We start from the raw sequence: 115343 nt of genomic DNA, 5'->3' as shown, positions 1-115343 counted from the left end.
ATGTAGTTTCATAATAGTTTTTTCAATTGCAATAAAACCAAAAGGAATTACAGAATATATAAAAAGTAAAATTCCAGTTCCTAGTTTCCATTTATACTCTCTCATAGCTTTATATAAAAAAATACAAAATAAAATAAATAAGATACCATGAGCCATTCCTACTATCTTAACAGCTATTGGTAATCCTACAAAATATTTTAATGGCATTGCAATAAATAATAAAATTAAAAATGATAATCCTTCAATAAACGAGATAGTTTTAAATCTGTCAAAATTTATATTATTCATAAATACTCCTTTTTGTGAAGATGAAGTATATTCCAGTTTGGTTTATAAAAGGTTAATATAAGAGTTTTTTTGTACAATTTTTGGTGGTTTATTTATAAATAATGAATCAAATTGCAAAATAATTAAGGATTAAATATATGAATAAAATTATAAATAAAATTTTTATTATATCTTCTATAACTACATTTTCTTACTCTTTAGATTTTACTAAACATTTAGAACTATCTTACGTTGATACAAGTGGAAATACCAACACAAGTACTTTTTCAGCAAAACTTGAAACTCTTACAAAACTTGCTGAAGGTGAAGAACTAAAAGCAAAAGCAACAGTTTTATATAGTAAAGATAATGATGAAACATCAGCAAATAAATATGATATTGAAGTTGATTATAATCATATGATAAATGAAAAACTCTATTCTTATATGGGAATAAATTATATAAATGATGAATTATCAGATTATGATTATAGATTAAATATAGGTCCTGGATTTGGATACAAATTTATAAATGATGATATTCAAACTTTAGATATTCAAGCTGGATTGGATTATGCTTTTGATAAGTATGAAAATGGGAAAAAAGATGAATATATCGCTCCAAGAACAGAGACAAATTATAGATATAGAATAAATGACAATATGCAGTTCAAACAAATGTTAAGCTTCTTAATATCTTCAGAAGATAGTGAAAAATACTTCTTTACAAGTGAATCTAGTCTAAATCTAAAAATGATAGAAAATATCTCTTTAGGAATTAGTTATAGAATAGATTATGTAAATCAAACAGAAAAAGAAAATACTGATAGAAAGTTTTTAACTTCATTGATTATAGATTTTTAAAAAGCAATAATATATTTTAACTAAATTTTAAAGAGGAAGAAAATTGAATTACAGCAAGATTATTTTTGCACTTTTAGTGCTTTATATTTTAGCAGATATGGCAAATACATATTTTATTAAGTAAGTATTTTTACTTACTTAATTTTACTTTTTTTGCCACTTTTGAAAATATTGGTACTACTAAAACAACAATATATCCAACTATTGCTCCCAATAGTATTTCACTAAAAAATCCACCAAGAGGAACAGCTTTTAAAGTTTCACTAAATGAGCTTAAAATATGTGTTTCATGTGCTATTATTCCTCCACCAACAGCAAGCATAGCAATAGTTCCTAAAACACCAATAACTTTTATAATATATGGCATAGCTTTTACAAAACCATCTCCAATTTTTTGTAAGATTTCACTTCTTTTTTCTTGTAAATAAAAACCTATATCATCAAGTTTTATGATAAATGCAACTATTCCATATACAAAAATAGTTGTCAAAATCCCAACACTAATTAGAACAAAAAGTTTAGTTAAAAAATCACTATTATCAAGTAAACTTAAACTAATTACAATAATCTCAAAAGATAAAATAAAGTCTGTTTTTATAGCACTTTTTACTTTTTCATCTTCAAAGTTTTCATTTGAACTCTCTTTTTTATTGTTATCTTCTTTATGTTCTTCATGATGAAAAAACTTTTCTAAGATACTCTCAACTCCTTCATAAGCTAAATATGCTCCTCCGATGATTAAAATGGGAGCTATTGCCCAAGGCGCTAGATAACTTAAAAGTAAAACAATAGGAATAATGATAAATTTATTTATAAAACTTCCTTTTGCAATTTTATAAACAATTGGAAGCTCTCTAAGTGCTGCTTTTCTTTTTGCTTCAAGCATTGCTACATTTCTTATATGTTCTAATTCTAAAATAATTTCTTGTTGAGTTTTTGTATCTAGTTTTTTTATATTTTCTTCAAATTCTTCAACTGATTTTGCTTTTTCTAGCTCTTTTTTTAGGATTTCTGAAGTTGTTTCATTTGTAAAATTTGCAATTGCTGCGAGGTCATCAACTAAAAGACCACTTGATTTTATGCTTGCAAGTTTTGTATAAGTTGCAATATCATCAAAAAGTAGCCCAATATCATCTAGTGAAGTAGCAAGAGATTTTGCAGTTGTTGCCATGGTTTTTCCAGCAAGTGATCCAATATCATCAGCTAAAATAGATAAATAGCCCAATATTCCAGCCATTAAAATCCTTTTTATAATTTTTTAAAATGAAATAATAGTAAATCTTAACTAAATTATAAAAATGTATAGAAAATATACATAAAGAGTATTTATCTTTTATTCAAATATTTTTATAATACATTTATCAAACATGTCAGAGGCAATTTCGCCTCTTAAAGAACTGCAAAGATGGCTAGGGTTCCGAACTTTTTAAGTTGACTGGTCCGAGAGCTATCGACTCTTAAATAAGAGTTACACGGAGGGATAAAAGCCCGGGAGGTGAAAACCTCTTACGTGTTTAATTTTATTTAGGAGTAATACATGAAACTTTCGATTTCAAAAATCTTTAAACTATTGTCATTGGCTGTTCTATTTTTAGGATTAACATCAACTTCACTTTTTGCTGGAACAAAAAAAGATTTCAAAGTTGCTTGGAGTATCTATGTTGGTTGGATGCCTTGGGATGTTATTGAATCTCAAAAAATCATGGATAAATGGGCAAAAAAATATGGAATTAATGTGCAAATAGTTCAAATAAATGATTATATTGAATCAATCAATCAATATAGTTCAGGTGAATTTGATGCTTGTACTATGGCAAATACGGATGCTTTAGGAATTCCTGCTGCTGGTGGAGTTGATTCAACTGCTTTAATCATTGGAGATTATTCAAATGGAAATGATGCTGTTATTTCTAAAACTGCAAAATCAATCAAAGATTTAAAAGGAACAAATATAAATCTTGTTGAATTATCAATCTCTCACTATTTATTAGCAAGAGCTTTAGAGAAAAATGGTTTGAGTGAAAAAGATATAAAGGTTGTAAATACAAGTGATGCTGATATGGTTTCTGCTTATACAACTGCTGATGTTTCAAGTGTAGTTACTTGGAAACCACAAGTGAGTGAAATTCAAAAAATGCCAAAAGCTAATACTATTTTTGATAGTTCAAAAATCCCTGGTGAGATTATAGATTTAACTGTAGTTAATACTCAAACTTTAAAAGAAAATCCAGAGTTTGGAAAAGCATTAGTTGGTGCTTGGTATGAAATGATGAGTTTAATGACTTCTAATTCAAAAGAATCAATAGAAGCTAAAACAATTATGGCAAAAGCTTCTGGAACTGATTTAGCTGGATTTGAAGACCAACTAAAAACTACAAATATGTATTACACACCAGTAGAAGCTGTAAAATTTAATAATAGTGATGAAATAGTAAAAACTATGGAGTTTGTTGCTAAATTCTCATTTGAACATGGTTTATATGGCGAAGGTGCAAGTGATTATGGTTTTGTAGGAATTGAGTTTCCAAATGGAAAAGTTATTGGAGATAAAGGAAACATCAAACTTAGATTTAATGATAGTTTCATGAAAATGGCTAGTGAGGGAAAACTTTAATTTTAGGGAAAGAATATGAAAAGGTTAATAAATGAAATCCCATCAAAGACAGCAAATCTATTTCTGGGATTATTACCTTTTTTATTAATTGCAATAGTTTATTTAAGTTTTTCAAATGCTAGACTTGCTGAAAATCCAAATGATAAATTGTTGCCATCAATAGAAAAATGTATTGATAGTATGAGCAAATTGGCTTTCGAAGAGGATAAAAGAACTGGAAGTTATATCCTTTATGATGACACAGTTGCAAGTTTAAAAAGATTGGCTTTAGGTGTAGGAATTAGTGCAGTTATTGCTTTGGTTGTTGGTATTTCTATAGGAGTTATTCCTATGATTACTTCAACTTTATCACCACTTATTTGGTTTTTTTCACTAATACCTACAATGGCAATTTTACCGATACTTTTTATAGTATTTGGTTTAGGTGAGATTTCAAAAGTAGTTTTGATTATTTTGGGAATTACACCAATTATGATAAGAGATATTTATCAAAGAGTAAAAGAGATACCAAGTGAACAAATCATAAAAGTTCAAACTTTGGGAGCTAATACTTGGCAAATAATTACAAGAGTTGTAACTCCTCAAATATTTCCAAGATTAATTGATTCAATTAGATTGACTTTAGGAACTGCTTGGATATTTTTGATTTCAGCTGAAGCGATTGCTGCAACTGAAGGTTTAGGTTATAGAATATTTTTAGTACGAAGATATCTAGCTATGGATGTGATTTTACCTTATGTTGTATGGATTACACTATTAGCATTTTTAATAGATTTTGTTTTAAGAAAATTTAATCAAAAACTATTTCCTTGGTTTGGTAAGGAGTGATAATGAGTTTAATTAAAGCAAAAAATATTTGGAAAAATTATGGTGAAAATATAATCTTAGAAAGAGTAAATTTTTCTATGAATAGTGGCGAGTTTTGTACTTTGGTTGGACCATCAGGTTGTGGTAAAAGTACATTTTTAAGAATGTTACTTGGAATTGAAGAACCATCGCGAGGTGAGCTACTTTTTGAAGATAAAGAGTATCCAAAAGAGCCAAGTGATGATAGAGGAATAGTGTTTCAAAGATATTCAACATTAAATCATCTAAATGTGATTGATAATGTGATTATTGGTTTAGAGTTTAAAAACTCTCCATTTTTGGGAAAACTTTTTGGAAAAGCAAAAAAAGAGGCTTATGAAAAAGCTGATGAGATTTTAAAAGCAGTTGGTTTATACCATTCAAGAACTAAATATCCACATGAGTTAAGTGGTGGAATGAAACAAAGATTGTCTATTGCTCAATCACTTGTAAAAGAGCCAAAACTTTTACTTTTAGATGAGCCATTTGGTGCTCTTGATCCTGGAATTAGTAAAGATATGCATGAATTACTTTTGGATATTCACTCAAAATTAAACTTTGGAGTTGTGATGGTAACTCATGATATTAGTGAAGCTTTTAAATTAGGAACAAGAGTTTTGGTATTTGACAAAATAAAAGTTGACGAGGATTTTCCAAATAGATATGGGTCAACAATAGTAAATGATATAGATTCGAGTAAAAGAGATACGAGTATCTCTCTTTAGGGTTTGCTACTTTAGCTGTAATTTATTACAGCGTTAAAAGTAGTTTATAAATGAGTAGGTTCCTTTTCAAAATGGAACATTTTTAAAGGATGAAAAGATGATAAAAAGTGATAAAGTTGTTTTAAACGAAATTTTCCCTTCAAGTGTGAAATGGTCAAAAATCGTTAAAAGAGGGCAAACAATACAACTAAAAGCAAAAGGTGACAATGCAAGTTTAAGTGCAATGTTTTACAACGCTTCAAATGTAGCAGAGAGATTTAATAGTGCAGATACAGTAAAAATCCAATGGAATGCTTTTTTAGGAAAAGAAAAAGTTCTATTTTCAGAAATGGGAAGAGTTTTATTTGCAATTACAGAAGATTCTACTGATGGTTTATTTGATATTTTAGGTGGAATTTCAAATGAAAGAACTATCAAAGAGAACTTTGGAGGTGAAGCAACTTATCAAAGTTGTAGAAATGGTTATTATAAAAGTGATAAAGAAAACTTTTTAATTGAACTTGGAAAATATGGAATGACAAAAAAAGATTTAATTCCTGCACTGAATCTATTTAGAAAAGTTGATGTTAAAGAGGGTTCAAAACTTGTATTAAGTGATAGATGTGCAAAAGAGAATGATTTTATTGAATTAACAGCACACATGGATGTTTTACTTGTATTATCAAATACACCACATGCTATGGATAAAAGTGGAGTTTATGAGCCAAGCGATATTGAAATTACTATTTTTGATGCAGTTGAGTTTAAAGATGAAGATTATAAAACTTATAGTGATGAAGCAAAAAGAGGCTTCATAAATACTAACAGATATTTTGTTTAAGGATTAAAAGATGTCAAAAGATACAAAAAACGCAATTTATAATGAAAAATTACCATCAGGACTTCCATGGGCAGGTGTTATAAAAAAAGGACAAACTTTTAGAATCGTTGATTTAGAAGGATGCCAAGCTGTTGATACACTTTTTTATAATAATGACAATTTAAATGATAGATATAGTGCAAATGATACTATTAGAGAACAAGGAAGTATTTTTATAACAACTGGAACAAAACTTATTTCAACTGATGATAATGTTTTAATGGAAATAACGCAAGATTCTTGTGGAAATCACGATACTTTAGGTGGGCATTGTAGTGCTGAGAGTAATAGTGTTAGATTTGGTTTAGATAAAAAATATATGCACTCTTGTAGAGATAATTACTTAACAATTGTAGCACAACTTGAAATGAGTCCAAAAGATATTACAAATAATATTAACTTTTTTATGAATGTACCAGTAGAGGAAAATGGACATTTAGCAATAGTTGATGGTATTTCAAAACCAGGAGATTATGTGGAAATGGTGGCACACATGGATACTTTAGTTTTAATATCAAATTGCCCCCAATTAAACAATCCATGCAATGGATATAACCCAACTCCAATACAATTAATCATTTGGGATTAATTTTAGTTAAAAGCCCAAAAGAGCTAATCTTTTTATCTTATTAGACGACTTATAAGATATATTCATTTGGGACGGCCCAAAATTATACTTCAAGGATATAAAGTGTTTAAAAGAGTATTAATTGCAAATAGAGCTGAGATTGCAAATAGAGTAATTAGAACTTTAAAAAAGATGGATATTGAATCAGTTGCAATTTATAGTGAGGCAGATAAACATGCTTCATTTGTACGAAATGCAAATATTAGTGTACAACTTCATGGAACTACACTAGAAGAGACTTATCTAAACTATAAAAAAATTATTGAGATTTGTAAAGAGTATAATGTTGATGCTATTCATCCAGGATATGGGTTTTTAAGTGAAAATGTAAATTTTGTAAAAGAGTGTGAAAAAAACGGTATTGTTTTTATAGGACCAACTTCTAAACAAATAGAGGATTTTGGATTAAAACATACTGCACGAGATATTGCAAAAGCAAATAATGTACCGCTTCTTGAGGGAAGTGAACTTCTTACTAGTTTAGAAATGGCAAAAGAGATTGCAAACTCTATTTCATATCCAGTTATGTTAAAAAGTACTGCTGGTGGTGGTGGAATAGGAATGAAACTTTGCTTTAGTGAAGAGGAGCTGGTTGCTGCTTATGAAAGTGTTATAAAACTAGCTACTTCAAACTTTAGTAATGGTGGAGTTTTTTTAGAAAAATATATCGAAACTGCACGTCATATTGAAGTTCAGATTTTTGGTGATGGAAATGGAAATGTAAAAACTTTAGGTGAGAGAGATTGTTCAATTCAAAGAAGAAACCAAAAAGTTATAGAAGAAACTCCTGCTCCAAATATCAGTGATGAGTTAAGAAGTGAACTGTTTGAAGCTTCAAGAAAATTAGCACTTGCAGTAAACTATAAAAGTGCTGGAACTGTTGAGTATATCTATGATACAAAAACAAATAAATTTTATTTTTTAGAAGTAAATACAAGATTACAAGTTGAACATGGAATTACTGAAGAGGTTTGTGGAGTTGATTTAGTTGAGTGGATGATAAAAATAGCGTATGGCGATAATAAACCACTACTTGATTATGTACATAATCCAAAAGGTCATGCAATACAACTAAGAGTTTATGCAGAAGATGCAAGTAAAAATTTCCAACCAAGTACTGGACTAATTTCTAAAGTAGAGTTCCCAAAAAATCTTAGAATTGATACTTGGATTGAAGATGGATGTGAAGTTAGTCCATTTTATGACCCACTTTTAGCAAAATTAATCTCTTATGGAGAAAATAGAGAAGAAAATTTAGCAAAACTACAAGAGGTTTTAAAAACTTCAAAAATCTATGGAATTGAATCAAATCTTTCATACTTGCAAACTATTTTAAAACAAGACTTTTTTGTAAATTCAAGCTTTTATACAAAAGTTTTAGAAAAGTTAGAATACAAACCTTTTAAAGTTGATATTTTAAAATCAGGAACATTAACTACTATTCAAGACTATCCAGCACGTCAAAATTTTTGGGCAGTTGGTATTCCGCCATCTGGTGCAATGGATAATCTAACACCAAGACTTTTAAATCATCTATTAAAAAATGATGAAAAAGCTGCTTTTATAGAGATGACTTTTATAGGAGCAACTTTTAAATTTAGAAACTCTACAACTATTGCTTTTGGTGGAGCCAATATGCAAGTTACACTAAATGGAAATAGTGTAGAGATGTATAAAGTTATAAACGTAAGTGCAAATGATATTTTAGAGTTTAAAAAAGTTGTTGGAAATGGAAATAGAACTTATCTAGCTATAAAAGGTGGATTTGATGTGGCTTCATATCTTGGAAGTGCTTCAACATTTACTTTAGGTGAGTTTGGTGGACATGGAGGTCGAGCTTTAAAAGCAGGGGATGTATTAAACTATTTTGAAACAAATGATGAGGTTTATGAAGAATTAGTAAATAAAATCGATTTAGTAAATGAGTGGGAAATTGGTGTTGTTTATGGACCACATGGAAGCCCTGATTTTTTTACAAATGAAGATATAAAAGAGTTTTTTGCTACTTCTTGGGAAGTTCACTTTAATTCAAGCCGAACAGGAGTTAGACTAATAGGACCAACTCCAAAATGGGCAAGAAATGATGGAGGAGAAGCTGGACTTCATCCTTCAAATATACATGACAATGCTTATGCTTTTGGAACAATAGATTTTACAGGAGATATGCCAGTTATTTTAGGACCTGATGGTCCAAGTCTTGGTGGATTTGTTTGTCCAGCTACGATAATTTCTTGTGAATTACATAAAATTGGTCAGCTTAAAACTGGTGATAAAATAAGATTTAAACCAGTTAGTTTAGAAAATGCAGATTTGATGAATAAAGCTTATGAAAAAGCTATTAAAACAAATTCTGTTTTACCAAAACTAGAAGATTTTATAATAGATTTTGATGAAGAGAAAGCAACACCAATTATTGAAACTATAAAATATAAAGAGTTAGATTTAGATATTGTTATTAGAAGTGCTGGAAATGAGTTTATTTTAGTTGAAGCTGGAGAGTTAAAACTAGATATTGAACTTAGATTTTTTATCCATGCTTTAATGAGTTATATTGAAGATAAAAACTTAAATTCAATTATTGATTTAACTCCAGGAATTAGAAGTTTACAAATACATTTTAACTCTTTAGATATAAGTAGAAGCAAGATTTTAGAGCTTGTAAAAGAGGCGATAAAATCTTTAAAAAATATTGAAGATTTAGAAGTTGAATCAAGAACAGTTTATTTACCACTTTCTTGGAATGACCCTTCAATTCAACTAGCAATTGACAAATATCAACAAGGGGTGCGACCAAATGCACCTTGGTGTCCTTCAAATATTGATTTTATTAGAAGAATAAATGGTTTAAAAGGTGTGGATGAAGTTCAAAAAATCATCTTAGATGCTTCCTATTTAGTTATGGGATTAGGTGATGTTTATTTAGGAGCTCCAGTTGCAACTCCACTAAATCCAGCTCATAGAATGGTTACAACAAAATATAATCCAGCACGAACTTGGACAGCTCAAAACTCTGTTGGAATTGGTGGGGCTTATATGTGTGTTTATGGTATGGAAGGACCAGGAGGTTATCAACTTTTTGGAAGAACTTTACAAATGTGGAACACATATAGAACTACAAATGAGTTTAGTAAACCTTGGTTATTAAGATTTTTTGATCAAGTTAAATTTTATTTGGTTTCAAGTGATGAGTTACATGAGATTAGAGAGAAGTTTTTATATGGAAAATATCCTTTAAAAATTGAAAATGGAACTTTCAAATTAAAAGAGTATAAAGAGTTTTTAGAAAACAACAAAAAAGAGCACACAACTTTCCAATCAATGCGAAAACAAGCCTTTGAAGATGAAAGATTGATGTGGAAAGAAAAAGGGCTTGATAAGTTTAATGTTCAAGCTGAAGTTATTGAAGCTAAAGATGAAATCATTCTAAATGAAAATGAAGAAGCAGTTGAATCAATCATGTCTGGAAATATTTGGAAAATAGAGGTAGAAGTTGGTGATAAGGTAAAAGCTGGTGAAGTTTTAGTTATTTTGGAATCAATGAAAATGGAAGTAGATATTGAGACAAATATAAGTGGAACAGTAGAGAAAATTCTTTTCAAAGAGGGTGATAATATAAATTCTGGAGATGTTTTAATAATAATCAAAAAGGATGAAAAATGAATCTAAATATAAAAGATTTAAAAGCAAAATATTTAAGTGGTGAAACTACAGTAAAAGAGGTAATTTCATCTGTTTTTTCAAAAATAGAACAAACAAGAGATTATAATATTTGGATTTATACTTTAAATGAAGAAGAATTAAGCCCATATTTAAAAAATTTGGAAAATAAAAGTCCTAAAGATTTGCCACTTTATGGTATTCCTTTTGCTATAAAAGATAATATTGATTTAGTTGGTATTCCAACAACTGCTGCTTGTCCTGAGTTTTCTTATATCCCAAAAAAATCAGCTTTTGTGGTTGAAAAGTTAATAGAGGCGGGTGCAATTCCAATAGGAAAAACAAATCTTGACCAATTTGCAACGGGACTTGTGGGAACTAGAAGTCCTTATGGAGAGTGTAAAAACTCAATAAATAAAGAGTATATATCAGGTGGTTCAAGCTCAGGAAGTGCTGTTGCCGTTGCTCTTGAAATGGCTAGTTTTTCTCTTGGAACAGATACAGCAGGAAGTGGAAGAGTTCCAGCAGCTTTTAATAATCTAATAGGATTAAAAGCTACAAAAGGAGTTCTTAGTACTAGTGGTGTAGTTCCCGCTTGTAGAAGTTTGGATTGTGTGACAGTATTTGCAAAAGAACTTGATAGTATCAAAGAGGTATTTGAAATAGTAAATGCTTATGATGAAGAGGATATTTATAGTAGAGTTTATGAAAAAGTGGAGTATGAAGAAAAAGCAAAATTCTCTTTTGCTATTCCAAAAAAAGAGCAACTAAAATTCTTTGGTGATGAGGAAGCAAAAAAACTATTTGAAGAAGCTGTTAAAAAGTTTGAATCACTTGGTGGAAAGGCTTTTGAGATTGATTATGAACCATTTAATGAAAGTGCAAATTTACTTTATAGTGGACCTTGGGTAGTTGAGAGATTTATAGCTATAAAAGATGTTATTACAAAAACTCCCCAAATTGTTGAGCCAACAGTTAGAAAAATTATAAGTGGTGGCGAAAATATAAATGCTATCAACTATTTTGAATCAGAATATATCTTGAAAAAGAATAGAAAAAAAGCTGAGAAGTTGTTTGATGAGTTTGAATTTATGCTAACACCAACAACGGGAACGATTTATAAAATAGAAGAAGTAAACAACAATCCAATAGAGTTAAATACAAATCTTGGATATTACACAAACTATATGAATCTACTTGATTTATCTGCTATTGCAGTTCCTACTGGAAATAGAGCAAATGGTTTACCTTTTGGAGTTACTGTTGTAGCAAAAAACTTTGAAGAAGAAAAACTATTAAGTTACGCTTCAAAATACTTAGGAGTTTAAGATGAATGAAAATGAGATTTTAATAGGTGTTTGTGGAGCTCATATGAGTGGTTTGCCTTTAAATTGGCAATTAACTGAACTTGAAGCTTCTTTTGTAAAAAAGTGCAAAACAAAAAAAGGTTATAGACTTTTTTTACTTGAAAATAAAACGCCAATTCGACCTGGTATGATTTATGATAGTTCTGTTAAAAGCCAATTAGAGCTTGAAGTTTGGTCTATGAAAGTAGAAAACTTTGGAAAGTTTATGAAACAAATAGCAAGTCCACTTGGAATAGGAACTGTTTTTTTAGAAGATGAGTCAAGTGTTTATGGCTTTTTATGTGAAGCAGATTTTGTGAAAAATTCAAAAGAGATAACAAGTTTAGGAAGTTGGAGAAATTTCTTATGTCAACAACAACAGTAGCTTGGATTTATCTTTTTATAGCTGGATTACTTGAAGCTTTTTGGGCAATTGGTTTGAAATATAGTGAAGGATTTTCAAAACCAATTCCTACTATTTTGACTTTGTGTTTGGTAGTTTCAAGTTTTTTTCTTCTTTCAAAAGCAATGAAAGTATTGCCCGTTAGTTTTACTTATGCAATTTGGTGTGCAATAGGAATAGTTAGTTTGGTTTTAATAGAGTATTTTTATTTAAATGGTGTTTTAAATTTTCAAAAAATCATCTCTATACTTTTTATTTTGATTGGAATTGTAGGCTTAAAAATATCATAGTATTAAGAAGATGTACTTAAAGCTTTATATATAATACGAAAAAAATATAAAGAGATTGATTTGAATGATATTTATGATTGTATAGTACTTGGCGGAGGTCCATCTGGAATCTTAGCTAGTATTAGTTGTGCTAGTGAAAATAACAAGGTACTACTTCTTGAAAAACTTCCAAAAATTGCAGCTAAACTAAAAGCAACTGGTGGAGGAAAATGTAATCTTACAAATACTTTAGATACTTTTGAGTTTATGGCAAAGTTTGGTAAAAACGGTCGTTTTATGAGCCATGCTTTGGAAGTTTTTAATGCAACTGATTTAAGAGATTTTTTTGCCAAAATTGGAGTTGAAACAATAGCAAGAGATGGGTTTAGAGTATTCCCTGTAAATCACAGTTCAAGTATAATTTTAAGTGCATTAGATGATGAACTAAAAAGAGTTGGTGTTGATGTTGAGTGTTCAGTAGCTATTGAAACTATAAAAAAAGAAGAAGATATTTTTATAATAACTTCAAAAGATAAAATCTACAAATCAAAAAATATAATCATAGCGACAGGAGGTTTGGGGTATCCAATTCTTGGTGCAACTGGTGATGGATATATCTATGCAAAAGATTTTGGTCACAGTATTACTTCAACTCATCCAGCTATGATGCCACTAATGACAAAAGAGAAAAACTTTGCTTCTTGTAAAGCTGATACAATCGCAAAAGCTATCTTAAAAGTAAATATTCCAAAGTATAAAAATCTAAAACTTGTTGGTGATTTGATTTTCACAAAAGAGGGGTTAAGAGGTCCAGTTATTTTGGATTTTGCTAGAGAAATTACTCCTATTTTAGCAAAACATAGTGAAGTTCCACTTTTGATAAACTTTTTAAAAGGTAAAAATGAAGAAGAGATTTTTTCTCATCTAAAAAATGAAATAGCAAAAAATCCAACACATACTATTTTAGAAAATTTAGAAACTCTACTTGCAACAAGTGTAGCAACGCAAGTTTTAAATATTTGTGAAATTGATTTAAATTTGAGATTTAAACAAATAGAGGGAATTAAGCGAGAAAAATTGGTTAAAACATTAGCTTGGACACCTTTTACAATCATAGGTCATGAGGGATTTAAAAATGCCATGATTACAAGAGGTGGAGTTGAACTAAAAGAGATAGAACCTAAAACTATGCAAAGTAAAATAGTTGATGGTTTGTACTTTTGTGGAGAAGTTGTAAATATAGATGGACCTTGTGGTGGATATAATCTTCAATGGTCTTTTTCAAGTGGATTTTTAGCAGGAAAATTAAATAAATAAAAATTAGGAAAAATATGAAAAAAATAAATTTAAAACATTATATATTTATAGTATTAGGTTCATTGGCAATGGCATTTGGAACAGTATGTTTTTTATCTCCAAATCAGATAATTACAGGTGGAGGAGTAGGAATTTCTTTACTTTTACATGCACTTTTTCCTCAAATTACCTTAGGTATTTTTATGGCAATGGTAAGTATTCCATTTTTGATTTTATCTTATGTTTATTTTGGGAAATACTATTTATTTAAAACATTTATTGTAGTAATACTTTTATCAACTTTTACAGACGTTTTAAAAGAAGTTTTACACGTAAAACCGATGACAAATGATATTTTATTGGCTGCAATTTTTGGTGGGATTTTTATAGGTTTAGGTGTTGGTTTTGTAATAAAAGGAAGAGCATCGACAGGAAGTACTTCGGTTGTTGGAGAAATAGTTGCAAAAAAAACAAAATATAAAGCAGCAGAAGTTTTACTTGCTATTGATGCAACTATTATGTTTGCATCGGTTTTTGTTTACAACGATATAAATAAATCCCTTTATAGTATGCTTAGTGTTTATGTTGGGATTAGAGTTATTGATATGATTTTAACGGGGCGTCCTTCTAAAAAAATAGTAAATATTGTTTCAAATAATGTAGAAGTTTTAAAAGAGCAAATAAGAGAAAGAATCGAAGAACACGGTACGATTTTAACAGGAATTGGACTTCATCAAGGACAAAATAAAACTATTATTTATGTTACAGTTGAAGCTAGTAAAATTGATTTATTAAAAAATTTGATAACAAAATATGATCCAGATGCTTTTATGATAATAACAGAAGCTTCAGAGTTTTTAGGCAGAGGTTTAAAATAGCTGATATGAACAAGTTTTAAAAACTTGTCCACTCATCTTCATCTACTTTAGCACATTTTATTTCATCTTTTGGTTTCGAAGAAGTTACTTTTTTTATCTCTTTTTTAGTTATTGTTTTTGTTTCAATATCTTCATTAGTTGAAAGTGCTTTTGCTTTTACTTCATCTTTTCCTATAAATTCTTTGTCATTTGCATTTGAAAGAACTAATTTAGCAATAGTGTCTGTTTGAACAGCAACACTATATGTTTGCGAAGCAATTTGTGCATTTTCTTGTGTTTGTTGGTCTAAAGAGTTGATGGCATGATTTATTTGTTCAATTCCTGCAAGTTGTTCTTTACTTGAAGATTCAACACCTTTTATAAGTTCAATAGTTTGTATGATATTTTCATTTAATGCTTTATATCCACTTATCATATCTTCTGATATTTTTTTACCTTGATCTGCTTTTTGTGTAGCACTTTCAACTAGATTTTTTATTTCACGTGCAGCTTCAGCACTTCTACTTGCTAGATTTCGCACTTCTTGTGCAACAACAGCAAATCCTTTTCCAGCTTCTCCAGCAGTTGCAGCTTCAACAGCAGCATTTAGTGAAAGAATATTTGTTTGGAAGGCAATTTGGTCAATAACTGTAATCGCTTCATTTATAGCATTTACTTCTTTGTCTATTTCGTTCATTGCACTTGTTGTTTGACTTGCTAGTGTTTGCCCATTTGTTACAGAACTTGTAACACTTGAAGCAAGTCTTGACATTTGAATAATATTATCAGTGTTGTTTGAAATATTACTTGAAATCTCTTCTACAGCAGCTGCTGTTTCTTCAAGTGCAGCAGCAGCTTCATTTGAGTTTTTATTTAATACATCAACATTTTTTAATAAAATCTCACTACTTCCACCTAAAGTTAAACCATTTGATTTATTTTCAACAAGCATTTCATTTATAATATCGGCAAGGTTATTTAAACCAGTTGTTACACCACTTCTACAATTTGGAATTCTGTGTGTAAAATCAAGTTTTGCATATCTTTCAAGCGCTTCAGTTACGTGATTTATATTTGTACAAATTTTTATTTGTAAACTATGGAACATATCATTTAGGTGCTCTCTTAAAGATTCTAAATTTCTAGATTCAGCTTTATTATTTAGCCTTTTATTTAAAAATCCATTTTTTATATCTTCTGCAATTGCATCGATTTCACCTAAAAACTTTTTATCTGATTCTAAAGTTATTTTTGTTCTTTCGATATTTTCATTTACAATTTTTGCCATAGTTCCAAATTCATCTTTTGAACTATCATCTAAGTGTTCGATTTTTCCACTATTATCATTATTTATAAAATGGAAAAAACTTAATAAACCTTTTTCAAAATTAGCTAAAGATTTTATTAAATTATTTGCTAATAAAAGAGAAAAAGAGACAAAGAAAATAATAGCTAGAATTAAAGTTACAAGTAATACATAATCCATCTCTTTGATTGTTTTATCTCTAAGTTCAGCAGCATTTTTACTAATAATATTTAATTTTTCTTCTAAACTAAGACCTACACTTGCAAGTTCTTTTATACTATTTGTAAGTTGTTCTGTATCTTCTAAAGTTCCAGTATATTCAGCAATTTTTATAGGATACATTCTATCAAATAGATATAAATATTTTCCAGATAAATCTAAAAGTTCACCAACTAAATCAACATTTCTTTGCTCTACTAATTTACCTTTCAAATCTCTAAGATTTGCTTGAAGATCCGAAAAGTCACTTCTAACTTTTAAAGCAGCTTGTTCATTTGGGTTTTGTAAAAATTGATAAACTGAAATTCTTCCCTTTAACATTTGTTGGATAAGTACATCAGTATGTTTAACTATATTTTGTCTTCCACTTGCATTGCTTTCAAAATATAAAAATATTGAAGCACAGGCAATAATTACAACAATAAATACTATTGGTAGTAAAAATAACTTTTTTCTGGTAGAAACATTTTTTAGCATGAAGTCCTCTTTTGATGATATTTAAAATTATATTTAAAATATAAATAAGTTGCTTATAAGAAGATTAAAAAAAGAAAATATAATAATTATAATAAAAAAATCTTATTTAATATGTTCGTTTGGTTACACTTTTTATAGTTAAATTTAAATTCATATTCTTTTAAGTAATAGAAGAAATTATTTTCTTCTATTCCTTTATATTTTTTCAAATTTAGTTCAATATATTTCCAAAATTCATTTAGTTTTGTTTGGTGAGAATTTTGTGAGTGAATTTTATACCAATTTAGATATTGAATAAATCCATCTTCTATATCAAAAGCACGATTTCCAATCTTTGGCATAAGTAGAGTATAAACTTTTCCATTTGAGTAAAATCCTATTATATTTATAGCTTCACTTAGAGATTTTTTCTTTTTATGTTTTTCTCTCTCTTTTATATAATAAAATTCTTCATATTCACTGTAATCTTTTATAGAATTTTGGTATTCTTCTTCTAGAAAAATGGCTATTTTTCTTCTAAGTAAATCAAATCTATCTTTTACAGTTTTGTAGTTTAAATCTAACTCTTTTGCTGTTTCAAGTGCAGTTTTGTCTTCACAAAATTTTTCTATGATTAGTTTATCTTTTTCAAGTTTTTTCAAAGAGAGTTTTTTTGCACATTTTTTGCATTTTATATAATCATTTGCTAACAAATAAAAAGTATTATTTTGGCAGTTTGGACAATTCATAAAGTATTTTATCAAATTAGTTCTAAAAATATATAAGTGCTTAAAAGTTATTATATAAAATTTAGAGTTTTTGGGTTAAACTTCACAAAAACTATAGATAAAAGGAAAAAATATGTGTAAAGATTGCGGCTGTGTAATAGCAGGACAAGAAAATAATCACCATCATCACGACCACGAGCATGATCATGACCATTCTCATCATAATTCACATGATAGTGCATCTCATCAAGCAGCACACGAAACACTACATCATAATCCACAACTAAATGATGCAAAAACAATTTCAGTTATTCAAAAGATTTTAGATAAAAATGACCACGAAGCAGCTCATAATAGAGCGCATTTTGATAATCATAAAGTTTTAGGAATAAATCTGATGTCAAGTCCAGGAAGTGGAAAAACTACATTTTTAGAAAATATTGCTGATATGGTAAATTTCAAATTTGCAGTTGTTGAAGGTGATTTGGAAACTTCAAGAGATGCAGATAGACTTAAAGCAAAAGGAATAAATGCTGTTCAAATACAAACAGGAAGTGCTTGTCACTTAGATGCGTTTATGGTTCATAAAGGTTTACATGATATCTCTTTAGATGGTATTGATGTTTGTTTTGTGGAAAATGTAGGAAATCTAGTATGTCCAGCATCTTATGATGTGGGAACTCACTTAAATATTGTTTTAGTTTCAGTTCCAGAAGGTGAAGATAAGATAGCAAAATATCCAGTTATGTTTAGAAGTGCAGATTTAATACTTATTACAAAAACAGATTTACTTCCATATTTTGATTATGATATTGAAAAAGAGAAAGCAGAAGCTAGAAAACTAAAACCAAATGTTGATATTTTAGAAGTAAATATCAAAGATAAACAATCACTTCAAAATGTAATTGATTGGATAAATTTCAAAAGAAAGATGAGATAACAAGATGTGTTTATCAATACCATCGAAAATAAAAAGTATAGATACACAGATGAATACTTGCGTAGTTGATACTATGGGAGTTGAAAGAAGTGCTAGTTTAGATTTAATAGATCAAGAGGTAAAAGTAGGAGATTATGTTTTAATTCATATAGGTTTTGCTATGAATAAAATAGATGAAGAATATGCTTTAGAATCTCTAAAAGTTTATCAAGAAATCATAGATAAAATGGAAGAAGATGACCGTTTAGCAGCTATTGAAGAATCGCAAAACTGTCCAAATAGATAAAGTGTAAAATATTATGGAAAAAGAGTTACAACTAAAAGATTTATATGATGGTTTTAGAGATTCAAAAGTTATAAAAGCATATAAAAAATTAATAGATGAAGATTTGAAAGATTATGATAAAACTATAAATATTATGGAAGTTTGTGGGGGACATACTCATACTATTATGAAATATGGAATACCACAACTTTTAAATAAAAAAATAAACTTTATTCATGGTCCTGGCTGTCCTGTTTGTGTTATGCCAAAAGATAGAATAGATAGTGCTTATGAGTTAAGTTTACAAAAAGATGTGATACTTGTAACACTTGGAGATATGATAAAAGTTCCAGGAAGTAAAGGAAGTTTACAAAAAGCAAGAAGTGAAGGTGCTGATGTAAGATTTGTTTATTCTCCTATGGATTGTTTAAAAATAGCAGATGAGAATAAAGATAAAATAGTAGTATTTTTTGCAATAGGATTTGAAACAACAACTCCAATGACTTGTGCTTTAATGGAGCAAGTAATAAAACAAGATATCAAAAATATTTTGTTTCATATAAATCATATAACAGTTCCTGAAGTTATGAGAGTATTGGTTCAAAATGAGAAGTGTAAAATAGATGCTTTTTTAGGACCATCACATGTTAGTGTTATAAGTGGAAGTAAGATATATGATGAGTTTCCAAAAGATTATAATAAACCAGTTGTTGTAAGTGGCTTTGAGCCAGTTGATGTGATGCAAAGTATCTCTATGATAGTAAAACAGTTTAAAGAAAAAAGAGCTGATTTGGAAATCGAGTATAAAAGACTTGTATCATATGAGGGAAATCTAAAAGCTCAAGAACTTATAAATAAATACTTCAAAAAAGTTCCTTTTAAATTTAGAGGAGTAGGTGAGGTAGAAGAGAGTGGTTATGAACTAAAAGATGAGTTTGATAAATACAATGCAAAAATAGTTTATAAAGATATATTACCAACTAGCGAAGTAAAAGAGAATAAAGCTTGTAAATGTCCTGAAATTTTAATGGGAATTGCAAAACCAACTGATTGTAAAATCTTTGGAAATGTATGTACTCCAACAAATCCAATTGGTTCATGTATGGTGAGCAGTGAAGGTGCTTGCAGTGCTTATTATAAATATGGGAATTTGTTGTAAAATAGTAAATGCAAAATACAATATATGAATATGAAGAATTAAAAGTATCAAAATGAATTTGTTGGAGAAATTATTTATTCAATATTATCAAGTCTCAAATAATAAACTTAACTTATCAGAAAAAATAAAACTAATTAATGATGAATTGAAATTTCATAAAGAAGTGCCATTAATGTTTATTGGATTGATTACTGATTTATTAATTAATGAACCAGAATGTTATTTTAATAAAGATGTTAAAGAAGAAATATACATAAATCTTACTAGCTTATATAATCTAGATAAAGATAAGTTTATAGAATCATTTTATAAAAATCAGAATAGACTTTTTCATTCAATAAATTCTTATTACCAAATTTTAGAGATATATAATGAACTCGATGATGTAGATTTTGATAATGGAACTAAAACAAAGGTTTATTATTTACCAATAATTACACAGTTAATGGAATTTTGTTTGAGTCATATATATAAACTAATTTTATATATTATTAATGATTTTGAAACTAAAGATTATACTAAACAGACAAAATTAGGTCAATTGAAAGATAATTTAAATAAATTTGATTATAAATATTTGATTGATATTAATATTGATTTTAGAAATGCTATTAGTCACGGTAATATTGAACTATATACAGATAAAATTGTTCTTACAGAAAAAGGAATTGAATTAAAGTATTATGAATTAAATGAAATGAAAAATAAATTACTTGATATTTCAAGTGGAGCTATTTTAGGAATAATAAAATTTATTAGTGATAATAATATTATCAATCCTACTTATTTATCAAAAATTGATGAAAAAGTACAATATGAATATTTAAGATTATTCTTACAAAATGAAAACATAAAAGTTAAATCATTTTCAAAAGGAATAATAGGAACAACTCAATTTAATATACATTTAACTATCAATAATATAAATGATACAAATTCAATAATTCATTTATTAGTTTTAGTTGGAAAAATTATTTATATTAGTTTTAATAATTATGAAAGATATTTTATAAGTTATTCACATCCTTATAGTATAAATGGAATGGTTTCTTTTGAGAAAGAACAATTAGAAAAAATGTTATTTAATGAAGATATTTCAGAGTTAGATAAATTATTATCTAAAGATTCATTAATTTTAATACCAACAATTCAATATATCAATATAGATAATCGTTCATATAAATTTCAGATTTTTCCAAAAATAGTAGGTCAAAATTGGGAGGTAAAATCAATAAAAGATATAAGTATTGAAAATTATAAAAGATTTGAAGCTAATTTGATTATTGACAATGGAAATATAACAAAGCAAGAAATAAATAATTTACTATTACAAGTTACGAAAAAAATTAGATTGTTAGAAAATAAAAGTAACCCAATTACAAAAATTAAACATGGTAAAATTGAAGCTGATATTGTTAGATTAAAAGTTTTTTATAAATCAAAAAATAGAGATTTATCCCTTTTATCTCGAAATGAAAGTTTTATTTGTTTTGTTCATTATTATAAAAGTGAAAAATTACCTAAATTAACTGTACCATTTTTAGATAATTATGTTTATGAAGATTTGAAAAAACTTGATATATTTTGGAATAAGAATTTAAAATTATGATTATTTTATTTAACATAAATAAAAAAAGAAAGGAAAAGAATAATGATAAAAAAAATAGCATTTATTGGCGTTGGAGTTATGGGCAAATTTATGGTTTCAAATTTGCTAAAAAATGGATTTGAAGTTAGTATTTATGCAAGAAATAAATCGAAAGTAGAAGATAGTATAAAAGAGGGTGCTATTTTTTGTGAAAGTATCAAAGAGTGTGTACAAAATAAAGATGCGATTATCACAATAGTTGGTTATCCAAAAGATGTAGAAGAAGTTTATCTTTCACAAGAGGGAATTATAAACTCTGCTTCACAAAATTCATACTTAATAGATATGACAACTACAACACCAACATTATCTGTAAAAATCCACGAAGAGGCTAAAAAGAAAAATCTAAAAGCATTAGATGCTCCAGTTTCAGGTGGAGATATAGGAGCTAAAAATGCAACTTTATCTATTATGGTTGGAGGAGAAAAAGAAGATTTTGAAGCTTGTAAAAAACTATTTGAAGCGATGGGGAAAACTATCGTTTATGCTGGAAATGCAGGTAGTGGACAACATACAAAAATGGCAAATCAAATAGCAATTGCAGGAGTTATGGCAGGAGTTAGTGAAGCTATTGCATATGGCAAAAAAATGGGACTTGATATACCAACTATGTTAGCAAGTATTAGTAATGGAGCAGCTCAAAGTTTTCATCTTACAAACAATGCTCCAAAGATGTATAAAAGAGAGTTTGAACCAGGCTTTTATATAAAACATATGGTAAAAGATTTAAAAATAGCAAATGAAGAGATGCCAAACCTAAAAGTATTAAAAGATGTGTTAGAGATATATGAAACACTTGAAGAAAATGGTGATGGTGATTTAGGAACTCAAGCTATTTGTAAATATTATGAATAAAGGTCATTTATGGATATAGAAAAAATAAAACAAAGAATACAAAAGTTTAGTGATGATAGAAATTGGGAAAGTTTTCATAATCCAAAAAATCTAGTTATGGCATTAAACGGCGAAGTAGGTGAGTTAAATGAGATTTTCCAATGGCTAAATTTTGAAGAATCGATGAATTTACCAGATGATGTAAAAGAACATACAAAAGAAGAGGTTGCTGATATTGCTATTTATCTTATAAGAATTTGTATGAAGCTTGATATAGACCTTGAAAAAGCAATATTAAATAAGATGACAAAAAATGAAGCTAAATATCCAGCCGAAACATCTCAAGGTGGAAGTAAAAAATATAGTAAGAGTAGGGAAAATAGATAAATGACTAAAACAATAACATTAGCTCAAGGAAATGGTGGAGCAGAGAACAATGAGCTTATAACAAAGGTATTTTATAATGCTTTTAAAAATGAAATACTAGAAAAAAGTGAAGATGCAGCAGTTATAGAAAATGGCAAACTAGCATTTAGTACAGATAGTTTTACAGTAAGTCCTCTTTTTTTTAATGGAGCAAATATAGGAAAACTTGCCATTTGTGGAACTTGTAATGATTTAGCCATGATGGGAGCAAAACCAAAATATCTCACTTGTTCAGTTATCATAGAAGAGGGTTTTGAAGTAGAACAACTTGAAATTATCGTAAACTCTATGAAAGAAGAGTTAGCAAAAAATGAAGCGATTATCGTAAGTGGTGATACAAAAGTAGTACCACGTGGTGCTGTTGATAAAATCTTTATAAATACAACTGGTATTGGAGAGATACTTTATAGTGGAATTAGTTCAAACAATATTACGCAAGATGACTTGATACTTGTTAGTCGTGATATTGGAGCTCATGGAGCTACTATATTTACTGCACGTGAGGGTATGGATATGCACTCAAATTTAAAAAGTGATTGTAACTCTTTATATCCTCAAGTAAAAGCTTTGATAGATGCTGGTATTAAAATAACAGCTTTAAGAGATGCTACAAGAGGTGGAGTAAGTGCAGTGTTAAATGAGTGGGCAAAACAATCAAATATTTGTATCGAAGTAGAAGAAGAACAAATTCCAGTTAGTGATGAGGTAAAAGGAATTTGTGAAATGCTTGGTTTTGAAGCAACAAATCTAGCAAATGAAGGAACTTTTGTACTTGCAATATCAAAAGATGATGCAGCTCGTGCAATAGAAGTTTTACATAAGTTTGAAGAGGCAAAAAATGCTTGTATTATTGGAAAAGTAACGCAACAATATCCACAAAGAGTTATATTAAATAGTTCTTGGGGAACAAAAAGATTTTTAGATACACCAACTGGTGAATTACTTCCAAGAATATGTTGATAAACTAAGTGCAACTCGTTGCACTCTTTAGAGTTTTTGCTTCTTTTTAACAGAATTTATTTCTGTGTTAAAAAAGAAGAGTTTATATGAAAAAGGTCCCTTTTTGAATGGGACATTTAAAAAGGAAACTATTATGCACGAATATAGTATTGTTCAATCACTATTAGAAAGTTGCGAAGAACACGCAAGGGTAAATGAGGCAAAAAAAGTTACAAAGGTAGTTGTAAAAATTGGAGTTTTAAGTGGAGTTGAACCAGAACTTCTTCAAACGGCTTTTGATACTTTTAAAGAACAAACAGTCTGCCACGATGCACAGTTTTTGATAAATGTTCAGAAGATAGAGATTTTATGTCTTGACTGTAATACAAAATCCACTTTAGAAAAACATGAGTTTTCTTGCCCAAAATGTCAAAGTGTAAATATAAAAGTAACTGATGGGGAAGATATGTATTTGATGTCATTAGAAATGGATTGAATGACTATTTACTAAATATTAATCAATTTATATTATAATAATGTTAATCTAAAATCATAAAATAGGAACTGCAATGTTATTGATGAAGTTACAATCAAAAGAAAAATTCTCTTTTTTACAATTAGCTCATTATCTAGCAAGAATAGATAATAGTTTTGGTAAAAGAGAAGAAGAAATAATCTTAGAATATTGTACAGAAATGGGAATTGAGAATTTAGATTCTTTTGATATGGAAAACTTTAGTTTAGAAAATATCTTAAAAGATTTTAAATCAGAAGCAAGTAAAAGAATTGTAATTTTAGAATTAATGATTTTAATACATATTGACCACAACTTTAATATAAATGAACAAATTTTAATAGAAAAAATTTCAAAAAGTTTTGGTATTGATATAAAAGATGTAAACGACTATTCTCAATGGGGAAAATCAGTTGCTATGCTTTATGAGGTTGCAAAAATATTTATAAATGAAGAAAAAGTTAGTTAAATTATTAATTAAAATTTAATTAACAAGAAATTTTGGATAGAATTTCATTATGGAAATTTTAGAAATATTAAACAATAGAATTGATAATTTACTTTATGATTATGAAAAATTAAAACTTGAGAATATTGCGTTACAGCAAGAAATCGAGAAATTAAAAAATGAAAATGATCAATTAGTTAGAAATAATCAAGATATGTTTCTAAAAATAGATAGTACATTGACGTTATTGAAGGTACAAAAGTGACAAAAAAAGAGATCACATTCCATATAAATAATATGGCTTATACTTTAAATATTGATGAAGAAGTAAAAAGTGTATTAACAAAATATTTGGATTTGAATAATAATAATGACACAAAAGATTTACTAAAAGCTTATCTTGAACTAACTTATGAATATAGACAATTTCAAAAAGAAGTTGAAGATGTAACAAATAAACTTATAGGGTTTTGATATAAAAGCTTTTTCTTTAATTGAGATTATTATAGTGCTTTTAATTGTAGCTATAATAACAACTTTTGCAATGACTAAATTTAGTCAAATTACTAATAAAACTCATCTTGTAACTTTAAAATCACAATTAGCACTTATTCAAGCAGGAATAGCAGAACAAAAAAGTAAAAATATACTTTTAAGTAATCTTCCAAATATTTCATCTTTAGATGATGCTTCAACAAATGTAAATAATCAAGAGTTGTTTAAAAAAGTTATTGATTTTTCTATTCTTTCTACAAATACAAGTGATAGAAAATTAGGAAGTTGGGCAAAAGTTTCGCAAAATAGTTATATTTTTTATTTGGAATCAAATCCTATAAATTTTGTTTTAGAAAATAACTCTTTTGTTTGTAAAAGCCAAGAAGATATTTGCAAAGAGCTTAATTAATGTATTTTTATGAACTTGCTTTATTAAAATCACCTTTAGAAAATCTTACTTTCCAAAGTGAAGAAGAAATAAAAATTGGAACAAAAGTTTTAATAAAATTAAAACAAAGAAAAGCTTTAGATGAAGCAGTTATCATAAAAATAGTTGAAAAACCAGATTTTAAATGTACAGATATTAGTGAAATTACAAATGAATTTTATGATGAAAAGATGCTTGAAATTGCAAGTTTTATCTCTACATATTATGTTTGTTCGTTAGGTGAAGCTCTTAGTATTTATAATCCTTTTGATAAAACTATAAAACAAATTTTAAATGAAGAAAAATTTGATAGTAAAATTGTTTTATCAGGTCTACAAGAAAAAGCCAAAGAGTTTTTAAAACAAAAAAAACAAGCACTTTTATTTGCAAATACAGGTGCTGGAAAAACAGAAATTTATATAAAAATTATTGAAGAGTGCTTGAATAGTGGTAAACAAGCAGTTTTACTTATGCCAGAGATTTCTTTAACTCCTCAAATGCAAAAAAGATTGGAAAAAGTTTTTGCTAAAAGTGTAGCTATTTGGCATTCTAAAATTACAAAAAAGAAAAAAGCACAAATTTTACAAGGTTTACAAGAAGGAAGTATAAAACTTATTGCAGGTGCAAGATCAGCACTTTTTTTACCATATTCAGATTTGGGCGTGATTGTTGTAGATGAAGAAAATGATGATTCTTATAAAAGTGATTCAAAACCGCGATTTCATACAAAAGATTTAAGTATTTATATAGCTAAAAAGTATAATTTACAACTTATTCTTGGAAGTGCAACACCATCTTCTAGTTCATTTTTTAAAATACCTTTTTTTAGGCTTGATGAAACTTACCATAAAACAGAAAAGATTTATAGTTTTGAAGATAGTGATATGAATTTATCACCAAAAATTATAAATAAAATAGAAACTACAATAAATAGCCAAAATCAAGTTATAGTTTTTTTACCAACACGAGCAAATTTTAAATATCAAATTTGTACAACATGTGGGAAATCAGTTGAATGTCCATATTGTAGTGTTTCTATGAGTTTACATAAAAATGATTTGGCTTTAAAATGTCACTATTGTGGTTATACTCAACAAATTCCAAACTCTTGTCCTAGCTGTAAAACTGGAATTATTCATAATTTAAGAGTGGGAACTGCGCAGATTGAAGAGGAATTAAAAGCGATTTTTCCACAAAAAAATATCAAAAGATTTGACAGAGATGAGATAAAAACAGAAAATCAACTAAAAACTATTTTAAATGATTTTAATAGTGGAAAAATAGATATTTTAGTTGGAACTCAGATGCTTTCAAAAGGGCATGATTATCATAATGTAAAGCTTGCTGTTGTTTTAGGAATTGATTCTGTTTTAAATATGAATTCATATAAAGCAAGAGAAAAAGCACTTTCTTTACTTATTCAAATATCAGGACGAAGTGGAAGAAGTGGTTTTGGAGAAGTTATAATTCAAACAAAAAATCAAGAGTTTTTTGATTATTACTTAAATGAGTCAAATTATGAAGAGTTTTTACAAAGCGAACTAGAGTTTAGAAAAGATTTATATCCACCATATTTAAAAATGGCAAAAGTTACATTTTCTCATACAAATGGACTTAAAGTAAAAGATGAAATGGATTTTTATGTAAAACTTTTTAAACAAAATAAAAATATAGAGGTTGTAGGTTTTGGACAAAGTCCTATATTTAAAATAGCAAACAAATACAGATATGAAATCATTCTTCGTTCAAACAATGTAAAAGCATTACTTCAAACTTTACACTCTATAAACTCAGCAAATGCTTCAATAGATATGGATACAATCTACTAATATAAATTTTTAATTTAGCGAAAATTATTCTGCGTTACTCAATAATGCTTTCATTATTTCTGCTCTATTTTGTAAATCAGCTCCCATATTTTTTAGCCAATCATTTTTATAATTTAATTGATTTTCTTCTTGTACATTTTCCGTCATTTCTTGAGAAATACTATTATCTAAAGTCACTTTTTCAGGAATTACCATATTCTGTTTATCAAGTGCAAAATTATTTACTTGAAGATAGTTATTTGATGGGTCAATAGGTGAAGAACTTACTTGATTTAAAGTTTCTTCATAACTTGAAAGTTCAGAATTTTCTTGAAAATTAATACGACTTCTAAGGCTATCAGCTGTTTTAAGAAAACCAATATTAAAATCATTTATTATATTATCGGTTGAAGACATTTCACTTTCCTTTCTAAAAACTTTGGCTCCAATCATAGCATAAAGTAAATTATACTTACAAAAAATATGTAGTAAATTACCGAAATCTAGCATAAATTGAATTGTTTTTTTTAATTTATTTATACTTTGTGTATATTTCTAAATATAATATTTTTAAATAAAAAATTAGATATAAAATTGAAAATATCAAGAAATTCATAATTTTTTTAACTTACCAATATATAGGAAACAAAGAGTACTTTTTATAATAAAGAAGCCTTCTTTTAAGCCTTCAATAAAGTGAATATTTATTTAAAACTGCTAAAATCGAAGGGTTTTCGAAAGAAAAATAACAAAAATATCAACATAAAAGGAATCAAAACAGCACAGGAGGTAAAAGCAATATGATATTTGATAATAAAGAGATAGAAGCTGCCATTTTTGATATGGATGGTACGATGTTTGATACTGAAAAGTTAAGAATGAGAATGATTCAGCAAGCTTCAAAACAGATTTTTGGTGAGAGTTTATCTGAAGAGATTTTAACGCAATGTTTGGGCTTGAGTGCAAAAGCTTCGGAAGAACTGATTAAAAAACAATATGATGAAAATTATCCTTATATTGAGATAAGGAAACTCGCAGACGAACTTGAAATTAATTGGACAAAACAAAATGGAGTACCAATAAAAGAAGGTTTATTTAATGTTTTAGAAAGATTAAAAAAGAATGGTATTTTAATAGCACTTGCAACTTCAAGTAGAAGGGAAATAGCAGAACAATATCTTTTAAATGCAGGAGTAATGCATTTTTTTGATATTACAGTTTGTGGAGATGAAATAAAAAAAGGAAAACCCAATCCTGATATTTTTATAAAAGCTGCGAAAGAACTAAACTGTCAACCAAATAAGTGTTTGGTTTTTGAAGATTCGCAAAATGGTCTAATATCTGCTTTAGATGCAAATACACTACCAATTTATATCAAAGATATAAAAGATCCAAATGAAGAAATTTTACAAAAAGTTTTCAAAAGATATCAAAATATGAAAGATTTTGTTTTAGATTTAGCTTTATACACTTCAAAGATGAAACCACCACTTATAAATGAACATTTTCCACAAAGTACAGATTCATTTAAAGCAGGAATTCACGGTTTTGGTGCAATTGGTGGAGGTTATTTGTCTCAAATTTTTCTTCATTGGGATGGATATACACGTCCAGAAAAAATAACAGGTGCTTCAAAAAATGTTTTTTTAAAAGATTTGATAAATTCATCTGGAAAATATACTATAAAATATGAAAGTATCGCATATCATCAAATTATTAGAGGAATCAATATTATTGATTTAAATGACCGTGAAGCTATGGATAAAATGTATATTGAAAGCGATATTATAGCTCTAACTCTTCCCGAATCTGCAATAAAAACTCAAGCAATAAATATAGCTTTGGGATTAAAAGCAAGATATGAAAAATATGATAAAAAACTTACTATTTTAATTGTAATGAATAAAATAGGTGCAAAAAAATATGTAAAAAGACATATATTAAAATCTCTTAAAACAATCATTGAAGATAAAGAAGCAACACAAATCATCAATAATACTGATTTTTGCGAAACTGTAGTTAATCGTATGGTTTCAAATATTCCAATTTCAAATGCTTTGAAACAATTAAAAGAAAACTTATCTGAAATAGATGAACTAAATATAGATTTATTTTCCAGTGAACCAGATATTTTGATTTATGCTGATAATAATAGTCCAATTTTAAATACGTTAAGACAAGTTAAAACTGTATCAAATATAGATGTTATGCAAAATATTAAAAATAAACTTTCAAATGGAACACACGCAATTATAGCTTGGTACTCTTCACTTCTAGGATACAAAACAATAGGACAAGGAATTGGAGATAAAAGAGTATATTCTTTAGCAAAAAAGATTATGGAAAATGAAATAAAGCCTTTTTTGATAAATGAAACACCAGAATTAAAAGATTATATTTTAGAGTTTATAAATAATTTTATAAAACGATGCAGAGTTTCATTTAAAGATAGTTGTCATAGAGTTGGTCGAGATCCTTTGAGAAAACTTCAAAAAGATGAAAGAGTTTTAGGTAATATTTTTTCAGCACAAAGTATGGATTTAAAAACTCAAAATCTGGAATTTGGTGTTGCTTGTGCAATACTTTATTCTCTTTTAGTTGCACCTTCTAAAGATAAAGAAGCAACAAAAATAAAAGAGCTTTATGCAAAAAGAAATAAAGTTGAGGACGTTTTATGTTATGACGAAAAATATAATTCTAAACCATATAAAGGTTTAGATAAAAAGATAGATGCAAAGCTTATAAAAAGAATTCAAAATAAGTTAGAAAAAATAAAAATGTCTTTAAAAATTGAAAAGAACTAAAAAGTTTTTCTAAGATAGTGCTTTTTCACTATTTTTTAATTAACCTAATATTAGTCTTATTTATAGTACAATATACCAAAAATTTATAGGAGATTAAGAACTAATGGCTTATACAAAAGATGAATTTAAACAATTAGTAGAAGATATTCAAGCACAATCTTGGTACAAAAATCCAATTGGATTTGGTATTGCAAGAGTTGATAGAGGACAATTAAATAAAGATAAAATACTTCAAGCAACTTTTCCAGTAATTAACTGGAATGAGAACTTTGGAAGTGCAGCAATTTTTTTAAATGCTTTAAAAGTGGCAGGAGTTAATGTAGATACATCAAAATCTGAATTAGTATGTAAAATTTCAGATGAATTTTTAACTTCTTGTGTTGAAGCTTTTAGACCATTTATTCCTGAATCAAAAGGTGATGCACATAAAAATGTTCAAGTTATTTCAACTTTAGCATCTCTTCCAATTGATTCTGGACTAACAGCAGATGATTATAGAGTTGTATTTATTTTTGAAGATGTAGCACCTGAGTCGACAGAAGCTGTATATTTAAAACTTTATGCGCTTTCTACTGGGAAAGCAGCATTAAGAAGTCTTAATTTAAATGGTGCATTTGGAAAATTACACAATTGCGCTTGGGTAGGAAATCAACCAATTGAACTTGACTGGCTAAGAGCAAATGAAATTGTTTTAAAAATTGGTGCAAAATATCCAAATATTGATTTTGTAGATAAATTCCCAAGATTCTTACAACATGTTATTCCTGCTGATAATACAAGAATTTTAGAAACTTCAAAAGTTAGAATGGGAGCTCAATTAGCAGCTGGAACTACAGTTATGCCTGGTGCTGCTTATATTAACTTCAATGCAGGAACTTTAGGTAGCGTTATGGTTGAAGGAAGAATATCTTCAAGCGCTGTTGTTGGAGCTGGAAGTGATGTTGGTGGAGGAGCTTCAATTCTTGGAGTATTAAGCGGAACTGATGGTGTTCCTGTAACTATTGGAGAAAATACACTTTTAGGAGCAAATTCTTGTACGGGAACAACTATTGGTGATGGTTGTATTTTAGATGCAGGTGTTACAATCCTTCCAGGAACAAAAATCGCACTTTCAGATAAAGCAGTAGAACAACTAAAAGCTATAAATCCAGGAAAAGAAATCTCTAATGTTATGAAAGGTAGCGATTTTATCGGAGTAAATGGAGTTCACTTTAGAGTAAATTCTTCAACTGGTCAAACAATTGCTATGAGAAGTACAAGAGAAATCAAACTAAACGCTGATTTACACTAATATAATTTATTAAATTGTTTGAAAGGTAAGAGAAAAATTTCTTTTACCTTTTTTTATATTTCTTTTATTTAACTCTTTGATTAATATAGTTTAGATAAAATAAATAAAAAATATTACAATTTGATATATTTTTAAAATAAGAATAATAAAAATGATAGTATGCACATCAAAAAGGATAAATTATGAGTAGAACTATACAAAACTCGTTTGATGTTAATGTAGAAAATAATACCGTGTTTAATAGTAATAAGTCTATGAATAATTTAAAAGTTGGTGGATTATTTGCAGGAATTGGTGGGATTGAATTAGGCTTTAAAAGAGTTGGTTTTGAAATTTCATGGGCAAATGAAATTGATAAAAATGCCGCAATTACTTATAGAAAAAATCATAAGCACAAACTTTTTGAAAAAGATTTAAGAGATTTACAAACAAATGAAGTAGAAGAAATTGATATATTAACAGGAGGATTTCCTTGTCAAGCATTTTCTGTTGCAGGATATAGAAAAGGCTTTGAAGATGATAGAGGAAATGTATTTTTTGAAATTTTAAGATTTATAGATGATTTAAAACCTAAAGTTATCTTTTTAGAAAATGTTAAAAATTTACAAGGACACGATAAAGGTAGAACATTTAGCATTATAATTAAGGAATTAGAAAATAGGGGATATTTTATAAGCTATAAAGTATTGAATAGTGCAGAATATGCAAATGTTCCTCAAAATAGAGAAAGAATCTATATAGTTGGCTTTCAAGATAAAGAAAGTTATGATAAATTTAATTTCCCAAAACCTAAAAAATTAACAAAAACTATCAATGATTTACTTGATGATGAAGTTGAGGAAAAATTTTATTATTCAAAAAGTAAATATTATTCTTTATTAAAAGAAGAAATGATAAATAAAGATACAGTATATCAGTGGAGAAGAAAATATGTTAGAGAAAATAAAAGTAAATTATGTCCAACATTAACTGCAAATATGGGTACTGGTGGGCATAATGTACCATTGGTTATTGATAAAAAGGATATTAGAAAACTTACTCCAAGAGAGTGTGCCAGATTTCAAGGATATAATGATGATTTTATTTTATGTGATTCTTTAGCAACATCACATTTATATAAACAAATTGGAAATTCAGTAACAGTTCCCGTGATAGAAGCAATAGCAAAAGAGATTAAAAAGGCATTAAATGTGTAAATATATTGATGAATTAAAGAAAAATAATTATAAAAAAAGTTCTATAAAATTAATTGCAAATAAGTATGATTTAACAGAGTCTGAATTGAAAAGATATTATCAATCTAAATTTTTTGATGATATTGCAAATGTTATAAATTTAAATGAATTATCAAATATTAATATTGATGTAATTGAAAATTCATTAAAAGATGAAACATTAAAAAGTGAATTTAATTTTATTAAAACTGATTTAAAGAAAATTATTGAAAAATCTTTATATATTGCTATGACGAATGGTTTTAGTGTAAATATTAATCATATTGATAGTGGAGTAATGACTGCAAATGCAGGAGATAGTGCAGAATTTATATTTGTCGCACGTGCAATTTTAGCTGGATTTAATTGTAGCAGTGTAGATGTAAGAAGTAGTAGATATGATGCAATTATTGATTTTAATGATAAGCTTTTAAGAGTTCAAATAAAAGGTATTAGTTCAGGTAATAATATAAGTTTTAAAGATAGAGATAGAGGAGGTCAGGGAATAGACCATAAACATGAAAAAAATATTGGGCAAAGAATAACATCAAAAGATTGTGATATCTACGTAGCTGTAGACAAACAAGTTGGGATTTGTTATATTATTCCAATGTCTTGGGCAGATTCATTAGATGATAGTAAATGTAAAAATGTTAAACTAGATGAAATTTCTTTATATAAAGAAAATTGGAATATTATAAAACAAATGACAAGTAATTAAAATTAGGTATTCATTGTCAAAAATTAGTACTTTATTTTAAATATTATGACTTTTTTTCCATTTTCTTATTCTTGCTTTAGCATTAGCGTATGGCGATGAAGTATTAAATTGTATCATTCTTCCTAAAGTCCATTTTTCATACCAACTAATTTCATAAAGTTCTTCATTTGATTTATTTTCTATAAGTTTTAAAATTTCTTCAACTCTTTTATCCAGTTTAGAAATCAAGGTATTAAAATCATCATTTTTATAATCTTCATAAAATTTTTGTGCTAGTTTTCCTAATTGATTCCATTTATAACCTGTTTCTGGGAAATCAACTTCTTCTTTATTTTGTTTTTTTATATTCCATTTTAAGACTAATTCTTGCCAACCAAGAAGATATGACAAAAGATTATTAATAGACATTAAAGTACCTTTTGAATGTCCTTCTAAATCTTTTAAAGTTGTAAGTTCGATAGGAATATTTTCTAACTCTTTTTTGAGTTTTTTGTAATTTGTATTTATTGCAAGAATTAACTCTTCTTTATTTACTGGAACAGCCATAAAAACTCCTTTACAAAATACTAAAAAAATGAGTTTATGATAATATAACTGACAATATCATATAATCCCACCTTTAAAAATAGAATTTACATAAAAGAGACATAGATGATAGAACTAATAAACATATCAAAAAGTTATCCTACAAACCAGCTTTATAGTGATTTAAACCTACGATTAAATAAAGGTGATAAAGTAGGATTAGTTGGGAGAAATGGTACAGGAAAATCGACACTTTTTAAGCTTGTATTAGGTGAAGAACATGCCGAAAGTGGTGAAATTGCAATACCAAAAAACTATAAAATTGGAGCATTAAAACAATATTTTGATTTTACAGAAAAAACACTTTTAGATGAAACAGCTTTAGCTTTAGGAGAAGATGATAAATACAACATCTATAAAGCTGAAAAAATTTTATTTGGATTAGGATTTAGTGAAAGTGATTTACAAAAAGAGCCAAAAAGCTTTTCAGGTGGTTATCAAATACGAATAAATTTAGCAAAACTTCTTTTAACTGAACCAAATATGCTTTTACTTGATGAGCCTACAAACTACCTTGATATTTTATCTATTAGATGGCTAAAAGCTTTTTTAAAATCTTTTGATGGTGAAGTTATACTTATCACTCACGATAGAGATTTTATGGATAGTGTTTGTACTCATACTATGGGAATTATAAGAAAAAATGCTTTTATGGTACAAGGTGGAACGAAAAAGTTTTATGAATTATTAGAACAAAATGATGAACACTATGAAAAACAAAAAATAGCACAAGAGAAAAAAATCAAAGAACTTGAAGAGTTTATTGCAAAAAATAAAGCAAGAGCAGCAACTGCAAATTTAGCTCAATCAAAAGTAAAGATTTTAGAAAAAATGGATATTTTGGAAGATATTGAATATGATAGAAATCTAAAATTTGATTTTAATTACAAAGATACAAGTGCTAAATTTTTACTTGAAGTTAAAGATGTAAGTTTTGGATATACAAAAGAAAATATTTTATTTAAAGACATAACTTTTGCTTTAAACAAAGGCGAAACGATTGGAATTATAGGAAAAAATGGAAAAGGAAAATCAACACTTTTAAATGTTCTTGCAGGTGAATTAAAACAATTAACTGGAAGTGTAGATTATCATCCAAGTTGTGTATTTGGACACTTTGGACAAACAAATATCTCTCATCTAAACCAAAATAATACAATAATGGATGAAATTCACTCTGTAAATGTAAAATTAGCTGAATCAACTATAAGAAATATTTGTGGATTGATGATGTTTAGTGGTGATAACGCAAAGAAAAAAATCTCACTTTTAAGTGGAGGTGAAAAAAGTAGGGTAATGCTTGGGAAAATTATCGCTCAAGATGTAAATTTACTATTCCTTGATGAGCCTACAAACCACCTTGATATGGACTCTATTGAAGCACTTACAAATGCTATAAAAGCTTTTGAAGGTTCTTGTATTATTGTAACTCACAGTGAAGATTTACTTAGAGCTGTTTGTGATAGATTGATTGTATTTACAAATGATGGAGCAGATTATTTTAATGGAACTTATGATGAGTTTTTAGAAAAAATTGGTTGGGAAGATGATTTAGAAGAACCAAAGAAAAAAGTTGAAAAAACAAAAGTAAATAAAAAAGAGAGCAAAAAATTAAGAGCAGAATTGGTTGCAAAAAAAAGCCAAGATTTAAAACCTTTAAAAGCGCAACTTGAAGAGTTAGAAAATAAAGCTTCTACACTTTTTGGAATAGAAAAAACAAAAGTTGAAAATAGTATTTTAGAAGTTATGGAGAAAATAGAGCAGATAAATAAAGATTTTGATGAAAAAATGAGTGAGCTTTAATATTTAAAGTTTACTTTTTTGCTTTATTTGATAAATCATAAATAAAAGAAAATATCTCAGCAACTGCTCTATACATGGAAGTTGGAATCTCTTTATCTACATCAATTTGAGATAAAAGTTCTATTAAATCTTCATCTTTTTGAATAGGAATTTTATTCTCTTTTGCAATTTTTATGATATTTGAAGCAGTTACACCTTTTCCTTTTGCAGTAACTTTTGGAGCATTATCCTTTTCCATTTGATATTTTAAAGCAACGGCTTTTTGTATAAAGTTTTTGTTTATATCTTCTTGCATTTTTAAGCCCTTATATCAATTCCAGAAGATAAATCTTGGTTATTGTAGTTATTTATATAAGTTTGTGTTGGTTTGCTACTTTCTTTATTATCTTCTTTCATATCAAGAAGTTTTACATTTACAGGTATTAAATCGACATTATTTAAAGCAATTTTTAGTTGTTGCATATTTTCTCTAATTGCAGTTTTAAAATGTTCTCTTTGTGCATAAATAGTCAAATCAAGTTTGTTTTTATCATATAAACCAAGCATCAAATCAACTTTTCCAAAGTCTTTTAAAGTAAGATTTATCTGACAAAAAAACTTCTCTTCATCTTTTTGTTTCATTTCAATCGAACCATCTTCAAGCATTTCCCAAAAAAATGGTAAATATACATAATTTGAGTTTGATACAATAGAAGTTAATTGGTGTAAGTCAATTTGAGTTAAAAGTTTATCAACTTGTTTTGCTACTTCAAGTGATTTTGGATCAGTTTTTGAAGCTAATTCATCTTGCATTTGAAGTAGAACAGTTTTCATATCTTCACTTACTTTTGTATCAATCTTTCCGTTTGGAGTTGTCGCTAAATCTTGGATGATGTGTTCTACTTTATCTACAAGTTTTGTTAAATGATTTTGTAGATGAGTATTATTTGGATTGAGTGTTTCTAAACTCTCTTTTAAAGTTGTTAAAAGTGGAGATAAATTTGAAGCAAAATTACTCGTAAAAGTGCTTAAGTTTCCAGATGAATTACTATTTGCTAAAAAGTTTTGAATAGTATCATTTTTTGAAAATAAATTGTCCATTTTCAAAAGGTTATCAATCATTGGCAAAATATTTTTATTTTGCAACATATTTGGATTTTGAATAATGTCATTTTTTATTTGTGTTAAAAGCTCTTTTGTTTGTAAATTTATACTATCTTTTAAAGTTGTATTATTTGCTAAATTAGTCGTTTTATCAGTTAAATTTGTACTATTTTCTATTTTAGATTCAACCAAAGTTCCTTCATTTATTAAGCTTTTTAGTTGGTTTGCTAAATTTGAAAGATTTTGTGTTTGAGTTGGATTTAAAGAGTTATTTAGATTTTGTAAAGATGAAGTTAAAGTTTTTAGATTGTTTGTAAATTCATTTGTTGCTGTTTGATTTTGTGATACTTGTGTATTTGTATTCGTTTGAGTTTTTATATTTTGTAAAAGTTTATCTATTAGTTCGTTTACTTGTTTTGCTTGAGGTGTATTTATGTCTTTTACCAAATTTTGAAGTTGAGTTAACACATTTTCAAGTTTAGAATTAGGTGTTTGTGAAAGTTTTGATTCTAAAAAAATTCCAGAATTTTTTATCTGTTCTTTTAAAGCATTTGCATCTATATTTTTGACATCTTTTAAAAAGTTTTCGAGTACGGGTTTAAACTTTTGTAAGTTTTCATCAGTTGAAAGCTCATCAACTAAAGAAGATAAATTTGTAGATACATTTCCTAACTCTTTAAAAGTAGTAGAGTTTTTTATCATATTTTCTATAGTTGAATTTGATTTTGTTCCATCTTTTAGGCTTGTAAAAAGCTCTTTTAAAATAGTACTTGCTGAAGTTGATGAAGTTGAATTTTTCACCATTTGTTCTAAATTTTTTGAATCAGCTTCTTTTAGTACATCATTTAAAACTTTATTGTTGTTTGGTAATAGTATATTTAATAAACTTCCATTTGAAACTAACATAATGATGAGTATAACATAAATCTTACAAATTGTAAGCTTTTATCTTCTATAAAAAAGTTTTAGATATAATAAAAAACTTAATAAGCAGAGGTATTTTATGCAAGATATTCAAATTTGGCACAATCAAAGCTGTTCAAAATCAAGAAATGCTATGACTCTTTTAGAAGATAAAAAAATTAAAGCAGATGTTAGAAATTATTTAGAAAATCCACCTTCAAAAGAAGAATTAAAAGAAGTTTTAAAAAAGTTAAATATAAGCGCACAAGAACTTTTAAGAAAAAATGAAGATCTATATACAACTTTAAATCTAAAAGATGAAAGTAGCGAAGAAAAACTTATAGAAATTATGGTAAAAAATCCTATTTTAATTGAAAGACCAATTATCATAAAAGGTGATGTTGCAGTTATTGCACGACCAATTGAGAATTTGGAAGAACTACTTAAATGAATTTTGAAGTAAACGAAAAACAACAAAGAATAAAATATATTCGAGTTTTAGAAAAATTTTTTACAAGAACTATTTCATTATTAAAATTAGAAAATTTTGATAAAGAGTTATTTAAAACTAGAACTAAAAAAAATTTAGAAGATATGAATAAAACTAAAGAAGTTGAGCTATATTCTGAATATTATACAAATTTAAAAGCATTTATTTCTAAAACGATAAGTTATACACAAAATCATAGTGAAACTTTTGAGGAAGAAAGAGCAAATTTGTTAAAAGATGCAAATTTACTTCAAAAAGAGAAAAATAAAACAAACTACAAAAAAGATAAACATAAAAAACAAACTTTCAATGATGGATATTAATGCAAGAAGAGTATAAAAGTTTCAAATTATCAGGAGTTATAAAAAAAGTTTTATATAAAAATGATGAAACAAAATACATAATTGCAGTTTTAGAAAACAATCAAAAAGTTTGTGGAACATATTTTGACACTGATATTGAAAAAATAGTTGGAGAAGAGGTTGTTTTGACTGGAAATTGGACAACTCATAAAAAATATGGAGTTCAGTTTGAGTTTGATACTTTAGAACTTAAAGAAGCTGAAATGTTCTTTTTTCTTACAAAAATTGTAAAAGGTGTAGGAAAAAAATTTGCTAGTGAACTTTTAGAAAGATATAGTGAAAATGAACTGATTGAGATTTTAAATGATAGACCAAATGAACTTTTAAATTTCAAAGGTATAAAAGATAAAAAACTAGAAACTATTGTTGCATCTTGGCATAAGTTTAAACATTTAAGAGAACTTGGTTCATTTTTAGGAAAATTTGGAGTAACTTCAAACTTAATTACAAAAATATATTCAACTTTTGGTGAAGTTGAAAACTTAATAGAAAAAATCAAACAAAATCCATATATTTTGATAAATATAAAAGGAATAGGTTTTAAAAGAGCTGATGAAATAGCAAAATCACTTGGAATTGACCCAAAATCAGAGTTTAGAATAATGGCTTGTTTAAACTATACTTTAAGAGAGTTTTGCGATAACAACGGAAACTCTTCAATAGATAAATTTCATTTATATAAACTTTTAGATGAAAGTTTGAGATTTTCAAATCAAGAACTTTTATATGAATCAGCAATTTCAAAAATGTTAGTAGATGAAGAGCTTTTTGTTACAAGTGAAAATAGAGTTGCACTTTCTATGCTTTATTATGCAGAAAAAAGAATTTTAGAGTTTTTTAGTAGAAGAAAAGATGAAAAAAATAAGAAAATTATCGCTTCTTTTGATGAATATTTAGTTAAAAAACAAGAAACTTTAGGTTTTGAACTTAGTGTTGAGCAAAAAAAAGCAGTTGAACTTATAAATAGTGGAGAAAAAACTCTATTTTTGATTGGTTACGCTGGTACTGGAAAGTCAACATCAAGTAGGGCGATATTAGAACTTCTTGAAGAGATAATGAGTTATGATGATATTATGACTATTGCTTTAAGTGGAATAGCAAGTCAAAGAATAAGTGATACAACAGGTTATAACTCTTCAACTATTCAAAGTTTACTTGTAAAACATAAAGAGAAAGATTTTTTTCCTTATAAAGCTATTTTACTTGATGAAGCTTCTATGGTAAATTCAGTTACTTTTTATCAAATTATTTCAAAGATTGATGATGATACTATTTTTATAATTGTTGGAGATGATGGACAGCTTCCTGCTATTGGAGCTGGAAATATTTTAGCAGATGCAATAAAATATGAACTAGCACCTATTTGTAAACTTACAAAAATTTATAGACAAAATGAAAATCAAGCAATAGCAGTTATTGCAAATGATATAAGACGTGGAGAACTTCCTAATTACAAAGAAGATTATGAAGATTTTAGGTTTATTGATGTTTCAATAGCAAACTATTATGCAATGAAAAACTCTGTTTCATCAAATGATTTTGCAGATTTAAGAGGTGAAAATAGCGAATATATTTTAAATAATATTTTAAATATCTCTTCAACTTATATCCAAGATTATTATGATTTTATAAAAAAGAAAAAAATATCAAAAGCTTTGACACTTTTTCAAGTAATTACTCCAATGAAAGGAGGAGTTTTAGGAGTTGATAATCTAAATATTCAACTTCAAAAACTTTTCAATCACACAAAAGGAAAAGCTTTTGCTTCAAAAATCTATGAATATAAACTTACAGATAAAGTAATTCATATAAAAAATGAGAATATGAAAGCTCAAACTATGAGTATGTATAAAAGTGGCTCAACAGATTTTTTAGAAAGAAGAGTTTATAACGGTCAATTAGGTCTTATAATAAAACTTGATTTTGAAGAAGAAAAATGTATTGTTTTGTATCCAAATGATGATATGGTAGTATTTTATGACTTTGAAAATGTTCATCATCTTTTATCATTGGCTTATTGTTTAACTATTCATAAAACTCAAGGAATGGAGTATGATAATGCACTTATTCCTATGAGTTTTTCTCACTATATTATGCATAATACAAAACTACTTTATACAGCAATTACAAGAGCAAAAAAAATGTGTTTTATTGTTGGAGAAGAAGAGGCTTTTAAAAGTGCTTGTAAAAAGTTAGAGATTACAATAAGAGAATCAGTAATAAATGATTTATTAAGTAAAAAAGAGCCAAAAATTGATTTATCAAATGTTGAAATGATTAGTATTTAACGAACATAAAAGCAACTTTTTTGTATTATCTCTTCTAAAAATTTTTAAAGAGGTTAGATTTTATGATAACTTGGATGCAAAGACACAAAAAGTGGTTAGTAATTACAATATGGATAAGTACAATTGCATTCGTTGGAGCTGGATTTGTTGGTTGGGGTTCTTACGATTATGGAAAACAAGGTGGAGTAGTAGCTAAAATTGGTGATAGAGAAGTAACTGTTGAAGAATATCAACAAGAGTATTCAAATCTTTATTCACAATATTCAAGAATGTTTGGTGATATGTTTAATAATCAAGTAGCTGAGCAATTAGGACTTAAAGATATAGCTTATAATCAAGTTTTACAAAAAAATCTATTTATGGCATATGGTGATTCTTTAGGATTGGATGTTACAGATGAAGAAGTAGCAAAAGAATTATTAAAATATGACGCTTTCTTTAAAGATGGGAAATTTGATAAAGATACATATGTTAAAGTTTTAAATCAAAATAGATTAACACCAAAACATTTTGAAGAATCTCTAAAAAGAACACTTTTATTACAAAAAGTTCAATCTTTGTTTGAAGTAAATCCAACTTCTTGGGAAATTGAAAATGTAAGTAAATTATTATTTTTAGAAGATGATATTACAATAAAAATTTTATCTGCAAATGATATAAAAGTTTCTGTTGATGAAGAAGGTTTAAAAAAATATTGGGAAGATAATAAAAACTCTTATATGTCAGAAGTTACTTATGATTTTGAGATAAAAGAGATTCCTTTTATGAACTCAAACTCAACTGAAGCTGAAATCAAAGAACAATATGAAAAATTTAAAATTGATTATAAACATGAAGATGGAAAAATCAAATCTTTAGAAGAAGCGACACCACAAATCAAAACAGATTTAGATGATAAATTTACAAAAACTGAAGCTTTAAAAATTTATTTGAAACTTAAAAAAGATGAAGAAAAATTTGATAAAACTTTAAATATTTCAGAATCTAAACTTACATATTCACAGGAAAATATAGCAAAAATCAAAGAAGTAAAAAGTGGTGAAGTTGTAAAACCATTTGTTGAAAATGGAAAATATATTATAGTAAAAGTTGTAAAAATAAATCCTTCGAAAGTTTTAGATTTTGATCAGGCAAAAGCAAAAGCAACACAAGATTATGAAAAAGTTTTAAGAGCACAAAAATTACAAGAACAAGCGAAAGCTGAGCAAAAAGATTTTAAAGGAACAGATATTTCAGGAGTTACTAGAACTTCAAAAATTGCAGGTTTGTCTCAAGAAGAATCAGCAAATTTTTTAAATCAACTATTCTTTGCTACAACTAAAGAAGGAGTGATTGGAATAGGGGATAAAATAGTTTTATATAGAATAAATAGTTCAAAAATAAAAGATTATGATAAAACAAAAGATGAAGTAGTAAAAAATGCAATAATGCAACTTCAAGAAACAGAACTTATGACAAATTTATTACAAAAATTAGAAAATAGTTTTAATATCAAATCTTCAATCCAGACAAAGGAGTAATAAATTGAATAATATGAATGATACTTTTTTAACAATAAATATTGGTTCATCTGCAATAACTGCTGTTATTGCAAGACCAAAATATGATGCAGATAATAATATAGATATTTTAGGAATAGGTATTAGTGAAAGTAAAGGTGTTAATAAAGGTTTAATTATTAACATTGAAGATGCTTCAAAAACTATAAAAGATGCTATTTTAAAAGCAAAAGAGAGTGTAACAGAAGCAATAGGAACAACAGTTGTATCAATTTCTGGAAATTATACAAAAGGTATAAAAGGAAGTGGTGCAGTTAACGTTCCAAATGGTTTAGTAACAGAAGCAGATATAAATCAGGCTATGCAAATGGCTTTATCAAATGCTATCATTCTTCCAGAATACGAAGTTGTTCATGTAATTCCACAATATTTTAGAATTGATGAAGAAGAAGTTGATAATCCTTTGAATATGAATGGTAATAGACTTGAAGTAGCAGTTTATATTGTTACTGCAAAAAGAAATGCTTTGATTAATATCAAATCAGCACTAAAAATATCAGGTATTGATGATGTTAAATTCGCTTTAGATTCTTATGTTTCATCATTATCAGTGCTTGATGAACAACAAAGAAAATTTGGAGCAGTTGTTATAAATCTTGGTTCAACAACAACTGAATTTGTATATTTTAAAGGAAATTCTATTGTTTATAATGGATTTATTCCTGCAGGTTCAAAAAATATTACAAATGATTTATCTGTTATGCTTCATACACCAAATATTTCTGCTGAAAAAATCAAAATAGAATATGGTTCATTAACAAGAGATTATTCTGGAAATAATGAAGTTGGTGCCACAAAAGTAACTCTTCCAAGAACGGATGATGAGGATAGTTATACAGAAGTTGCACTTGACTATATTCAAACAATAATTCATGCAAGAGTTGAAGAAATTTTAGTTTTAGTAAAAAATAGACTAAAAAAGAGTGCATTACTTGATAATATTGGTTCGGGAATAGTTTTAACTGGTGGTATGAGTTCATTAGGTGGAATAAAAGATTTAACTAAAAAGATTTTTGAAGGGATTCCTGTTAGTGTTTCAACTCCAAAAAATTTACCAAATAATTTTAAAATTAGTTTTGATGAAACAAATATGTCAACAGTAGTTGGCTTATTGATGTATTCTTTAGGAATAAATAGAAGTTATCAATTAGATTCAGGTAAAAAATTAATTCGACCTGTAAGAAGAGAAAGAGTTGTAGAAAAAGTAACTATGTCAAATATGAATAACACTATGAACACAGTTAATAAAGATTATATGCAACCAAAACAACATAGTGGAGCAGTTTTAGAGCCTTTAGTAAAAGACAAGAAAAAAGGTGTTTCTGGACTTTGGAATAAATTATCGGAGTGGTTTTAATGGAAAATTTATTTAGAGAAGATGATATCAGAGTAGATATGCCAAGTAAGGTTTTATCTAATAACCTTCCAAAAATTGCTGTAATTGGAGTTGGTGGAGGTGGTTGTAATATGATTAACCACATGATAGATGAAGGTTCACATAAAATTGATTTGATTGTTGCAAATACAGATTTAAAAGTTCTTCATGTATCAAAAGCTCCAAAAAAAATAGAGTTAGGTCATAAACTAAATAATGGTTTTGGTGCAGGAATGGATCCAGAAGTTGGAAGAAATTCTGCACTTGAAAGTTATGAAGAGATAAAAGAGACTTTAAAAGGTTCAGACATAGTATTTGTTGCTGCTGGACTTGGAGGAGGAACTGGAACTGGTGCTGCTGCTATTATTGCTAAAGCTGCTAGAGAAGTAGGAGCTTTAACTGTTTCAGTTGTTACAAAACCATTCTCATTTGAAGGAAAAATGAGAGCAGGTTTAGCTAATCTTGGATTAGAAGAGTTAAAAAAAGTAAGTGATTCATTAATAGTTATATCAAATGATAAATTAACAGAGATTGTTGATGCAAGTTTAGGTATAAAAAATGCTTTTAAAATAGTAGATAATATCCTTTATCAAGCTGTAAATGGAATGAGTGAGGTTATTTTAAATCCTGGAAGTGGTGCAGATATTAATGCCGATTTTGCTGATGTTAAAACTATTATGAAACATAAAGGTATAGCTTTAATGGGAATTGGAAAAGCAAAAGGTGAAGAAGCAACACAAAGAGCTTTAGAAAATGCGATAAATTCTCCATTATTAGAAAAAGTTCCTCTTGATGGAGCAAAAGGTATTCTAATTCACTTCACTGTAAATCCAGATATTTCACTTTTAGCAATCAGTGATATTATGGAAACAGTTCATGAAAAAGTTGATCAAAATGCACAAATTATTTTTGGTACAACAACAGATGCAACATTTGATAGGGATGAAGTAAAAATAACTATTATTGCAACTGGATTTGAATCTAAAAATGAAGAAAAAACAGATTCAGAAGAACAAGTGGAAGATATTGAAGTTATAAAAACAGAAAATGCTGAAACATCTTTAGATACTCCACCTCTAATGAGAGGTTATACTATTGAGTATCCATTAAATTAAGGTTTAAACTTTAAAGTTTAAATCTTTTTTATATTTCATCCTCATCATCAGCTCTCATATCTTCTAAATCTAATAATATGTTTATAGCTTCTTCTTGAGTTAATTTTCCTTTTTCTATTAAAATTAAAGCTTCATCATAAAACTTTTTTACATCAAGCATATATTCTAGTTCATTTTCTAAATCTTTACTTTTATTTTTTGCTATCAACTTTTGTAAAGCATCTATTTCAGCTTCTACTTCTAATAAAACATCAGTTTTTAATATTTTTTGAAGTTCTTCTATTTTATTCATAAAATTCCTTTTTATAAGATTTATTTTGACTAATTATATATAAATTTGCTTATGATAAGAGCTATATATTTTATGTTGATTTATTTAAGAGTTAAATATCTGATAATTTTCACTCTTAAATCATTAAAATTTATAGCTAAAATCTTTCTTAGGATAGTTTAGATACACTAAAGTCTTAAAACTTTTATGGTTGGAATAAATTTTGAAAATAGAGACAAAAGTAGAAAAATTTAATGAACCTTTATATCTTGAAAGTGGAAGACTTTTAGAATCTTTTGAATTAATATATGAAACTTATGGTGAATTAAATAAAGATAAATCAAATGTAATTATTGTTTGTCACGCACTTTCAGGAAGTCATCATGCAGCAGGTCGATATGCTGATGAAGCAAAGCCAGGTTGGTGGGATAAATTTATAGGTGATGGAAAAGCAATAGATACTACAAAATATTTTGTGATTTGCTCAAATACAATAGGAAGTTCGTATGGTTCGACAAATCCTTTGAGTATTAACCCAAGTACAAAAATAGAATATAGATTAAAATTTCCAGTTATTACAATATCAGATATTGTAAAAGCACAGATGAAATTATATGAAAGATTAGGTATAAAAAATGCCGTTGCAGTTGTTGGTGGAAGTATGGGAGGAATGCAAGCTCTTTGTTATTCAATAGAATATCCAACTTTTGCAAAACATATAATCGCATTAGCAACAACTGCATATACAAGACCTTGGGTTATTGGAATAAATAAAATAGCAATAGAGGCTATAAGACACGATAAAATTTTTAATAATGGAAACTATAAAAAAGAAGATTTAAAAGCTTTAGGACTTCCTGGACTTGCAGTTGGACGAATGGCAGGGCTTATGATGTATCTTAGTCCAAACTTATTTAAAAATAAATTTGGTAGAGATTATGTAACAACTGATGGATTATATGAACTTTTTGGAAGATTTGAAGTAGAAAAATATCTTGAATATAACTCTTATAGTTTTCCAAAATTTTTTGATCCGCTTTCATATTTATATATTTGTAAAACGATAAATATTTTTGATGCTGGAAGAAATAAAGATAAGCTAGAAGATTCATTTGATAAAATTCAAGCAAAACTGCATCTAATAGCATTTAGTGATGATATGTTGTTTTTCCCTGAAGAGATGGAAGAAATAAGAGATATTATGATAAAACTTGGACGAAAAAATCAAGTTACGTATAAACTTATAAATAGTAACTCAGGACATGACTCTTTTTTAGTTGAAGTTGAAAAATTTCAAGATTATGTAAAAGATATTTTAAAGGATAATGAATGAAAGAAAATTTAGAAAAAGTAAATTTTGAAGATAAAATCTCAAATGCAAAAGAGTTTTTAGAAAAACTTTCAAATCCTGAAATTACACTTAGCGATTCTATAAAACTTTATAAAGATGGTATAAAAGAGCTAGAAGTTGCACAAAAACTTCTTGATGAAGCAAAACTTGTTTTTTCAGTAGAAAGCAAAGATTAGATAGATTTTTAAGGAGACAATTATGGTAAAAAAATATAAAGTAATAGACAATTTTATCTCAAAAGAAGCCTTAAGTGGTATATTACTTTTATTTGTAACCTTATTTGCCATAATTGTTGCTAATTCTAGTTTAGGTGACATTTATTTTAATTTGTGGGATAAACCTTTAGGTGTTGCAATAGGTGATTTTATTATATCAATGCCTCTTCGCCTTTGGATAAATGATGGTTTAATGGCGCTATTTTTCCTTATGGTGAGTCTTGAAATAAAAAGAGAGTTACTAATAGGAGAGCTTGCAAGTGTTTCAAGAGCGATGTTTCCTTTTGTTGCTTCTTTAGGTGGAATGATAGTTCCAGCTTCAATTTATATTGCATTGAATCCAGATAATTTTATTGGTTTTGGAATCCCAATGGGAACTGATACTGCTTTTGCCATTGCTATGCTAATATTACTTGGAAAAAGAGTAAATACTGCACTTAAATTATTCCTTGTTGCTCTTGCTGTTATAGATGATTTGGGTGCAATTATAGTTGTTGCAACTGTTTATACAAGTGAATTAAAATTAGAGTATTTTTTACATGCGGCTTTTGTTTATGGCTTAATTTGGCTTTTGAACTATTTTGATGTAAAAAAACTTTCTTTTTATTTATTTTTAGGTATTTTTTTATGGATATTTATCCATGAAACAGGAGTTCACGCGACAATTGCAGGAGTTTTATTGGCTTTTGCTATTCCTATTAGTTCAAGAATGAATGAAAAAAAATTTATAGAAAAAACTAAAGCTGATTTAGAAGAGTTTGAAAGATGTATGGATGATAAACCAATATTAAATCATAGACAGATAAATGCTTTAGAAGGAATTGCATATGGATATGATAGAGTTCAAAATCCACTTATCAGATTAGAACACGATTTACACGGTTTTTCAGCATTTTTTATTATGCCAATATTCGCATTTTCAAATGCAGGAGTTTTATTGGATTTTTCTACTGTTTGGACAAATTGGATGATAGTTTTAGGTGTAGCACTAGGATTATTAGTAGGAAAACCTTTGGGAATTTTTGGATTTACATATGCTGCAACAAAGTTAAATATCATAAAAAAACCAAAAAATATCTCTTGGTTTGAAATAATATCTGTTGGATTTATTGCTGGTATTGGATTTACAATGTCTATATTTATTGCGAATTTAGCATTTATTGATGAAGATACTATTTCTGCTATAAAAATAGGAATATTCACTGCTTCATTTATGGCGACAGTTATAGGAATGATATTAATTTCTATAAATTATAAATTTAAAATATCTAAAGCATAACAAAACATATTAGATTACTCTAAAGAGTAATCTGATAATTTAACAAATTTAAAACCTTTATTTTTTAACTCTTTTATTGCATTTATCATACCAGCTCTTGTTCCTGAATTTGGATGATTAAAGTGTACGATTATTATTTCTCCACCTTTTGCTTTTAAAAATGTTTCTTCAACTTTTTTTGCACTAAATGTTGCTCCAGCATCTCCTAAAATTGAAAAACCAATGACTTCATGGTTTAAGTCATTTGCTATTTTTACAGCAATTTCATCATAATAAGCAGTTCCTGAACGAAAATATTTAGGGCGTTTTTGTGTAATTGATTCAATTTTTCTGGCATTTAATTCAATTTCATCAATTAATTCATCAATATTTTTTGTTCCAGAAATCTTATAAATAGATTTTCCATTTACTGAAGCTGGTTTATGAAGTAATCCATGATTTGCTATTTCAAAAAGAGTATTATTTGCTAAAACTTTAAAATCTTCTAAATTTTTATCTATCCATCTTGCATTTATAAAAAGTGTTGCAGGAATTTGCTCTTTTTCTAAAAATAATATCAAATCTTTATCATATTGCATTCCATATAAACTTCCACAAGCATCCATTGTTATTGCTAAAACTTTTTCTTTTGTTTTTAATTTTGTTTTAACTCCCGTTGCATTTTCTTTCCACTCTTTTGGAATTTGATTTTTATATTTTATATTTATAGATTTTTTTAACTCTTCATATTCATTAGAATTTGTAGAATTAGAATATAAATTTGTAAATAAAAAGAATAATACAAAGAAAATAAATCCTCTATTTTTCAAATAAGTTTTATTTTGTTCTATCATTTATATTTTCCTTTTTTAATTAATAACAAATATTATGAAAACATTGCATAACACAATCTTAAGAGCTTTTTCGATACAATATCCAAATTTTATAATATATATGGGGAATTTTTTATGCCAAAAAGAGAAGATATAAAATCTATTTTACTTATTGGTTCTGGACCAATTGTTATTGGTCAAGCGTGTGAGTTTGACTACTCAGGAACTCAAGCTACAAAAACGCTAAAAGAACTTGGATATAGAGTTGTTTTAATTAATTCAAATCCAGCTACAATCATGACTGATCCAGAATTTGCTGATAAAACATATATTGAACCAATTACAGAAGAAGTTGTTGCAAAAATAATTGAAAAAGAGAATATTGATGCTATTTTACCTACTATGGGAGGACAAACAGCATTAAACGTTGCTACTTCTATGTATGAAAAAGGGATGCTTGAAGGTATCAAGTTTTTAGGAGCACATCCTGATTCTATTAAAAAAGGTGAAGATAGACATCTTTTTAATGAAGCTATGAAAAAAATTGGTATGGATTTACCAAAAAGTGCAAATGCTTATACTTTAGAAGAAGCTATAAAAGTGGCAAAAGAGATTGGATTCCCTGTGATTTCAAGAGCTTCATTTACTCTTGCTGGTGGAGGGAGTGGAGTTGCTTATAATATGGAAGAGTTTAAAGTTCTTGCTGCATCTGGAATTGAAGCATCTCCAATAAATGAAATTGAAATTATGGAATCTATGCTTGGATGGAAAGAGTATGAAATGGAAGTTATCAGAGATAGAAATGATAACTGTATTATCGTATGTTCTATTGAAAACTTAGATCCAATGGGAGTTCATACAGGAGATTCTATAACTGTTGCTCCTGCTCTTACTCTTACAGATAAAGAGTATCAAGATATGAGAAATGCATCTTTTGCAATTTTAAGAGAAATTGGAGTTGATACAGGTGGATCAAATGTACAATTTTCTATTTGCCCAAATACAGGAAGAATGATTGTAATTGAGATGAACCCAAGAGTTTCAAGATCTTCTGCACTTGCATCTAAGGCAACTGGTTATCCAATTGCAAAAGTAGCAACACTTTTAGCTGTTGGATTTACACTTGATGAAATCACAAATGACATTACTGGAACTGCTGCTTCTTTTGAACCTGTAATTGATTATATAGTTACAAAAGTTCCAAGATTTACTTTTGAAAAATTCCCTAAAGCTGATTCAACTTTAACAACTTCTATGAAATCTGTTGGTGAGGCAATGGCTATTGGAAGAACATTTAATGAATCTATTCAAAAAGCACTTTGTTCAATGGAAACTGGTCTTGTAGGATTTGATAGAATTTTAGATAAAGATTTAGACTTTATTAAAAAAGAGATTAGAAGACCAAATGATAAAAGACTTTTATACCTAATGGAAGGTATGAGACAAGGTTTATCAAATGAAGAAATTTTTGAATTATCAAAAATTGACCCTTGGTTTTTAACTAAATTTAGAGAGATCCATGATTTAGAAAAATCAATAGATTCATCAATTTTAACAAATGCTGATTTTATGAGAAAAGTAAAATCAAACGGATTTTCTGACAAAATGATTGCTAATTTAATAGGTAAAACTGAAGAAGATATCTATCTGGCAAGAAAAACTTTAGATGTTGATTTTGAATACAATGAAGTTGATACTTGTGCTGCTGAATTTAAAGCTTTAACTCCATATTTATACTCAACTACAAATGTAACAAAACTTCCAAAAATAGATAAAACTGAATCAACTGATAAAAAAGTTATGATTATTGGTGGAGGACCAAATAGAATAGGGCAAGGTATTGAGTTTGACTATTGTTGTGTTCACGCTTCATTTGCTTTAAATGAAATGGGTGTAAAAACTATAATGTATAACTGCAATCCTGAAACTGTTTCTACAGATTATGATACTTCTGATATTTTATATTTTGAACCAATTGATTTTGAACATGTAAGAAGTGTAGTTGAGAAAGAGAATCCAGATGGTGTTATCGTACATTTTGGTGGACAAACTCCATTAAAACTTGCAAATGCTTTAACAAAAGCTGGAGCAAAAATCATAGGAACTACTGCTGAAGTTATTGATTTAGCTGAAGATAGAAAAAAGTTCTCTGCATTTGTTGAAAAAATCGGTTTATTACAACCAGAAAATGGAACAGCTGTTGAAGTTACTGAAGCGATAGAAATTGCTGAAAAAATCGGTTATCCAGTATTAGTTAGACCATCATTTGTACTTGGTGGAAGAGGTATGAAAATAGTTTATTCAACAGATGAATTAAAACAATATATGGATGAAGCAGTATCAGTTTCAAATGATGCACCAGTTTTAATAGATAAATTCCTTGATAGAGCAATTGAACTTGATGTTGATTGTATAAGTGATGGAAAAGAAGTTTATATTGGTGGAATTATGCAACATATTGAAGAAGCTGGAATTCACTCAGGTGACTCTGCTTGTTCATTACCTCCTGTTTCTATTAGTGATGATTTAATAAAAGAGTTAGAAACTAAAACAAAAGAGATGGCTTTAGGTCTTGGTGTAGTTGGACTTATGAATACTCAATATGCAATTCATAAAGGTCAAATATATTTAATTGAAGTGAATCCAAGAGCTTCTAGAACAGTTCCATTTGTATCTAAAGCAACTGGAATGCCATTGGCAAAAGTAGCAACTAGAGTTATGTGGGGTGAAAGTTTAAGAAATGCACTTGCTGTTTATGATAAAAATATTGTTTTTGAAGATAATAATGTATTAAAACCAAGACTTAAAAATCACGTTGCTGTAAAAGAAGCTGTTTTCCCATTTAATAAATTAAATGGAGCTGATTTACTTTTAAGTCCAGAGATGAAATCAACTGGTGAAGTTATGGGGATTTCTGATAATTTTGGAATGGCATTTGCAAAATCTCAAAGTGCTGCTAAAAATAAACTTCCTAAAAAAGGAAAAGTATTTATCTCTTTATGTGATTTAGACAAAGAATTTGCTCCAAGTATTGCACAAGGTTTAACTGAAAACGGTTTTACAGTTGTTGCAACAGGTGGAACACATAAGATTATTGAAGAAGCTGGAATTGATTGCGAAAAAGTATTAAAAGTAAGTGAAGGAAGACCAAATATTACTGATTTACTTACAAATGGTGATATTGCAATGGCAATAAATACAAGTGGAGATCAAGAATCATCAAAAGATGATGGAAAAGAGATAAGAAGAGCAGTTTTAAGAATGAATGTTCCATACTTTACTACTGTTGCAGCTGCATTTGCTGCAGTTGAAGCTATCAAAGTTTTAAAAACAAATGATGTTTCAACTCCAAAATCGATTCAAGAGTTTTTAGAAAACTAATGGATTCAGCTCTAGTTTATCTAGTTCAAACAGATACAACAGTGGGTTTTTCATCATCAAATGATGAAAAACTCTCAGCTATCAAAAAAAGACCAAATTCAAAAAAGATTTTAAATACAGTTGATACTTTTTTTACTTTAAATAAAAATACAAGAGTTCCAAAGAATTTTAGAAAACTTGTTAGAAATAGTAAAAAAACTACTTTCATATATCCAAATTTAAACTCTTTTAGAGTTGTAAGTAAAGATTGTAAATTTTATGATTTTATTTCAAAATTTTCTGTACTTTATTCTACTTCTGCAAATGAAACAACAAAAAATTTTGAGATAAATTATGCTTCAAAAAATGCCGATGTAATAGTAGAAAATGCCGATGGTTTTTATGAAACAACTGCTTCTTCTATAATAAAACTTTCTAAAAAAAGATTTAAGAAATTACGATAATATCACTATTTGGTGCTTCGCTTTTAAGCAAAAACAAACTCAAACTAAACTATAATCTATTTCTTTTTTTGACCCTGTCGTCTAGTGGCCAAGGACGTTAGGATTTCCTCCTAAACACGCAAGTTCGAATCTTGCTGGGGTCGCCATCTATATGTTAGGAAAATTTAAAATCTACAAAATATGAGTTCTTTAGCTATTAGTTTATTATCATCTTTATTAGTGGGTTTTTATATAAAATCCTTAAAAATTAGCTTTAAAAAAGATCTTTTTATATTTATTTTTTCAAACTATCTTACTGCAATATTTTTATCTTATTTTTTATTTCATATTCAAATACAAAAAATAAATTTTGAACTTTATAATTATAAACTTATAGCTATTACTGGTTTTTTATTACCAACAATTTTATATTTTTTAAATAAATCTTTGGAAACTTCAGGACTTGCAAGAACAGATATTTTTCAAAGATTATCTTTGATAATACCAATAATTCTAAGTTTTGTACTTTTTGGTGAACACTTTTCGTATAATAAAGCAATAGTAATTGTTTTAGCTTTTATAAGTATTTTTCTTATTTTAGGAAATAAAGGTGCAAATAGTAGTTTTAAAAATATATATTATTTATTTGCTGTATTTTTAGGATATGGAATCGTCGATACTTTATTTAAACAAATAGCTATAAATAAATCAGCAGATTTTATCACAACTTTATTTTTAATTTTTATTTGTAGTGCGATAGTTTCTCTATTTTATATATTTATTTTTAAAGGTAAAATCAATTTTAAATATTTCTTTTTAGGAATATTTTTTGGAATATTAAACTTCTCAAATATCTATTTTTATATAAAAGCACATAAAGCTTTTGCTCAAAGTCCTACTTTAGTTTTTATTACAATGAATTTAGGAGTTATTATAGGTGGGACTTTAATTGGAAGATTTTATTTCAAAGAAAAACTTTATAAAAGTACAATTTATGGTATATTCCTTGCTATTTCTTCTATAATTTTATTAGCTTTAATACAATTAAAAATATGGTAAAAAGATAATATTTGATATTATAATTAACTTAAAAACAATAATAGGAGCAAAATGCTTAAACAAAATAAACTTACAAAAGATATTCTAATTTTAGGTTTTGCTATATTTTCTATGTATTTTGGTGCAGGAAATATTATATTTCCTCCATATTTAGGACTTAGTTCTACAAATGATTGGGGAATTGCATTTGTATCATATTTTATTGCTGATATTGGATTTGCTACTTTAGCAATGTTTGCGTTACTTAAAGTTGGTGGACATATTGAATATTTAACTCACAAGATAGGAACAATTGCTGGAGTTTTATTAACATCTTCGATAATTTTATCTATTGGTCCATTAATTGCACTTCCAAGAACAGGTGCTACAACTTATGAAATGTTAGTTGTTCCATTTTTTGGAGATAATCTAACAAATTCTATAATAACATCTATTATTTATTATGGTTTAATATTGATTTTTACATTAAAACCAACAACAATGATAGAGATTTTAGGGAAATTTTTAACACCAACTCTTTTTATTGGTTTAATTATTGTAATAATTAAAGGAATAATAACTCCTTTTGGAGATGTTTCTTCTGTACAATCATCTAAAAATGTTATTTTTGAAGGAATGTTAGCAGGTTATCAAACTTTAGATGTTTTAGCTGCATTAGCTTTTGGAATTATCATAATAAAAGCAGTTTCAGATAAAGGAGAATATGAATCTCCTATTTTAAGATATAAATTAATAGGATATGCTTCTATTGTTGCAGCGATATTTATATTTATAATTTATTTTGGATTGACATATTTAGGAGCTACAACTTCTACAACTTATACAGTAGATATAGAAAGAGCTTCTTTATTAAATAATATAATTTTTCATCTATTTGGAAGCGCTGGAAATTTACTTTTAGGAATAATTGTTTTTTTAGCTTGTTTTACAACTGGTTCTGCACTTACTAGTTTAACTGCTGAATATTTCTCAAAACTTTCTCATAGAAGAATTTCTTATACGACTTTGATTTTTGTTGTTACAATATTTAGCATAATAATTACAAATATTGGGTTAGAGTTTATTATCTCTTTTGCATCTCCTATTTTAGCTGTTGTTTATCCTGGTGCAATAGTTTTAGTTATTCTAATATTTTTTGAAAAAAGTATCAAAAATGATAACATTTATAAATTTGCGAGTTTTGGAGCAATGGGATTTTCTCTTTTAGAAGTTATCTCTGAAAAAACTTTACATATAGAATTTTTATCAAAATTACCTCTATTTGAATATGGTTTTTCTTGGATATTAGTTTCAATTATTTTTGGAATTATCGGAGCTTTTATTCCTCAAAAAGATAATTTGTAACCAAATTGTAACCATAATCTTTTACTAAGCAAAATTAGATAAAATGGCGAAACTTTTGCTAATAAGATATCAATAAAAAGGATTTATTTTGATACAAAAACCAATTATTTCATATTTTTACGGTTTTTTTGCCGTTTGGTTTATAGCTACTATATTACTTTTTCTTTATGGTGGTTTTTTTGCTGTTTATCAAGGAACAATTCTTTCTGTTCTTGAATTATCTTTATCTTTTGATAATGCAGTTGTTAATGCAACTATTTTAGCAACAATGGCTCTTGTTTGGAGAAAAAGATTTTTAATTTGGGGTATGATTATTGCTGTATTTGGAGTAAGATTCGTATTTCCAATATTGATTGTATATTTTTCTACACCTATGGGATTTATAGATTCATTTAATCTTGCTGTTACAAATCCAGATGAATATGAAAGAATTATAGAGAGTTCTCACCACGTTATTATGTCTTTTGGTGGAATGTTTTTATTGATGTTATTTTTAAAATTTATTTTTGATGAGAATAAAGATTTACACTGGATAAAATCAATTGAAAATTTTGCTACAAAAATATCTAAAATAGGTGATGTAAAGATTTTATTTATTTTATTTTTAATGTTAGGAATTACATATATAGCACCAAATCAAGTTGTGATGGGCGATAATATGGTTAATGTAAATAAAATAGAAATTCTTGCACCTATGATTATTGGTGTGATTGCTTTTTATATGATAGAGTTTTTAAAAGGTTTTATTGAACATAGAAATGAAGAAGAATCAGATTCTAAAATAACTCAAGTAAGTGGTGGTTTTATATCTTTTATGTATCTTGAACTTATCGATATGAGTTTCTCTTTAGATGGAGTTTTAGGAGCATTTGCAATTACTCAAAATATAGTGATTATTATGTTAGGACTTGGTATTGGAGCTATGGCTGTTAGGTCTTTAACAATTTATATGGTTGAAAGAGATGTTGTATCAAAATATATCTATTTAGAACATGGTGCAATGTGGTCAATTGGACTTTTATCTTTATCAATGTTAGTTCAAATATTTCACCACTTACCACCAATGCTTGTAACAACTTTTGCTATTGTTCCAATAACTTTAGCATTTATTCATTCTATTTATAAAAATAAAGAGTTTATTTTAGATTCAAAAGAAAATGAGCAATAATCAAGCTCTTTTTCTTTTAAAGTAAATTACTGTCCCAAATAAAGATATAACTCCAAATAAAAACATTGGAGTTAAGTATGTTAGGGCAATAGAAAAACTAATATCTTTTAAAAATATCCCTTTTATCAATTCCAAATAATATTTTAAAGGTATAAAATCTGTAAATGGTTGCAACCATTGAGGCATATTTGATACTGGAGTTGCAAAACCTGAAAGTAAAAAAGATGGTAACATAACTACAAAACTTCCTAAAATTGCTTGTTGTTGAGTATTTGAAATTGATGATATAAAAAGTCCAATTCCTGACATAGAAAATAAAAAAACAGTTGCGCTTAAATATAATAACCAAATTGAGCCATTTAAAGGTACTCCAAAAAAATAGATTGCTACAAAAAGTATAAATGTTGATTCTAAAACACTTATAAATAAAGCAGGAAGAAGTTTTCCTAGTAAGATTTCAATAGAACTAAGAGGAGATACAAGTATTTGTTCAAAAGTTCCTAATTCTTTCTCTCTTGCTATTGATAATGAAGTTAAAAGCATAGCAACAACCATTGAAATTGAGGCAAATAATGATGGAACAATCCACCAAAAGTTTTCTAAATTTGGATTATAAAAATTTCTTGAAATAATATTTATTTTACTATTGAGTTGCTCTTTTTTATAATGATTTAAAATTATTTGGTTTAAATATCCCTCGACAATTTGAGAAGTATTTGAGCGTCTTCCATCAAAAATAACTTGAACTTTTGAACTTCCTTTTTCTAAATCTTTTGAAAAATCTGAGGGAATAACTATAAAAGCAATAACTTTTTGTCTATCTATTTCATATTTTCCATCTTCATAGCTTTTTACAATATTTAGAGATTTTATATAACTTGAACTTCCCAAATCTTTTATTAACTCTTTACTTTTATAACTATCATCTTGATTCAAAAGAGCTAAATTTATGTTTTTTACTTCAAGTGTTGCAGCAAAAGAGAATAGTATTACTTGAACAATTGGAGGAAGAACAACTACCATTAGACTTTTTTTATCATTTTTGATTGCTAGAAATTCTTTTTTTATTAAAGCAAATAGTCTTTCAAACATCATAAAGCCTTTTTTGATTTCTTTAAAACAAATGCAAAAAGTAAAGCTGATATTAAAATCATTACAAAAGCATCAAAAATAAAAATTTCATAAATATTTCCTGCCAAAAATATTGTTTGAAGTGATTCAACAAAATATCTAGCAGGAATTATTGAAGTTATATATTGTAGCCATTGTGGCATATTTCCTATTTCAAATAAAAAACCAGAAAGTATAAATGCAGGTAAAAATCCAACAATCAATGACATTTGTGCTGCAACAAATTGATTTTTTGCTAATGTAGAAATGAGTAAACCGATACTTAAAGATGAAAAAAGATAAATAGAACTTAATATTATTAAAATAAAAAAACTTCCCATAAATGGTATCTCATACCAAAAATATGCAACAATAAAACACAAAAGCATAGAAAACATTCCTAAAATAAAGTAAGGAATGAGTTTTCCTATAAGTATTTCACTCATAGTTGCAGGAGTTGCCATAAGTGCTTCCATAGTTCCTCTTTCCCATTCTCTTGCTATTACAAGTGCAGTCAAAAGTGTACCAATTAAAGTCATGATTATAGCAATAGAACCAGGAAGCAAAAAGTATCTACTTGAAAGAGGAGGGTTGAACCAATATCTTGATTCTAAAATGATATTTTCTTTATTATAAATATTATTTGCTTTTGCCCAAAGTTTTATCACTGCACTAATATAATTTTGAGCTAATCCTGCACCATTTGGTTCTGTTCCATCTGTAATTATTTGAATATTGTATTTAGAATTTTTACCAAAATCATTATTTAAAGTTAAAATGGCTTTTATTTTACTTTTTTGCATTTGTTCTAAATAGATATTTTTATCTTTACTTAAATCAACTTCGAAAAAGTTTGAACTAATAAATGAAGAAATTAATTTTTGAGATAATTCGCTATTACTTTTAGAAATAATAGCTATTGGAATTTTTCTAGCATCAAGAGATACTGCATAACCCATTAAAAATAGTAAAATCAAAGGTAAAATAAAAGCTATTAAAATAGAACTAGGATCTCTAAAAACTTGTAAACTCTCTTTATAAGTTAAAGCTTTTAATCTTTTTAAATTCATTTATAAATCTTCTTTATCATATTTTTTAACTAAAGTGATAAAAGCATCTTGCATAGATGCATTAGGTCCAACAAGAGCTTTTAATTCATCTGGTGTTCCACTAGCTATATTTTTACCTTTATAAATAAGCATTATCTTATCACAATACTCAGCTTCATCCATAAAATGAGTTGTTACCATGATTGAAACTCCTTTTTTAACCATTCCATTTATATGTGTCCAAAACTCTTTTCTAGTGATTGGATCAACTCCTGAAGTTGGTTCATCTAAAAATAAAACTTTCGGTTCATGCATAACAGAACATGCAAGTGAGAGTCTTTGTTTTATTCCTAAAGGTAAAGAATTTGCATTTAGATGTAAATAGTTTTTAAAATCAAAGATTTCTATCATCTCTTCTATTTTTTCTTCTCTTTTTTTGTTTTTTAGTCCATATATTCCTGAGAAAAAATCTAAATTATCTTTTATTTTTAAATTTCCATATAAAGAGAATTTTTGCGCCATATAACCAATAGAGTTTTTTATATTTGAATTTGATTTGTATAAATCTTCTCCTAATACTTTAGCTGTTCCAAAAGTAGGGGTTAATAAACCACAAAGCATTTTAAAAGTTGTAGATTTTCCTGCACCATTTGGACCTAGAAATCCAAATATTTCACCATTTCCTATCTCAAAATCTATATTATCAGTTGCAACGAAATTACCAAATTTTTTAGTTAAACTTTTTGCTTCTATCAATTTTAAACTACTTTTTTCAATATTTTTCATATTTTCTACAAGTTGTGAATGAGCTTTTGTTTTTATATTTAAAATATCAACAAAACAATCTTCAAATATTGGTTCAATTGCTTCTATTTTTACATCTTCTCCAAGTTTATAGATAAATTCTTTTGACAAAGTTGTATTCTTTTTTAGATTAATTCTTATTTTTGAACCAACTAAAACAGCATCTAAAATTTCATCTTGTTCCAAAATTTTTGTAAGAGTTTCTCTTTTTTGTAAAAATATTCCACTTATTAAAAAAACTCTATCTTTCATATTTTCTTTTAAATTTTGAGGAGTTCCTTGATAAAGGCAATTTCCTTCATTTAATAAAATTACTTCATCGCAATTTTGAGCCTCATCCAAATATGAAGTACTCCAAACAACTGCAATATCATCTTCTAAAAGTTTTTGTACAATTTCCCATAGTTCAATTCTAGAAATTGGATCAACTCCAACTCCTGGTTCATCAAGTAAAAGAAGTTTTGGTTTTTTTATTAAAGCACATGCAAGTCCTAGTTTTTGTTTCATTCCACCAGAAAGTTTTCCTGCTAATCTATCTTGAAATTTTTTTAAAGAAGTAAAAGTTAAAAGTTCATCAATTCTATTATTGGAATTTTCAATATTTTGTAAGTCACTATAAAGTTTTAAATTTTCATAAACAGTTAAATCTTCATATAAACCAAATTTTTGAGGCATATATCCAATTTGTTGTAAAAAATCGCTAGAAGTATTTGGCATATTATAATTTAAAACTTTTAGCTCACCAAAAGTAGGGGCTAATAAACCTGTAAGCATTCTAATTAAAGTTGTTTTTCCTGCTCCATCAGGTCCTACAATTCCCGTTATTTTTCCACTAAAAATAGAAAAGTTTATTTTTTTTATAGCATTTGTATTATCTGTAAAGGTTTTTTCTAAATTCGAAGCACTAATTATTTGCATTATTTTGCACTATTTTTAAAGTTACAGGCATACCTTGTCTTATCTTATCATCTGGATTTTTTACTATAACTCTAAAGCTATAAACTAAATCAGCTCTTAATTCCTGAGTTTCAATATTTTTAGGAGTAAATTCAGCTACTGGAGAAATAAATCCAATAGCTCCCTCATAATTTTCATCTCTCGAATCAGTTTGAATAGACATTTTCAAACCAGGTTTTATATTGCCTAGATTTTTTTCATCAATATATGCTCTTACCCAAAATTCATCAGTTTTTGCAATTTCTAAAATACTTTCACCAGCATTTGTAATAGCACCAATTTCTTTAAATCTTGTAAGAATAACTCCATCAACTGGAGCTTTTATAATTGAATCATTTAAATCAATTTTTAGCTTTTCAGCTTGAATTTCTAAAGATTTTAAATTTGATTCTTGAATTTTTATATCTTCATCTCTATAACCATTTTTTCTTAATTCATAAAGAGCTTTTGCTTTATCTAAAGTTGCTAAAGCTTGTTTATAATTTAGTTGAGAAATTGTAAAGTTTTCTTCAGAAGTTGATTTAGTTTTAAATAAATTTGCTTGTCTATTATAAGTATCTTTTGTTTTATTAAGATTTTCTATAGCTTCTTCCATTGCAGCTTTTGCTTCTAAAATCTCTTCTTGTCTATAACCTGTTTGTAACTTTGATAGTTCAAGTTTTGATGCAAAAATCTTTTCGTTCAACTCTTCTAGTGATTTTCCTAAACTAGCTGTATCAAGTTTTACTAAAATTTCGTCTTTTTTGACAATTTCACCTTCATCTTTTGTTATATTTTCAATTTTTCCTAAAAATCTAAATCCAACATTTACAGTTCTTGCATCAATATTTCCATAGAATGTGAGGTTATTTTCATTTTTTAAAAATATATTTGAGTAGATTTTATAAGAAATAAAACTTATCAGTAGAATAATGAGTGCAATAGTTAGTTTTTTCTTCACTTTATAATCCTTTTGAAGGATAGAAGTATTTAAATGTTTTTTTAAATATCTCTATTTTTTTACAATAACCATATTCAAAGATGATTTTTGTACAACTAAAGCTTTTGTATCTGGAACGACAGAAAGAGAATTTATACTTTTAATTTTATTTTTATAAATGTACATATCTTTTTCTAACTCTTCAATTCTTTTATTTAATTGTAAGATAATATCAACACCAGCTAAATTTACACCCAAATCTCTTGTTAAAGTTAAAACATATTTGATATGATCGATATCTTTTTGAGAATATAGTCTTATTTTACCATTTGTTCTTGAAGGCTTTATTAAACCTTCTCTTTCGTATTGTCTTAGAGTTTGAGGATGAATATTTAAAATCTCTGCAACAGCAGAGATTAAATAAACCGGTTCTATATAGCTATTTGTTTCCATAAAAAAACCTTTTATTTTTCAGGAAGCTTTGCTTCTAACATTTTTACCAATTCAGAATCTAAATCTTCAAGTTTTGGTAAAACAATATTAGCTTTTAAGTATAAATCGCCTCTTGTTCCAGTTTTTCTATTTAAAACACCAAGTTCTTTTACTCTAAATTTTTGATTTTGTTTTGTATTTTGTGGAACTTTTAATGTAATATCTTTATGAATTGTTTTTATCTCAATTTTTCCACCAAATAAAGCTGTTTTTAAAGGAACATCAAAATATTTTGTTAAAGTATCACCTTCTCTTGTATATTCAGGACTTTTTGCAACATTAATTTTTAAAATTAAATCACCTTTTTGTCCTTGATAAGATTTTCCTTTTCCTTTTGCTCTAATTTTTTGTCCATCTTCAATTCCTTCTGGAATTTTTACATCAAATGAATCGCTGTTTAATGAGATGTGTTGTTTTCCACCAAGGATTGAAACATCAAAAGGAATATTTATTTGAGCATTAGTATCTAAGTCAGGTTCACTAAACCCTCCAAATCCACCGAATCCTCCTCTTGAAAATCCTGAACTTCCAAATCCACCAGATTGACCAAACATTTGTCTTAGAATTTCATCTAAATCAACATTTGAACCTTGTGATCTTGCAAAATCTTGGAAATGTTGACCTCCAAACATTGAATCACCATATTGGTCATATTGTTGTTTTTTCTCTGGATTACTTAAAACTTCATAAGCTGCGTTGATTTCTTTAAATTTGTCTTCTGCTCCTGCTTCTTTATTTACGTCAGGATGATATTTTCTTGCTAGTTTTCTATAAGCTTTTTTTATCTCTTCAGCACTAGCATTTTCATTTACTTCTAATGTTTCATATAAACTTTTTGCCATTTTATTATCCTATAATTATTATATAAATATTTAATTTTTAAAGGATAATTATATCAAAAGGTTGAGTCAATGTCAATCAACTATTGTTTGGTAAAAGAATTTTAAAGTGAGCACCTTCATAATTTCTCTGATTATAAGTAAATCTTTCATTTGATGCGATAATTTCGCCTTTCATGCTAGATTTTATAATTTTTCGAGTCATATAAAGACCAAGTCCAGTTCCTTGAAATTTGTGTTTTGTTGTGAAATAAGGTTCAAAAATCTTATCAATGATATCTTTATTTATTCCACCTGCATTATCAGATATAGAAATTTCAATATTATTTAGTAATTGTTTTGTAGAAATTTTTATTAATCTAAGTTCATCTATACTTTTAGTTGAATTTAGTGCATCTTTTGCATTATGCAAGATATTTATTAGAGCTTGACTAAATTCATTTGAAAAATTGTATATATAAATTTCATCATCTAAATCTAGTTCAATTTTTATTTTATTTTCATTTAAAATAGTTTCAATTAGTGAAATATTATTTTTTATATTTTGACTTAAATTAAATAGTGATTTTTCTTTGTCTTCTTTTAAGAAATCTGTAAAAACATCAATTGTATTTGATAAATGTTCAGTTGTATCTGAGATTAATTTCAAAGCATCAAGTAAGATGTCATCTGTTAATAAATTCATCTCTTTTTTTAGTTTAGCATTTGTTGCTGCAATAGAAATAATATTTAAAGGCTGTCTCCATTGATGTGCAATATTTCCTATCATTTCACCCATTGCAGCAAGTTTTGATTGTTCTGCAAGTAGATTTTCTTTTCTTTTTATTTCACTTATATCAATAATAGTTAATATTTTGAAAATTTGAGAATTTAAAGGAGTATCTTTTATGTTTATTAGAGCTTTAAAAGAGCTTTTGTCTTCTCTAATAATAGTTGTTTCAATTGGTTTTTCATTGATTTCTTCTAAAATCTTTTTGTTATAAATTAATTCTTCGAAGTGTTTACCAACTAAATCATTTTTTGAGCTATACTTGAAAAGATCAATAGCAATTTTATTACAATCAGCTACTTTATCATCTTTGAATAGAATTATAGCTTCCATTGTAGTATCAAATAAAAGTTTTAATTCTTCATTTTTTTCTTCAACTTTTTCTTTTACTTCTTTTAGTTTAAAATTTATTTCAGATAAAATAGTAACATCATAAATATAGATAATTACTAATTCACTTTCTGAATCTAAAGGAGTAATTGTAATACTTTGTTGCATATTATTAAAAACTTTATCTGCAACTTTTCCTAATTCAATATTTATAAGAAATTCACTCATCTGTGGAGTATAAAAAGTAGAAGAGTTTAGTTTTAAAGCTGTTGTGATTTTTCTTTTTAATTTTTTGTGATCAATATTTGGATAAAAATCTATTAAATTTTGATTTTTTATATCTGAAGCTGCAACTCCGGTTCTAATTTCTAACCATTTATTCCAAAATAGAACTTCTAAATTCTTATTTATAAGAATAATACCATTGTCTACAGTGTTGCAAATTATATCAAATTTATTAGAGTCTAATTTCAAAGTTCATCCAATATCTTTTTTAATTTTTCTTTTATGTATAAAATCGAATTATCAGTTGTAAGGATAAATAATTCTGCAGAAATATTTAAATCATCAAAATTCAATTGAGTTGAAATTATTATTATTTTTTCATATTTAGTAATAAATAAATTATTTAATTGATTTATTGAAGTTAAATTATTTATTGTTGGAGCAGAAAAAGAAACATCAGTATTTATATCTTCAGCTAATTTGCTAATAGTTGAAGAAGATAAAATATTTGTAATTTCCAAAACAATGTCTGATATCTCTTCATCATTTATTTCATCTTCTTCTAATCCAAATTTATAAGCAATATTCTTTGCTGATTTTTTATCTATTACAAACATATTTTCACCGTTGATTGTGCCATTTATTTGTTGTAAAGATATTAAATGCTCTTCTTCCAAATTCAATTCTTTTGATAAATAAGATTGAAATTCATTTGCATTTATTATTTGAATTTTTGGTATTGATAGTTTTGCAAAAGCATCTAAAATTTCCGTAATTGCAGCTGTTGCACTACCATAAGCAACATTCATAAGCTCTTGTAAACAGTCTTTTTCATCTTCTGTTAAATATATTTTATTTTCCATCATCCTACTTCATCTATTTTTTCTAAAATTTGTTGCATTTTTAATGTATCAATAGGTTTTTTAATAAAATTAAAAGCGCCAAGTTCTCTTACTCTATCCATAGAAAGTTTTTGAATATCTGCTGAAATAATTACCACTTTTGCATTTTCATCAAACTCTTTTATTTTTTCAAGAGCCTCAAATCCATCCATTATTGGCATTGTTAGATCAAGAAAAACAATTTTAGGAGAAATCTTTTTATATAAATCAAGTGCTTCTTGTCCATTTTGTGCTTCATAAATTTCTAAATCTTTTATAGTAGATTCTTCTAAAGTTCTGATAACCATTTTTCTTGCCATTTTAGAATCATCTGTAACTAAAATCTTCATTCAAATATTTCCTAATTTTTAATTATAGTGTTATATTCTAGCCAAATTTTAATAAAAATTACTTTTTTTTAATAAGTAATATAATAATATAATTATAAAAAAGGCTAATAAGATATGTTTTCCAAAGATGAATGGACGCAAGAAGAGTTATTTAAAAATAAAAAAATATTAAAAAAAGAGGGGATAAAAGTTGTAGTTATTGATACAATTTTAAAACCTCTTGAAACTATTGAAACGATAACTTATAATCCTTATGAAATGAACAATTATCCTAAAAATACAGTTTTTGTTTTTTATTGTGACACAGGGAAAACAACAAAAGAGAGAATAGGGTATTATAAAAAAAAGTTTCCAAATTATAAATGTGTAAGTTTAAAAGGTGGACGAGCATATTTTAGACCAAATTTTCAATTAAGTGATGATGAATGAAAGAGTTTGATTATGTAGTTATTGGTGCTGGAATTGCAGGTTGTTCGATAGTTCATTTTTTGAAGAAATACTCAAATTCAATTTTACTTATAGATAAAAATGAGGATGTAGCTTATGGAGCAAGTGGAGCTGCTGGTGCATTTTTATCTCCACTTTTAGGAAAACCTAATGATTTCAAAGATTTAGTGACAAAAGCTTTAAATTTTTCTATAGATTATTACAAAAACAATTTTAGTGAAGAGTTACAAAATTTTGGAACTTGTAGAATTCCAAAAAATGAAGAAGATGAAAAAAAATTTCAAAGTTATATTCCTTATATGGATTTTGAGTTTGAAAAGTTTGAAAGTGGATATTTTTTCCCTATAGGAAGTGTTATAAATCCTTATGGAATTTGTAAAAAATTGACAAATAATATAGAAAAACTTTTTAACTATGAAGTAAAAAAAATAGAACAAATTGAAAAAGATTGGTTTATAAATGATGAAATAAAAGCAAAAAATCTTTTTTTAGCAACAGGTGCAGATATCTCTTTAGTAAATGAAAATTACTTTGATATAAGAGCAGTTTGGGGACAAAAAATTGATGTTTTAACTTCTACGAAAGTAGAAATAAATTATCATAAAGAGTGTTCTTTATCTAAAAGTAAAAAACTTGAAAATGGTAAATATTTAGTTTCAATTGGTGCAACGCACAATAGATTTACGCAAGATATGAGTGAAACAAGTTATAATTTAAAATTAGCAAATATAAATAAATTAGAACACAATATAAAAACTAAAGAAATTATAGAATCTGATATTGAAAAACTGTTAAAAAAAGCAAATGATATAAAAATATTGGAAAATGTTGAAGTTGTAGATGTTAAGATTGGTGCAAGAGCTTCAAGTATTGATTATTTTCCAATGGTTGGAAGACTTGTAGATTCTAAAAATAGTATAAAAAAATATCCTCATATAAAAAATGGAACACATATAAAAGATGAAAATTTAATCATGCTTGAAAATCTCTACACTTTAAATGGTGTTGGAGGAAGAGGGTTTGTTTTATCTTTATATCTTGCAAATTGTTTGGTTGAAAATGTAGTAAATCAAAAAAGTTTAGATAAAAATATTACAAATTATAGGCTATTTTCAAGATGGGCAAAAAAACAAAAGGAAAACATATGAAAAATACATTGAAAGTTATATTTTTAGGGATAGTTGGTTTTGCATTATTAGTGTATTTAACTTTACCAGAAAATAAAATAAGTAAAAATAAAAATTTGACAATAGATTCTATACCACAATATTTTGATATTGTTGGAAATAAATCTTATTCAAAAATTGATACATTATTTAAGCTTGGAGAAGAAAAATATATTGTAGTTTTAAATCACGATTCTTTGATTGTATTTAAGGATTTATACAAAAAAGTTGATAAAAATAATATCGTTTTAGTTGCGAATATATCTGAAGCTCCTTGGCTTATTAAAAAAATTGCAGTTGATGATGAATTGGAAAAAATGTATAAAGACTCTAAAATACCTTTGATAAATGATTCTAATGGAAGTTTTATTAATTCCTTTGGATTAAATGATAATAAACAAAACAGATATTTTGTTTATAAGCTTTTAGCTAATGGAACTATTGAAAAAATATTTCAAGGTGATGTGAAAGAAAATGCTATGCAAAATGGTATAAATGAGGATGAAATAGAAAAAAGTTTAAATGAAATTATTAAAGTTATTAAATAAATAATATCTGATAGTGGTACCGCTAGTCGGACTCGAACCGACACACCAAAGGCGAGGGATTTTGAATCCCTTGTGTCTACCAATTTCACCATAGCGGCACATGATTTTAGAGAAAAAAAAGTAAGTTCATCTGTAGCAGATGAACTTACTTTTTAAAAGAAATTATTTAGCTACTGCTTCTTTTAAAGCTTTTCCAACTTTAAATTTAGCAACAGTTGTAGCAGGAACATCTACAGTTTTAGTTGTACCTGGAACTTTTGCTGTTCTAGCTGCTCTAGCAGCTGTTGCGAATGTACCAAATCCGATAAAGCTTACAGATTCTTTTTTTACTAATGCTTCAGTAATAGTATCTAATACAGCATCAACTGCACCTTTTGCATCTTTTTTAGATAAACCAGCTTTTGCAGCTACTGCATCGATAAACTCTGCTTTGTTCATTGGAGAACTCCTTGTATAAAATTAAATCGAGAAAACTTTATAGTATTTAAGCTTTGAAATAGCTAAAAGTTCGGGCTTTAGCAAATAAATTTTTTATCTTTTCTGTATCTTTTTTATTCAAAAGAACTTTTTATACTTAAAAGTCTACAAGAGTTTTCAAGAATAGCTATTTTTTTAACTAATTCATAAACATCTCTATCATATACGTAAGTTCCTACACCTTTTATAACCATCAAATTATGTTCTGATTCTTTTAAATATTTTGTAATTTCAAGAGCATTTCTTTTATACCAAGTTGAAAAATCACCTGGATTATAAATAGAAATTTCTCCAAAAAAAGTTTTCCCAAAAAAATCTTCAAAAATTATCTTATCATGAACTAAAGTATATGCAGTAGTGTAGATTGGCATACCAAAAGCTATATATTTTGCTTCATGAATATTTGTATATATTGTAGAATGAATATGAGATTCCATACTTGCAATATTCCATCTATAATCTTGTTTATTCATATTTAAAGTACAAAAAGATTTTTCATCCATTTTATCAAATATAGCATCACTTGTGTTTATCATAAAGTTATATTGATCAAGTTTAGAAGAAATTGCACCATGATAGATACCAAAAAAGTTTTTACTAAACATAGAAAATGATAAATCTGAAAGTAGTTTTATAGTGTCTTTATCTACCATTAAAAGCCTTTGAATATATTTTTGGATATTATATATTAATTTAATTAAGGACAGTTTTAATGGATATTCCTCATATACCTGTTTTATATAATGAAGTTTTAGAAACTTTTAAAGATATAAATGAAGGTTATATAATAGATTGCACTACTGGATTTGCTGGTCATAGCAGTGGTTTATTAAATCAAAATCAAAATATAAAATTAATTTGTAATGATCAAGATGATGAAGCTTTAGCTTTTAGTAAAAAAAGACTCGAAAATTTTGAAAATAGGGTGACTTTCAATAAAGGGAATTTTGAACATGTTATTGAAACTTTTAAAAATTATAACATTAAGGGGATTTTAGCTGATATTGGAGTTTCTTCTTTACAACTTGATAAACAAGAACGTGGTTTTAGTTTTGAAAGTGATACTTTAGATATGAGAATGAATCAAAATCAAAGTTTAGACGCTGCAACTGTTGTAAATACATATTCTCAAACGGAATTAGAAAGAATTTTAAAAGATTTTGGAGAAGTTAGAGAGTATAAAAAAGTTGCTTCTTTGATAGTAAACAATAGACCATTTTATAGTGCAAAAGAGCTAAGTGAACTATTGATAAAAAAAATGCCAAAAGGAAAAATAAATCCAGCAACTTTACCATTTCAAGGAATTAGAATTGAAGTAAATGATGAGTTGGGAGTTTTAGAACGCCTTTTTGATTCTTTAGAAAATGCAAAATTCAAAAATTGTATAGTTGCAATTATCTCTTTTCATTCTTTAGAAGACAGAATTGTAAAAAACTATTTTAAAAAATGGAGCAAATCTTGTATTTGTCCTGACAATGTTTTTAGATGTGAATGTGGAAATAATCATGCTTTAGGAAAAATTATTACAAAAAAGCCTATAATTCCAACTGCTTTAGAGATTAAACAAAATCCTAGAAGCAGAAGTTCTAAATTAAGGATTTTTAAATTTGATTAAATTAAATTCACAAAGTTCACTAGCTATTGTATTTGCTATATTATTTTTTGCATTGTGTTTGTATTTTCCAAAAATATATTTAAGAAATAATATTTATTATACGAGTAAAGATATAAATAAATTATATGCACATTATATATCTTTACAGGAAGAAAATACTTTTTTATCGCAACAACTTGAAGATATGAAGTTTAAAAATCAAATTATTGATTCTTTATTATTTAATCCTTTACAACAAATAGAACAAAGCAAAGATTTACAAGAAGATTAAGCTTTAGATAAAATCTAAAGCTTATAATATAACTATTCCTAAAACTTTATTTAAAATATTACTAGTCTCATCAAAACCTTCTAACTCTTTTCCTGGTTCTAGGGTTGTAATAGTTGCTTTTCCAATAATATGTCTAAATTCTTTATTATTTTTATCTTTTAATCTTACACTCCAAACATTATGAGCAACCATTGGTTCATCATTTTTTATTCCAACATAGAGCATAATATGACCTTTTAGATAAACTAGTGTTGAAAAAGGGACAGCTTCTTTTTTTATAAACTCTTTTTTCTCATCTAAAGTTAGTTTTGAAATATCAATATATTTTCCATTTGCTGTTTGTGCTTTGGAGTTTCTTTGTAAATATGAACCAAAAGGAGTAAAAAAATCTTGAGTAAAACTAGAACAATCTCTATTATTTAGTAATCCACCCCAACCATAAGGTTCATTTAAAAGTTCGTTTAATATTTTTACTCTATTTTCTGTATTATAAAGTACTGGCATAGCTTCAATTTCATTTGAATTTAGTTGTATGTGTGAAATTATTGCATTTGCATTATCATCTTTTTTAGCAATTAGATAGTTGTCTTTTTCTTTGGGAAATATTGTTCCAACTTTTATATATTCTCTAAAAATTGAATCATACATTGGAAATTTTTCTTTTACACTCACAAAGTAGTTTGAATTTTTAAATTGTTTTATGAAATTTTCATCAACAAATGCTATATTATCTATTTCAACCCATCCTCCAACACTACTTGATTCTATATATGCCCAAGCTTTATCTTTTGACAAATGAGAAATTATAATTGGAGTATTTATTTTGATTAAAGAATTTTGATTATAGTCAAAGGGAAATCCTTCTCCTGGAAGTAGTGGATTATAAAACATTGGAGAATTTGTTGGAAGAACTCTTATATTTGTATTTTTTAAAGTTATTGCTTTTTTCGGTACTACATTATATTCATCAAAATTTGAGTTTTGTATTTGTTTGTCAAACCACTCTTTTGTAGCTAGTTGATGGTTTTCTAAATATACTTTTTTAAATCTATATGATTGTCCCCACATAGCTTCTATTTTAGGATATGAAACTTTTGTTAAATCCCAAGGTTTAAAATATTTAGTAAAATAATCTTTTGTTGCTTGCTCTTGATTTATAAAATTATCATTTGCTTTTTTTGAAAATTCTGTTAAGTCATTTTCTTTTACTTCAATGATTGCTACATCTTTTGTAGTACATGCTGTAAATAAAATTGTACTAAATATTGTTATAAATAGATATTTAAATAAATTATTCATTTTTATCCTTTTTTATTTTGAGAGATTGTATCATATTTTTAATTTAGTAATTTATAGATATAGTACAGAAAAGTATAGGAAATAGGGTGTTTAAAATTTCAGTAAATAAAGATTTGTTTTCTAACATATTATTAAAAAAATTATGTATTATAGAAAAAGAGAGCTCTAATTATTGGAAAAAAGAGTTATTTGAACCAATTATTATTGAAAATGAATTAATTTATAAAATAAAACAAATCAATAAACTATTAATAACAAATGGTTTAGGAGAAGAAAAACCTCAAATTGTTATTGAATGTTTGAAAATAGATTTTGTAGAGCAAAAAAATGTTTTTGAGTTTCATCTTGGAAAAATTTTGGAACAAAAAAATATATATGAAGTAAAAATTGAAGATGAAAAAGATATTCTGATAAAAAAACTTTTAGATGAAAAAAAAGAGTTATTAAACATTCTGAATGATATAAAAAAAAGTAAAATTTTGGATAACTAGAGAAAAGTTCTCTAGTTAAAAACTATTTGATGATTAAATCAGCAAGTTCATTCATTGTAGCTTCAGACATATCTTTTACTTGAGGAAGCATCAAAGCTTTTTGTGCTCCACCATATGTTCCATTTTGATATCCTTTTAAAGATGCAACAAAATCTGCTTTTGTCATATCTTTAATAATTTTAGATTTACCTAAAGCAACTTTTTCCCCATTTGCTCCATGACATATAACACAATTTGCGTAAGGATTCGCAAATCCAAAACAGGCAGTTAAAACAGTAGTTGCAATAATAATTTTTTTCATACTAAATCCTTCTTCTATAAGATAGATTCATTATACAAAAATAAGATTTAAAAGATATTGACTTTAATAAATAATTATTTTTTATTAAAAATTTTTTCTTCTAAAACATCAACTAACTCTTGAACATTATTAATTGATTTTTGAAATTGTTCTTTTTCAAAATTGCTTATATCTAACTCAACAATTTTTTCAACACCATTTTTGCCTAAAAGTACATCTACCCCAGAAACTATATTTTTATGACCATATTCTCCATTGAGCAAAGTAGCACAAGCAAAACACTCCTTTGTATCATTTAATATAGCTTCTATCATTCCTATTGTTGAATAAGCAGGAGCATAGTATGCAGAACCAGTTTCTAGTAGTTTCACTATTTGTCCACCACCATTTTTTGTCTTATCTATGATATCAACTATATCTTCTGAAGATAATATTTCATTTAATTTTTTTCCATCAATAGTTGAAAAATCAACTAATGGAACCATACTATCTCCATGTCCACCAATAACAGAAGTTTTTATATTAACATTTGGAAATCCTAATTTTTCAGCTATAAAATAACTCATTCTTGCACTATCTAGAGTTCCAGCCATACCTAAAACTTTATTTGCTGGATAATTTGATGATTTTAAAGCAGTATAAACCATAGCATCAAGAGGATTAGAAATTATTATAATAATTGCATTTGGATTATTTTTTGATATTTCATTCATAACAGAAATTACAATTTTTGCATTTGTAAGAAGTAAATCATCTCTACTCATATTTGGTTTTCTTGCTATTCCAGCAGTTATTACAATAATATCACATTCTTTAAAATCTTCATTATTTAAACAAGCGGTAACTTTAGTATTACTACTTGTTCCTTGTACCGCTTGTGAAATATCAAGTGCCATTGCTTGAGAGATATTATTTCTTATATCTTTTAATAATATATTTGAACAGATATTATTTGTAGCTAATGTAAAGGCTAATGTTGCACCTACATTTCCAACTCCAATAATTCCTATTGTTTTGTTATTCAAAATAGAGCCTTTAAAATTTGTTTAAAATAGATTATATCTTTATTGGGCATAAAAAAAGGCAAAGCCAGAGCTTTGCCTTCGAATAAATCAAAAGAAAATTATCCAATAATTGAATTTAAAGTTGCAGATGGTCTCATAGCAGCTGATGTTTTTGCATCATCTGGTAAATAGTATCCACCCATGTCAACAGCTTTTCCTTGGCACTCAGTTAATTCTTTTACAATTTGAGCTTCATTTTCAGTCATTGCTTTTGCAATTGGAGTAAATTCAGCTTTTAAATCAGCATCTACATTTTGAGCTGCTAATTCTTGTGCCCAATACATTGCTAAAAAGAAGTGAGAACCTCTATTATCAATACTTCCAATTTTTCTAGCTGGAGATTTGTCATTGATTAAGAAAGTTCCTGTTGCTTTATCTAAAGTATCAGCTAAAACTTGAGCTTTTTTATTTCCTTGAGTATTTGCTAAGTGTTCTAAAGATGCTGCAAGTGCCATAAATTCACCTAAAGAATCCCATCTTAAGTAACCTTCTTCTTGGAATTGTTGAACGTGTTTAGGAGCAGATCCTCCCGCACCAGTTTCAAATAATCCTCCACCTTGCATTAATGGAACGATTGATAACATTTTTGCAGATGTTCCAAGTTCTAAAATTGGGAATAAGTCAGTGTTATAATCTCTAAATACATTTCCAGTAACTGAAATAGTATCTAAACCTTTTCTCATTCTATCAAGTGAGTATTGAATAGCATCATCTGGAGCCATAATTGAGATTTCTAATCCTGTTAAATCATAATCTTTTAAGTATTTTTCAACTTTTGCAATCATTTGTGCATCATGACCTCTGTTTTTATCTAACCAGAATACTGCTGGAGTTCCAGATAATTTTGCTCTATTAACTGCAAGTTTTACCCAATCTTTAATTGGTTCATCTTTAGTTTGGCACATTCTGAAAATATCACCATTATCAACATCAAAACTAAATACAGTTTCTCCTGCTTTATTTGTAACAACGATTTTTCCATCAGCTTTTGCTTGGAAAGTTTTATCATGTGAACCATACTCTTCAGCTTTTTGTGCCATTAATCCAACATTTGGTACAGAACCCATAGTTTTTGGATCAAGTGCTCCGTGTTTTTTGCAATCTTCAATTACAACTTGGTATGTTGTAGCATAACATCTATCTGGAATCATCGCTAAAGTATCTTCTTCTTTATCTTCTTTATTCCACATTTTCCCACCACCTTTAATCATAGCAGGCATAGAAGCATCAATAATAACATCTGATGGTACGTGTAAGTTAGTAATTCCTTTAGCTGAATTTACCATAGCAAGTCTTGGTTGTTTTGCATAAATTGCATCAATATCAGCCAAAATTTCAGCTTTTTTAGAAGCATCAATTGAATCTAATTTAGAGTATAAGTCACCTAAACCATTGTTAAAGTTAACACCCATTTCATCAAATAATTTACCATGTTTAGCAATTAAATCTTTGAAGTAAACTTTAACAGCAAATCCAAACATAATTGGATCAGATACTTTCATCATTGTAGCTTTTAAGTGTAAAGATAATAATACATCTCTTTTTTTAGCTTCATCAATTCCTCTTTGATAGAACTCTTGTAAAGCTTTTGAAGACATTTTAGTAGCATCAACAACTTCACCAGCTAATAATGGTAAAGAAGCTTTTAAAACAGTTTCTTCTCCATTTTTATTTACAAAAGAGATTTTGAAGTTATCAGCTGAATCTAAAGTAGTAGAAACTTCAGTTCCATAAAAATCATTTGCATCCATATGAGCTACATCAGTTTTTGAATCTTTTGTCCAAACACCCATTCTATGAGGATTATTTTTAGCATAGTTTTTAACTGCACCTGGAGCTCTTCTATCACTATTTCCTTCTCTTAATACAGGATTAACAGCAGATCCTAAGATTTTTGCATATCTTGCATTTGCTTCTTCACTTGAATCATAATCAGGAATTTTGTAACCTTTTGATTGTAATTCAGCAATCGCAGCTTTTAATTGAGGAATTGAAGCTGAAATATTTGGTAATTTAATAATATTTGCTTTTGGATCTTGAGTCATTTCACCAAGTTCTGCTAATGCATCACCAATTTTTTGCTCAGGTGTTAAATTTTCTGGGAAAGCAGCAATGATTCTTCCTGCAAGTGAAATATCTTTTTGAACCATTTCGATTCCTGAACTTTTTGTGAAAGATTGAATGATTGGTAAAAAAGAGTATGTTGCTAACGCTGGTGCTTCGTCAACTTTTGTGTAAATGATTTTTGACATATTTTTTCCTAAATTTTGAATTTGAAAAAATATTATCTAGATTTGTATTTAAGGTTATTTAATTTGAGAATATATATTAGTTTATGAAAATTTGATTGTTTCAAATTTTCACAAAATATTAATTTATATTATTAAATAAATCTTTGATTGATGTTGGTTTTTGATTAGAAATATCTGTCTTCATAATAGTCTCAGCTTCTTCATCAATTTTTGTTTCAACAGCTTTAACTTTTGTATAAGTTTTTGGTACACCAACATTTGCTTGAATATTTACTTGATGTTCATCAAAAGTAGATGCAAATTTGTGTAAACCTGTTCGATTATCTCTCACAAAGTATAAATAGCTACTTTTTACAGGAAATATTCCAGCTTTTATAGCATCAAGACTTACTGCACAAACAGGATCTTTAGGTAAACCAGCATTTAAATAAGTGTTATAAGAACTTGTATCTTCTCTTATTCTATCTGCTGTTACCACACTATTTGAGTATTTACCATAATTTAAAGTCCCATCCATTTGAAGACGCATACCTTTTTTTAATCTATTATGAATTACACTTGCAACTATTGGCATTTCATTTGTAGTTGCCGCTTCTTTTTGAACAACAGAGGCTAAAGTTATATAGTTGTACCACTTTTTTTTATCATAAACACCAAATATCTTTTTTGAAAACTCTTCATATTTTCTATTTGTTTGAGAAAATAGATAAAAAATAATATAATCTTCTTTCATTCCAATAGGAATAGAATATGTATCTGCTAAAATATTTCCATCTGCTTTATAGGCATGTTCATTATATATTTTTGTTAAAATCTCTTCTGAAAGATTAAATTCTTGAGCTATTTTTTTTAGGAAAAAATAAGAAGTTTCACCTGGTATTAATGTAATGTTTTTTAGAGCAGCTTTTGAGCTAATTAGTTTATAAATAAAATCCATTTTTGTAAGTCTTGTTTGATCAATATCTATCCAACCACTTTGAATGTAACCTGTCATTTTTATAATTATTTCATCTAATGCATTCATTTCATATCCACTTTTATTTAAGTGTGATATAATATTGGCCGTACTGCCTTTAGGGATAAACAAAACTTTTGTGGAATTTACTGGCATTGTTAGATAAAATAAAACAACTATTAAACCAATGAGGATAAAATCTATAATGTTAAAAAACATTAAAATTGCAATATTTGTATCATTTCTTTTTATATTTTTAATGTTTTCATCTCTGTATATTGGCATAAAAATCGACTCTTTTTCTTTCTCTAATTTTTTAATTTCGCAATTCTATATAAAAATGGATAAAAAACTTATTTTGAACATTGAAAAAATAGAATATGAGTCAAAAAGTAATAAAGAAAGTAACTCTTTAGAAAATTTAAAAAATGATATTCAGTTACTTCCAAAAATTTTAAAGTTTTTTCAAAGCATAAAAATAGAAAATTTAAAAATAAATGATAATGAATTTTATATCTGGTTTAATGGGAAAGAATTATATCTTGATAATAATTTTATAAATCTTTCTTCGAAAATAGATGATTCTTCAAATACAGTTTTTTTTGAGTTAAATTCATTATATTTAAAAGATTATAAAGTTTTATTTGATGGGAAAGCCAAAATAGATTATTTTTCTAAAGAATTAAATTTTTTTGGAAATCTATATTTTGAAAATTTTCAAACAGCTCTAAATATTGATATAACGTCTGAAAAAATAAAATTTTATTTAGAGAGTAAATATTTTGAAAATTTGAAATTTTTAAAAGAACATTTAGATTTACCACAAGCAGCAAATGAGTGGATGTACGATAATGTAACAGGTGATTTTAAACTTGACTGGCTTTATGGTGAATATGATTTAAAGAAAAATGAACTTGTACAAAATTCAATCGAAGGAAAAGCTCATATAAAAGATGGAAAAATAAGATTTCATAAAGATGTTGATGAGATTTTTACAAAAAGTATTGATGTAACTTATAAAGATGATAATTTACATTTTAATCTAATTGAACCAAAATTTAAAGATAAAAACATAGAAGGAAGTTTTGTAAATATTCATAACTTAACTGATGAGATAAGTGGAAATGTTGAAGTAAATATAAAAACTAATAGTAAACTTGATGACAATATTTTAGGTATTTTAAAAGCTTATGAAATAAATCTTCCAATAAAACAAAAAAGTGGAACAACAAATGCAAATTTGGTGCTAAACTTTCCTTATGCTCTTGATAAACCAATGAGCACAAAAGGCAAATTTTTAGTAGATAATTCTTTAATTTCTATTGATAATTTTTCATTTTTTAGTAAAAAGGCAGAAGTAATTCTTGATGAAAATATGGTTTATATAAAAGATGCAAATTTTTTATATCAAAATATGATAGATGCAAATGGAAATCTAGGTATAGATACAAATACTTTAAAATCGACAGGAACAGTTCATATAAACTCTTTAGTTGTAAAAAATGAGGATGAAGCAGTTGTAGAAATAAAAGATAAAAATAGTTTAATTGATATGGATTTTAGTTCATTAACAACAATAAATTTAAAAGATTTAGAAACAAAAATAAAAGTTGATAAATCAATATTTATTGATATTGCAAGCATATCAAAGATTTATCCTTATTCTAAACTTTTACAAAAATACACAGTAAAAGATGGAAATATCTCTTTAGAAATTAAAAATGAAAACGATATATATTTTAATGCTTTTTTAAAAAATATAAATTTACCTATACAAAAAAATGAAAAACAGGTAAATAATCTAGATTTAAAAGGAAGTATAAAAGATAAAAATGTTGAAATTTCTGCTTTAAATGAAGATATAAAATTAATAATAAATGATGAAACAAATCTTTATTTAAAAGATTTAAAAGTATTTGTTGACACAAAAATGAATGCAAATAATTTTAAAGAAAATATAAATTTACATTTAAAAAATAGTGAATTAAATATAGACAATAAAAATTATAATATTAAAGATGCAATGGTTACTGTAAAAGATGAAAATGTAAATTTTGATGCAACTATAAAAGATTTAGATATTCCTTTAAAAAAAGATGGAAAAAATATTGAAGAAATACAATTATTTGGAAATTATAAAAAAGATGATGTAAAAATATATACAAAAAATCAAGACTTAATACTATTTTTAGAAAAAGATAGTTTGTCTTTGTATTTAGAAGAGTATGATATTGATTATTCTACAAAAGATGAAGATACTATTTCAACTTATAATAAAATAGATATTATTGGTAAAAATTCTAATATATTAATTGATAATAAATTTGAAATAATATCAGATAATTATGAATTGAGAATTAGACCAGATGATAAATTTGCTTATATAAAATATGGTGATACACAAGTTGTTTTTAAGGACACAAATGGAAAATTAGAACTTTATGCAGTTGATATTAGTGCAGATTTTTTAAATAAAATTTTAGACAAAAATATGTTTTTAGGTGGAAAAGTTCATTTTTTTGCAACAGGTGACATAAATGATTTACATGGAAAAGTAATTTTAAAAAATAGTAGTGTTGCAAATTTATCTATTCTAAATAATATTTTACTATTTATACAAACTTCTCCTGCAATTATAAATCCATTTTTGGCGATTCCATCTGTTGTTGGATTGGCGACAAACCCTGGATTTAATTTATTAACTTATAAAATTTCTGAAGGTGATTTAGAGTTTAATTATAGTAAAGATAAAGGATTAATAAATATTGTAAAACTTAATACTGTTGGAAATGGTATTGACTTTGAAGGAGAGGGAAATATTGATTTAGCAAATTCAAATTTAGATTTGAATATAAATCTGATATTTTTTAAAGATTATGCAAATGTTGTTGGTGCAATTCCTGTATTAAACTATGTAATTTTAGGTGATGAAAATAGAGTTGAAACAAGAATAAATATAAATGGAGATTTAGAAAATCCAACAATTGGAACAAATCTTACAACAGATACATTTAATATTCCAACAAATATCTTAAAAAGAGTTATTAACTCTCCAGTGAGATTTTTTGATAATATAAATAATTTAGAAAAAGAAGATAGTAAAAGTATAATAATGAAATAAGTCTAAATAATAGACTTATTCATTTCTTAAAACATCAATAACGTCAATTTTAGTAGCTCTTGATGCTGGATAATAAGATGATAAAAGTACAATTATTACTGCACCTATAACAATAGAAATAAAATCGCTCATTGCTAAATCAAGTGGTAATTTTGCACTTCCATAAACATCAGCTGGTAACGATACAATATCAAAAGTATCTAAAAACCAATAACCAATAAATCCCAATACAATTCCTGTAATAATTCCACCAAAACCAATAACAGTTCCAACTCTTAGAAATATAGACTTTATCTCTTTTGCAGAAGCTCCCATTGATAAAAGTAGCGCAATTTCTTTTCTTCTACTCATTACAGTCATAAGTAAAGAAGAAATTATATTTAAAGATGCAACTAAGATAATTAGCATTAAAACAATAAATAAAGCTGTTTTTTCCATTTTCATCGCTGCAAAGAAATTACCATTTTGTTGCCACCATCCAATAATTGAAGCATTTGTTCCTTTTAAACTAATTTTTAGTTTTTCTATATCTTCAAGTGCATTATCTGAATGAATATGAATACCATCATAAATATTTGAATCTTTTTGAAGCAAAGTTTGTAAAGCTTCTAAAGAAGTATACATATAAGCTTTATCATAAGCACTTAAACCAGAAGTAAATGAAGTAACATAATCAAATCTTTTCATTTTTGGCATCAATGAAAAACCAGCCGGATTTAGTTCTGTAAAATATAAAGTTACTTTAGAACCACTATTTAGATACAACTTATCTTTTATTCCCGAACCTGTTATTACATCATATTTTCCAAGAAGTAAATCACCAACAGCTTGTTTATAAATAGGATTTATATTTGCTTCTTTTTGGCTATCTACTCCAAAAATTATACCACCACTCATATTATCGCCATTTTGAACAATTGCTTGAGTAGAAATAAATGGTGAAAATTTTAAATTTGGATACTCTTTTTGAAGTTTTTCTAATAAATCTTGATTTACAGAATCTGCAAATTTTGGGTAAATTGTTAAAGGATAATTCATAGTGAAGAGTTTTCTTTCAAACTCTTTTGCTGTTCCATTCATAATAGACATAGCTAAAATTAAAACCATAACACCAATAGAAACACCAACAAATGCTAATATAGCACTAATTGAAATAAAAGGATTTTTTTTATCAAATCTTAGGTATTTCTTTACAATAAAATTTACTAATTTTTTGTTCAAACTATTTTCCTGCAGCTAAACCAATTTTTGGTCCACTTTTCCCACAACATTGTTTATATTTTAAACCACTTCCACAAGGACAAGATTCATTTCTAGCTATTTTTTTATCACTATTTTTTACAGCTTCTTGAGCAAGATTTGTAGTTGTATGTTCTGTACTTTTTTCCATTTGCTCTTTCATTTTAGCTAATGCTTCTTGTTCTTTTTTCTTATCTTCTTGACTTTGTAATTGAATTGTAAACAAAATCTTTATGATTTCATTTTTTATATTTCCAATTAGCTCAATAAACATATTATAAGACTCTTTTTTATACTCAACTAGAGGATCTTTTTGGTTATATCCTCTTAATCCTATACCTGTTTTTAGTGTATCCATTGCATATAAATGTTCTCTCCATGCACCATCAAGTATTTGTAAATATAAAATTCTTTCTATTTCACTTTTTTGTTCAAGACTTGTTACAGACATTTTTTTATCATAAACATCTTTTAATATAGAAATTAAATGTTCTTCCAATTCATCATAAGACTCTTTTTTTATATCTTCAACACTAATTTTAAAATGTAAATCTTCTAAAAATCTATTTACAATAAATTCATAGTTAAAATCGTCTTCAGCCATTCCTGAAGTTATATTTGCTTCAATTAAAAGATTTTGAACATATTCAATTCTATTTTCATCAATTTTTGAAGCTATATCATAATCAGGTTTTAGTAAGTCATTTCTAAAGCTATAAATAACTTTTCTTTGTTGATTTGCTACATCATCATATTCAAGTAGATGTTTTCTACTCTCAAAGTGCATAGATTCTACTTTCTTTTGAGCATTTTCAACAGCACGTGTAACCATTCTCGACTCAATATGTTCACCTTCTTCAATTCCAAGTCTTTCCATAATACCTTTTATTCTATCACTACCAAAAATTCTTAAAAGATTATCTTCTAATGATAGATAAAATTGAGATTCACCAACATCTCCTTGTCTTCCAGATCTTCCTCTTAATTGGTTGTCAATTCTTCTAGATTCATGTCTTTCTGTTCCAATGATTGCTAAACCACCTAAATCTAAGATTTCTTTAGTTAGTTTAATATCAACTCCACGCCCTGCCATGTTTGTTGCAATTGTAACTGCACCTTTTTGTCCAGCATCAGCAATAATTTTTCCTTCTTTTTCATGTTGTTTTGCATTTAAAACTGTGTGAGGAATTTTTTTATCAACTAAAATTTTATGTAATTTTTCAGATTTTTCAATAGAAGCAGTTCCTACAAGTACGGGTTGTCCTTTTTCGTGCAATGCTTTAATTTTATTACAAACCGCTTCAAATTTCTCTTTTTCACTTTTATAAATTAAATCATTTTTATCAATTCTTTTTACAGGAATATTTGTAGGAATAGATACAACATCTAAATTATAAATTTGAGCAAATTCAGTAGCTTCTGTTTGAGCAGTTCCTGTCATACCAGCAAGTTTTTTGTACATTCTAAAATAGTTTTGGAAAGTAATATCTGCTAAAGTTTGTGATTCATCTTGAATTGTAACACCTTCTTTTGCTTCTAAAGCTTGGTGAAGTCCTTCACTAAATCTTCTTCCTTCACTTAATCTTCCTGTAAATTCATCAACTATTATGATTTGATTATCTTTTACAACATAATCAACATCTTTTTTGAAAATATAGTTTGCTTTTAAAGCTTGGTCTAAAGAGTGAGAAAGCATAGCATTTTCAATAGAATAAAGGTTATCAACTCCAAAAAGTTTTTCTACAACTTCATGCCCTTGTTCTGTTAATGTTACAGCTCTATTTTTTTCATCAACGATAAAATCTCCAGTTGTTGTTGGTTTTTCAGCTGCACTTTTTGGTTCTATTAATTCACCTTTTTCTAATTTTAAAGCTATTTCATTTGCTTTTAGATAATTTGAATTTTTATGATTTGTTGGTCCCGATATAATTAAAGGGGTTCTTGCTTCATCAATTAAAATAGAGTCAACTTCATCAACAATTACGTAGTTGTGACCTCTTTGAACTTTATCTTTGATATCAAAACACATATTGTCTCTTAAATAATCGAATCCAAATTCATTATTTGTACCATAAGTTATATCGCAAGCATATTGTTCTCTTCTTTCAACATCATCTCTTAGTCCACCTACAACTGCACCAACACTAAAACCTAAAAATTCGTATAAAGGTCTTAATTCATTTGCATCTCTACTAGCAAGATAATCATTTACTGTAACAACATGAACACCTTTACCTTCTAACGCATTTAAAGAAACAGCAAGTGATCCAACTAAAGTTTTCCCTTCACCAGTTTTCATCTCTGCAATTCTTCCATCATGTAAAACCATTCCACCGATAAGTTGGACATCATAAGGACGCATATTTAAAACTCTACGACTAGCTTCTCTTGTAATTGCAAACGATTGAAATAAAACATTATCTAGTGTTTTTTCACCTTTTTGTACAAGTTCTTTTAGCTTTTGAAACTCATTTTTTAGTTCATCATCACTTAAATTTGTGTATTTACTTTCTAAAGCTGTTATAGCATCAGCTTTTTTTCTATATTTTTTTACTTCTTTGTCATTTCTTGTACCAAAAATTTTTGAAAAAACATTTAACATAAAATTAGTTCCTTTTCGTTATAATCGCAAGATTATATAAAAAAAAAGGTTAAAAGATGTTTTATAAAGTCTTTATCGGATTGATATTCTCAGTTATTTTTTCAATTGCTTCAACAGATATTAGAAACTTAGACTCATTTGAGGCTAAATTTACTCAAATTATTACTTCAAACTCAAAAAATGTTATTGAGTATAAAGGAGAAGTATTTATAAAAAAGAGTGGTAAAATATTGTGGAAATATAAAACGCCTGTTGTAAAAAATGTTTATATCGATGGTAATTTTGCAATAGTTGATGAACCAGAACTTGAGCAAGCTATTCTTACTCAACTTGAAAGTGAAATAGATATTATCAAACTTTTAAATAGCTCTAAAAAAATAGATAATAATACTTATTTAACAGATATTGATGATGTAAAATATACAATAAAAACTTCAAAAGATGACAAAATTCAAGAGATAAAATATACAGATAAACTTGAAAATAGTGTAGTAATTAAATTTTTTGAAGTAGTTCAAAATGAACAAATTGTTGATACTATTTTTAAATTTGATATTCCAAGTTATTATGACGTTATAAGAAAATAGATTTTAAGGAATTCAAGCTATAATTCTAACTTAGGTAAACCAGACAATAGCTTGAAATTTCAAGAGGAAAGTCCGGGCTGCAGTGAAGTATGGTTCCATTTAAATGATGGCTAGAGTAATCTAAGGGATAGTGCAACAGAGAGTAGACAGCCAATTTTTTGGTGATGGTGAAACGGTAAGGTAAGAGCTTACCAGCAAATTGAGTAATCTTTTTGGCTTTGTAAACCCAACTTGCAGCAAGAAGACTAGGTAATTACTTCACATTTTTGGTCTTCGCAGGAGTACTAAAGTAATTTAGTACCTAGATAAATTATTGTCTTTGACAGAACGCGGCTTATGGTTTACCTAAAGTAACTATAAAATAAAATTATAAAAAACTTATCTAAAAAAATTATTATTAATATAATCATTCTCATATTTTAAATAAAACATAGGTATAATACCCTTAAATTCAAATAAGGGAGTAAGCATAATGAATAATTTGTCAATAAGAATAAAGTTATTAGTTATTGTGATAGCCACTATTGTTCTTGTATCTATAATTATTGCTACAAAGTCTATTTATGAAGTAAATAATTTAACTAATCAAACTATTGAAGAGTATAAACAAAGGGCTTTTAATTCTAATATAGAAGAGATGAAGAACTATACTACATTTGCAGTGAATATAGCAAAGGATGCTTACGAAAAGTCTAAAATAGAAAATGTTAAAGCTAGAAAAAGTGCATACTTAAAGTCTCAAACAGACTTTTTATTTACAATGATAACGAAAATTTATGAAGAACAAAAAAATAAAATATCTGAATCAGAACTTAAAAAAATGCTTTTAGATGCTATTGGTTCTGTTAGATATGGTGAAGATAAAGATTACTTTTTTGTTTATGATAAAAATTCTACAATTTTGAAATTACCTTTAACTCCAGAAAGAGAAGGAACTAAAAATAATGGTTCTCACATTTTAGAATTTATAAAAACTGCTTTTGAAAAAGGAGAAGGTTTTGTTCCTTATCAACAAGTAATACCAGGAAAAGCTCCCAGAGAAAAATTATCAAATATAAGATTATTTGAGCCTTATGGATGGGTTGTAGGAACAGGTGTTTATATAGATAATGAAGAAAAAGAGTTAAAAGCTAAAGCTTTAGAAGATATTTCAAAAATTAGATTTGGTCAAGATGGATACTTTTTTGTTTACGACTATGATGGTACAAATATAATGCATCCAATAAATCCCGCATTAGTTGGGAAAAATTTAATGGAAAATAAAAGTAAAAAAGGTGTTTATTATATAAAAGATTTGATTGAAGCTGCCAAAAAAGGTGGAGGAACTATTATTTTTGATTTTCAAAAAACTAAAGATGATCCTACTTTATATGATAAAATTGGTTATGCTGATGGATTGCAAGAGTGGAAATGGATGATTGGGACAGGTGTATATATTGATAATATAGAAAAGAATATTGAAGTGATGAGACAAAATTCATATGAAAAAATATCTTCAATTATTTTAGGAATAGTTATTATAGCAGTAATTGTTTCTGTTATTTTGATTGCATTTATCTCATTTTTTATAACAAAAGAAATAATTTTTCCATTAGAAAGATTTGAAGTGGGACTTTTATCATTTTTTAAATACTTAAATAAAGAAGTTAAAAATGTTGAAAATATAGAAGTCAAAAATAATGATGAAATAGGAATAATGGCAAAGTTTGTAAATGAAAATATTGAAAAAACAAATAAACTTTTAAAACAAGATGAAGCTTTGATTAATAATGTTAAAAATGTAGTTTTAGAAATAAATAAGGGAAATTTAAAAAATAGAATTGAAGCTAAAACTGAAAATGAAAGTTTAGAAGAATTAAAGAATATTTTAAATGAAATGCTAGTGCTAATATCAAATAAAGTTAATGATGATTTAATTGTAATTGATGAAGTATTACAAAAGTATAAAAATATGGACTTTAGACCTAGAATAACTAATCCACATGGTGAAGTTGCAAAAGAGATAAATTCTTTGGCAGATACAATAAATCATTTACTTGTAGAAAATAAAAAGAATGGTTTAACATTAGAAAATAGTTCTCATATTTTATTAGAAAATGTAAACAAATTAAATATTTCTTCAAATGAAGCAGCAGCATCTTTAGAAGAGACAGCAGCAGCAATTGAAGAAATTACAAGTAACATTAGAAATACGACTCAAAATATTTCTAAAATGGCTACTTTATCAAATCAAGTTACTAAATCAGTAAATGATGGTGAAAATTTAGCAAATCAAACTACAAATGCAATGGATGAAATAAATAATCAAGTTAATTTAATAAATGATGCTATTTCAGTTATTGATAATATAGCTTTTCAAACAAATATTTTGAGTTTAAATGCAGCCGTTGAAGCAGCAACTGCAGGTGAAGCTGGAAAAGGATTTGCTGTCGTTGCTCAAGAGGTTAGAAATCTAGCATCAAGAAGTGCAGAAGCTGCAAGAGAGATAAAAACAATAGTAGAAAATGCAACAATAAAAGCAAATGAAGGAAAAGGAATATCTAAAAATATGATTGAAGGTTATGTTGAGTTGACAAAAGATATTCAACAAACTATGACTTTAATTCAAGATATTGAAATGTCTAGTAAAGAACAATTAGTTGGAATAGAGCAGATAAATGATGCTGTAAATCAATTAGATAGACAAACACAACAAAATGCAATGATTTCTTCTCAAACACATGATGTAGCTATTGGAACAGATGAAATTGCAAAAATGGTTGTAAATGATGCAAATGAAAAAGAGTTTATAGGTAAAAATGATGTAATAGCAAGAGATACAAACAAAACTTCATTTGAAAAAAAAGAGAAAAAAATAGATATAGTTGAATCAAAAGTTATATCAAAAAAACAAGAAAAAGTAGTTGTAACTTCTAACAGTGCTAATGATGAATGGGAGAGTTTTTAATATAGTATAACTTAGTTAGATTATTACTATAATTTAACTAAGTTTAATATAAAGGAGATATTTTGATTATAGAGATAAAAGATGAGTTTCTTACTAGATTAATAAATTTTATGGAAAATGAAAATTTGGCTCTTTATAATGAATTAAAAGAGATTAAACCTTTAGATTCAAGTAGTTTAGAAAAAGCAAGAAAAATAAAAACACAAAGAGTTAAAGATTTGATTAAAAAAACGCTTCAAGAACTTATACATGAAAATATTTCGCCAACAAAATATCAAATACATAAAAGAACAAAAATAGCTTATACAACTATAAATAAATATTTTGATGAGATTTTAATAGAAGTTCAAAAAAGATAACTTATATACTATAAGCTATCTTTTTTACAATTTTATAGACATTTTCTACTGATTTTATAGAAACTTGTTCTTTTTTAGAGTGAGGGAAGTTTATCGTTGGTCCTATTGAAGCTACTTTTATGTGCGGATATTTGTCTTTAAATATTGCACATTCAAGTCCAGCATGAATAGCTTCTAGTGAAGCTTTTGGATTAAACTCTTTATATATTTCTAAAACTTTTGATGTAAATTTATTTATATCTGGTTTCCAAGCTGGATATTTTCCATTTGTTTCAACTGTAAAATTATAATCTTCTAGCATTTTTATAGTTTCATTTTTTAGATTTTTTAGTTCAGTGTTATCCATAGATCTAGCACTTAGTTCTATTTTTATACTATCAATTCCAGTTTTTATGATGGCAAGATTTATAGAGTTTTGAACAACTTTTAATTCATCATTCATAGCTCTTACACCATTTTGAAAATCATAAATAAAATCTATAATTTTGTCATCATAAACATTTAAATGTTCAGATTTTGTATCTATTTTTTCTATTTTCATAAATTCATGGCTAGCTATTGGAGTAGATTTTGAAGCAATTATAGCTTTTACATTAACAGGAATTGAGTTAATTCTTTCACCTCCATTTATATCAAGAAGTTTTCCGTTGCACTCTTTTATAGTTTTTGCAATAAGTTTTATACCATTTGGAATATTTTTATCTATATCAACTCCACTATGTCCACCTTGAAGTTTAGAGATACTTATTTCATATAAATCAAGATTATCTGTATTTGGTATGATTTTTTTATTTGAATTTGTTCCAAAAATATCAACTCCACCAGCACAACCTATACAGATTTCTCCTTCTTCTTCACTATCAAGATTTAACATATAAGAAGCATTTAAAGGTAAAGTTAAATTATTTGCTCCAATAAGTCCTATTTCTTCATCACTTGTAAATAAAAACTCTCCATCAAAATTTTCACACATCAAAGCAATCATATATGAACATCCAATTCCATTATCACTACCAAGAGTTGAATCAACAGCTTTTAATAAATCACCATCTTGTACGATTTGTGGAACACAATTATCACTTAAACAAACGATATCATAGTGCGATTGAAAAGCTAGTTTTGCATTTGAATTCTCTTTTTTACATAAAATATTATTTGTTTCATCAACTAAACATAAATATCCCAACTCTTTTGATAAATCTTTCATATAATTTATAAATGGTTCATGAGTTCCAGAACATCTAGGAATTGCTGTAATTTCTTTAAAAATATCTAAAATAGTTTTCATTTTTTGTCCTAATAAAAAAAGGCTAGAAAATCTAGCCTTTTAGTTTGAAAGAGAGTCTTTTAAGTCTCTATTTTTTACTGCTAAAATAATAGTAATTACTACTAAAGCAAAAGTCATATAAGCCCAAGTTGGGATTGGAACAGGATCTCCTGTAGCATAAGAGTGCATTCCTGATAAATAGAAATTTACTCCTAAATATGTCATTAGTATTGAGCTAAATGCTAAAAGTGAAGCTGTTGCTAAAACGAATGGTGTATTTAAAACTTTTATAAATCTTAAATGAATTACTATTGCATAAACAACTATTGATACATAAGCCCAAGTCTCTTTTGGATCCCATCCCCAATATCTTCCCCAAGACTCATTTGCCCAAACTCCTCCAAGAAAATTTCCAACTGTGATAGCTGCAAGACCAATAATTAATGAAATTTCATTAATTGCCGAAACATGTTTGATTATTTCATCAAGATGTGTTTTTTTATCTCTAAAAATAAACATAACTAAAGTTAAAAATCCTAAAATTGCACTAAGCCCAAAGAACCCATAAGATGCTGTAAGTATTGATACGTGTATTGTTAACCAATAAGATTTTAAAACTGGAACTAAAGTTGTGATTTGTGGATCAACATCTGTTAAATGGGCAGTAAACATAAATATTCCTGCAATTATAACACCTGCACTTAAAGCTAAAAGAGATTTTCTAAAGAAAATAACGCTTGCAAAAACTGCTGACCAAGAAATATAAACTAAAGTTTCATAAATATTTGACCAAGGTGCATGTCCTGAAAGTACCCATCTATAACCCATACCAAAAGTGTGTAAAGCAAAAAGAGTAGCTAAAATAATAAAAAATATTTTAGTTGTTTTTTTAGGTTTAAATTCTGGTTTAAAAATTATAATAAAGGCAACAACTAACATAACTAATCCTAATATCATATAGGCAATAGTTAATTTAAAGAAAATATCAATTTTATTGAACATAATTTCTGCATTAATTTTTGATTTTGATGGTTTAACATCACTACCAATTTTATCTTGATATAAAGCTATCATATCAATAAAATTATTTGCATCTTCCCATTTATTTTCAATGATTGAGTTTATTAATCCTCTTGTAATAGAATCTACTGCAAATTGATTTTCCCCTTCAAACATCTCCATCGCTTCAAGAGGAGAGTACCATTTATAATTGTCATCGTCAAAATTATTTGGATTTTTTACTTTTGGAAAAATATTTAATAATGTTCCATTGAATACTGAATAAATAATATTTAATTTTTCATCTGTTTTAATAACATCTTTTTCATATGTTCCTCTTTCAATAGGTTTTGTAAGAAGAGCTTTTTCAGCTTCCTGTGCTAATAAATATGTACCATCACTTGCGAATGCTTCAGAAAAAGAGATATAGTTTTCATGAGCATCTATATTTAAAAATTTTTTTAATTTTGGAGTTTGTATTTTGATTATTTTTACATCTTTCCAAACATTTGGATTTGATAACATACCAATAACTAATTGATCTGCATCCATTCCTAAAAATGAAGCTTTTCCACTTAATTTTTGAATAATTTCTCTATTAAGTGTAGCTAGAGGTTTCATTCTTCCACCATTACTTTGAACAACTAATTCCCCAAATTTATCAGCAGTAACTTTTGAAGAATCTTTTAAATTATTTAAGTAATCAACAGTTTGTTGTAGATTTTCATCTTCAATATTTTGATTTGCTTGTAAATTCGGAGAGAAAAAACAGGCAGCAGTTAAAAGAAAAATAGCCAAATTTTTACCACTTACATATTTAGTAAGTTTTCTAAATCTTGATTTTTTATCAAAGAAATTTAGAAGTAATCCTAAAGTTAATAAAAAATATCCTAAATAAGTTGGCCATTTTCCTGGATCATTATTTACAGATAGTACAGTTCCTGTTTCATCAGGAAAATATGAACTTTGGAAAAATAAGAAATTTCCTTCATTTAAAGTTCTATTCATAAATATTCTATAATCATACGATTTTCCATCTTTTTCTATAACTGTAACTTCAGAAGCATAAGATGATGGAGACATACTTCCTGGATATCTCTCAAGTTGGAAATCATTTAATTTAATAGCAAAAGGTAATTCTACATATTTAGAACCATATACTAAATTTACTGATATATCACCAAAGTCTAAATCTCTTTCTACTCCTTGTTGACCCCTTTGCCCAGGTAATCTAATAGCTTGAGTTTGACCATTGTAAATAGCTTCAACACTTAATAATCCCATAGAAGCTTGTTCTTTTTTTGCAAATATATAATCTTTATAGTTAATTTTTATAGATTTATCTCCAAAATGAATATCATGAGAGAAATTATTGAAAATTGGAAGTAAAGATGTAAACTCTTTTTGATACTCCTGATAATATGTTTTATCACCATCTTTTATTGTAACTTGTAAATAAGGTTCAAGTGATAGCATTTTATTTTCTGTTTGACCTTCTGGAATTTGCATAATGCCTTCATAACCGATATACCTTGTAATTCCTGCACCAATTAAAATAATAACAAATGCAGAGTGAAATATAAATCTAGGTTTATTTTTCCACATTTTATATTTAAAAATTATTCCAGTTAAATTTATAGTAGTTAAGACTAAAATAGTTTCGTACCAAATATTGTTATAAACCAAAACTCTAGCAGATGATGTACCAAAATCATTTTCAATAAATGTGGCAACTCCTGCTCCAATAGCTAAAAAGCTAAGTAAAATAAGTGTAGTCTTAAATGAAAATAAGACATTAGATAGTTTCAAAGAATATCCTTTAAAAAATTTTTTCAAATTGTATTAAAAAGAGGTTAACTCATCGTTAATAAAGGCAGTATTCTATCATATCTTATTTAAAAAATATAAAGTTTTAGAGTTCTAAAATATACAGATTTCTAGGGAAATTATGTCTAGTAAACTCTTTTATAAAATTCATACCTAAATTTTGCAAAGATTTATTACTAGAGATATTTTCTGGATGAGCAGTTGCTAAAATATATTTTATTTTTTTTGTTTTTGCAACTTCTAATAATTCTTTATTTAAGTTAAGCATATATCCTTTTGAACGAGAAGTTGGTAATGTCATACAAGCTCCAATTTCTGCTACATCTTTTGGATTTATGTTAAGTAATTTTAATTCATCTAAAAAATCTTCAATCTCAAAAAATAGTCCTGAAATTGCAACTAACTTTTCATTTTCTATTACTCCATAAAAAATAGCTTTATCTTCAGTCTCTAAAAAGCTATTTATTTCTTCTTCTGTAAAAAATCCTATAAAAAAACTTGGATTTGATAAATATTCTTTTGTTGTATTATTTATATGTATAAAATCATTTTTATATTTTTTATCTAATTTTAGGATTCTCATTTTAATTTCTCTTTTAATACGTTAATTTAAGATGGAATTTTAGCTTAAATATCTATAATACTACCCATGAATTTAGAAATATTACAAAATAAAAAACAAGAATGTCGAACTTGGAAAAATGTTGAACCTTGGTTTTTACAACTAAAAGAAGCTTGTAAAATAGAAAAATCAAATTTAGATATAGATTATGGTGATTGGTTTAGTGTAGGGAAAAAAGATGATTTAAGTGAAGAAGAGTTTAATGTTATTTTACAAACAGCAAAAAAACTTATTCCTTGGAGAAAAGGACCTTTTAAAATATTTGGTCTTGAAATAGATAGCGAATGGCAAAGTAATATTAAATACAATCTTATTCGTCCATATTTTAATCTAAAAGATAAAGTTGTAGCAGATATTGGGTGTAATAATGGTTATTATATGTTTAGAATGCTTGAAGATAAGCCAAAAAGATTAGTAGGTTTTGATCCAAGTCCTCTTACTTTACATCAATTTGAGTTTATAAATCATTTTGTAAAATCAGATATTATTTATGAGATGCTTGGAGTTGAACATTTAGAATATTATAATCATTCATTTGATTTTATATTTATGTTAGGTGTTTTATATCATAGACCAGATCCTGTTGGAACATTAAAATCTTTAGCAAAGGGATTAAACAGTAAAGGTGAAATTTTAATTGATACTTTTATGATTGATGGAGAAGAAGAGATTTGTTTAACACCAAATAAAAGATATTCTAAAATACCAAATATCTATTTTATTCCAACAATTTCAGCACTTAAAAATTGGTTGGAAAGAGCAGGGTTTGAGGATATTGAAGTTCTTGCAACAACAATTACTACAAGTGAAGAACAAAGAAAAACTCCATGGTCTTTTGATCAAAGTTTAGAAGACTTTTTAGATCCAAATGATAATACAAAAACAGTTGAAGGTTATCCAGCTCCCAAAAGAGTTTATATAAAAGCTAGAAAGATAATGTAGATTCTAAAATAATTCTATATTATCTTCAGATTTTAAATCATTAAATTTAAAAAATTGACTTCGTCCTTTATTTCTTGCTTCATAAAGTGCAGTATCTGCATTTTTTATAGAGTTATCTAATGAAATTTTATGACTTGGAGTATATTTTTCAAAACCAATACAAATAGTTTTTTTCAGTGTTTGACCAGTTTTTTTGTTAACTAAAATATCAATTTCAGAAAAATCTGAAATAATTTTTTTTGCGATATTTGAAGCTTGAATTTCATCACAGTCATTTAGTGAAATCAAAAATACATCTGTATTTAATCTACCTACCATATCAAATTCACTAATATTTGAGTGAATTACTCGAGCTAATTCAATTAAAACTTTATCTGCAACTTCATAATTAAACTCATCGATAATAGCTTTAAATCTATCTATTCCTATCATTAGAAAATACATTTCATTTTGTTCAGTTTCTAATAATCTAATTCTTTCAGATAATTTATTGATTAGGTAATCTCTTGTATAAACATTTGTAACAGAATCTAAAGATAAAGAGTCTATAAAATTTTTCTTTAAAATACTATTTTGAATAATTGGAGAAACTTGAGAAAAAGCAGCTTCTATTGTTTCATATTTTTTTTCTAAAAATTCAGAATGTTCTTGCGAAGTTGCACAAAAAGACACAGTAGCATTTAAATTTGTATGAGTATTTACAATAAAAAAATGTGATAAATCATCATCTAAATAGAACTCTTTACCTTTTATTAAAATATCTTCTTTTGTACTTTTATTTATATCAAAAAGAGAAAAAATAAGATTGTTTACATCAAAATCTTTATTTAACCAAACAAAAATATCTTCTGCTACTTGTTTTATATTTGTTGCATATTGTAATTGTTCATAAAAGTTAAAAATACTTTCCAATGATGTAAAAGCATTTTCATCTGTTGCTGATTGTTTTATTAATTTTAAAATACTACTCATTTTTTACCTAAAAAAATTCTATTTTATTTGTTTCTTCTTCACTAAATAAAAATATTTTTCCTCTTCCTATATTTTTTGCCTCATATAAAGCTATATCAGATTTTTTTATTATTGTATCTATATCTGTACCATCATCAGGATAAATTGTGATACCAACACAAATAGTTTTCATTAATGTTTGTTTTGTATCTTCATTTACAATAATTTTTTCTTTACTAAACTTGTCTATTAATTTATTTGCAACTAAAATTGCATTATCAGAATTTGCAATATTTGGTAAAATTATTAAATGACCATCATTTGTCATTCTTACGACTGTATCTGAATCTCTGATACTACTTTTTATTATTTTTGATAAAGCTTTTATAACTTTATCTCCTATCTTATAATTAAATTCATCAATTACAGCTTTAAAGTGATCAATTCCAATTCTTAAAAAAGCAATTTTTTCTTGTTTTCTTTTTGATAAACTAAATAAAGGTTCTATATAATGATGTAAATAATAACGGTTATAGTTTCCTGTCAAATTATCAATTATTGAAATATCTTTTATAACTTTTTCTAAATATTTATTAAATAAAGATTGTGAAAAAATTTCCAACACAAATTTTATTAAATTTAATTCAGTTTTTGCAGTTTCAAGTTCTTTTTCTGTTTTAAACAAAAGACTAAAAATAACTTCATATTCACTACTTTGCCTAAATTTTAAAGTATGAAATAAATAATCTTGCTCTTTTTGAGAATTATCAAATAAATTTTGAATATTATCTTGTTTTTTAATATATATTTTTAAAAAATGAATATGATAATTTGCATTTAAATAGTTAAAGATGTTTAAAGAAAAATCATTTAAATTTAACAATTTTAATTCTTGATCTTTTGTTAAAATTTTTTCATAAAATTGTTTCATTAAATATGTCTTTCCCATTGTCTAAGTGTTTCTAATTCATTTTGCAAAGTTGTTTTATCTCCATGTCCTGGATAAACATGAAAATTTTCTTTCCAATTTAATATTTTATTTAAACTTTGTTTCATAAGTTTTGCATCAGAATTTGGAAAATCAAATCTTCCAATAGTTCCTTTAAAAATAAAATCACCACTAAATAAACTATTTTCTATTTCAATTACGCTACAGCCTGGTGTATGACCTGGAAAATGATGAAATTTTAGTTTTATACCTTCTATTTCTATCTCTTCATCAGGATTTACCAAAATATCAGCATATGATGGAGGCATTCCCATATTATATGGATTTAAAGTAAGCATAAAATCATCATCTTTAGGTGTGTATAATTTGATGTTGAAAGTCTCTTTAACTATTTGATTTGACCAAATATGATCAAAATGTCCATGAGTATTTAAAATGGCAATTGGATTTTTTACATTTGCTTGAATCCAAGATAAAGCACCTACACCTGGATCAATAATAATGTCTTTATTATCAATAGTTACAATATAACAGTTTGTTTGATAATCGCCCATAGGATGTAGTTTAATTTCCATTTTAAACCTTAGTTTGATAAAATTCTTTCATTATATCAAAAAAGAGGTTAATTAATGCATTATTTCACTATGCTCGAAGAAGTTTTATTGACAAGTAAGCCAAAAGATAAAATTGAAAAATTTAATAAATTTTATAAAAATTTTTTGGAAAACAAGCTCTCTTTTGATGATAATTATGAAGCACCAACTTTAAAAAATCCTTCTTATTCATCTTTTTTAGAAATAATTAAACCAACAGCTTTACCTCCTATAAAAAATTTTAAAACTATTGAAGGTAAAAAATATTTAGTTCATACAATTTTACATATCGAATATTCAGCAATTGACTTAGCTTTAGATGCAGCACTTAGATTTCATAATTTACCTTTAAAATATTATCAAGATTGGTTAGAAGTAGCAGAAGATGAAATAAGACATTTTTTGATGCTTGAAGAATTGATACATGAACTTGGTGGAGTTTATGGAGATTTTCCTGTACACAAAAATTTATTTGAAGCTATGGAGCAAACTCCTGATTTTTTAAGAAGAATGGCAGCAGTTCCAAGATATCTTGAAGCTAATGGACTTGATCAAAACCCAAAAATTATGAAAAAGCTAAATTCAAATAAAGATGAATTTAATATAAAGTTCATAAATGCTTTAAAAATTATTTTAGAAGAAGAAGTAAGTCATGTTAAAAAAGGTGATTTTTGGTTTAAATATGAGTGTGAAAGATTGAATTTAGAACCAGAATCAACTTATTTAGAAATAATAGAAGAAGTTTTTCCTGGAAGTACAACTAGAAAAATGGATTTAAATTTTACAGCCAGAAAAGAAGCAGGTTTTTCGTGTAATGAGTTAAAAAAATTATCAAAAAAGGAAGATTGTAACTAATGATAAATTCAAATTATGAAATAGCGATAGCGAAAGCTTATAATAAACAAACTTCTAATCAAGAAGTTGATAAATTTTTAGATACTTTAGTTGATGTAAACAATGAAAATAAAAGTTCCAAAACTGCTGATTTGAGTTATGAAAATATAAAAGGAATAACTTTAGAAGAGATAGAAAGTTTATTTGTAGATGAAGAAGATAAAAATATGGCAAAAAATTTACGACTTGCTACACTGTTTTCAAAAGATGAGAATCTATCAAAAGCTTTATTTAACGTAATTTTAGGACAACCTTTTAGTGTGGGATTTGAATATTTAAGTGATAGATACAATGATAAAGATAGCTATTTTAAATCAAAATATGGTAATTCATCTTTATTTGATTTACTTCATCAATCAATCTCAAATAAAGTGAGCCAAAATATTTCTAGCACAGATGTTATATCTCAAGAAAAATTAGATGAAATTCTTTTAGAAATAGATTCTTTTGATTTTATTGGAAGTCTAACAAAAACTTCAAAAGATGGTTATGATAAATATAAAGATGATGATAAATACTCATTTTTATATGATGATTACAGTTTAAAATATCAAGAACTATTGACTAAATATAAAGAGTTAGATAACTACAATACAAATTTAATCAAACAGTTCTAAATTTTTTAGAAAATATTTATAGTAAATTTGATTTTTAAACCTTCAAGTTCATCTATTTTTAAATTAGAAGAGATGTTTTGTGTTTGAAGTTTACTTTGAATCGATTTTAAAATATGCCAAAATTTTTCATTGAATGGTAAATCAATTTTTCTTATTTTATTTTTTTTGATGATTTCAACAATAGCTGAAACACAATAATAGTAAAATATTTTATTTTTTGCTCTTTGAATTTTATAAGTTCTCATTAATTTTAAGTTTTCTAAATATATATTTTTTTCAATATCACTTAAAGTTGTTCTGCTTTCTACTTCTTTTTCTTCTTCATCTAAATGTTTTATATATTCTTTAACTTTTTCATCTAATTCTGTATCTATTGTTGAGTAAATAGAAGAAATTATTTTTAATATTTTTTCTGTATGTAACTCTTCAACTTTTATAGAATGAGAATGATTTTTAGCAGTTTCATAATCTTGATTTAAAGCATTTAAAATTTCATAAGCAAAAGGAAGGTAAATAAATTTATCATCTTTTCCTCTTTTAAAAGATATTCCATGTTGACTTATTATTGGTTTAAAACCGGCATATTCTAATTTCATTTTTCAACCTTTAAAATTTTGAATTTGGGATAGGATAATTATTGATAACAAAATCAATATCTTTATCTCCACGACCACTAAGACTCACTAAAATAGTTTTTTCTTTATCTAAAGTTTTTGCTAATTTCATAGCAAATCCAACTGCATGAGCTGACTCTAAAGCAGGAATGATTCCCTCTAGTTGAGATAATTTATAAAATGCATCAACAGCTTCATTATCATCACAAAGTCCCACTTTACTTCTTCCTGTTTCTTTTAAATAAGCGTGTTCTGGTCCAACACTTGGATAATCAATCCCACTTCCAATAGAGTAAACAGGAGCTGGGTTTCCATCTTTATCTTTTAACATAATAGAGTTGAATCCATGCATAATTCCTTCTTCTCCATAAGTTAAAGATGCTGAGTGTTCTCCTATTTTATCACCTTTCCCCATTGGTTCAACACCATAAAGTTCAACTTGTTTATCATCAATAAATCCAGAGAAAATTCCCATAGCATTACTTCCACCACCAACACAAGCAGCAACGGCATCTGGAAGTTTCCCTTCATGTTCTAAAAATTGCTCACGTGCTTCAAACCCAATAACACTTTGGAAATCTCTTACCATCATAGGAAATGGATGAGGACCAACAACAGAACCAATACAATAAATAGAGTTTTGTGTATCTGCTAAATATGCTTCAAAAGCTGAATCAACAGCTTCTTTTAAAGTTTTAAGTCCATGAGTTGCTGGAACAACTTTTGCTCCTAGAATTTTCATTCTAACTACATTTGGATGCTCTTTTGCAATATCAACTTCACCCATATGAATTTCACATTCAAGCCCAAAATAAGCAGCAGCTGTTGCAAGTGCAACACCGTGTTGACCAGCTCCTGTTTCAGCAATTACTTTTTTCTTTCCAAGATGTTTTGCTAAGATTACTTCAGCCATACAATGGTTTAATTTATGAGCACCAGTATGATTTAAATCTTCTCTTTTTAAATATATTTTTGCTCCACCACAATAGTTTGTCAGATTTTTTGCAAATGAGATTGGAGTTGGTCTTCCTTGATAGTGTTTTCTTACATATTTTAATTCTTCTATAAATTTAGGAGAATTTTTTAATTCTTCATAGGCTTTTTTGATTTCTTCAAAAGGTTTTTCTAATTCAGGAGGAATAAATGAACCTCCAAATTTACCAAAAAAACCATTAGCATCAGGCATACTTTCTAAATATGATTTGTTCATTTATTTTCCCCTAAATATATTTATAAAATTTTTATGAAAACCATTTTTTTACTTTATCAAACATTCCTTCAAAAGTTGTTTCATGAGGTTTACTTTCTATTCCAAAACTATCTTGTAGTTTTTCTAAAAGTTCTTTTTGTTCATTGTTTAAAGCTTTTGGATATTCAATTTTTATTTGAATAATTAAATCACCTTTTCCATAACCTTGGACAGATTTAACACCTTCACCTTTAAAAGTAAATTGTTGTTTATCTTTAGCACCTTTTGGAATTTCAAGTTCAAGTTCTCCTCTTAAACTTGGAACTTTTATAGTTCCTCCTAAAGCAACTTGAGTAAAGAATATTGGAGCTTCGAAGTAAATATCATCATCATGTCTTACAAAGTGAGAATCTTCTTTTACAGAAACTTGTAGGTATAAATCTCCTCTTTGTCCATTTGGTGCAATATTTCCTTTATTTGATACTCTAATTCTCATTCCATCATTTACACCTTCAGGAATATCAACTTTAAAGTTATCTTTTACCTCTTCGTAACCAGTACCTTTACAAGATTTACAAGAGTCAGTTGTTGCTTGACCAGTTCCACCACATCTTGGACAAGTTTGAGCAAAAGTCATAAATCCTTGTCTTGAATGAACTTGTCCTTGTCCCTTACACGTAGGACAAGTTGATAATTTTCCATCTTTTGCACCAGTTCCTTCACAAGGTTTACAAGCAGTTTTGTATTTGTAATTTATCTCTTTATTACAACCAAAAATAGCTTCATTGAACTCAAGTTTTACTTCAATAGTAACATCTAAGTTATAATTATAAGTTTTTCTTTCTCTTCTGCTTCTTGAACTTGTTCCAAATCCAAACATCTCTTCAAAAATAGAACCCAAATCATCAAATCCACCAGAAAAACCACCACCTCTTTGACCATGTCCTTCTAGTCCAGCTTTTCCATATCTATCATAAATAGATTTTTTTTCATCATCACTTAAAACTTGATAAGCTTCATTTATAGCTTTAAATTTTTCTTCTGCTTCATTATCACCTGGGTTTTTATCAGGATGATATTTCATAGCCATTTGTCTATAAGCTTTTTTAATGGTACTTTTATCTGAATTTCTGCTAACTTCTAATAATTCATAATAATCAATTTCAGTCAATTTTGTACTCCCTAAAAAAATATAATAATTTTTAATAAGCGAGTATTTTATCTAAAGCTTAATTAAATTTATTATAAATCTTGGCTATAATCCCAAAATGAATAAAGGACTAGAAAAATTTTATGAACTTGTTGAAGCTTTCGAATCTTTACCAACAATAGGTAAAAAATCGGCATTAAGACTTGCTTATCATATTGTTATGAATGACAATTATTGTGGTATAAAAATTGCACATAGTATAGAAAATGCTTTAAAAAATATCACAAAATGTTCACGATGTGGTTCTATGAGTGAGCATGAAATTTGCGAATTTTGCTTAGATGAAAATAGAGATAATGAAAAGCTTTGTATTGTTCAAAGTGCGAAAGATATTTTTGTAATTGAAGATTCAAATCAATTTGATGGAAGATATTTTGTAATAGAAGAGTTAGATCAAGATGTTTTAGACTCTTTACAAAAATTTATTTTAAATAATGGAGTAAAAACTATTCTTTTTGCAATAACTCCATCTATTGCAAATGATGCTTTTATTTTATATATTGAAGATAAATTAAAAGATTTCGATATAAGATTTACAAAAATTGCACAAGGTGTTCCAACTGGAGTTAGTTTGGAAAATGTAGATATTTTATCTTTATCAAAAGCAATACAAAGCAAAGTTGAGATTTAAGATATAATGCAAAATAGAATAGTTTGTCAAAAATGTATTTATTATTTTGTAACGTGGGAACCTAATAAACCGCATGGTTGTAAATCTTATGGATTTAAATCAAAGATGATACCATCAATGGTTGTAAAAAATAGTAGTGGTAATGATTGTAATTTTTTTAGTCCAAAAAATCAAGCTAATAGGAGTTAAATTTGTTGTATAAAGATTTTAAAGAGAGTATAAAAACTTTGGGTTTTTTAACTATTGAAGATTTTATGAATTATTCAGGTGTTTCATCTAATGAAATTTTAAATTGGGAAGAAAAAAATGAAGTTCCTTATGTTATTTCGCTACTTTTACATCTAATAAGAGGTGAAAAAGAAGTTTTACCAACAAATTTAGTTTTAGATAATCTTGTAGAAGAATGTTTTCCTTTAGCAACACTTTTAGAAGAAGCTTCATCTTTTCCTTCAAAATTAGAAGAGATGTTTTTATTACAAAAAAAATTAAATGATTCAACAAATGGAAATAATTGGGAATTAGGTGTTAATAAATTTGGAAAAGAGATAAATTGGCTTAGATGTATTCATATGGAAGTGGCTGAGCTTATAGAATCAACTCCTTGGAAGCACTGGAAAAATATCAATGCAAATCCAGATATGAATAATATTCATGTTGAACTTGTTGATATTTGGCACTTTTTAATGTCTTATATTTTACAAGAAACAAATGTTCCAAAAGCAGTATCTTTAGTAAATACTCATTGTATTTATGAAGCATCTTCAAATATTGATGTAAAACTTATGGTAAGAGAAGCTGAAAAACTATCTTATATCTCTTTAGCAATAGATACAGGAAATATGCCTTCATTTAGTGGAATTGAAAGATTTATTGATCAATTCTTTAGATGTTGTAAAATTTCTGGTTTATCTTTCACTTGGTTACAAAAACTTTATATTGGAAAAAATTGTTTAAATCAATTTAGACAAGACAATGGTTATAAAGAAGGAACTTATATAAAAGTTTGGAATGGAAATGAAGATAACGTTGTAATGGTAGATTTACTAGAAAAAATGGAAGATGTAAGTTTTGATGATTTATATAATAAATTAAAAGAAGAATATTCTAAAAATAAATAGAGTTTCTTTATAAAATTTTTATATTTTTAATGTTTTTTTGATTCTCTCTTTACAATATATAAAATATAATTGACATAACAAATCTAAAAGGAGGTTGTTATGTCAGCTTCAAATCTTCTAATGCTTTTTATCTTAAGTATTCTAACTTTAATTTTATTATTTAAACTATCAAAAGCTTAAAATGAAAAACACATTTAATAAATACAAAGAGTATATATATATCTTTAAAGCTTTAATTATTTTAACTATTATTAGCGCAATTAGCCATTTTTTTAGAGAACATTTAGGAATTATAAATATAGCTTTAATTCATATAATTCCTGTTGTTGTGGTGGCAATTCATGGAAATATTAAAGCAACAGTTTTTATGACTTTTTTGAGTGTATTATGTTTGAATTTTTTATATATTCCACCTTTATATAGTTTTAATGTAAATAATGAACTTTATCTTTGGAGTTTTTTAATTTTTGGAGTTGTTGGATTGATTATTACAATTCAAGCTAAGAATTTGATTACTCAAAAAAAACAAAATGAACTAAGAGAGAGTTTACTTCATATAATTTCTCATGATCTAAGAACACCTCTTTCTACAATTCATGGAACAATAAATCTAATTTTATCAAATGAAAAGCTAGATAATAAAAGTTTATCGGCTTTATTAGAAGATATAAATTATGCATCTTTAAGAATGAAAAGATTGATTACAAATCTTTTAGATAGCACAAGATTATCAAATAAGAATATAGATTTAAAACTAGAATGGTGCGATTTTGAGGATATTATTGGAGTTGCATTAAATGAATTTTCCCAAAAACAAAATGATGAAAAATTGAATATAAAAATAGATGAATTAGCTCTTTTTTGGGGAGATAATACTCTTTTGACTCAATTAATTGTAAATTTACTTGATAATGCTTTTAAATACTCAAAAAGTGATACAAAAATAGATTTAGACGTAGAAAATTTAAATAATTTTATAAAAATCAAAATATTTAATGAAACTGATTATATAGATAAAAAAAGATTGAAAAATATTTTTGATAAATTTTATAGATTGGAAGATACAAATGATATTTTAGGAAGTGGAATAGGTTTAGCAATTTGTAAAAGTATTGTAAAACTACATAATGGAGAGATAAAAGCAATTACAAAAGAGAATGGAATTTTAATAGAAATAGAATTGCCAATAGTAAAAAGAGTAAATATAGAATGAAAAATTTGATACAAATAATTGAAGATGATAAATCGGTAAGAAAACTTTTGGAAATAACTTTTAAAGAGTATGATTTTGATTTTATTTCAAGTGAAAATAAAAAAAATGCTCTGATGATGTTTTTAAGCCATAATCCAAATTTATTAATAGTTGATTTAGGATTACCTGATGGTGATGGAAAAGATTTAATAAAACAAATAAGAGAGATTTCAAAGGTTCCAGTTATAGTTTTAACTGCACGTCATGATGAAAAAGAGATAGTTGCAGCTCTTGATGTGGGAGCTGATGATTATATAACAAAACCATTTTCTGTAAATGAACTACTTGCTAGAATTAGAGCAAATTTAAGAAGAAGTATAGATATAGAAGTTGAATCAGCAAATAATTTTATTTGTGATGAACTTGAACTTGATATTGTTTCAAGGGATATTTTTTTAAAAAAAGAGAAATTAAAATTAACTCCAATAGAGTATGAATTACTAAAATATTTTATGCTACATCCAAATAAAACCCTAACTCATAAACAAATACTTCAAGAAGTTTGGGGAACTGCTTATCAAAATGAGATGCCATATTTAAGAACTTATGTAAATACTTTAAGAAAAAAGATTGAAGAAAATAGTACTAGACCAAAATATATTAAAACAGAATCTGGTATTGGTTATAGATTTTCTTGCTAAGGAAATAGATGGAACATCGATACGTAAAATCAATATTTTTAGGTTATGTACTTATTGTTTTTTTTGGTGCAATAATTTTAAGTTTACCTATTTGTCATATTGGGAAATTAAATTTTATTGATGCTTTATTTACTGCAGCAAGTGCTACAAGCGTAACTGGATTGATTGTTACAAGTACTTCAGAAAATTTCACTTTTTTAGGAGAATTAATTATTTTAATTCTCATTCAATTAGGTGGAATAGGGTATATGACTTTAGTTATTATCTTTTTTTTATCAATGAAACAAAATTTAAATTTTGATGCAAAAAGAGCTATAAAACAATCTTTAGATTTACCAAATTCAGATGTAAAAGAATTTGTAAAAAAAATTATTTTAGCTGTTTTACTTATTGAGTTACTTGGTGCAGTTATTTTATCTTTTCAATTTTTAGAAAAATATGAATTAAAAGATGCTATCTGGTATGGAATATTTCATAGTATTAGTGCTTTTAATAATGCAGGTTTTTCTCTTTTTACAGATTGTCTAATGTCATATCAAAATGATTTTATTACACTTTTTACTTTGTCTATTTTAATTATTTTTGGAGGTTTAGGGTATTTTGTTTTAATTGAGATTTATGAAAATAGAAAATTTTCAAAAAGATTTTCGATTCATACAAGAATTATGCTTTATGGAACACTTATTTTGATAGTTGGTGGAATGTTTTTATTTTTATCAATAGAGTGGAATAATCCAAAAACTTTCGGCGAATTAAGTTTTTTTGAAAAAATTTTAAACTCATTTTTTTTATCAGTAAATTTTAGAACAAGTGGATTTAATAGTATAGATTTAGCTTCTTTAAAGGATTCATCTTTATTTTTTTCAACTCTATTTATGATGATTGGAGCAGGGCAAGGAGGAACAGCTGGAGGAATGAAAATAACAACTGTTGCAATTTTGATAATTTCAGTTATTTATATTTTAAAAGATAGCAATCAACAACCAAGTATTTTCAAAAGAACAATTGAACAAAAATATATAAATAAAGCTTTAGCAATAATCATTAGTTCATCTTTTTTTGTTTTATTTGCAACATTGCTTTTAGTTGAAACTCAAAATTTACCATTTTTAAAAATACTTTTTGAAGTTGTTTCAGCTTTTGGAACAGTGGGGGTATCTACTGGAAATGGTGGAATTTTGAGTCTATCTGAACAGTTTGATACTTTTGGAAAAAGTTTGATTATTGTTTTGATGATAGGTGGAAGACTAGGTGTTTTTGCTTTTGGAATTATTTTATTAGGAAAAGCAAAAACAAAACATTTTAAATATCCAGTAGGAAAGATAGTAATATGAAAACAGTAGCTGTTATTGGTTTAGGAAGATTTGGATTTTATGTTGCAAAAAGTTTATCAAGATTAGATGTAAAAGTTATTGCAGTTGATAATGATGAAAAAAAAGTTCAAGAAATAAGTGAATATATAGATGACGCTTATGTAGTTGATAGTATGAGTAAACAAGCTTTACAAGAAGTAGGTATTTATAATCTTGATACCGTAATTGTAAGTATTGGAGAAAATATAGAAGCTAGTATTTTAACAGTGATGGCTTTAAAAGACTTAAATAATAAAACAATTATTGCAAAAGCAATAAATTCAACTCATGGAGAAATTTTATCAAAAATTGGAGCTTATAAAGTAATCTATCCAGAAAAAATAGCTGGAAGAATGTTAGTTAAAAAACTTCTTGATACCATAACTGTTGAAGAGATAGATATAAGTAATACGATTAAGATGGTAAAACTTTTTGCAAATGATAATTTTATAGATAAAAAAATTTCTCAAATAGAAGAACAATATAAAAATATAAAAATGGTCTCTTATAAAAGTTTAGGAAATTGGTTTATAAATATTGATTCATCATATGTGATAAAAAAAGATGATTTATTAGTTTTTATTTGTGAAGTAAAATATGTAGATGATTTTTTAAATAATGTAAAATAATAGGCTGAAACCTATTATTTTTTATCTATATTCATTTTTATACTCTACATAATGAGCTGCATGAGCTATAAGTTTATCTTCATCTTCTAGGGTTAATTGTTTTACTACTTTTGCTGGACTTCCCATAATCATACTTCTTGGTGGAAAAACTTTTCCAGCAGTTACAAGTGAATTTGCTCCCACGATACTTCCTTTACCAATAACTGCATTATCTAAAATAGTTGCACTCATACCAATTAAACAATTATCTTCAATTATACATCCATGAAGCATAACTTTATGCCCAACTGTTACGTTATTACCGATTATAGTTTTACTATTTGTATCTGTATGAATACAAGATAAATCTTGAATATTTGTATTTTTACCAATTCTGACTTCATTTACATCAGACCTTATAACACAGCCAAACCAAACAGAAGAATCCTCGCCAATTTCGATGTTTCCTATTAAATCTGCGCTTGGTGCAATCCAAGCACTTGGGTCAATTTTTGGGTAAAATTCTTTAAATTTTAATATCATATAAAACTCCTTATAAGAAATTGGCATTATAATAAAAGAATATAGCATTAAAATTACAAAAAAATTTTAATTTTTTTGCTTAATAATCGTAATTATTTTATATAATGTCAAATATTTTTTAGATGAAAAAATTCTTTAGGAGAGAAATGTGGATATTATTGAAAGAATTAGGCCTTTAGTAGAAGAGATAACTTTTAAAAAAGTTGAAATTGATGAGCCTTTATATACTTCAAATTTGATTGATAGTATGGGAACAGTTGATTTAGCTATGATGTTAGAGGAAGAGTTTAATATCAAAATTGATACAAGAGATATTATCGAAAGTAATTTTGATAGTTTAGAAAAATTAGCAAATTATATAAAAAGTAGAATTTAGTGAATAAATTTTTTGCAAATATTCTTGCTCTTTTTATTTCAGCTTTTATAGTTATAGTAGGAATTTTTATTTTTAAAGATGAAATTCTTGCTTACTACACAAAACCTTTACAAGATACATTACAAAAAACAGTAAGTTTACAAAGTGATTTAGAAAGTGGAAAAATCGTATTATTTGGTTCTTCAGAGTTAGTAAAATATCCTGACCAAAGATTTTTACCACAAAAATTCTTTAATAATGAATTAAATATACCATTAAGAGTTCAAGGTAATGAAGGGCATCAAACTTTTGTAATAATGTCTCAATTAGCAGCTTTAGATAATCAAGTAGTAAGAGATAATGCACGAATTGCGATTCTTTTATCTCCAAGCTGGTTTACAGGTTCTAATGAAAATGGTTTAACTATACCAAAGTTTTTGGAATATATGTATTCAGGAATGATGAATAAACTATATTTTGAAAGCGAAACAGATGATAAATATAGATATTTAATAAGTGATTATATAAAAGAAAATGCATCTTTAATAAAAAATCCAAGTTTTATATATAAATATCCTCTAAATGTTTTAGAAAAAGATTATTTAAATAATGAAATCAAAAAATTTATAATTCAAAATTTTGATTATAAAAATATAAAAGTAGAAACACTAAATTATGTTAAACCAAAATTGAATTACGATAAATTAAGAGTTGAAGCTAAAAATATAGAAATTCCTTCTTCAAATAATAGTTTTGGAGTTAATAATGAATACTATTCAAAATATATTGAACCAGAAATCGCAAAAAATAATTTTCCATTTTCAATAATAATACCTCCTGAATTAGATAAAAACCAAGAGTTTCAAGATTTTTTAGTATTACTTGATTTTTTAGATAAATATAAAATAAAACCACTATTTATAATGCAAGATTTGAATCCATATGTTTTTGCAGGCAATAGAGAAAATGCAAACGAATTAATGGCTACAATTAAATCAAAAGTCTTAGAACATAATTTTGAGTATATGGATATGTGGACATATAAAAAAGAGGATTTTGAAATGAATAGCTTAACAGATATTGTTCATTTGGACGAGTTAGGTTGGATAAAAGTCAACCAAAAAATTATTGATTATTTTATGAAGTAAGGTAGTTTGATTGAAATATTTTTTAAAAATCTTTTTTATATATTTATTTTTAATAGTTGGTTTTTTGCATATTTTAATGGATGCAAATATAAGCGATTTAATAGGAAATGATGTTGATTCCGATGTTGAATTTGTTTATGAGGAATTTTAATGGAAGATTTTTTACCTTTTTCAGGAATAGGCTTTTTTGTCATAAGTTTCATTTTTATTCTTTTTTTACATTTATTCAAAAATGTTCTAAAAAAATTTGTTTCATATAAAACAGTAATATTTTTGTCAGTTGTTATTTATATAGCTGTTTGTATTCCTGAATCTTATAAACTTTTTCTTTTACTTTTTTATATTTATATAATTTATATTATTTTTGTATCAAACAACTATCAAGAGACAATTTTTCCTATGATTGTTATTGCTTTTCCTATGATTTTACATAAATTAGATATTGATCCAATCTTCAAAATTATTGGTATTTCATATATCACATTTAGAACAATTCAAGCGATTGTTGATAGTCAAAATTATGGAAAACTATCTTTTATGGAGTTTACATCTTTTTTACTTTTTCCAACAACACTTTTAGCAGGTCCAATTGATAGGTCATATAGATTTCAAGAAGATTTGAAAAAAGGTTATGAAAATTTAACTTTACAAAATGTTGGTAAAGGTTGGGATATTTTAATTGTTGGAGTTTTATTTAAGTTTGTAATTGCACAATTAGTAGCTATGTATTGGTTAGCAAGAATTGATGAAAATAGTACAAATTTCCTTGATATGGCAAATAGTGCTTATTCATACACAACATATCTATTTTTTGATTTTGCTGGATATAGTGCAATGGCAGTAGGTTTGAGTTTTATGATAGGAATTTTTATCCCAATGAACTTTAATCATCCATATCTTGCACCAAATCCTCAAGATTTTTGGAGAAGATTTCATATTACTTTAGGAACTTGGTTGACAGATTACTTCTTTAAACCTTTATACAAATATTTACACCAATATCCATATTTGAAAAATAGAAAATTGCTTTTACAAAATATAGCAATAACTTGTACTTTTTTGCTTATGGGAATGTGGAATGGTTTAACTTGGTATTTTATTTTTAGTGGTTTTTTATTTGGGATTTATTCAAGTATTCACAATGCCTATGTTTTATATGTAAAAAAAGGAGGATATGACTATTTTTCATTTTTTCCTGAAATTATAAGTATAAATTTAAAAAGGTTTTTGATGATAAATGGTGCAGTTTTTGCTTTATATTTTTTTAGTGGGAGGGTTCCATTATGAGATTTGATTTTAAACTTTTAGATTTTGTTGAGTGTGAAAAAGATACTCAAAAATTAGCAGTTTGTGGAAGTAATAAAGATTTAACTTGGAATGAATTTAAAAGTGAAGTAGAACTTTTCAAAGAAAAACTTTTAAAATATAATCTTCCTAAAGGTCATCCAGTTATTATTTATGGACATAAAGAAGTAGAATTCATAGTAAGTATGGTTGCTTGTATAAGCTTGGGATATCCATATATTCCTATTGATACTATTTATCCAAAAGAGAGAGTTGATAAAATATTTGGAATCGTAAAATCATCTATAATTGTTGATATTATAGAAAATAAAATAGATTTTGATGAAAAAAATCTTTCTACAACATACTTTTTAGATGACCCAATTATTTATATAATTTTTACATCAGGAAGTACTGGTGAACCAAAAGGTGTACAAATAACACAAAATGCTATTTTAGATTTCCAAAATTGGTTAAATAATGATTTTGGATTACCTCAAAATAGTGTTTTTATGAATCAAGCTCCTTTTAGTTTTGACTTATCAGTTTATGAGTTAGTTGGATTTTTAAGTTTTGGTGGAACTATTGTTTTAAATAGTAAAGATACAATAGAAAGCCATCTTGAATATTTTGAGAGATTAAAAAAATATGCTTGTAATGTTTGGGTTTCAACACCATCATTTATTAGTAAATTATTGCTTTCAAATGAATTTGTGGAAGATAATATACAAAGTTTAAAAACATTTTTATTTTGTGGAGAAGTTTTACCATCAACTACTGTAAAAAGAATAAAAAACAATTTCCCAAATTCAAAAGTTTTAAATACTTATGGTCCAACTGAAGCTACTGTTGCTACGACAATAGTAGAAATAACACCAGAGATTTTAGAAAAATATTCTAAAAGTTTACCTGTTGGTTATGTAAAACCTGGAACAGTGATAAATCTATTGGATATTGATAGTGAAAATATAGGTGAAATGGAAATAGTTGGAGATAATGTATCTATTGGATATTTCAATAATGAAGAGTTAAATAAACAAAAATTTGAAAAGAAATATGAAAAAAGAAGTTTTAGAACGGGAGATTTTGGATATTTTGAAGATAACTTGCTCTTTTTTGCAAATAGAAAAGATGAACTTATAAAACTTCATGGGTTCAGAATAGAATTAGGTGAAATTGATAAAGAACTTACAAATAATGAGTTTATAGAAGAAGCTATTACAATTCCTCTTAAAAGAGGAAATGAAGTAGTAAAACTTATCTCTTTTATTGTTAGTAAAAATGATTTGGATATTGAAAAATTAAAAAGTGATATTTCAAAAAATCTTCCATATTATATGGTTCCATCAGATATTATTATTTTAGATGAGTTTTCATACAATGCAAATCACAAAATAGATAAAAATGAGTTAATAAATATTTATAAAAATATGTAGAAAATAAAAAAGCTAAGGTTTTAAACCTTAGCTTGAAGTATGATTATCTTTTGTTTTTTTTACCTGCAATGATAAATCTTAGAGCGTTAAGTCTGATAAATCCTTCTGCATCTTTTTGGTTATAAACCTCATCTTTTTCAAAAGTTGAATAAGCATCATCATAAAGAGATTTACTTGATTCTCTTCCTACAACAGTTACATTTCCTTTATAAAGTTTTAATCTAACAGTTCCTTCTACATTTTTTTGAGTTGCATCAATAGCAGCTTGAAGCATTTCTCTTTCTGGTGAGAACCAATATCCTTGATAAATTAGTTTTGCATATCTTGGCATTAATTCATCTTTTAAATGTGCTGCTTCTCTATCTAGTGTTAAAGACTCTATTGCTCTATGAGCTTTTAGCATAATTGTTCCACCTGGAGTTTCATAACAACCACGAGCTTTCATACCAACATATCTATTTTCAACAATATCAACTCTTCCAATTCCATGTTTATTTCCATAATCATTTAAAGTTTTAAGTAAAGTTGCTGGTGATAACTCTTTTCCATTTATAGAAATAGGGTCTCCATTTTTATATCCAATAGTGATATATTCAGCTTCATCAGGTGCTTGTTCAGGAGAGTTTGTCCATAACCACATTGATTCTTCTGGTTCATTTGCTGGATTTTCTAAGTGTAAACCTTCATAAGAGATGTGAAGTAAATTTGCATCCATAGAATATGGGCTGATTTTTGGATTTCCATTTTCATCAACGTGTTTTTGTGATATTTCAATTCCATTTTTTTTAGCATATTCAAGTAAACTTTCTCTTGAATTTAAAGTCCACTCTCTCCAAGGTGCAATAACTTTTAAATCTGGATTTAAAGCTAATGCTCCAAGTTCAAATCTTACTTGGTCATTTCCTTTTCCTGTTGCTCCATGACTTACTGCTTCTGCACCTTTTTGGTTTGCAATTTCTACAAGTTTTTTAGCAATTAATGGTCTTGCAATAGAAGTTCCTAAAAGATATTCTCCTTCATAAATAGCATTTGCTCTAAACATTGGGAAAACATAATCTTTAACAAACTCTTCTTTAATATCTAAAATAAAAACATTTTCAGGTTTTATTCCACAAGCAATAGCTTTTTGTCTTGCAGGTTCAACTTCTTCACCTTGACCTAAATCAGCTGTAAAAGTGATAACTTCTGCATTATATTCATCTTGAAGCCATTTTAAAATAATAGAAGTATCTAAACCTCCACTATATGCAAGAACAACTTTTTTTATATCTTTTTTACTCATAAACATATCCTATTTTTGGTTATTTTAATTTGCGATTTTATCTAAATATCTATTAAAACAGTTTTAGTTATAATCTATCTTATGAGAATAGATAAATTTTTAAACGCAGTTAATATTACAAAAAGAAGAGCAGTTGCTGAAGATATGCTTGAACATAAAGTAGTATTTTTAAATGACCAAGCTGTAAAAAAAGCTAAAGAGGTAAAAGTTGGAGATATTATAGAGATAAAATATCTTGAAAAAAGTGAAAAATTTAAAATTTTACAAATACCATCTACAAAATCAACACCAAAATCAAAAATAGATGAATATGTACAAAAACTAAATTAAGTTTTTGTACTACTGAACTAAAGCTTTCAAACTTTTAACATTAAATAGTTTTAAAGTCTCACTTTTTAGAGCTTTTAATTCTGTTGAATATCCGTTTTTAGTAAAAATAACTATGATATCAGCAGATATATCTTCTTTTTTACAATCTTCTAAAAATTTGTTTAATTCACTTTTTTTCATCTTATTATCTGTATATTTAGAAAATCCAATTATTGTTTTATCTGAAGTTGTTTTTGCAACTATAGAAATTTGGATTTTTTCATTCCAGTATTGACCATGTTGTTTGATTTTGTCTTCAACAAATGTATTTTTTACAAAAGATAAAGCTAATTCTTCAAATATAAAATCGCTAAAATCAGACTCTCTTCCTTCGAATTTTATTTTAAATTCTTCATAATTTCCCTCTTTTATTCCTTTATAAATAGGAGAAATAAATCCAAACCAAAATCTAACAAATGGATTTGTAAAGATTAATTTTTTTGGTGTTTTAGAATCATTTCTTTTACCTAAAAGAAAATTTTGTGAAGAGTCAATTTCTATAATCTCTTTTTCACAAAGTGATTCTACGCATTTCATACCTTCTTCAAAGCTTACATGAGCTCTTTTAAAAGCATTTGTTGTTTTTCTATCTCCTAGTGCTATTCCTGTAAGAATCGCACTATCAACATGATAACCACCTGTTAAACGATTTATTTCGCTTCTAAAATGATTGTAATTATTTAAAATATGTTTTTCTATTAGTTCTATTACAGGTTTTGTTGTATCTATTTGTATATCAAGTCCACCAAATATCGTAAAATATTTTATTGCTATTTGCATATCTGTTATATTATTTGTTTTACAAAAAATGCTGAATTGTTCTCTTAGTGATTTATCTAATATAATCATATACATCCTTATTTAAAAAGGGATTCTACAATAACAAATATCATATTTGAATAAATTTGATAATATTTATTTTTAGTAAAAAATATGATGAATATCCAAAAAAGTAATATAAAAGTTCATATATTGTACAATCTAGCAGATATATTTGTATTATAATTAGTAAATATAAGTTAACTAATCAATTTATTATTGTTATAAAGGATAAACTAAGAATGTTTAATGAAACAAAGTTAAAGTTTGATGATATTTTTGAAAATAAACTTTCACAAGAAGAAATAAGAGAATATTTATTAAATCTTTATGAAGTAGGTGAAACAGCGTCTCAGTTAGCAGGAGCTGCTAGTGCAATGAGAGAACACCTAATTCCACTTCCAATTTCAGAAGAGTTAAGACAAAAATCAATAGATGTTGTTGGAACAGGTGGAGATAAAAGTTATAGTTTTAATATCTCAAGTACAGTTTCTATACTACTTAGTGCTTGTGGTTGTTATGTAGCGAAACATGGAAATAGAAGTGTTACAAGCAAAAGTGGAAGTGCAGATATGCTTGAAGCTTTGGGTATGAATCTGAATTTAAGTTTAGAAAATACAGCAAAAATGTTAGAAGAAACTGGATTTGCTTTTATGTTTGCAGCTAATCATCATCCTGCAATGAAATATATAACTCCTGTTAGAAAAACAATCCCTCATAGAACTATTATGAATATCGTTGGACCTTTATCAAATCCCGCTGGTGTAGAAAAACAAGTAATTGGAGTGTTTGATAAAAGTTATATAAATAAAATTGCAGCTGCTTTAGATATTCTTGATAGCAAAAGAGCTATGATATTATCTTCAAATGATGGAATGGATGAAATATCAGTTTCTGATGTTACTTATGCAACACTTTTAATAAATGGAAAAATTACAGATATTGAGATTAATCCTGAGGATTATGGAATACCATTATCTAGTAAAGAAGATATTATAGGAGAAGGTCCAGAATTTAATGCTAAATTAACAAGAGATATTTTATCTAAAAAAATTGTTGGTGCTAAGCTTGATATTGTATTATTAAATGCAGCAGCAGCGCTTATTGTTGATGAAAAAGCAAGAGATTTTAAAGATGGTATAGATATGGCAAAAGAAGCTATTATTAGTGGTGCTGCACAAAATAAACTTGAGCAGATTATAAAAATATCAAAACAGTTAAGTTAAGGTAAAAAATTGAAAAAAGAATTTGAATTAGACTTAGATAGTGTCGATGTTGTCGTTGATGAATTAAAAAAAGTTATTAATAATAAAAATTGTGTTGTAATTTTAAGAGGTGATTTAGCTAGTGGAAAAACAACTCTTGTAAAAAATTACGTAAAAGCTTTAGGATTAGATGATTTAGTTACGTCTCCTACTTTTTCTATACAAGCAGTTTACTCAAATAATATTTTTCATTATGATGTTTATAATAAAACTTTGCAACAATTTATTTGTCTTGGAATGATTGAAGAATTTGAAGCTGAAGGTATCCATTTTGTAGAGTGGGGTGATGAAAAATTAGAAGATATTTTAAAAGATTATGGATTTCAAGTTGTATTAGTTGAAATTAGAAAAAAAGATGATAAAAGGTTATATACAATAGATGCATAAATTAGAAATAAAAGATATTACAAAAATTATTAAAAAAACACAAATTTTACATGGTATTTCTCTTGAAGTAAAATCTGGAGAAATTGTTGGACTTTTAGGACCTAATGGAGCGGGTAAAACAACAACATTTTATACTGTTTGTGGGCTAGTAAAACCAACAAGTGGGACTGTATATTTTGATGATAAAGATATAACTGAATATCCATTACATAAAAGAGCATTAAGAGGAATAGGGTATTTACCTCAAGAATCTTCTATTTTTAAGGATTTATCTGTTGAAGATAACCTTATGCTTGCTGCTGAAATTATCACAGAAGATAAAGATGAACAACAAAAAAGAGTTGAAGAATTATTAGAATTATTTAATATTGAACCTATTCGACAAAGAAAAGGAGTTTCTTTATCTGGAGGGGAGCGAAGAAGAACAGAAATAGCAAGAGCATTGGTTTCTAAACCTAAATTTTTACTTTTAGATGAACCTTTTGCTGGAGTTGATCCAATTGCTGTGAAAGATATACAAGAGATAATTCATCAATTAACAAAGATAAATATCGGTGTTTTAATAACTGACCATAATGTAAGAGAAACATTAGAGATATGTGATAGAGCATACGTTATGAAAGCAGGGACTTTACTTGCAAGTGGAACAAGTGCAGAAATAAAAAATAGCCCAGAAGTTAGAGAACATTATTTAGGAAAGAGTTTTAATTTTTAAATTACTTTTTCTTAAATTCATTTATATTTGGTTTTTCAATAGGTGCAGAGAAATAATACCCTTGTGAATAATCAACTCCTAAATCTTTTGCCATATCAAAGATTTCTTTATTTTCTACAAATTCAGCAATAGTTTTTAGATTTAAATTTTTTGCAAATTCAACTATAGTTTTTGTTATTTTACGAGAGTTTTCATCTTTTGTAATGTTTTTTATCAAAGAAGCATCAATTTTTAAATAATTAACATTCATTTTTAAAAGGTGTTCGAAGTTTGAGTAACCTGTTCCAAAATCATCAATCGCAACTTTACAACCTAAAGTTTTAATTTCTTCAATAAAACTAATTAATAAATCATAATTTTTTATACTTTCATCTTCTAAAATTTCAAAAACAACTCTATTTGTAACTTTGTGTTTATCTAGCATTTTTTTAATAAATTCTAAAAAATCAGGTTCAACTATATCTTTATATGAAATATTTAATGAAAATTCAAATGGTAAATTTTCAAATGTTTCAAAAGATTTTTTTATAACAGTTCTTGTTAGTTTTGTATATTGTCCAGATTTTTTTGCTACTTCTAAGAAAAAGAATGGTGATATAACTTTATTTTCTTCATCAATAAGTCTTACTAAACATTCATATTTTTCAACTTTCAAAGTTTGATTATTTATAATTGGTTGAAAATATACTGTGATTTTATCATTTAAAAAAGCAGTTTTAAGTTTTTTTGTCCAAAGCATATTATTTTCATATTCATGAAATTTGTCAAGTTTTTCAAAAAATACAAGATAATCTTTGTGGTCTTTTTTTGCACCTTGTAGTGCAATATCAGCTGTAATTAATTTATTGTTTCTATCAGAAA

At 26.7% G+C, this 115343-nt stretch carries 113 protein-coding genes, 2 tRNA genes, 1 other RNA gene and 1 riboswitch (1 of these 117 running past the window's edge); of the genes, 74 read left to right on the top strand and 42 right to left on the bottom strand.

Annotated features, from left to right (window positions below):
* Positions 1 to 288, bottom strand: the 5' portion of a protein-coding gene (locus tag B0175_RS09400) for a DUF3817 domain-containing protein (RefSeq protein ID WP_108528320.1). It extends 15 nt beyond the left edge of the window; the window shows 288 of its 303 coding nt (coding positions 1-288); its start codon is at positions 286 to 288; its stop codon lies beyond the left edge, outside the window.
* 137 nt (positions 289 to 425) lie between these two features.
* Between B0175_RS09400 and B0175_RS09395 the strand changes: the two genes are divergently transcribed.
* Complete coding sequence (locus B0175_RS09395) at positions 426 to 1130, top strand: DUF481 domain-containing protein (protein WP_020848131.1); 705 nt, start codon at positions 426 to 428, stop codon at positions 1128 to 1130.
* Between the two features lie 130 nt (positions 1131 to 1260).
* On the opposite strand, the gene B0175_RS09390 is transcribed toward B0175_RS09395, so the two are convergent.
* Positions 1261 to 2367, bottom strand: a complete 1107-nt coding sequence (locus tag B0175_RS09390; RefSeq protein ID WP_108528319.1) for a DUF808 family protein — start codon at positions 2365 to 2367, stop codon at positions 1261 to 1263.
* A 161-nt stretch (positions 2368 to 2528) separates the two neighbouring features.
* A riboswitch (guanidine-I (ykkC/yxkD leader) is annotated at positions 2529 to 2627 on the top strand.
* Between the two features lie 40 nt (positions 2628 to 2667).
* Between B0175_RS09390 and B0175_RS09385 the strand changes: the two genes are divergently transcribed.
* From B0175_RS09385 to B0175_RS09335, 11 genes are all read left to right on the top strand, one after another.
* Positions 2668 to 3744, top strand: coding sequence for a putative urea ABC transporter substrate-binding protein (locus B0175_RS09385; RefSeq protein WP_108528318.1), 1077 nt, complete (start codon positions 2668 to 2670; stop codon positions 3742 to 3744).
* A gap of 15 nt (positions 3745 to 3759) precedes the next feature.
* Complete coding sequence (locus tag B0175_RS09380; RefSeq protein ID WP_020848128.1) at positions 3760 to 4572, top strand: ABC transporter permease; 813 nt, start codon at positions 3760 to 3762, stop codon at positions 4570 to 4572.
* Positions 4573 to 4574: 2 nt separating this feature from the next.
* Entirely contained in the window at positions 4575 to 5315 is a 741-nt protein-coding gene (locus B0175_RS09375; protein ID WP_108528317.1) for an ABC transporter ATP-binding protein, read from the top strand.
* A gap of 97 nt (positions 5316 to 5412) precedes the next feature.
* Entirely contained in the window at positions 5413 to 6135 is a 723-nt protein-coding gene (locus tag B0175_RS09370) for an urea amidolyase associated protein UAAP1 (protein ID WP_210004338.1), read from the top strand.
* 10 nt (positions 6136 to 6145) lie between these two features.
* Entirely contained in the window at positions 6146 to 6763 is a 618-nt protein-coding gene (locus B0175_RS09365) for an urea amidolyase associated protein UAAP2 (RefSeq protein WP_108528316.1), read from the top strand.
* 102 nt (positions 6764 to 6865) lie between these two features.
* Positions 6866 to 10462: an urea carboxylase gene (uca, locus tag B0175_RS09360; RefSeq protein WP_108528315.1), complete on the top strand. Its 3597-nt coding sequence runs from the start codon at positions 6866 to 6868 to the stop codon at positions 10460 to 10462.
* Positions 10459 to 11787: an allophanate hydrolase gene (gene atzF, locus B0175_RS09355; RefSeq protein WP_108528314.1), complete on the top strand. Its 1329-nt coding sequence runs from the start codon at positions 10459 to 10461 to the stop codon at positions 11785 to 11787. Before uca ends, atzF begins: the two co-directional genes overlap by 4 nt.
* A gap of 1 nt (position 11788) precedes the next feature.
* Positions 11789 to 12190, top strand: coding sequence for an allophanate hydrolase-related protein (locus B0175_RS09350; RefSeq protein ID WP_108528313.1), 402 nt, complete (start codon positions 11789 to 11791; stop codon positions 12188 to 12190).
* Complete coding sequence (locus B0175_RS09345) at positions 12172 to 12498, top strand: DMT family transporter (protein ID WP_108528312.1); 327 nt, start codon at positions 12172 to 12174, stop codon at positions 12496 to 12498. The genes B0175_RS09350 and B0175_RS09345 overlap by 19 nt, the downstream gene beginning before the upstream one ends.
* A 60-nt stretch (positions 12499 to 12558) precedes the next feature.
* Complete coding sequence (locus B0175_RS09340) at positions 12559 to 13794, top strand: BaiN/RdsA family NAD(P)/FAD-dependent oxidoreductase (protein WP_108528311.1); 1236 nt, start codon at positions 12559 to 12561, stop codon at positions 13792 to 13794.
* A 14-nt stretch (positions 13795 to 13808) separates the two neighbouring features.
* Complete coding sequence (locus B0175_RS09335) at positions 13809 to 14651, top strand: YitT family protein (RefSeq protein WP_108528310.1); 843 nt, start codon at positions 13809 to 13811, stop codon at positions 14649 to 14651.
* Between the two features lie 16 nt (positions 14652 to 14667).
* Here the strand turns inward: B0175_RS09335 and B0175_RS09330 are convergent, their stop codons facing one another.
* Both B0175_RS09330 and B0175_RS09325 read right to left on the bottom strand, forming a co-directional pair.
* Positions 14668 to 16632 (bottom strand): methyl-accepting chemotaxis protein, encoded by a 1965-nt coding sequence (locus B0175_RS09330; protein WP_108528309.1) that lies wholly within the window; start codon positions 16630 to 16632, stop codon positions 14668 to 14670.
* Between the two features lie 86 nt (positions 16633 to 16718).
* Positions 16719 to 17375 carry a hypothetical protein gene (locus tag B0175_RS09325; protein WP_228156096.1) on the bottom strand — a complete coding sequence of 219 codons (657 nt, stop codon included), beginning with the start codon at positions 17373 to 17375 and terminating at the stop codon, positions 16719 to 16721.
* A gap of 97 nt (positions 17376 to 17472) precedes the next feature.
* Between B0175_RS09325 and hypB the strand changes: the two genes are divergently transcribed.
* From hypB to B0175_RS09260, 13 genes are all read left to right on the top strand, one after another.
* A complete protein-coding gene (hypB, locus tag B0175_RS09320) occupies positions 17473 to 18279 on the top strand; it encodes a hydrogenase nickel incorporation protein HypB (protein WP_108528308.1) in 807 nt (268 codons plus the stop codon).
* Between the two features lie 4 nt (positions 18280 to 18283).
* Positions 18284 to 18565: a HypC/HybG/HupF family hydrogenase formation chaperone gene (locus B0175_RS09315; protein WP_012013065.1), complete on the top strand. Its 282-nt coding sequence runs from the start codon at positions 18284 to 18286 to the stop codon at positions 18563 to 18565.
* A gap of 13 nt (positions 18566 to 18578) precedes the next feature.
* Positions 18579 to 19703, top strand: a complete 1125-nt coding sequence (hypD, locus tag B0175_RS09310; protein ID WP_108528307.1) for a hydrogenase formation protein HypD — start codon at positions 18579 to 18581, stop codon at positions 19701 to 19703.
* A 52-nt stretch (positions 19704 to 19755) separates the two neighbouring features.
* The gene (locus B0175_RS09305) at positions 19756 to 21312 is read left to right on the top strand and encodes a hypothetical protein (RefSeq protein WP_108528306.1); all 1557 of its coding nucleotides are present in this window, start codon (positions 19756 to 19758) and stop codon (positions 21310 to 21312) included.
* A 42-nt stretch (positions 21313 to 21354) separates the two neighbouring features.
* Positions 21355 to 22206 (top strand): NAD(P)-dependent oxidoreductase, encoded by an 852-nt coding sequence (locus tag B0175_RS09300; RefSeq protein ID WP_228156095.1) that lies wholly within the window; start codon positions 21355 to 21357, stop codon positions 22204 to 22206.
* 9 nt (positions 22207 to 22215) lie between these two features.
* Positions 22216 to 22572, top strand: a complete 357-nt coding sequence (locus B0175_RS09295) for a nucleotide pyrophosphohydrolase (RefSeq protein WP_108528305.1) — start codon at positions 22216 to 22218, stop codon at positions 22570 to 22572.
* A complete protein-coding gene (hypE, locus tag B0175_RS09290; RefSeq protein ID WP_108528304.1) occupies positions 22573 to 23571 on the top strand; it encodes a hydrogenase expression/formation protein HypE in 999 nt (332 codons plus the stop codon). It begins immediately after the preceding gene.
* A 133-nt stretch (positions 23572 to 23704) separates the two neighbouring features.
* Complete coding sequence (hypA, locus tag B0175_RS09285) at positions 23705 to 24046, top strand: hydrogenase/urease nickel incorporation protein HypA (protein ID WP_108528303.1); 342 nt, start codon at positions 23705 to 23707, stop codon at positions 24044 to 24046.
* Positions 24047 to 24119: 73 nt separating this feature from the next.
* Positions 24120 to 24533, top strand: coding sequence for a hypothetical protein (locus tag B0175_RS09280; RefSeq protein ID WP_108528302.1), 414 nt, complete (start codon positions 24120 to 24122; stop codon positions 24531 to 24533).
* A gap of 49 nt (positions 24534 to 24582) precedes the next feature.
* A complete protein-coding gene (locus B0175_RS09275; RefSeq protein WP_108528301.1) occupies positions 24583 to 24777 on the top strand; it encodes a hypothetical protein in 195 nt (64 codons plus the stop codon).
* On the top strand, positions 24774 to 24986 hold the full coding sequence (locus B0175_RS09270; RefSeq protein WP_108528300.1) for a hypothetical protein: 213 nt from the start codon (positions 24774 to 24776) through the stop codon (positions 24984 to 24986). The genes B0175_RS09275 and B0175_RS09270 overlap by 4 nt, the downstream gene beginning before the upstream one ends.
* A gap of 1 nt (position 24987) precedes the next feature.
* Positions 24988 to 25416 (top strand): prepilin-type N-terminal cleavage/methylation domain-containing protein, encoded by a 429-nt coding sequence (locus tag B0175_RS09265; protein ID WP_228156104.1) that lies wholly within the window; start codon positions 24988 to 24990, stop codon positions 25414 to 25416.
* Positions 25416 to 27263: a primosomal protein N' gene (locus B0175_RS09260; protein WP_108528298.1), complete on the top strand. Its 1848-nt coding sequence runs from the start codon at positions 25416 to 25418 to the stop codon at positions 27261 to 27263. Before B0175_RS09265 ends, B0175_RS09260 begins: the two co-directional genes overlap by 1 nt.
* Positions 27264 to 27287: 24 nt before the next feature.
* Here the strand turns inward: B0175_RS09260 and B0175_RS09255 are convergent, their stop codons facing one another.
* Entirely contained in the window at positions 27288 to 27659 is a 372-nt protein-coding gene (locus B0175_RS09255) for a hypothetical protein (protein ID WP_108528297.1), read from the bottom strand.
* A gap of 383 nt (positions 27660 to 28042) precedes the next feature.
* Here B0175_RS09255 and B0175_RS09250 point away from each other — a divergent pair, with 383 nt between their 5' ends.
* From B0175_RS09250 to B0175_RS09235, 4 genes are all read left to right on the top strand, one after another.
* Positions 28043 to 30046 (top strand): HAD family hydrolase, encoded by a 2004-nt coding sequence (locus tag B0175_RS09250; RefSeq protein WP_108528296.1) that lies wholly within the window; start codon positions 28043 to 28045, stop codon positions 30044 to 30046.
* 103 nt (positions 30047 to 30149) lie between these two features.
* Positions 30150 to 31337 (top strand): tetrahydrodipicolinate N-succinyltransferase N-terminal domain-containing protein, encoded by a 1188-nt coding sequence (locus B0175_RS09245; protein WP_108528295.1) that lies wholly within the window; start codon positions 30150 to 30152, stop codon positions 31335 to 31337.
* A gap of 254 nt (positions 31338 to 31591) precedes the next feature.
* Positions 31592 to 32533 carry a DNA cytosine methyltransferase gene (dcm, locus tag B0175_RS09240; RefSeq protein WP_108528579.1) on the top strand — a complete coding sequence of 314 codons (942 nt, stop codon included), beginning with the start codon at positions 31592 to 31594 and terminating at the stop codon, positions 32531 to 32533.
* The gene (locus B0175_RS09235) at positions 32526 to 33272 is read left to right on the top strand and encodes a group I intron-associated PD-(D/E)XK endonuclease (protein ID WP_108528294.1); all 747 of its coding nucleotides are present in this window, start codon (positions 32526 to 32528) and stop codon (positions 33270 to 33272) included. Before dcm ends, B0175_RS09235 begins: the two co-directional genes overlap by 8 nt.
* Positions 33273 to 33308: 36 nt before the next feature.
* Here B0175_RS09235 and B0175_RS09230 read toward each other — a convergent pair whose 3' ends face one another.
* Positions 33309 to 33818, bottom strand: coding sequence for a ClbS/DfsB family four-helix bundle protein (locus tag B0175_RS09230; RefSeq protein ID WP_108528293.1), 510 nt, complete (start codon positions 33816 to 33818; stop codon positions 33309 to 33311).
* Positions 33819 to 33923: 105 nt separating this feature from the next.
* Here B0175_RS09230 and B0175_RS09225 point away from each other — a divergent pair, with 105 nt between their 5' ends.
* Positions 33924 to 35660 carry an ABC-F family ATP-binding cassette domain-containing protein gene (locus B0175_RS09225; protein ID WP_108528292.1) on the top strand — a complete coding sequence of 579 codons (1737 nt, stop codon included), beginning with the start codon at positions 33924 to 33926 and terminating at the stop codon, positions 35658 to 35660.
* Positions 35661 to 35670: 10 nt separating this feature from the next.
* Here B0175_RS09225 and B0175_RS09220 read toward each other — a convergent pair whose 3' ends face one another.
* Positions 35671 to 35955, bottom strand: a complete 285-nt coding sequence (locus B0175_RS09220; RefSeq protein ID WP_046991696.1) for an EscU/YscU/HrcU family type III secretion system export apparatus switch protein — start codon at positions 35953 to 35955, stop codon at positions 35671 to 35673.
* Positions 35956 to 35957: 2 nt separating this feature from the next.
* A complete protein-coding gene (locus B0175_RS09215; protein WP_108528291.1) occupies positions 35958 to 37649 on the bottom strand; it encodes a flagellar hook-length control protein FliK in 1692 nt (563 codons plus the stop codon).
* 97 nt (positions 37650 to 37746) lie between these two features.
* On the opposite strand from B0175_RS09215, the gene arsC reads away from it, so the two are divergent.
* The 6 genes from arsC to ftsZ all read left to right on the top strand — a co-directional run bounded on the left by arsC (position 37747) and on the right by ftsZ (position 44835).
* Positions 37747 to 38097 (top strand): arsenate reductase (glutaredoxin), encoded by a 351-nt coding sequence (gene arsC, locus B0175_RS09210; RefSeq protein WP_047022657.1) that lies wholly within the window; start codon positions 37747 to 37749, stop codon positions 38095 to 38097.
* Positions 38094 to 38459: a hypothetical protein gene (locus B0175_RS09205; protein WP_046997435.1), complete on the top strand. Its 366-nt coding sequence runs from the start codon at positions 38094 to 38096 to the stop codon at positions 38457 to 38459. Before arsC ends, B0175_RS09205 begins: the two co-directional genes overlap by 4 nt.
* Positions 38459 to 40786 carry an AAA family ATPase gene (locus B0175_RS09200; RefSeq protein WP_108528290.1) on the top strand — a complete coding sequence of 776 codons (2328 nt, stop codon included), beginning with the start codon at positions 38459 to 38461 and terminating at the stop codon, positions 40784 to 40786. Before B0175_RS09205 ends, B0175_RS09200 begins: the two co-directional genes overlap by 1 nt.
* A gap of 62 nt (positions 40787 to 40848) precedes the next feature.
* Positions 40849 to 42306 carry a peptidylprolyl isomerase gene (locus B0175_RS09195; RefSeq protein WP_108528289.1) on the top strand — a complete coding sequence of 486 codons (1458 nt, stop codon included), beginning with the start codon at positions 40849 to 40851 and terminating at the stop codon, positions 42304 to 42306.
* Between the two features lie 13 nt (positions 42307 to 42319).
* The gene (gene ftsA / locus B0175_RS09190) at positions 42320 to 43702 is read left to right on the top strand and encodes a cell division protein FtsA (RefSeq protein ID WP_228156103.1); all 1383 of its coding nucleotides are present in this window, start codon (positions 42320 to 42322) and stop codon (positions 43700 to 43702) included.
* Entirely contained in the window at positions 43702 to 44835 is a 1134-nt protein-coding gene (gene ftsZ / locus B0175_RS09185; RefSeq protein ID WP_108528287.1) for a cell division protein FtsZ, read from the top strand. Before ftsA ends, ftsZ begins: the two co-directional genes overlap by 1 nt.
* 28 nt (positions 44836 to 44863) lie before the next feature.
* Here ftsZ and B0175_RS09180 read toward each other — a convergent pair whose 3' ends face one another.
* On the bottom strand, positions 44864 to 45127 hold the full coding sequence (locus B0175_RS09180) for a hypothetical protein (RefSeq protein WP_108528286.1): 264 nt from the start codon (positions 45125 to 45127) through the stop codon (positions 44864 to 44866).
* Positions 45128 to 45329: 202 nt separating this feature from the next.
* Here B0175_RS09180 and metX point away from each other — a divergent pair, with 202 nt between their 5' ends.
* Genes metX through nhaA form a run of 3 tightly spaced genes read left to right on the top strand, consistent with a single transcriptional unit; the run spans position 45330 to position 47951 of the window.
* Positions 45330 to 46439, top strand: coding sequence for a homoserine O-acetyltransferase MetX (metX, locus tag B0175_RS09175; RefSeq protein ID WP_108528285.1), 1110 nt, complete (start codon positions 45330 to 45332; stop codon positions 46437 to 46439).
* A complete protein-coding gene (gene xseB / locus B0175_RS09170) occupies positions 46436 to 46633 on the top strand; it encodes an exodeoxyribonuclease VII small subunit (RefSeq protein ID WP_004509607.1) in 198 nt (65 codons plus the stop codon). The genes metX and xseB overlap by 4 nt, the downstream gene beginning before the upstream one ends.
* Before the next feature lie 22 nt (positions 46634 to 46655).
* Positions 46656 to 47951, top strand: a complete 1296-nt coding sequence (nhaA, locus tag B0175_RS09165; RefSeq protein WP_108528284.1) for a Na+/H+ antiporter NhaA — start codon at positions 46656 to 46658, stop codon at positions 47949 to 47951.
* Positions 47952 to 47965: 14 nt separating this feature from the next.
* Here the strand turns inward: nhaA and B0175_RS09160 are convergent, their stop codons facing one another.
* On the bottom strand, positions 47966 to 48784 hold the full coding sequence (locus tag B0175_RS09160) for a polysaccharide deacetylase family protein (protein ID WP_108528283.1): 819 nt from the start codon (positions 48782 to 48784) through the stop codon (positions 47966 to 47968).
* A gap of 114 nt (positions 48785 to 48898) precedes the next feature.
* On the opposite strand from B0175_RS09160, the gene carB reads away from it, so the two are divergent.
* The 6 genes from carB to B0175_RS09130 all read left to right on the top strand — a co-directional run bounded on the left by carB (position 48899) and on the right by B0175_RS09130 (position 56137).
* Positions 48899 to 52144, top strand: a complete 3246-nt coding sequence (gene carB / locus B0175_RS09155) for a carbamoyl-phosphate synthase large subunit (RefSeq protein WP_108528282.1) — start codon at positions 48899 to 48901, stop codon at positions 52142 to 52144.
* Entirely contained in the window at positions 52144 to 52587 is a 444-nt protein-coding gene (locus tag B0175_RS09150) for a Sua5 YciO YrdC YwlC family protein (RefSeq protein ID WP_108528281.1), read from the top strand. Before carB ends, B0175_RS09150 begins: the two co-directional genes overlap by 1 nt.
* A 70-nt stretch (positions 52588 to 52657) precedes the next feature.
* Positions 52658 to 52733, top strand: a tRNA-Glu gene (locus B0175_RS09145).
* 34 nt (positions 52734 to 52767) lie between these two features.
* Positions 52768 to 53625: an EamA family transporter gene (locus tag B0175_RS09140; protein WP_108528280.1), complete on the top strand. Its 858-nt coding sequence runs from the start codon at positions 52768 to 52770 to the stop codon at positions 53623 to 53625.
* Between the two features lie 51 nt (positions 53626 to 53676).
* Positions 53677 to 54969: a branched-chain amino acid transport system II carrier protein gene (brnQ, locus tag B0175_RS09135; protein ID WP_108528279.1), complete on the top strand. Its 1293-nt coding sequence runs from the start codon at positions 53677 to 53679 to the stop codon at positions 54967 to 54969.
* An 88-nt stretch (positions 54970 to 55057) separates the two neighbouring features.
* On the top strand, positions 55058 to 56137 hold the full coding sequence (locus tag B0175_RS09130; protein ID WP_004509588.1) for a DUF475 domain-containing protein: 1080 nt from the start codon (positions 55058 to 55060) through the stop codon (positions 56135 to 56137).
* Here the strand turns inward: B0175_RS09130 and B0175_RS09125 are convergent, their stop codons facing one another.
* From B0175_RS09125 to B0175_RS09085, 9 genes are all read right to left on the bottom strand, one after another.
* On the bottom strand, positions 56138 to 57229 hold the full coding sequence (locus tag B0175_RS09125; protein WP_108528278.1) for an ABC-2 transporter permease: 1092 nt from the start codon (positions 57227 to 57229) through the stop codon (positions 56138 to 56140). It abuts the gene before it with no gap.
* Positions 57229 to 58317, bottom strand: a complete 1089-nt coding sequence (locus B0175_RS09120) for an ABC transporter permease (protein ID WP_108528277.1) — start codon at positions 58315 to 58317, stop codon at positions 57229 to 57231. Before B0175_RS09120 ends, B0175_RS09125 begins: the two co-directional genes overlap by 1 nt.
* Complete coding sequence (locus B0175_RS09115; protein WP_108528276.1) at positions 58318 to 60018, bottom strand: ATP-binding cassette domain-containing protein; 1701 nt, start codon at positions 60016 to 60018, stop codon at positions 58318 to 58320.
* Entirely contained in the window at positions 60005 to 60997 is a 993-nt protein-coding gene (locus B0175_RS09110; RefSeq protein WP_108528275.1) for an efflux RND transporter periplasmic adaptor subunit, read from the bottom strand. Before B0175_RS09110 ends, B0175_RS09115 begins: the two co-directional genes overlap by 14 nt.
* Positions 60998 to 61048: 51 nt before the next feature.
* On the bottom strand, positions 61049 to 61429 hold the full coding sequence (locus tag B0175_RS09105) for a heat shock protein transcriptional repressor HspR (RefSeq protein ID WP_108528274.1): 381 nt from the start codon (positions 61427 to 61429) through the stop codon (positions 61049 to 61051).
* Between the two features lie 11 nt (positions 61430 to 61440).
* The gene (locus B0175_RS09100) at positions 61441 to 62310 is read right to left on the bottom strand and encodes a DnaJ C-terminal domain-containing protein (RefSeq protein WP_108528273.1); all 870 of its coding nucleotides are present in this window, start codon (positions 62308 to 62310) and stop codon (positions 61441 to 61443) included.
* A gap of 76 nt (positions 62311 to 62386) precedes the next feature.
* Positions 62387 to 63880 (bottom strand): sensor histidine kinase, encoded by a 1494-nt coding sequence (locus B0175_RS09095; protein WP_108528272.1) that lies wholly within the window; start codon positions 63878 to 63880, stop codon positions 62387 to 62389.
* On the bottom strand, positions 63877 to 64494 hold the full coding sequence (locus tag B0175_RS09090; RefSeq protein ID WP_108528271.1) for a chemotaxis protein CheX: 618 nt from the start codon (positions 64492 to 64494) through the stop codon (positions 63877 to 63879). The genes B0175_RS09095 and B0175_RS09090 overlap by 4 nt, the downstream gene beginning before the upstream one ends.
* Complete coding sequence (locus tag B0175_RS09085; RefSeq protein ID WP_108528270.1) at positions 64494 to 64862, bottom strand: response regulator; 369 nt, start codon at positions 64860 to 64862, stop codon at positions 64494 to 64496. The genes B0175_RS09090 and B0175_RS09085 overlap by 1 nt, the downstream gene beginning before the upstream one ends.
* A gap of 114 nt (positions 64863 to 64976) precedes the next feature.
* Between B0175_RS09085 and B0175_RS09080 the strand changes: the two genes are divergently transcribed.
* Genes B0175_RS09080 through B0175_RS09070 form a run of 3 tightly spaced genes read left to right on the top strand, consistent with a single transcriptional unit; the run spans position 64977 to position 67023 of the window.
* Entirely contained in the window at positions 64977 to 65291 is a 315-nt protein-coding gene (locus tag B0175_RS09080) for a type 1 periplasmic-binding domain-containing protein (protein ID WP_108528269.1), read from the top strand.
* Positions 65288 to 66457, top strand: a complete 1170-nt coding sequence (locus B0175_RS09075; protein WP_108528268.1) for an FAD-dependent oxidoreductase — start codon at positions 65288 to 65290, stop codon at positions 66455 to 66457. Before B0175_RS09080 ends, B0175_RS09075 begins: the two co-directional genes overlap by 4 nt.
* Positions 66454 to 67023, top strand: coding sequence for a hypothetical protein (locus B0175_RS09070; protein WP_108528267.1), 570 nt, complete (start codon positions 66454 to 66456; stop codon positions 67021 to 67023). The genes B0175_RS09075 and B0175_RS09070 overlap by 4 nt, the downstream gene beginning before the upstream one ends.
* Before the next feature lie 14 nt (positions 67024 to 67037).
* Here the strand turns inward: B0175_RS09070 and B0175_RS09065 are convergent.
* From B0175_RS09065 to B0175_RS09055, 3 genes are all read right to left on the bottom strand, one after another.
* Positions 67038 to 67121: transfer RNA gene (locus B0175_RS09065), tRNA-Leu, on the bottom strand.
* A gap of 64 nt (positions 67122 to 67185) precedes the next feature.
* On the bottom strand, positions 67186 to 67461 hold the full coding sequence (locus tag B0175_RS09060) for an HU family DNA-binding protein (protein WP_004509568.1): 276 nt from the start codon (positions 67459 to 67461) through the stop codon (positions 67186 to 67188).
* 113 nt (positions 67462 to 67574) lie between these two features.
* Positions 67575 to 68153, bottom strand: coding sequence for a class II aldolase and adducin N-terminal domain-containing protein (locus tag B0175_RS09055; protein ID WP_108528266.1), 579 nt, complete (start codon positions 68151 to 68153; stop codon positions 67575 to 67577).
* A gap of 59 nt (positions 68154 to 68212) precedes the next feature.
* Here B0175_RS09055 and rsmH point away from each other — a divergent pair, with 59 nt between their 5' ends.
* Both rsmH and B0175_RS09045 read left to right on the top strand, forming a co-directional pair.
* Entirely contained in the window at positions 68213 to 69115 is a 903-nt protein-coding gene (gene rsmH, locus B0175_RS09050) for a 16S rRNA (cytosine(1402)-N(4))-methyltransferase RsmH (RefSeq protein ID WP_108528265.1), read from the top strand.
* Entirely contained in the window at positions 69108 to 69386 is a 279-nt protein-coding gene (locus B0175_RS09045) for a hypothetical protein (protein WP_108528264.1), read from the top strand. Before rsmH ends, B0175_RS09045 begins: the two co-directional genes overlap by 8 nt.
* Positions 69387 to 69407: 21 nt before the next feature.
* Here B0175_RS09045 and B0175_RS09040 read toward each other — a convergent pair whose 3' ends face one another.
* On the bottom strand, positions 69408 to 70685 hold the full coding sequence (locus B0175_RS09040) for a C40 family peptidase (RefSeq protein WP_108528263.1): 1278 nt from the start codon (positions 70683 to 70685) through the stop codon (positions 69408 to 69410).
* Positions 70686 to 70771: 86 nt separating this feature from the next.
* Here B0175_RS09040 and B0175_RS09035 point away from each other — a divergent pair, with 86 nt between their 5' ends.
* Positions 70772 to 71176 carry a hypothetical protein gene (locus B0175_RS09035; protein WP_108528262.1) on the top strand — a complete coding sequence of 135 codons (405 nt, stop codon included), beginning with the start codon at positions 70772 to 70774 and terminating at the stop codon, positions 71174 to 71176.
* A gap of 22 nt (positions 71177 to 71198) precedes the next feature.
* Here the strand turns inward: B0175_RS09035 and B0175_RS09030 are convergent, their stop codons facing one another.
* The 4 genes from B0175_RS09030 to mltG all read right to left on the bottom strand — a co-directional run bounded on the left by B0175_RS09030 (position 71199) and on the right by mltG (position 76033).
* Positions 71199 to 71477, bottom strand: a complete 279-nt coding sequence (locus tag B0175_RS09030; RefSeq protein ID WP_108528261.1) for a c-type cytochrome — start codon at positions 71475 to 71477, stop codon at positions 71199 to 71201.
* Positions 71478 to 71551: 74 nt separating this feature from the next.
* Positions 71552 to 72502 carry a malate dehydrogenase gene (locus tag B0175_RS09025; RefSeq protein WP_108528260.1) on the bottom strand — a complete coding sequence of 317 codons (951 nt, stop codon included), beginning with the start codon at positions 72500 to 72502 and terminating at the stop codon, positions 71552 to 71554.
* Between the two features lie 98 nt (positions 72503 to 72600).
* A complete protein-coding gene (locus B0175_RS09020) occupies positions 72601 to 74793 on the bottom strand; it encodes an NADP-dependent isocitrate dehydrogenase (protein WP_108528259.1) in 2193 nt (730 codons plus the stop codon).
* Positions 74794 to 74911: 118 nt separating this feature from the next.
* Positions 74912 to 76033 carry an endolytic transglycosylase MltG gene (gene mltG / locus B0175_RS09015; protein ID WP_108528258.1) on the bottom strand — a complete coding sequence of 374 codons (1122 nt, stop codon included), beginning with the start codon at positions 76031 to 76033 and terminating at the stop codon, positions 74912 to 74914.
* Between mltG and B0175_RS09010 the strand changes: the two genes are divergently transcribed.
* The gene (locus B0175_RS09010) at positions 75936 to 78869 is read left to right on the top strand and encodes a YhdP family protein (RefSeq protein ID WP_456061810.1); all 2934 of its coding nucleotides are present in this window, start codon (positions 75936 to 75938) and stop codon (positions 78867 to 78869) included. The two genes, mltG and B0175_RS09010, sit on opposite strands and share 98 nt — an antisense overlap.
* 15 nt (positions 78870 to 78884) lie before the next feature.
* On the opposite strand, the gene B0175_RS09005 is transcribed toward B0175_RS09010, so the two are convergent.
* Both B0175_RS09005 and secA read right to left on the bottom strand, forming a co-directional pair.
* Positions 78885 to 80090 carry an ABC transporter permease gene (locus B0175_RS09005; protein ID WP_108528256.1) on the bottom strand — a complete coding sequence of 402 codons (1206 nt, stop codon included), beginning with the start codon at positions 80088 to 80090 and terminating at the stop codon, positions 78885 to 78887.
* A gap of 1 nt (position 80091) precedes the next feature.
* Positions 80092 to 82710 carry a preprotein translocase subunit SecA gene (gene secA / locus B0175_RS09000; protein WP_108528255.1) on the bottom strand — a complete coding sequence of 873 codons (2619 nt, stop codon included), beginning with the start codon at positions 82708 to 82710 and terminating at the stop codon, positions 80092 to 80094.
* Positions 82711 to 82766: 56 nt separating this feature from the next.
* Here secA and lolA point away from each other — a divergent pair, with 56 nt between their 5' ends.
* The 4 genes from lolA to B0175_RS08980 all read left to right on the top strand — a co-directional run bounded on the left by lolA (position 82767) and on the right by B0175_RS08980 (position 86603).
* The gene (gene lolA / locus B0175_RS08995; RefSeq protein ID WP_108528254.1) at positions 82767 to 83297 is read left to right on the top strand and encodes a LolA-like outer membrane lipoprotein chaperone; all 531 of its coding nucleotides are present in this window, start codon (positions 82767 to 82769) and stop codon (positions 83295 to 83297) included.
* Between the two features lie 31 nt (positions 83298 to 83328).
* Positions 83329 to 83649: RNase P RNA component class A (gene rnpB, locus B0175_RS08990), an RNA gene on the top strand.
* A gap of 120 nt (positions 83650 to 83769) precedes the next feature.
* The gene (locus B0175_RS08985) at positions 83770 to 86244 is read left to right on the top strand and encodes a methyl-accepting chemotaxis protein (RefSeq protein ID WP_108528253.1); all 2475 of its coding nucleotides are present in this window, start codon (positions 83770 to 83772) and stop codon (positions 86242 to 86244) included.
* A gap of 62 nt (positions 86245 to 86306) precedes the next feature.
* Positions 86307 to 86603: a hypothetical protein gene (locus B0175_RS08980; RefSeq protein WP_108528252.1), complete on the top strand. Its 297-nt coding sequence runs from the start codon at positions 86307 to 86309 to the stop codon at positions 86601 to 86603.
* Between the two features lies 1 nt (position 86604).
* Here the strand turns inward: B0175_RS08980 and B0175_RS08975 are convergent, their stop codons facing one another.
* From B0175_RS08975 to B0175_RS08965, 3 genes are all read right to left on the bottom strand, one after another.
* Positions 86605 to 87891 (bottom strand): M20/M25/M40 family metallo-hydrolase, encoded by a 1287-nt coding sequence (locus B0175_RS08975; RefSeq protein ID WP_108528251.1) that lies wholly within the window; start codon positions 87889 to 87891, stop codon positions 86605 to 86607.
* Between the two features lie 39 nt (positions 87892 to 87930).
* A complete protein-coding gene (gene ccsA, locus B0175_RS08970; RefSeq protein ID WP_108528250.1) occupies positions 87931 to 90678 on the bottom strand; it encodes a cytochrome c biogenesis protein CcsA in 2748 nt (915 codons plus the stop codon).
* A 103-nt stretch (positions 90679 to 90781) separates the two neighbouring features.
* Complete coding sequence (locus B0175_RS08965; RefSeq protein ID WP_108528249.1) at positions 90782 to 91279, bottom strand: GNAT family N-acetyltransferase; 498 nt, start codon at positions 91277 to 91279, stop codon at positions 90782 to 90784.
* 66 nt (positions 91280 to 91345) lie between these two features.
* Here B0175_RS08965 and cmoB point away from each other — a divergent pair, with 66 nt between their 5' ends.
* Entirely contained in the window at positions 91346 to 92260 is a 915-nt protein-coding gene (gene cmoB / locus B0175_RS08960; RefSeq protein WP_108528248.1) for a tRNA 5-methoxyuridine(34)/uridine 5-oxyacetic acid(34) synthase CmoB, read from the top strand.
* Between the two features lie 3 nt (positions 92261 to 92263).
* On the opposite strand, the gene B0175_RS08955 is transcribed toward cmoB, so the two are convergent.
* The 3 genes from B0175_RS08955 to B0175_RS08945 are packed head-to-tail and all read right to left on the bottom strand — an operon-like array spanning position 92264 to position 94735.
* Positions 92264 to 93232, bottom strand: coding sequence for a GGDEF domain-containing protein (locus tag B0175_RS08955; protein ID WP_108528247.1), 969 nt, complete (start codon positions 93230 to 93232; stop codon positions 92264 to 92266).
* Positions 93233 to 93239: 7 nt separating this feature from the next.
* Complete coding sequence (locus tag B0175_RS08950; protein WP_108528246.1) at positions 93240 to 94142, bottom strand: GGDEF domain-containing protein; 903 nt, start codon at positions 94140 to 94142, stop codon at positions 93240 to 93242.
* Positions 94142 to 94735 (bottom strand): MBL fold metallo-hydrolase, encoded by a 594-nt coding sequence (locus B0175_RS08945; protein ID WP_108528245.1) that lies wholly within the window; start codon positions 94733 to 94735, stop codon positions 94142 to 94144. The genes B0175_RS08950 and B0175_RS08945 overlap by 1 nt, the downstream gene beginning before the upstream one ends.
* A 54-nt stretch (positions 94736 to 94789) precedes the next feature.
* On the opposite strand from B0175_RS08945, the gene B0175_RS08940 reads away from it, so the two are divergent.
* Both B0175_RS08940 and B0175_RS08935 read left to right on the top strand, forming a co-directional pair.
* Complete coding sequence (locus tag B0175_RS08940) at positions 94790 to 95608, top strand: ferritin-like domain-containing protein (RefSeq protein ID WP_108528244.1); 819 nt, start codon at positions 94790 to 94792, stop codon at positions 95606 to 95608.
* Positions 95608 to 96264, top strand: coding sequence for a hypothetical protein (locus B0175_RS08935; RefSeq protein WP_108528243.1), 657 nt, complete (start codon positions 95608 to 95610; stop codon positions 96262 to 96264). Before B0175_RS08940 ends, B0175_RS08935 begins: the two co-directional genes overlap by 1 nt.
* 5 nt (positions 96265 to 96269) lie before the next feature.
* Here B0175_RS08935 and B0175_RS08930 read toward each other — a convergent pair whose 3' ends face one another.
* From B0175_RS08930 to dnaJ, 3 genes are read right to left on the bottom strand one after another with little or no spacing between them, the layout of a single operon-like run.
* Positions 96270 to 96860, bottom strand: a complete 591-nt coding sequence (locus B0175_RS08930) for a hypothetical protein (RefSeq protein WP_108528242.1) — start codon at positions 96858 to 96860, stop codon at positions 96270 to 96272.
* Positions 96861 to 96870: 10 nt separating this feature from the next.
* On the bottom strand, positions 96871 to 98088 hold the full coding sequence (gene trpB, locus B0175_RS08925) for a tryptophan synthase subunit beta (protein WP_108528241.1): 1218 nt from the start codon (positions 98086 to 98088) through the stop codon (positions 96871 to 96873).
* Positions 98089 to 98119: 31 nt separating this feature from the next.
* Positions 98120 to 99238, bottom strand: coding sequence for a molecular chaperone DnaJ (gene dnaJ / locus B0175_RS08920; RefSeq protein ID WP_108528240.1), 1119 nt, complete (start codon positions 99236 to 99238; stop codon positions 98120 to 98122).
* Positions 99239 to 99335: 97 nt separating this feature from the next.
* Here dnaJ and recR point away from each other — a divergent pair, with 97 nt between their 5' ends.
* From recR to B0175_RS08885, 6 genes are all read left to right on the top strand, one after another.
* Positions 99336 to 99908 (top strand): recombination mediator RecR, encoded by a 573-nt coding sequence (recR, locus tag B0175_RS08915; RefSeq protein WP_108528239.1) that lies wholly within the window; start codon positions 99336 to 99338, stop codon positions 99906 to 99908.
* 191 nt (positions 99909 to 100099) lie between these two features.
* Complete coding sequence (locus B0175_RS08905) at positions 100100 to 101026, top strand: dUTP diphosphatase (protein ID WP_108528237.1); 927 nt, start codon at positions 100100 to 100102, stop codon at positions 101024 to 101026.
* Positions 101027 to 101207: 181 nt separating this feature from the next.
* A complete protein-coding gene (locus B0175_RS08900) occupies positions 101208 to 102239 on the top strand; it encodes a sensor histidine kinase (protein WP_108528236.1) in 1032 nt (343 codons plus the stop codon).
* A complete protein-coding gene (locus B0175_RS08895) occupies positions 102236 to 102919 on the top strand; it encodes a response regulator (protein ID WP_108528235.1) in 684 nt (227 codons plus the stop codon). The genes B0175_RS08900 and B0175_RS08895 overlap by 4 nt, the downstream gene beginning before the upstream one ends.
* Positions 102920 to 102927: 8 nt before the next feature.
* Complete coding sequence (locus B0175_RS08890; RefSeq protein WP_108528234.1) at positions 102928 to 104253, top strand: TrkH family potassium uptake protein; 1326 nt, start codon at positions 102928 to 102930, stop codon at positions 104251 to 104253.
* The gene (locus B0175_RS08885; RefSeq protein WP_108528233.1) at positions 104250 to 104900 is read left to right on the top strand and encodes a potassium channel family protein; all 651 of its coding nucleotides are present in this window, start codon (positions 104250 to 104252) and stop codon (positions 104898 to 104900) included. Before B0175_RS08890 ends, B0175_RS08885 begins: the two co-directional genes overlap by 4 nt.
* A gap of 21 nt (positions 104901 to 104921) precedes the next feature.
* Here B0175_RS08885 and B0175_RS08880 read toward each other — a convergent pair whose 3' ends face one another.
* Positions 104922 to 105422 carry a gamma carbonic anhydrase family protein gene (locus B0175_RS08880; RefSeq protein ID WP_108528232.1) on the bottom strand — a complete coding sequence of 167 codons (501 nt, stop codon included), beginning with the start codon at positions 105420 to 105422 and terminating at the stop codon, positions 104922 to 104924.
* Positions 105423 to 105570: 148 nt separating this feature from the next.
* Here B0175_RS08880 and B0175_RS08875 point away from each other — a divergent pair, with 148 nt between their 5' ends.
* From B0175_RS08875 to B0175_RS08860, 5 genes are read left to right on the top strand one after another with little or no spacing between them, the layout of a single operon-like run.
* Positions 105571 to 105798, top strand: coding sequence for an acyl carrier protein (locus B0175_RS08875; RefSeq protein ID WP_108528231.1), 228 nt, complete (start codon positions 105571 to 105573; stop codon positions 105796 to 105798).
* On the top strand, positions 105798 to 106925 hold the full coding sequence (locus tag B0175_RS08870; protein WP_108528230.1) for a D-alanyl-lipoteichoic acid biosynthesis protein DltD: 1128 nt from the start codon (positions 105798 to 105800) through the stop codon (positions 106923 to 106925). The genes B0175_RS08875 and B0175_RS08870 overlap by 1 nt, the downstream gene beginning before the upstream one ends.
* A gap of 10 nt (positions 106926 to 106935) precedes the next feature.
* Complete coding sequence (locus B0175_RS11275; protein ID WP_210004332.1) at positions 106936 to 107076, top strand: hypothetical protein; 141 nt, start codon at positions 106936 to 106938, stop codon at positions 107074 to 107076.
* Positions 107076 to 108212, top strand: coding sequence for an MBOAT family O-acyltransferase (locus B0175_RS08865; protein WP_108528229.1), 1137 nt, complete (start codon positions 107076 to 107078; stop codon positions 108210 to 108212). The genes B0175_RS11275 and B0175_RS08865 overlap by 1 nt, the downstream gene beginning before the upstream one ends.
* Positions 108209 to 109645 (top strand): AMP-binding protein, encoded by a 1437-nt coding sequence (locus B0175_RS08860; protein WP_108528228.1) that lies wholly within the window; start codon positions 108209 to 108211, stop codon positions 109643 to 109645. Before B0175_RS08865 ends, B0175_RS08860 begins: the two co-directional genes overlap by 4 nt.
* A 43-nt stretch (positions 109646 to 109688) precedes the next feature.
* Here B0175_RS08860 and B0175_RS08855 read toward each other — a convergent pair whose 3' ends face one another.
* A complete protein-coding gene (locus B0175_RS08855; protein ID WP_108528227.1) occupies positions 109689 to 110927 on the bottom strand; it encodes an argininosuccinate synthase in 1239 nt (412 codons plus the stop codon).
* An 81-nt stretch (positions 110928 to 111008) separates the two neighbouring features.
* On the opposite strand from B0175_RS08855, the gene B0175_RS08850 reads away from it, so the two are divergent.
* The gene (locus B0175_RS08850; RefSeq protein ID WP_004509525.1) at positions 111009 to 111257 is read left to right on the top strand and encodes a S4 domain-containing protein; all 249 of its coding nucleotides are present in this window, start codon (positions 111009 to 111011) and stop codon (positions 111255 to 111257) included.
* A 9-nt stretch (positions 111258 to 111266) separates the two neighbouring features.
* Here B0175_RS08850 and B0175_RS08845 read toward each other — a convergent pair whose 3' ends face one another.
* Complete coding sequence (locus B0175_RS08845; protein WP_108528226.1) at positions 111267 to 112145, bottom strand: DUF234 domain-containing protein; 879 nt, start codon at positions 112143 to 112145, stop codon at positions 111267 to 111269.
* A 212-nt stretch (positions 112146 to 112357) separates the two neighbouring features.
* Here B0175_RS08845 and trpD point away from each other — a divergent pair, with 212 nt between their 5' ends.
* Genes trpD through lptB form a run of 3 tightly spaced genes read left to right on the top strand, consistent with a single transcriptional unit; the run spans position 112358 to position 114482 of the window.
* Positions 112358 to 113341: an anthranilate phosphoribosyltransferase gene (gene trpD / locus B0175_RS08840; protein WP_108528225.1), complete on the top strand. Its 984-nt coding sequence runs from the start codon at positions 112358 to 112360 to the stop codon at positions 113339 to 113341.
* 9 nt (positions 113342 to 113350) lie between these two features.
* Positions 113351 to 113767 carry a tRNA (adenosine(37)-N6)-threonylcarbamoyltransferase complex ATPase subunit type 1 TsaE gene (gene tsaE / locus B0175_RS08835; RefSeq protein ID WP_108528224.1) on the top strand — a complete coding sequence of 139 codons (417 nt, stop codon included), beginning with the start codon at positions 113351 to 113353 and terminating at the stop codon, positions 113765 to 113767.
* Positions 113760 to 114482 (top strand): LPS export ABC transporter ATP-binding protein, encoded by a 723-nt coding sequence (gene lptB, locus B0175_RS08830; protein WP_108528223.1) that lies wholly within the window; start codon positions 113760 to 113762, stop codon positions 114480 to 114482. The genes tsaE and lptB overlap by 8 nt, the downstream gene beginning before the upstream one ends.
* 1 nt (position 114483) lies before the next feature.
* Here lptB and B0175_RS08825 read toward each other — a convergent pair.
* A partial coding sequence (locus tag B0175_RS08825) for an EAL domain-containing protein (RefSeq protein WP_146175195.1) occupies positions 114484 to 115343 on the bottom strand: 860 nt, incomplete at its 5' end.

This window comes from Arcobacter lacus, assembly GCF_003063295.1.
In the GTDB taxonomy this organism is placed as follows: domain Bacteria; phylum Campylobacterota; class Campylobacteria; order Campylobacterales; family Arcobacteraceae; genus Aliarcobacter; species Aliarcobacter lacus.
The sequence above is the reverse complement of the archived record's forward strand: the minus strand, read 5'-3'. Positions and strand labels throughout refer to the sequence as shown.

Bases quoted from the DNA above. Each gene is read 5' to 3' on its own strand.
- B0175_RS09395 (WP_020848131.1), top strand. From the start codon at position 426: ATGAATAAAATTATAAATAAAATTTTTATTATATCTTCTATAACTACA.
- B0175_RS09390 (WP_108528319.1), bottom strand. From the start codon at position 2,367: ATGGCTGGAATATTGGGCTATTTATCTATTTTAGCTGATGATATTGGA.
- B0175_RS09385 (WP_108528318.1), top strand. From the start codon at position 2,668: ATGAAACTTTCGATTTCAAAAATCTTTAAACTATTGTCATTGGCTGTT.
- B0175_RS09380 (WP_020848128.1), top strand. From the start codon at position 3,760: ATGAAAAGGTTAATAAATGAAATCCCATCAAAGACAGCAAATCTATTT.
- B0175_RS09375 (WP_108528317.1), top strand. From the start codon at position 4,575: ATGAGTTTAATTAAAGCAAAAAATATTTGGAAAAATTATGGTGAAAAT.
- B0175_RS09370 (WP_210004338.1), top strand. From the start codon at position 5,413: ATGATAAAAAGTGATAAAGTTGTTTTAAACGAAATTTTCCCTTCAAGT.
- B0175_RS09365 (WP_108528316.1), top strand. From the start codon at position 6,146: ATGTCAAAAGATACAAAAAACGCAATTTATAATGAAAAATTACCATCA.
- atzF (WP_108528314.1), top strand. From the start codon at position 10,459: ATGAATCTAAATATAAAAGATTTAAAAGCAAAATATTTAAGTGGTGAA.
- B0175_RS09350 (WP_108528313.1), top strand. From the start codon at position 11,789: ATGAATGAAAATGAGATTTTAATAGGTGTTTGTGGAGCTCATATGAGT.
- B0175_RS09345 (WP_108528312.1), top strand. From the start codon at position 12,172: ATGTCAACAACAACAGTAGCTTGGATTTATCTTTTTATAGCTGGATTA.
- B0175_RS09335 (WP_108528310.1), top strand. From the start codon at position 13,809: ATGAAAAAAATAAATTTAAAACATTATATATTTATAGTATTAGGTTCA.
- B0175_RS09330 (WP_108528309.1), bottom strand. From the start codon at position 16,632: ATGCTAAAAAATGTTTCTACCAGAAAAAAGTTATTTTTACTACCAATA.
- hypB (WP_108528308.1), top strand. From the start codon at position 17,473: ATGTGTAAAGATTGCGGCTGTGTAATAGCAGGACAAGAAAATAATCAC.
- B0175_RS09315 (WP_012013065.1), top strand. From the start codon at position 18,284: ATGTGTTTATCAATACCATCGAAAATAAAAAGTATAGATACACAGATG.
- hypD (WP_108528307.1), top strand. From the start codon at position 18,579: ATGGAAAAAGAGTTACAACTAAAAGATTTATATGATGGTTTTAGAGAT.
- B0175_RS09305 (WP_108528306.1), top strand. From the start codon at position 19,756: ATGAATTTGTTGGAGAAATTATTTATTCAATATTATCAAGTCTCAAAT.
- B0175_RS09300 (WP_228156095.1), top strand. From the start codon at position 21,355: ATGATAAAAAAAATAGCATTTATTGGCGTTGGAGTTATGGGCAAATTT.
- B0175_RS09295 (WP_108528305.1), top strand. From the start codon at position 22,216: ATGGATATAGAAAAAATAAAACAAAGAATACAAAAGTTTAGTGATGAT.
- hypE (WP_108528304.1), top strand. From the start codon at position 22,573: ATGACTAAAACAATAACATTAGCTCAAGGAAATGGTGGAGCAGAGAAC.
- hypA (WP_108528303.1), top strand. From the start codon at position 23,705: ATGCACGAATATAGTATTGTTCAATCACTATTAGAAAGTTGCGAAGAA.
- B0175_RS09280 (WP_108528302.1), top strand. From the start codon at position 24,120: ATGTTATTGATGAAGTTACAATCAAAAGAAAAATTCTCTTTTTTACAA.
- B0175_RS09275 (WP_108528301.1), top strand. From the start codon at position 24,583: ATGGAAATTTTAGAAATATTAAACAATAGAATTGATAATTTACTTTAT.
- B0175_RS09260 (WP_108528298.1), top strand. From the start codon at position 25,416: ATGTATTTTTATGAACTTGCTTTATTAAAATCACCTTTAGAAAATCTT.
- B0175_RS09255 (WP_108528297.1), bottom strand. From the start codon at position 27,659: ATGTCTTCAACCGATAATATAATAAATGATTTTAATATTGGTTTTCTT.
- B0175_RS09250 (WP_108528296.1), top strand. From the start codon at position 28,043: ATGATATTTGATAATAAAGAGATAGAAGCTGCCATTTTTGATATGGAT.
- B0175_RS09245 (WP_108528295.1), top strand. From the start codon at position 30,150: ATGGCTTATACAAAAGATGAATTTAAACAATTAGTAGAAGATATTCAA.
- dcm (WP_108528579.1), top strand. From the start codon at position 31,592: ATGAATAATTTAAAAGTTGGTGGATTATTTGCAGGAATTGGTGGGATT.
- B0175_RS09235 (WP_108528294.1), top strand. From the start codon at position 32,526: ATGTGTAAATATATTGATGAATTAAAGAAAAATAATTATAAAAAAAGT.
- B0175_RS09230 (WP_108528293.1), bottom strand. From the start codon at position 33,818: ATGGCTGTTCCAGTAAATAAAGAAGAGTTAATTCTTGCAATAAATACA.
- B0175_RS09225 (WP_108528292.1), top strand. From the start codon at position 33,924: ATGATAGAACTAATAAACATATCAAAAAGTTATCCTACAAACCAGCTT.
- B0175_RS09220 (WP_046991696.1), bottom strand. From the start codon at position 35,955: ATGCAAGAAGATATAAACAAAAACTTTATACAAAAAGCCGTTGCTTTA.
- B0175_RS09215 (WP_108528291.1), bottom strand. From the start codon at position 37,649: ATGTTAGTTTCAAATGGAAGTTTATTAAATATACTATTACCAAACAAC.
- arsC (WP_047022657.1), top strand. From the start codon at position 37,747: ATGCAAGATATTCAAATTTGGCACAATCAAAGCTGTTCAAAATCAAGA.
- B0175_RS09205 (WP_046997435.1), top strand. From the start codon at position 38,094: ATGAATTTTGAAGTAAACGAAAAACAACAAAGAATAAAATATATTCGA.
- B0175_RS09200 (WP_108528290.1), top strand. From the start codon at position 38,459: ATGCAAGAAGAGTATAAAAGTTTCAAATTATCAGGAGTTATAAAAAAA.
- B0175_RS09195 (WP_108528289.1), top strand. From the start codon at position 40,849: ATGATAACTTGGATGCAAAGACACAAAAAGTGGTTAGTAATTACAATA.
- ftsA (WP_228156103.1), top strand. From the start codon at position 42,320: ATGAATGATACTTTTTTAACAATAAATATTGGTTCATCTGCAATAACT.
- ftsZ (WP_108528287.1), top strand. From the start codon at position 43,702: ATGGAAAATTTATTTAGAGAAGATGATATCAGAGTAGATATGCCAAGT.
- B0175_RS09180 (WP_108528286.1), bottom strand. From the start codon at position 45,127: ATGAATAAAATAGAAGAACTTCAAAAAATATTAAAAACTGATGTTTTA.
- xseB (WP_004509607.1), top strand. From the start codon at position 46,436: ATGAAAGAAAATTTAGAAAAAGTAAATTTTGAAGATAAAATCTCAAAT.
- nhaA (WP_108528284.1), top strand. From the start codon at position 46,656: ATGGTAAAAAAATATAAAGTAATAGACAATTTTATCTCAAAAGAAGCC.
- B0175_RS09160 (WP_108528283.1), bottom strand. From the start codon at position 48,784: ATGATAGAACAAAATAAAACTTATTTGAAAAATAGAGGATTTATTTTC.
- carB (WP_108528282.1), top strand. From the start codon at position 48,899: ATGCCAAAAAGAGAAGATATAAAATCTATTTTACTTATTGGTTCTGGA.
- B0175_RS09150 (WP_108528281.1), top strand. From the start codon at position 52,144: ATGGATTCAGCTCTAGTTTATCTAGTTCAAACAGATACAACAGTGGGT.
- B0175_RS09140 (WP_108528280.1), top strand. From the start codon at position 52,768: ATGAGTTCTTTAGCTATTAGTTTATTATCATCTTTATTAGTGGGTTTT.
- brnQ (WP_108528279.1), top strand. From the start codon at position 53,677: ATGCTTAAACAAAATAAACTTACAAAAGATATTCTAATTTTAGGTTTT.
- B0175_RS09125 (WP_108528278.1), bottom strand. From the start codon at position 57,229: ATGTTTGAAAGACTATTTGCTTTAATAAAAAAAGAATTTCTAGCAATC.
- B0175_RS09120 (WP_108528277.1), bottom strand. From the start codon at position 58,317: ATGAATTTAAAAAGATTAAAAGCTTTAACTTATAAAGAGAGTTTACAA.
- B0175_RS09115 (WP_108528276.1), bottom strand. From the start codon at position 60,018: ATGCAAATAATTAGTGCTTCGAATTTAGAAAAAACCTTTACAGATAAT.
- B0175_RS09105 (WP_108528274.1), bottom strand. From the start codon at position 61,429: ATGGAAACAAATAGCTATATAGAACCGGTTTATTTAATCTCTGCTGTT.
- B0175_RS09100 (WP_108528273.1), bottom strand. From the start codon at position 62,310: ATGGCAAAAAGTTTATATGAAACATTAGAAGTAAATGAAAATGCTAGT.
- B0175_RS09090 (WP_108528271.1), bottom strand. From the start codon at position 64,494: ATGGAAAATAAAATATATTTAACAGAAGATGAAAAAGACTGTTTACAA.
- B0175_RS09085 (WP_108528270.1), bottom strand. From the start codon at position 64,862: ATGAAGATTTTAGTTACAGATGATTCTAAAATGGCAAGAAAAATGGTT.
- B0175_RS09080 (WP_108528269.1), top strand. From the start codon at position 64,977: ATGTTTTCCAAAGATGAATGGACGCAAGAAGAGTTATTTAAAAATAAA.
- B0175_RS09075 (WP_108528268.1), top strand. From the start codon at position 65,288: ATGAAAGAGTTTGATTATGTAGTTATTGGTGCTGGAATTGCAGGTTGT.
- B0175_RS09070 (WP_108528267.1), top strand. From the start codon at position 66,454: ATGAAAAATACATTGAAAGTTATATTTTTAGGGATAGTTGGTTTTGCA.
- B0175_RS09060 (WP_004509568.1), bottom strand. From the start codon at position 67,461: ATGAACAAAGCAGAGTTTATCGATGCAGTAGCTGCAAAAGCTGGTTTA.
- B0175_RS09055 (WP_108528266.1), bottom strand. From the start codon at position 68,153: ATGGTAGATAAAGACACTATAAAACTACTTTCAGATTTATCATTTTCT.
- rsmH (WP_108528265.1), top strand. From the start codon at position 68,213: ATGGATATTCCTCATATACCTGTTTTATATAATGAAGTTTTAGAAACT.
- B0175_RS09040 (WP_108528263.1), bottom strand. From the start codon at position 70,685: ATGAATAATTTATTTAAATATCTATTTATAACAATATTTAGTACAATT.
- B0175_RS09030 (WP_108528261.1), bottom strand. From the start codon at position 71,477: ATGAAAAAAATTATTATTGCAACTACTGTTTTAACTGCCTGTTTTGGA.
- B0175_RS09020 (WP_108528259.1), bottom strand. From the start codon at position 74,793: ATGTCAAAAATCATTTACACAAAAGTTGACGAAGCACCAGCGTTAGCA.
- B0175_RS09010 (WP_456061810.1), top strand. From the start codon at position 75,936: ATGAGGATAAAATCTATAATGTTAAAAAACATTAAAATTGCAATATTT.
- mltG (WP_108528258.1), bottom strand. From the start codon at position 76,033: ATGCCAATATACAGAGATGAAAACATTAAAAATATAAAAAGAAATGAT.
- secA (WP_108528255.1), bottom strand. From the start codon at position 82,710: ATGTTAAATGTTTTTTCAAAAATTTTTGGTACAAGAAATGACAAAGAA.
- lolA (WP_108528254.1), top strand. From the start codon at position 82,767: ATGTTTTATAAAGTCTTTATCGGATTGATATTCTCAGTTATTTTTTCA.
- B0175_RS08985 (WP_108528253.1), top strand. From the start codon at position 83,770: ATGAATAATTTGTCAATAAGAATAAAGTTATTAGTTATTGTGATAGCC.
- B0175_RS08975 (WP_108528251.1), bottom strand. From the start codon at position 87,891: ATGAAAACTATTTTAGATATTTTTAAAGAAATTACAGCAATTCCTAGA.
- B0175_RS08965 (WP_108528249.1), bottom strand. From the start codon at position 91,279: ATGAGAATCCTAAAATTAGATAAAAAATATAAAAATGATTTTATACAT.
- cmoB (WP_108528248.1), top strand. From the start codon at position 91,346: ATGAATTTAGAAATATTACAAAATAAAAAACAAGAATGTCGAACTTGG.
- B0175_RS08955 (WP_108528247.1), bottom strand. From the start codon at position 93,232: ATGAGTAGTATTTTAAAATTAATAAAACAATCAGCAACAGATGAAAAT.
- B0175_RS08950 (WP_108528246.1), bottom strand. From the start codon at position 94,142: ATGAAACAATTTTATGAAAAAATTTTAACAAAAGATCAAGAATTAAAA.
- B0175_RS08945 (WP_108528245.1), bottom strand. From the start codon at position 94,735: ATGGAAATTAAACTACATCCTATGGGCGATTATCAAACAAACTGTTAT.
- B0175_RS08940 (WP_108528244.1), top strand. From the start codon at position 94,790: ATGCATTATTTCACTATGCTCGAAGAAGTTTTATTGACAAGTAAGCCA.
- B0175_RS08935 (WP_108528243.1), top strand. From the start codon at position 95,608: ATGATAAATTCAAATTATGAAATAGCGATAGCGAAAGCTTATAATAAA.
- B0175_RS08930 (WP_108528242.1), bottom strand. From the start codon at position 96,860: ATGAAATTAGAATATGCCGGTTTTAAACCAATAATAAGTCAACATGGA.
- trpB (WP_108528241.1), bottom strand. From the start codon at position 98,088: ATGAACAAATCATATTTAGAAAGTATGCCTGATGCTAATGGTTTTTTT.
- recR (WP_108528239.1), top strand. From the start codon at position 99,336: ATGAATAAAGGACTAGAAAAATTTTATGAACTTGTTGAAGCTTTCGAA.
- B0175_RS08900 (WP_108528236.1), top strand. From the start codon at position 101,208: ATGAAAAACACATTTAATAAATACAAAGAGTATATATATATCTTTAAA.
- B0175_RS08895 (WP_108528235.1), top strand. From the start codon at position 102,236: ATGAAAAATTTGATACAAATAATTGAAGATGATAAATCGGTAAGAAAA.
- B0175_RS08890 (WP_108528234.1), top strand. From the start codon at position 102,928: ATGGAACATCGATACGTAAAATCAATATTTTTAGGTTATGTACTTATT.
- B0175_RS08885 (WP_108528233.1), top strand. From the start codon at position 104,250: ATGAAAACAGTAGCTGTTATTGGTTTAGGAAGATTTGGATTTTATGTT.
- B0175_RS08880 (WP_108528232.1), bottom strand. From the start codon at position 105,422: ATGATATTAAAATTTAAAGAATTTTACCCAAAAATTGACCCAAGTGCT.
- B0175_RS08865 (WP_108528229.1), top strand. From the start codon at position 107,076: ATGGAAGATTTTTTACCTTTTTCAGGAATAGGCTTTTTTGTCATAAGT.
- B0175_RS08860 (WP_108528228.1), top strand. From the start codon at position 108,209: ATGAGATTTGATTTTAAACTTTTAGATTTTGTTGAGTGTGAAAAAGAT.
- B0175_RS08855 (WP_108528227.1), bottom strand. From the start codon at position 110,927: ATGAGTAAAAAAGATATAAAAAAAGTTGTTCTTGCATATAGTGGAGGT.
- B0175_RS08850 (WP_004509525.1), top strand. From the start codon at position 111,009: ATGAGAATAGATAAATTTTTAAACGCAGTTAATATTACAAAAAGAAGA.
- B0175_RS08845 (WP_108528226.1), bottom strand. From the start codon at position 112,145: ATGATTATATTAGATAAATCACTAAGAGAACAATTCAGCATTTTTTGT.
- trpD (WP_108528225.1), top strand. From the start codon at position 112,358: ATGTTTAATGAAACAAAGTTAAAGTTTGATGATATTTTTGAAAATAAA.
- lptB (WP_108528223.1), top strand. From the start codon at position 113,760: ATGCATAAATTAGAAATAAAAGATATTACAAAAATTATTAAAAAAACA.